The organism is Klebsiella sp. CN_Kp075, assembly GCF_040065055.2.
GTDB classification, from domain to species: domain Bacteria; phylum Pseudomonadota; class Gammaproteobacteria; order Enterobacterales; family Enterobacteriaceae; genus Klebsiella; species Klebsiella aerogenes.
This window is the reverse complement of the sequence record NZ_CM198050.1, coordinates 4,080,641-4,194,981: the sequence shown is the minus strand read 5'-3', so window position 1 is coordinate 4,194,981 and position 114,341 is coordinate 4,080,641. Positions and strand designations below refer to the sequence as shown.

At 53.7% G+C, this 114,341-nt stretch carries 114 protein-coding genes and 1 tRNA gene (2 of these 115 running past the window's edge); 71 read left to right on the top strand and 44 right to left on the bottom strand.

Annotated elements, in window-relative coordinates; all coding sequences use genetic code 11:
* Positions 1-294, top strand: the final stretch of a protein-coding gene (ampC-Kaer, locus tag ABLV78_RS20120; protein WP_047046051.1) for an AmpC-Kaer family extended-spectrum class C beta-lactamase. The gene continues 852 nt to the left of window position 1, outside the view; only the last 294 of its 1,146 coding nucleotides appear in the window; its start codon lies beyond the left edge, outside the window; its stop codon occupies positions 292-294.
* 160 nt (positions 295-454) lie between these two features.
* On the opposite strand, the gene ABLV78_RS20115 is transcribed toward ampC-Kaer, so the two are convergent.
* The gene (locus tag ABLV78_RS20115) at positions 455-805 is read right to left on the bottom strand and encodes a DUF1493 family protein (protein ID WP_047046048.1); all 351 of its coding nucleotides are present in this window, start codon (positions 803-805) and stop codon (positions 455-457) included.
* Complete coding sequence (locus ABLV78_RS20110; RefSeq protein ID WP_047046046.1) at positions 799-1,245, bottom strand: STM2901 family protein; 447 nt, start codon at positions 1,243-1,245, stop codon at positions 799-801. The genes ABLV78_RS20115 and ABLV78_RS20110 overlap by 7 nt, the downstream gene beginning before the upstream one ends.
* A 280-nt stretch (positions 1,246-1,525) precedes the next feature.
* Here ABLV78_RS20110 and ABLV78_RS20105 point away from each other — a divergent pair, with 280 nt between their 5' ends.
* On the top strand, positions 1,526-2,164 hold the full coding sequence (locus ABLV78_RS20105) for an ECs1377 family protein (RefSeq protein ID WP_047046043.1): 639 nt from the start codon (positions 1,526-1,528) through the stop codon (positions 2,162-2,164).
* Positions 2,165-2,272: 108 nt separating this feature from the next.
* On the opposite strand, the gene ABLV78_RS20100 is transcribed toward ABLV78_RS20105, so the two are convergent.
* From ABLV78_RS20100 to proB, 8 genes are all read right to left on the bottom strand, one after another.
* The gene (locus ABLV78_RS20100; protein WP_032712691.1) at positions 2,273-2,587 is read right to left on the bottom strand and encodes a DUF1493 family protein; all 315 of its coding nucleotides are present in this window, start codon (positions 2,585-2,587) and stop codon (positions 2,273-2,275) included.
* Between the two features lie 2 nt (positions 2,588-2,589).
* A complete protein-coding gene (locus ABLV78_RS20095; RefSeq protein ID WP_032712692.1) occupies positions 2,590-3,027 on the bottom strand; it encodes an STM2901 family protein in 438 nt (145 codons plus the stop codon).
* 284 nt (positions 3,028-3,311) lie between these two features.
* A protein-coding gene (locus ABLV78_RS20090) for an IS3 family transposase (protein WP_088389818.1) occupies positions 3,312-4,411 on the bottom strand; the annotation gives its coding sequence in 2 pieces (ribosomal slippage) (positions 3,312-4,156 and positions 4,156-4,411; 1,101 coding nt in all).
* A gap of 238 nt (positions 4,412-4,649) precedes the next feature.
* Entirely contained in the window at positions 4,650-4,976 is a 327-nt protein-coding gene (locus tag ABLV78_RS20085; protein ID WP_015704508.1) for a DUF1493 family protein, read from the bottom strand.
* The gene (locus tag ABLV78_RS20080) at positions 4,970-5,434 is read right to left on the bottom strand and encodes an STM2901 family protein (RefSeq protein WP_015704509.1); all 465 of its coding nucleotides are present in this window, start codon (positions 5,432-5,434) and stop codon (positions 4,970-4,972) included. The genes ABLV78_RS20085 and ABLV78_RS20080 overlap by 7 nt, the downstream gene beginning before the upstream one ends.
* A gap of 776 nt (positions 5,435-6,210) precedes the next feature.
* Positions 6,211-6,286 (bottom strand) — tRNA-Thr (locus ABLV78_RS20075).
* A gap of 114 nt (positions 6,287-6,400) precedes the next feature.
* Positions 6,401-7,654 (bottom strand): glutamate-5-semialdehyde dehydrogenase, encoded by a 1,254-nt coding sequence (proA, locus tag ABLV78_RS20070; protein WP_047046033.1) that lies wholly within the window; start codon positions 7,652-7,654, stop codon positions 6,401-6,403.
* Positions 7,655-7,664: 10 nt separating this feature from the next.
* Positions 7,665-8,768 (bottom strand): glutamate 5-kinase, encoded by a 1,104-nt coding sequence (gene proB / locus ABLV78_RS20065; RefSeq protein WP_015368077.1) that lies wholly within the window; start codon positions 8,766-8,768, stop codon positions 7,665-7,667.
* Positions 8,769-9,056: 288 nt separating this feature from the next.
* On the opposite strand from proB, the gene phoE reads away from it, so the two are divergent.
* Positions 9,057-10,109: a phosphoporin PhoE gene (gene phoE / locus ABLV78_RS20060; RefSeq protein ID WP_015368078.1), complete on the top strand. Its 1,053-nt coding sequence runs from the start codon at positions 9,057-9,059 to the stop codon at positions 10,107-10,109.
* A gap of 64 nt (positions 10,110-10,173) precedes the next feature.
* Here phoE and ABLV78_RS20055 read toward each other — a convergent pair whose 3' ends face one another.
* Positions 10,174-10,740 (bottom strand): C40 family peptidase, encoded by a 567-nt coding sequence (locus tag ABLV78_RS20055; protein ID WP_348865209.1) that lies wholly within the window; start codon positions 10,738-10,740, stop codon positions 10,174-10,176.
* A gap of 226 nt (positions 10,741-10,966) precedes the next feature.
* Positions 10,967-11,764 carry an AraC family transcriptional regulator gene (locus ABLV78_RS20050; RefSeq protein ID WP_047046030.1) on the bottom strand — a complete coding sequence of 266 codons (798 nt, stop codon included), beginning with the start codon at positions 11,762-11,764 and terminating at the stop codon, positions 10,967-10,969.
* 101 nt (positions 11,765-11,865) lie between these two features.
* Here ABLV78_RS20050 and ABLV78_RS20045 point away from each other — a divergent pair, with 101 nt between their 5' ends.
* Together ABLV78_RS20045 and ABLV78_RS20040 are read left to right on the top strand one after the other, a co-directional pair.
* Complete coding sequence (locus ABLV78_RS20045; protein WP_047046028.1) at positions 11,866-12,663, top strand: sulfite exporter TauE/SafE family protein; 798 nt, start codon at positions 11,866-11,868, stop codon at positions 12,661-12,663.
* Between the two features lie 80 nt (positions 12,664-12,743).
* Entirely contained in the window at positions 12,744-13,409 is a 666-nt protein-coding gene (locus ABLV78_RS20040) for an HAD family hydrolase (RefSeq protein WP_047046024.1), read from the top strand.
* Between the two features lie 57 nt (positions 13,410-13,466).
* Here ABLV78_RS20040 and phnE (ABLV78_RS20035) read toward each other — a convergent pair whose 3' ends face one another.
* The 4 genes from phnE (ABLV78_RS20035) to phnC form a co-directional block, all read right to left on the bottom strand.
* Complete coding sequence (gene phnE, locus ABLV78_RS20035) at positions 13,467-14,351, bottom strand: phosphonate ABC transporter, permease protein PhnE (RefSeq protein ID WP_047046022.1); 885 nt, start codon at positions 14,349-14,351, stop codon at positions 13,467-13,469.
* Positions 14,348-15,220: a phosphonate ABC transporter, permease protein PhnE gene (gene phnE / locus ABLV78_RS20030; RefSeq protein WP_045391034.1), complete on the bottom strand. Its 873-nt coding sequence runs from the start codon at positions 15,218-15,220 to the stop codon at positions 14,348-14,350. Before phnE (ABLV78_RS20030) ends, phnE (ABLV78_RS20035) begins: the two co-directional genes overlap by 4 nt.
* Positions 15,221-15,289: 69 nt before the next feature.
* On the bottom strand, positions 15,290-16,231 hold the full coding sequence (phnD, locus tag ABLV78_RS20025) for a phosphonate ABC transporter substrate-binding protein (RefSeq protein ID WP_047046019.1): 942 nt from the start codon (positions 16,229-16,231) through the stop codon (positions 15,290-15,292).
* A 32-nt stretch (positions 16,232-16,263) separates the two neighbouring features.
* A complete protein-coding gene (gene phnC, locus ABLV78_RS20020; protein ID WP_045391032.1) occupies positions 16,264-17,106 on the bottom strand; it encodes a phosphonate ABC transporter ATP-binding protein in 843 nt (280 codons plus the stop codon).
* An 804-nt stretch (positions 17,107-17,910) separates the two neighbouring features.
* Here phnC and ecpR point away from each other — a divergent pair.
* The 6 genes from ecpR to ABLV78_RS19990 are packed head-to-tail and all read left to right on the top strand — an operon-like array spanning position 17,911 to position 24,678.
* Positions 17,911-18,453 (top strand): ECP biosynthesis operon DNA-binding transcriptional regulator EcpR, encoded by a 543-nt coding sequence (gene ecpR, locus ABLV78_RS20015; protein WP_047046016.1) that lies wholly within the window; start codon positions 17,911-17,913, stop codon positions 18,451-18,453.
* A gap of 60 nt (positions 18,454-18,513) precedes the next feature.
* Positions 18,514-19,101, top strand: coding sequence for a common pilus major fimbrillin subunit EcpA (gene ecpA / locus ABLV78_RS20010; RefSeq protein ID WP_348865208.1), 588 nt, complete (start codon positions 18,514-18,516; stop codon positions 19,099-19,101).
* A gap of 57 nt (positions 19,102-19,158) precedes the next feature.
* Positions 19,159-19,827 carry an EcpB family pilus assembly chaperone gene (locus tag ABLV78_RS20005; RefSeq protein WP_045391028.1) on the top strand — a complete coding sequence of 223 codons (669 nt, stop codon included), beginning with the start codon at positions 19,159-19,161 and terminating at the stop codon, positions 19,825-19,827.
* Between the two features lie 25 nt (positions 19,828-19,852).
* Complete coding sequence (locus tag ABLV78_RS20000) at positions 19,853-22,378, top strand: fimbrial biogenesis outer membrane usher protein (RefSeq protein WP_047046010.1); 2,526 nt, start codon at positions 19,853-19,855, stop codon at positions 22,376-22,378.
* A gap of 43 nt (positions 22,379-22,421) precedes the next feature.
* Positions 22,422-24,014: a fimbrial adhesin EcpD gene (gene ecpD, locus ABLV78_RS19995; protein WP_226473673.1), complete on the top strand. Its 1,593-nt coding sequence runs from the start codon at positions 22,422-22,424 to the stop codon at positions 24,012-24,014.
* Positions 23,983-24,678, top strand: coding sequence for a fimbrial biogenesis chaperone (locus tag ABLV78_RS19990; protein WP_047046004.1), 696 nt, complete (start codon positions 23,983-23,985; stop codon positions 24,676-24,678). Before ecpD ends, ABLV78_RS19990 begins: the two co-directional genes overlap by 32 nt.
* A 17-nt stretch (positions 24,679-24,695) precedes the next feature.
* On the opposite strand, the gene ABLV78_RS19985 is transcribed toward ABLV78_RS19990, so the two are convergent.
* Both ABLV78_RS19985 and ABLV78_RS19980 read right to left on the bottom strand, forming a co-directional pair.
* Positions 24,696-25,877 carry an amidohydrolase gene (locus ABLV78_RS19985; protein ID WP_047046001.1) on the bottom strand — a complete coding sequence of 394 codons (1,182 nt, stop codon included), beginning with the start codon at positions 25,875-25,877 and terminating at the stop codon, positions 24,696-24,698.
* An 11-nt stretch (positions 25,878-25,888) separates the two neighbouring features.
* Entirely contained in the window at positions 25,889-27,082 is a 1,194-nt protein-coding gene (locus tag ABLV78_RS19980; protein WP_045391018.1) for an MFS transporter, read from the bottom strand.
* 134 nt (positions 27,083-27,216) lie between these two features.
* On the opposite strand from ABLV78_RS19980, the gene ABLV78_RS19975 reads away from it, so the two are divergent.
* Complete coding sequence (locus tag ABLV78_RS19975) at positions 27,217-28,125, top strand: LysR substrate-binding domain-containing protein (RefSeq protein WP_045391015.1); 909 nt, start codon at positions 27,217-27,219, stop codon at positions 28,123-28,125.
* Here ABLV78_RS19975 and ABLV78_RS19970 read toward each other — a convergent pair.
* From ABLV78_RS19970 to ABLV78_RS19955, 4 genes are read right to left on the bottom strand one after another with little or no spacing between them, the layout of a single operon-like run.
* Complete coding sequence (locus ABLV78_RS19970) at positions 28,085-28,789, bottom strand: amino acid ABC transporter permease (RefSeq protein WP_045391012.1); 705 nt, start codon at positions 28,787-28,789, stop codon at positions 28,085-28,087. The two genes, ABLV78_RS19975 and ABLV78_RS19970, sit on opposite strands and share 41 nt — an antisense overlap.
* A complete protein-coding gene (locus tag ABLV78_RS19965; protein ID WP_165430626.1) occupies positions 28,779-29,531 on the bottom strand; it encodes an amino acid ABC transporter permease in 753 nt (250 codons plus the stop codon). Before ABLV78_RS19965 ends, ABLV78_RS19970 begins: the two co-directional genes overlap by 11 nt.
* Positions 29,528-30,346, bottom strand: coding sequence for an amino acid ABC transporter ATP-binding protein (locus ABLV78_RS19960; RefSeq protein ID WP_045391007.1), 819 nt, complete (start codon positions 30,344-30,346; stop codon positions 29,528-29,530). The genes ABLV78_RS19965 and ABLV78_RS19960 overlap by 4 nt, the downstream gene beginning before the upstream one ends.
* A gap of 5 nt (positions 30,347-30,351) precedes the next feature.
* Entirely contained in the window at positions 30,352-31,161 is an 810-nt protein-coding gene (locus ABLV78_RS19955; RefSeq protein ID WP_370429554.1) for an ABC transporter substrate-binding protein, read from the bottom strand.
* Between the two features lie 280 nt (positions 31,162-31,441).
* On the opposite strand from ABLV78_RS19955, the gene ABLV78_RS19950 reads away from it, so the two are divergent.
* From ABLV78_RS19950 to tauD, 7 genes are all read left to right on the top strand, one after another.
* Complete coding sequence (locus ABLV78_RS19950; protein WP_015368101.1) at positions 31,442-31,618, top strand: hypothetical protein; 177 nt, start codon at positions 31,442-31,444, stop codon at positions 31,616-31,618.
* A 230-nt stretch (positions 31,619-31,848) separates the two neighbouring features.
* Positions 31,849-33,258, top strand: a complete 1,410-nt coding sequence (mmuP, locus tag ABLV78_RS19945; RefSeq protein ID WP_047045994.1) for an S-methylmethionine permease — start codon at positions 31,849-31,851, stop codon at positions 33,256-33,258.
* A complete protein-coding gene (gene mmuM / locus ABLV78_RS19940) occupies positions 33,245-34,177 on the top strand; it encodes a homocysteine S-methyltransferase (RefSeq protein WP_015368104.1) in 933 nt (310 codons plus the stop codon). Before mmuP ends, mmuM begins: the two co-directional genes overlap by 14 nt.
* 257 nt (positions 34,178-34,434) lie before the next feature.
* Positions 34,435-35,397 (top strand): taurine ABC transporter substrate-binding protein, encoded by a 963-nt coding sequence (gene tauA, locus ABLV78_RS19935; RefSeq protein ID WP_015368105.1) that lies wholly within the window; start codon positions 34,435-34,437, stop codon positions 35,395-35,397.
* A 12-nt stretch (positions 35,398-35,409) separates the two neighbouring features.
* On the top strand, positions 35,410-36,177 hold the full coding sequence (tauB, locus tag ABLV78_RS19930) for a taurine ABC transporter ATP-binding subunit (protein ID WP_045380937.1): 768 nt from the start codon (positions 35,410-35,412) through the stop codon (positions 36,175-36,177).
* Positions 36,174-37,001: a taurine ABC transporter permease TauC gene (gene tauC / locus ABLV78_RS19925; RefSeq protein ID WP_047045991.1), complete on the top strand. Its 828-nt coding sequence runs from the start codon at positions 36,174-36,176 to the stop codon at positions 36,999-37,001. Before tauB ends, tauC begins: the two co-directional genes overlap by 4 nt.
* Positions 36,998-37,849, top strand: coding sequence for a taurine dioxygenase (gene tauD, locus ABLV78_RS19920; protein WP_015368108.1), 852 nt, complete (start codon positions 36,998-37,000; stop codon positions 37,847-37,849). Before tauC ends, tauD begins: the two co-directional genes overlap by 4 nt.
* 4 nt (positions 37,850-37,853) lie before the next feature.
* Here the strand turns inward: tauD and olsF are convergent, their stop codons facing one another.
* The 3 genes from olsF to ampH form a co-directional block, all read right to left on the bottom strand.
* Entirely contained in the window at positions 37,854-39,554 is a 1,701-nt protein-coding gene (gene olsF, locus ABLV78_RS19915; RefSeq protein ID WP_047045987.1) for a bifunctional ornithine lipid synthase OlsF, read from the bottom strand.
* Positions 39,555-40,179: 625 nt separating this feature from the next.
* The gene (gene hemB, locus ABLV78_RS19910; protein ID WP_015368036.1) at positions 40,180-41,154 is read right to left on the bottom strand and encodes a porphobilinogen synthase; all 975 of its coding nucleotides are present in this window, start codon (positions 41,152-41,154) and stop codon (positions 40,180-40,182) included.
* Positions 41,155-41,261: 107 nt separating this feature from the next.
* Positions 41,262-42,422: a D-alanyl-D-alanine-carboxypeptidase/endopeptidase AmpH gene (ampH, locus tag ABLV78_RS19905; protein ID WP_020079517.1), complete on the bottom strand. Its 1,161-nt coding sequence runs from the start codon at positions 42,420-42,422 to the stop codon at positions 41,262-41,264.
* Between the two features lie 221 nt (positions 42,423-42,643).
* On the opposite strand from ampH, the gene ABLV78_RS19900 reads away from it, so the two are divergent.
* The 3 genes from ABLV78_RS19900 to ABLV78_RS19890 all read left to right on the top strand — a co-directional run bounded on the left by ABLV78_RS19900 (position 42,644) and on the right by ABLV78_RS19890 (position 45,619).
* Positions 42,644-43,156: an isochorismatase family protein gene (locus ABLV78_RS19900; RefSeq protein WP_161801920.1), complete on the top strand. Its 513-nt coding sequence runs from the start codon at positions 42,644-42,646 to the stop codon at positions 43,154-43,156.
* 116 nt (positions 43,157-43,272) lie between these two features.
* Positions 43,273-44,493, top strand: coding sequence for a peptide antibiotic transporter SbmA (gene sbmA, locus ABLV78_RS19895; RefSeq protein WP_045390986.1), 1,221 nt, complete (start codon positions 43,273-43,275; stop codon positions 44,491-44,493).
* 22 nt (positions 44,494-44,515) lie between these two features.
* Entirely contained in the window at positions 44,516-45,619 is a 1,104-nt protein-coding gene (locus ABLV78_RS19890) for a DUF1615 domain-containing protein (protein WP_047047522.1), read from the top strand.
* On the opposite strand, the gene ABLV78_RS19885 is transcribed toward ABLV78_RS19890, so the two are convergent.
* Positions 45,616-45,921: a DUF2755 family protein gene (locus ABLV78_RS19885; RefSeq protein WP_015704540.1), complete on the bottom strand. Its 306-nt coding sequence runs from the start codon at positions 45,919-45,921 to the stop codon at positions 45,616-45,618. The genes ABLV78_RS19890 and ABLV78_RS19885 overlap by 4 nt on opposite strands.
* A 243-nt stretch (positions 45,922-46,164) precedes the next feature.
* Between ABLV78_RS19885 and ABLV78_RS19880 the strand changes: the two genes are divergently transcribed.
* Positions 46,165-46,368: a DUF2754 family protein gene (locus ABLV78_RS19880; RefSeq protein ID WP_015368030.1), complete on the top strand. Its 204-nt coding sequence runs from the start codon at positions 46,165-46,167 to the stop codon at positions 46,366-46,368.
* Between the two features lie 514 nt (positions 46,369-46,882).
* On the opposite strand, the gene ddlA is transcribed toward ABLV78_RS19880, so the two are convergent.
* Positions 46,883-47,980, bottom strand: a complete 1,098-nt coding sequence (gene ddlA / locus ABLV78_RS19875; protein WP_045390977.1) for a D-alanine--D-alanine ligase — start codon at positions 47,978-47,980, stop codon at positions 46,883-46,885.
* Between the two features lie 302 nt (positions 47,981-48,282).
* Between ddlA and ABLV78_RS19870 the strand changes: the two genes are divergently transcribed.
* From ABLV78_RS19870 to ABLV78_RS19855, 4 genes are all read left to right on the top strand, one after another.
* Positions 48,283-49,482: a multidrug efflux MFS transporter gene (locus tag ABLV78_RS19870; protein ID WP_045390975.1), complete on the top strand. Its 1,200-nt coding sequence runs from the start codon at positions 48,283-48,285 to the stop codon at positions 49,480-49,482.
* Positions 49,483-49,792: 310 nt separating this feature from the next.
* Entirely contained in the window at positions 49,793-50,053 is a 261-nt protein-coding gene (gene iraP / locus ABLV78_RS19865; RefSeq protein ID WP_015368026.1) for an anti-adapter protein IraP, read from the top strand.
* 100 nt (positions 50,054-50,153) lie between these two features.
* Positions 50,154-51,569: an alkaline phosphatase gene (phoA, locus tag ABLV78_RS19860; RefSeq protein ID WP_015368025.1), complete on the top strand. Its 1,416-nt coding sequence runs from the start codon at positions 50,154-50,156 to the stop codon at positions 51,567-51,569.
* Positions 51,570-51,660: 91 nt separating this feature from the next.
* Positions 51,661-51,972: a PsiF family protein gene (locus tag ABLV78_RS19855; RefSeq protein WP_045390969.1), complete on the top strand. Its 312-nt coding sequence runs from the start codon at positions 51,661-51,663 to the stop codon at positions 51,970-51,972.
* 49 nt (positions 51,973-52,021) lie between these two features.
* Here ABLV78_RS19855 and proC read toward each other — a convergent pair whose 3' ends face one another.
* Entirely contained in the window at positions 52,022-52,831 is an 810-nt protein-coding gene (gene proC, locus ABLV78_RS19850; RefSeq protein ID WP_015368023.1) for a pyrroline-5-carboxylate reductase, read from the bottom strand.
* A gap of 115 nt (positions 52,832-52,946) precedes the next feature.
* Between proC and ABLV78_RS19845 the strand changes: the two genes are divergently transcribed.
* The gene (locus ABLV78_RS19845; protein WP_015368022.1) at positions 52,947-53,405 is read left to right on the top strand and encodes a YaiI/YqxD family protein; all 459 of its coding nucleotides are present in this window, start codon (positions 52,947-52,949) and stop codon (positions 53,403-53,405) included.
* On the opposite strand, the gene ABLV78_RS19840 is transcribed toward ABLV78_RS19845, so the two are convergent.
* Complete coding sequence (locus ABLV78_RS19840; protein ID WP_047044552.1) at positions 53,402-54,109, bottom strand: DUF2076 domain-containing protein; 708 nt, start codon at positions 54,107-54,109, stop codon at positions 53,402-53,404. The genes ABLV78_RS19845 and ABLV78_RS19840 overlap by 4 nt on opposite strands.
* A 334-nt stretch (positions 54,110-54,443) precedes the next feature.
* Between ABLV78_RS19840 and aroL the strand changes: the two genes are divergently transcribed.
* The 4 genes from aroL to ppnP all read left to right on the top strand — a co-directional run bounded on the left by aroL (position 54,444) and on the right by ppnP (position 56,532).
* Positions 54,444-54,968, top strand: a complete 525-nt coding sequence (gene aroL, locus ABLV78_RS19835; RefSeq protein ID WP_032707531.1) for a shikimate kinase AroL — start codon at positions 54,444-54,446, stop codon at positions 54,966-54,968.
* Positions 54,969-55,039: 71 nt separating this feature from the next.
* Positions 55,040-55,231, top strand: a complete 192-nt coding sequence (locus ABLV78_RS19830) for a YaiA family protein (RefSeq protein WP_015368019.1) — start codon at positions 55,040-55,042, stop codon at positions 55,229-55,231.
* Positions 55,232-55,482: 251 nt separating this feature from the next.
* Positions 55,483-56,160: an AroM family protein gene (locus ABLV78_RS19825; protein WP_015704547.1), complete on the top strand. Its 678-nt coding sequence runs from the start codon at positions 55,483-55,485 to the stop codon at positions 56,158-56,160.
* 87 nt (positions 56,161-56,247) lie between these two features.
* Positions 56,248-56,532, top strand: coding sequence for a pyrimidine/purine nucleoside phosphorylase (gene ppnP, locus ABLV78_RS19820; protein WP_047044546.1), 285 nt, complete (start codon positions 56,248-56,250; stop codon positions 56,530-56,532).
* A gap of 54 nt (positions 56,533-56,586) precedes the next feature.
* Here ppnP and rdgC read toward each other — a convergent pair whose 3' ends face one another.
* Positions 56,587-57,498: a recombination-associated protein RdgC gene (gene rdgC, locus ABLV78_RS19815; protein WP_047044545.1), complete on the bottom strand. Its 912-nt coding sequence runs from the start codon at positions 57,496-57,498 to the stop codon at positions 56,587-56,589.
* Positions 57,499-57,589: 91 nt separating this feature from the next.
* Between rdgC and mak the strand changes: the two genes are divergently transcribed.
* The gene (gene mak / locus ABLV78_RS19810; protein WP_047044544.1) at positions 57,590-58,495 is read left to right on the top strand and encodes a fructokinase; all 906 of its coding nucleotides are present in this window, start codon (positions 57,590-57,592) and stop codon (positions 58,493-58,495) included.
* Between the two features lie 51 nt (positions 58,496-58,546).
* Here the strand turns inward: mak and sbcC are convergent, their stop codons facing one another.
* A complete protein-coding gene (gene sbcC, locus ABLV78_RS19805) occupies positions 58,547-61,681 on the bottom strand; it encodes an exonuclease subunit SbcC (protein WP_047044541.1) in 3,135 nt (1,044 codons plus the stop codon).
* Positions 61,678-62,880 carry an exonuclease subunit SbcD gene (gene sbcD / locus ABLV78_RS19800; protein WP_047044538.1) on the bottom strand — a complete coding sequence of 401 codons (1,203 nt, stop codon included), beginning with the start codon at positions 62,878-62,880 and terminating at the stop codon, positions 61,678-61,680. The genes sbcC and sbcD overlap by 4 nt, the downstream gene beginning before the upstream one ends.
* 219 nt (positions 62,881-63,099) lie before the next feature.
* Between sbcD and phoB the strand changes: the two genes are divergently transcribed.
* The 5 genes from phoB to malZ all read left to right on the top strand — a co-directional run bounded on the left by phoB (position 63,100) and on the right by malZ (position 70,300).
* Positions 63,100-63,789: a phosphate response regulator transcription factor PhoB gene (phoB, locus tag ABLV78_RS19795; protein ID WP_004099401.1), complete on the top strand. Its 690-nt coding sequence runs from the start codon at positions 63,100-63,102 to the stop codon at positions 63,787-63,789.
* A 21-nt stretch (positions 63,790-63,810) separates the two neighbouring features.
* Positions 63,811-65,106 carry a phosphate regulon sensor histidine kinase PhoR gene (gene phoR / locus ABLV78_RS19790; RefSeq protein ID WP_045390952.1) on the top strand — a complete coding sequence of 432 codons (1,296 nt, stop codon included), beginning with the start codon at positions 63,811-63,813 and terminating at the stop codon, positions 65,104-65,106.
* Positions 65,107-65,518: 412 nt separating this feature from the next.
* Complete coding sequence (gene brnQ, locus ABLV78_RS19785; protein WP_015368011.1) at positions 65,519-66,838, top strand: branched-chain amino acid transporter carrier protein BrnQ; 1,320 nt, start codon at positions 65,519-65,521, stop codon at positions 66,836-66,838.
* 123 nt (positions 66,839-66,961) lie between these two features.
* Positions 66,962-68,335, top strand: a complete 1,374-nt coding sequence (proY, locus tag ABLV78_RS19780) for a proline-specific permease ProY (protein ID WP_047044535.1) — start codon at positions 66,962-66,964, stop codon at positions 68,333-68,335.
* 147 nt (positions 68,336-68,482) lie between these two features.
* Positions 68,483-70,300: a maltodextrin glucosidase gene (malZ, locus tag ABLV78_RS19775; RefSeq protein WP_047044533.1), complete on the top strand. Its 1,818-nt coding sequence runs from the start codon at positions 68,483-68,485 to the stop codon at positions 70,298-70,300.
* Here malZ and ABLV78_RS19770 read toward each other — a convergent pair.
* Positions 70,297-71,199 (bottom strand): LysR family transcriptional regulator, encoded by a 903-nt coding sequence (locus tag ABLV78_RS19770; RefSeq protein ID WP_045390943.1) that lies wholly within the window; start codon positions 71,197-71,199, stop codon positions 70,297-70,299. The genes malZ and ABLV78_RS19770 overlap by 4 nt on opposite strands.
* A 277-nt stretch (positions 71,200-71,476) precedes the next feature.
* Here ABLV78_RS19770 and ABLV78_RS19765 point away from each other — a divergent pair, with 277 nt between their 5' ends.
* The 3 genes from ABLV78_RS19765 (at position 71,477) to ABLV78_RS19755 (ending at position 74,741) form a co-directional block, all read left to right on the top strand.
* A complete protein-coding gene (locus tag ABLV78_RS19765; protein ID WP_045390940.1) occupies positions 71,477-72,118 on the top strand; it encodes a hydrolase in 642 nt (213 codons plus the stop codon).
* Between the two features lie 183 nt (positions 72,119-72,301).
* Positions 72,302-72,847, top strand: a complete 546-nt coding sequence (locus ABLV78_RS19760; RefSeq protein WP_045390938.1) for an antibiotic biosynthesis monooxygenase — start codon at positions 72,302-72,304, stop codon at positions 72,845-72,847.
* A gap of 25 nt (positions 72,848-72,872) precedes the next feature.
* Positions 72,873-74,741, top strand: coding sequence for an amidohydrolase (locus ABLV78_RS19755; RefSeq protein ID WP_047044530.1), 1,869 nt, complete (start codon positions 72,873-72,875; stop codon positions 74,739-74,741).
* A 102-nt stretch (positions 74,742-74,843) separates the two neighbouring features.
* Here ABLV78_RS19755 and ABLV78_RS19750 read toward each other — a convergent pair whose 3' ends face one another.
* Both ABLV78_RS19750 and acpH read right to left on the bottom strand, forming a co-directional pair.
* Positions 74,844-75,446, bottom strand: coding sequence for a peroxiredoxin (locus ABLV78_RS19750; RefSeq protein ID WP_015368004.1), 603 nt, complete (start codon positions 75,444-75,446; stop codon positions 74,844-74,846).
* A 169-nt stretch (positions 75,447-75,615) separates the two neighbouring features.
* Positions 75,616-76,197 carry an ACP phosphodiesterase gene (gene acpH, locus ABLV78_RS19745; protein WP_047044528.1) on the bottom strand — a complete coding sequence of 194 codons (582 nt, stop codon included), beginning with the start codon at positions 76,195-76,197 and terminating at the stop codon, positions 75,616-75,618.
* Positions 76,198-76,347: 150 nt separating this feature from the next.
* Between acpH and queA the strand changes: the two genes are divergently transcribed.
* The 7 genes from queA to ABLV78_RS19710 all read left to right on the top strand — a co-directional run bounded on the left by queA (position 76,348) and on the right by ABLV78_RS19710 (position 83,074).
* Positions 76,348-77,412 (top strand): tRNA preQ1(34) S-adenosylmethionine ribosyltransferase-isomerase QueA, encoded by a 1,065-nt coding sequence (queA, locus tag ABLV78_RS19740; protein WP_015368002.1) that lies wholly within the window; start codon positions 76,348-76,350, stop codon positions 77,410-77,412.
* A 108-nt stretch (positions 77,413-77,520) separates the two neighbouring features.
* A complete protein-coding gene (tgt, locus tag ABLV78_RS19735; RefSeq protein WP_015368001.1) occupies positions 77,521-78,648 on the top strand; it encodes a tRNA guanosine(34) transglycosylase Tgt in 1,128 nt (375 codons plus the stop codon).
* A gap of 22 nt (positions 78,649-78,670) precedes the next feature.
* Positions 78,671-79,003, top strand: coding sequence for a preprotein translocase subunit YajC (gene yajC / locus ABLV78_RS19730; protein ID WP_003859109.1), 333 nt, complete (start codon positions 78,671-78,673; stop codon positions 79,001-79,003).
* Between the two features lie 26 nt (positions 79,004-79,029).
* Positions 79,030-80,877 carry a protein translocase subunit SecD gene (secD, locus tag ABLV78_RS19725; protein ID WP_015704558.1) on the top strand — a complete coding sequence of 616 codons (1,848 nt, stop codon included), beginning with the start codon at positions 79,030-79,032 and terminating at the stop codon, positions 80,875-80,877.
* A 10-nt stretch (positions 80,878-80,887) separates the two neighbouring features.
* Positions 80,888-81,859, top strand: a complete 972-nt coding sequence (gene secF / locus ABLV78_RS19720) for a protein translocase subunit SecF (RefSeq protein WP_015367999.1) — start codon at positions 80,888-80,890, stop codon at positions 81,857-81,859.
* 135 nt (positions 81,860-81,994) lie between these two features.
* Complete coding sequence (locus tag ABLV78_RS19715; RefSeq protein ID WP_047044525.1) at positions 81,995-82,360, top strand: VOC family protein; 366 nt, start codon at positions 81,995-81,997, stop codon at positions 82,358-82,360.
* Between the two features lie 24 nt (positions 82,361-82,384).
* Complete coding sequence (locus ABLV78_RS19710) at positions 82,385-83,074, top strand: helix-turn-helix transcriptional regulator (RefSeq protein WP_045390927.1); 690 nt, start codon at positions 82,385-82,387, stop codon at positions 83,072-83,074.
* 56 nt (positions 83,075-83,130) lie between these two features.
* On the opposite strand, the gene ABLV78_RS19705 is transcribed toward ABLV78_RS19710, so the two are convergent.
* Entirely contained in the window at positions 83,131-84,015 is an 885-nt protein-coding gene (locus tag ABLV78_RS19705) for a nucleoside-specific channel-forming protein Tsx (RefSeq protein ID WP_015367996.1), read from the bottom strand.
* 300 nt (positions 84,016-84,315) lie between these two features.
* Positions 84,316-84,855, bottom strand: coding sequence for a SadB/YajI family lipoprotein (locus tag ABLV78_RS19700; RefSeq protein WP_015367995.1), 540 nt, complete (start codon positions 84,853-84,855; stop codon positions 84,316-84,318).
* A gap of 147 nt (positions 84,856-85,002) precedes the next feature.
* Between ABLV78_RS19700 and nrdR the strand changes: the two genes are divergently transcribed.
* The 6 genes from nrdR (at position 85,003) to pgpA (ending at position 89,100) form a co-directional block, all read left to right on the top strand.
* Complete coding sequence (gene nrdR, locus ABLV78_RS19695) at positions 85,003-85,452, top strand: transcriptional regulator NrdR (RefSeq protein ID WP_002890417.1); 450 nt, start codon at positions 85,003-85,005, stop codon at positions 85,450-85,452.
* A gap of 3 nt (positions 85,453-85,455) precedes the next feature.
* Positions 85,456-86,559: a bifunctional diaminohydroxyphosphoribosylaminopyrimidine deaminase/5-amino-6-(5-phosphoribosylamino)uracil reductase RibD gene (ribD, locus tag ABLV78_RS19690; protein ID WP_045390921.1), complete on the top strand. Its 1,104-nt coding sequence runs from the start codon at positions 85,456-85,458 to the stop codon at positions 86,557-86,559.
* An 86-nt stretch (positions 86,560-86,645) separates the two neighbouring features.
* On the top strand, positions 86,646-87,116 hold the full coding sequence (gene ribH / locus ABLV78_RS19685; RefSeq protein WP_001021161.1) for a 6,7-dimethyl-8-ribityllumazine synthase: 471 nt from the start codon (positions 86,646-86,648) through the stop codon (positions 87,114-87,116).
* A 20-nt stretch (positions 87,117-87,136) separates the two neighbouring features.
* Positions 87,137-87,556, top strand: a complete 420-nt coding sequence (gene nusB, locus ABLV78_RS19680; protein WP_015367993.1) for a transcription antitermination factor NusB — start codon at positions 87,137-87,139, stop codon at positions 87,554-87,556.
* 73 nt (positions 87,557-87,629) lie between these two features.
* Positions 87,630-88,607 (top strand): thiamine-phosphate kinase, encoded by a 978-nt coding sequence (gene thiL / locus ABLV78_RS19675; RefSeq protein WP_047044520.1) that lies wholly within the window; start codon positions 87,630-87,632, stop codon positions 88,605-88,607.
* 25 nt (positions 88,608-88,632) lie between these two features.
* Positions 88,633-89,100: a phosphatidylglycerophosphatase A gene (gene pgpA / locus ABLV78_RS19670; RefSeq protein WP_015367991.1), complete on the top strand. Its 468-nt coding sequence runs from the start codon at positions 88,633-88,635 to the stop codon at positions 89,098-89,100.
* 38 nt (positions 89,101-89,138) lie between these two features.
* On the opposite strand, the gene ABLV78_RS19665 is transcribed toward pgpA, so the two are convergent.
* From ABLV78_RS19665 to xseB, 4 genes are read right to left on the bottom strand one after another with little or no spacing between them, the layout of a single operon-like run.
* Positions 89,139-90,113 carry an aldo/keto reductase gene (locus tag ABLV78_RS19665; protein ID WP_047044517.1) on the bottom strand — a complete coding sequence of 325 codons (975 nt, stop codon included), beginning with the start codon at positions 90,111-90,113 and terminating at the stop codon, positions 89,139-89,141.
* Between the two features lie 59 nt (positions 90,114-90,172).
* Positions 90,173-92,035 (bottom strand): 1-deoxy-D-xylulose-5-phosphate synthase, encoded by a 1,863-nt coding sequence (gene dxs / locus ABLV78_RS19660; protein ID WP_047044513.1) that lies wholly within the window; start codon positions 92,033-92,035, stop codon positions 90,173-90,175.
* An 18-nt stretch (positions 92,036-92,053) separates the two neighbouring features.
* A complete protein-coding gene (ispA, locus tag ABLV78_RS19655; RefSeq protein ID WP_045390909.1) occupies positions 92,054-92,953 on the bottom strand; it encodes a (2E,6E)-farnesyl diphosphate synthase in 900 nt (299 codons plus the stop codon).
* Positions 92,954-93,196: an exodeoxyribonuclease VII small subunit gene (gene xseB, locus ABLV78_RS19650; protein ID WP_045390907.1), complete on the bottom strand. Its 243-nt coding sequence runs from the start codon at positions 93,194-93,196 to the stop codon at positions 92,954-92,956.
* A 234-nt stretch (positions 93,197-93,430) separates the two neighbouring features.
* Here xseB and thiI point away from each other — a divergent pair, with 234 nt between their 5' ends.
* A complete protein-coding gene (gene thiI / locus ABLV78_RS19645) occupies positions 93,431-94,879 on the top strand; it encodes a tRNA uracil 4-sulfurtransferase ThiI (protein WP_047044510.1) in 1,449 nt (482 codons plus the stop codon).
* 67 nt (positions 94,880-94,946) lie between these two features.
* On the opposite strand, the gene ABLV78_RS19640 is transcribed toward thiI, so the two are convergent.
* From ABLV78_RS19640 to panE, 3 genes are read right to left on the bottom strand one after another with little or no spacing between them, the layout of a single operon-like run.
* A complete protein-coding gene (locus ABLV78_RS19640; RefSeq protein ID WP_020079493.1) occupies positions 94,947-95,423 on the bottom strand; it encodes an SRPBCC family protein in 477 nt (158 codons plus the stop codon).
* A 51-nt stretch (positions 95,424-95,474) separates the two neighbouring features.
* Positions 95,475-96,068 (bottom strand): protein deglycase YajL, encoded by a 594-nt coding sequence (gene yajL / locus ABLV78_RS19635; protein ID WP_047044507.1) that lies wholly within the window; start codon positions 96,066-96,068, stop codon positions 95,475-95,477.
* Positions 96,031-96,942: a 2-dehydropantoate 2-reductase gene (gene panE, locus ABLV78_RS19630; protein WP_047044505.1), complete on the bottom strand. Its 912-nt coding sequence runs from the start codon at positions 96,940-96,942 to the stop codon at positions 96,031-96,033. The genes yajL and panE overlap by 38 nt, the downstream gene beginning before the upstream one ends.
* A gap of 137 nt (positions 96,943-97,079) precedes the next feature.
* Here panE and ABLV78_RS19625 point away from each other — a divergent pair, with 137 nt between their 5' ends.
* The 16 genes from ABLV78_RS19625 to ABLV78_RS19550 form a co-directional block, all read left to right on the top strand.
* A complete protein-coding gene (locus ABLV78_RS19625; protein ID WP_045390897.1) occupies positions 97,080-97,571 on the top strand; it encodes a YajQ family cyclic di-GMP-binding protein in 492 nt (163 codons plus the stop codon).
* 774 nt (positions 97,572-98,345) lie between these two features.
* Positions 98,346-101,006, top strand: a complete 2,661-nt coding sequence (locus tag ABLV78_RS19620) for a two-partner secretion domain-containing protein (protein ID WP_047044502.1) — start codon at positions 98,346-98,348, stop codon at positions 101,004-101,006.
* 58 nt (positions 101,007-101,064) lie between these two features.
* Positions 101,065-102,711, top strand: a complete 1,647-nt coding sequence (locus tag ABLV78_RS19615; protein WP_047044499.1) for a ShlB/FhaC/HecB family hemolysin secretion/activation protein — start codon at positions 101,065-101,067, stop codon at positions 102,709-102,711.
* Positions 102,712-102,729: 18 nt separating this feature from the next.
* Positions 102,730-103,098: a holo-ACP synthase gene (gene acpS / locus ABLV78_RS19610; RefSeq protein ID WP_088389819.1), complete on the top strand. Its 369-nt coding sequence runs from the start codon at positions 102,730-102,732 to the stop codon at positions 103,096-103,098.
* An 18-nt stretch (positions 103,099-103,116) separates the two neighbouring features.
* A complete protein-coding gene (locus ABLV78_RS19605) occupies positions 103,117-103,872 on the top strand; it encodes an SDR family oxidoreductase (protein WP_088389820.1) in 756 nt (251 codons plus the stop codon).
* Positions 103,873-103,875: 3 nt separating this feature from the next.
* Positions 103,876-104,424, top strand: a complete 549-nt coding sequence (locus ABLV78_RS19600) for a hotdog family protein (RefSeq protein ID WP_047044488.1) — start codon at positions 103,876-103,878, stop codon at positions 104,422-104,424.
* Positions 104,425-104,442: 18 nt separating this feature from the next.
* A complete protein-coding gene (gene apeE, locus ABLV78_RS19595; RefSeq protein ID WP_045390881.1) occupies positions 104,443-104,724 on the top strand; it encodes an ApeE family acyl carrier protein in 282 nt (93 codons plus the stop codon).
* Positions 104,725-104,753: 29 nt separating this feature from the next.
* A complete protein-coding gene (locus tag ABLV78_RS19590; RefSeq protein ID WP_047044485.1) occupies positions 104,754-105,923 on the top strand; it encodes an aminomethyl transferase family protein in 1,170 nt (389 codons plus the stop codon).
* Between the two features lie 71 nt (positions 105,924-105,994).
* Positions 105,995-108,553, top strand: coding sequence for a beta-ketoacyl-[acyl-carrier-protein] synthase family protein (locus ABLV78_RS19585; protein WP_072056480.1), 2,559 nt, complete (start codon positions 105,995-105,997; stop codon positions 108,551-108,553).
* Positions 108,554-108,557: 4 nt separating this feature from the next.
* Positions 108,558-109,778: a beta-ketoacyl synthase N-terminal-like domain-containing protein gene (locus ABLV78_RS19580; RefSeq protein ID WP_047044482.1), complete on the top strand. Its 1,221-nt coding sequence runs from the start codon at positions 108,558-108,560 to the stop codon at positions 109,776-109,778.
* Between the two features lies 1 nt (position 109,779).
* A complete protein-coding gene (locus tag ABLV78_RS19575) occupies positions 109,780-110,745 on the top strand; it encodes an ATP-binding protein (RefSeq protein WP_072058210.1) in 966 nt (321 codons plus the stop codon).
* Positions 110,746-110,753: 8 nt separating this feature from the next.
* On the top strand, positions 110,754-111,470 hold the full coding sequence (locus tag ABLV78_RS19570; protein WP_047044478.1) for an ABC transporter ATP-binding protein: 717 nt from the start codon (positions 110,754-110,756) through the stop codon (positions 111,468-111,470).
* Positions 111,445-112,095, top strand: coding sequence for a hypothetical protein (locus tag ABLV78_RS19565; protein ID WP_047044475.1), 651 nt, complete (start codon positions 111,445-111,447; stop codon positions 112,093-112,095). The genes ABLV78_RS19570 and ABLV78_RS19565 overlap by 26 nt, the downstream gene beginning before the upstream one ends.
* Positions 112,096-113,406, top strand: coding sequence for an ABC transporter permease (locus tag ABLV78_RS19560; protein WP_045390866.1), 1,311 nt, complete (start codon positions 112,096-112,098; stop codon positions 113,404-113,406).
* A gap of 8 nt (positions 113,407-113,414) precedes the next feature.
* Positions 113,415-114,203, top strand: coding sequence for an outer membrane lipoprotein-sorting protein (locus tag ABLV78_RS19555; RefSeq protein ID WP_047044472.1), 789 nt, complete (start codon positions 113,415-113,417; stop codon positions 114,201-114,203).
* Positions 114,204-114,256: 53 nt separating this feature from the next.
* Positions 114,257-114,341: the start of a hypothetical protein gene (locus tag ABLV78_RS19550; protein WP_047044556.1), read on the top strand. It continues 1,247 nt past the right edge of the window; 85 of the gene's 1,332 nt are visible here — the first part of the coding sequence; its start codon is at positions 114,257-114,259; its stop codon lies beyond the right edge, outside the window.

The following is a 114,341-nucleotide window of genomic DNA, read 5'->3' as shown; positions in this document are numbered from 1 at the left end:
ATGTATCAGGGCCTCGGCTGGGAGATGCTGAACTGGCCGGTGTCGGCCGAGGTGCTGATTAACGGCAGCGATAATAAGGTGGCGCTCGCCGCGACGCCGGTAACGGCGGTCAATCCACCCGCGCCGCCGGTGAAAGCCTCGTGGGTACATAAAACCGGCTCCACCGGCGGATTCGGCAGCTACGTGGCCTTTATCCCGCAACAGGATCTCGGCATCGTGATGTTGGCGAATAAAAGCTACCCCAACCCGGAGCGGGTGAAGGCGGCGTATCATATTCTTGAGGCGCTGCAGTAAGAACGGTTGCGCTGCGCTTAGCGGGGCCAAGGTTGGCGCTAACTGAGAAAAACCCCGGTCGCGCTTACGCTTACCGGGGCTACAAGTTGGCACTAACCGGTAGCCCGGATAAGGCGCAGCGCGCCGCTATCCGGGGGAGGGGCTCTTTATTTTCAAACAACTAACGATACAGCCATCTCCCAGCCTGTGCTGACGCAATGAGCATCGCGAGTGTTAGCGGCTCCGGTGTGCGCGGAGAAATGCGTTTGGATTTCGGTAATAGGAAATTAGGGAGGAAACCCTGTTCGGGAGGCCAATAATTAAATAAATCAAATGCATCTTGCTTTACATTAAACTGACGGAAATAGGATTTCATGATGTCATCGCCACTTTCTCTGGCCCAGGGATAATCGCCCATATTGAGTGATAAATCCGCATTCACCTGCTGCTTTTTGCCGGTAAGTGTCGGCTTGTTCCATTGCGTTTCATACCATGCCAGAACGGCTGCTGCAATATTGTCTTGATCTACCATAATTTATCGTCACCTCTGGCAATGGCGTTGTATCTAGTGGTTGCTTTTATTGATACATAAATTACATCCCCTGTCAGGTAAATAATCCCGAGAATGGGTATCCAGCGTCCAACGAATGCTCCCAGATTGGTGACATAGCTCCATCTAAGATTACGGATGGATTGGTTGGTTAACGTCGGGAGCCTGACTTTTAAATCATTGTGGAAAACCTTCCGTAACTCATGGCTCAAAATGCTCGTCCCTTTAGTCGCTCCGCCTGGTTTTGTCCGGGTATTTTTTATAGGTTGACCAAGCATGATTAACGCAATGGTCATGATGTCATCTACTCCAAAATGAATGGCTGCAGTATCGAGAAAAATCCAAAAAAGAAGTTCATGGGACGAGAGGTTTGACTTGCCATTGTAATAATATGTTCCATTAACTTGTTCTGTTGTGTCCATTTTTATATCCCAGTAATGCTATTTTTACGCAATGTAGCTGCCTGGTTTATTGGAAACAATAACTGTTGATATAAACGTTTTCTGAAAAATAGCTCTTATTAAATGTTCTGTTAAATCATTTAATCAATTAATAAAAATTTCTTTTCTCATCTATTTTTATTTGTTCAGCTAATATTCCCTGGTGAAGTTAGCACATGATGATTTAAAGCGAACTGCTACTTGCGAATAGACGCAATCTGCTGAAAACTATCAGCGAGATGGTGAACCACAGGGAACGGCAATGGCTGGACGTATTGACTATCAGATTGAAAAATTTCAGTTCATCGAGCGCAACGAATCCCCACGTATTACCCGCCAGTGGGCGGAAGTTATTGCTGAATGTCAGCAGGAAAAGGCGAACAGTGAAACGCGTTTGCGTACTGCATTGCTGAATGTCGACTACGCCACCAGCTTCGAACTGCCGTTTCGTTTATTGCTTATTCGCGCCCCGCAGCTGGTGGATCGCTTACGCCATGCGCTGGCGCTGAATCAAAAGAACGTGGTGATTAATGGTAAGAAGCGCGGCTGCGTTTACAGCCTGAAAGCCGATCTCAGCGCCGTTCCGGATGAGTTTCGTTATCGCTTTGTGAGCCGGATTATTCGCAGCGGGCCGGATGCGGTTTCCGCCGCGCCCTATCAGCAGCTGGCAAAAGAGATAAAGGCGCCGCGCGAGCGGTTACGTTTGGCGCTGGAAAGCGGCCTGCAGGTCAATGCGCTGGATGGGCTGTTCTGGTTTGGTATCCAGCGTATCGCCGCGGATATTTCGGCGCTGCGTTCTGCGGGAATGGCGATTACGACTGCGGAAGTGGAGGTGGCGGATAGCCTGACCAGAACGACGCGAATGATAGCGGCGTATCAGGTGGGGACCTGCTCCCGTTGATTAATACACACCGATGTTAGTAATGTCTTCATAAGCTCCATGAGGATATCCCCATGAAAAAACTAATAAAGGCTCTTGCCTTTATGCCAAAACCTTTAACACGGACGATCAGTCATAGAGCCAGCGCCCGGCTTTAGCACTTTCAATAAACATTTGTACCGTCAATGGTTCTGGTTTGTGGTGGTCTGTTTTGAGGTATTCAGGAAGAATGGCGTTTGGAAGAAACCAAATACCAGTATTGGGAAAATAGCGACGAAAGTTAAAACTTTGGATATCTACATTCAATGATTCAGAGTAGTCATTTAGAAATGAGTCCATATCCTCTGGAAGTACTACATGATCACCATCACTCAGTGATGTATCATTGTCCATCTTCCAAAAGTGCTTTTCGATCAGTCCGTGAACAGTAGCATCAATATCCATGCCTATTTCCCCGTAATTAATCGATAACGGTGAACAACATTAGTAGTAATGACACCAATATCATAAACAGTGACCACAACACCAATCCACGGTACCCAACGTCCAATGTAGCCGCCAATACTGGTAGTGTATGCCCAATCCTTGCGGAGTATCGACTTAATGGTAAGTGTCTTTTTACGTGTTTCAAAAGAGCCTGTGAACACCTTACGGAAAACAAGAGATAGAGGACTTGTGCCTTTGGTTGCACGGCGGTAATCAATCTTACCTCGTACAGGGACTAAAGGCAGACTAAGAATCATTGAGCCCCACGCAAAGTAATCCAGCAAATCACCAAACTGTTTATAACTCTCATCCATGAGTAACCAAAATAACAGTTCGCTTTCGCTTAAATTTGACTTCCCATCAAAATAATATCCGTTTACCTGTTCTGTAGTATCCATCCTACCCCCCCATAAACATTAGCCATTCGATGATATTAGAAACAGTTAATAGATGCTTGCGTGATTAATCCTAAATCATGGCTGGTTTTGGACAATACCAGCCATCAAGCCCCGTTAGATAAACTTCCTTGCATCAGAGACAAGTTTTAATACAGCCTCTTCAACCTTCTTCAGTTCTAACCATGCTTTGCAACGTCATCTTGTAAGCACACCTGTTTTAGTTCCACGCACTTTTTGAGAGTTCCGTTTTTTTGACCTTGGCCCAAATTCAGTGCAGTGCTAAATCAGAGATCTTCGTCTTTTTGCAGACTCCGGATAAATTCAGCCGGAGTCATGTCATTTAGTGATAAATGCGTCCTCTCATGATTATATTCCCTGCGCCACTTGTCGAGTTTGTCCTGCGCATCTTCCAGTGACAGGAACCAGTGAATGTTCAGACATTCGTCCCGCAGGCTGCCGTTAAATGACTCAATAAACGGGTTATCGGTCGGTTTCCCGGGACGGGAGAAGTCCATCGTGACACCGTGCTCATACGCCCATTTATCCAGACTTTTCGAGATGAACTCGCTGCCGTTATCCGTCTGGATACGCACCGGCAGGCGTTTATCCAGCACCCGTAATGCTTCCACTATGCTGACCACATCCTCGCCTTTCAGCGATTTTCCGGCATGGATCGCCAGACACTCCCGACTAAAATTATCCACTACGGTCAGCGCCCGAAAACGCCGCCCGTTAAACAGACTATCCGACACGAAATCCATACTCCAGCACTGATCGATATGCGTCAGGGCCGGGCGCTGCTGGCGGCGTGCGGCACTGACATGCCTGCGGGGGCGCTTTCTGCGCAAATTCAGGCCTTCCAGACAATAAATCCGGTGTGTTTTCTTGTGGTTAATCTGCCAGCCTTCCCGCCGCAACTGGATATGAATACGCGGGCAACCGTACCGTATCCGGGTTTCCGCTATTTCCCGGATACGCAGGGTTATCGCCCGATCGTCACGCCGGCTCTGCCAGTGGTAGACAGTTCTGCTCTGCATCAGCAACCCGCATCCCCGGCGGACACTGATATGATAGGCCTCCAGCAGAAAATGCACCGCCTGGCGCTTCTGAGCCGGCCTCAGAACTTTTGTTTCAGTACCTCCTGCAGCATCTCCTTGTCCAGACTCAGGTCTGCCACCAGTTTCTTCAGCCGCTGATTTTCATCCTCCAGTTGCCGCAGACGGCGCAGTTCCGTTACGCCCAGACCGGCGAATTTCTTCTTCCAGTTGTAAAACGTGGCCTCAGAAATGCCCATCTTTCTGCAGACTTCCCTGACGCGGGTGCCGGTTTCGGCCTGTTTCAGCGCAAACGCGATCTGTTCTTCGGTATAACGGGTCTTTTTCATGGCGATGTGCCTCTCTGTGAGATGGAAGAAAGACCGGATACTTCAGTTTAGACTGGTACTGTTTTCAGGGAGGAGATCAATGCAGCTAAGGAAAAAATCAACCCAATTTTATTTAAAATGAAGTTAACAACCCCTGATGTCAACTCAATCATTTCTTAATCTTCTTTTAATCCATGTAAAGAATTCTTAATTTTATTACGGATAAATAAGTTAGCATTTACTGGGGGCGGTGCGCCCCTTATTCGTACAACCATCTTCCGGCTTTAGCTGATTCGATCAGCATACCAACATTGAAATCTGGTACAGGAACAGGCTCTGTTTTCTTAAATGGATTCCATGAAACAGGCTGATCAGGATAGTAAGTTTCTATTTTAAAGTTTCCCCGTTCAACCTTGAACGCATCGAAAAACTTATCCATTAACTCACCAGCTTCAAGCTCATCAAGACTCAAATCAGTATCAAGATCCGTTTCAGGTGTTAGCTCTACTTTCTTGAACTTGAATAGGTACGTGCCAGCGTAAGGCCGTACAAGTTCATAAACGCGCTGCTCAACATTGTTTACCATAACTTATCGTTACCCCGCGCTATAGCGTTGTAGTCTCGGATAGTGCGATAGGTGATTTGAGAGATATCAGAAGCTAAGATAACCCACCCCACGACAGGAATAGCCCTGCCCGTAAATGTTCCAATGTTAGCTACCGCCCTGATTCTGATTGTAGAAGGTGGATAACCACCAATAACGGAAGGTAGTTTGATACCGAAAGGGAACTGCGCTTTTTTGAACACTTTTCGCGAGGCTTTAGACGCATATGATGTTCCCTTTTCAGCACCGTTTGGTTTTGCCCTTGTAGGGAGAGTATTACGCCCAGATACAATGGCAACTACAGCACCGAAATCAACAAGACCTAAACCAAGTTGATCAACAACATTTTCACAGAAGACCATGAAAAATAGCTCGGAGGCGGTGAGGTTTGAACGCCCCGCATAGAAGTATGTTCCGTTAAGTTCCTCGACTGTATCCACGTCCAAATCCTTTTGACTCTGAATGTATTGCAATCATAACGGCTGCTTTTCATACAGTCACCTCTAAAACATGTTGTTAGCCGCTCGTGCCAGCTTGATTTCCTCTCGCTTTCAAGCCAGGCTTTCCCCTCTGGTGCTGCCCGGAATTTACGAGCGTGAATCTTACGGTTGTTGCGCTTCGTAGCTGCTTTTTGGTTAGCTTTTGACATGATATCTCCTCCGCTGAATCTGCCAGCGCGCAACGTACAGCAGAGAGACAGTACAACGAAAGTTACAATGGTGCAGATAATAGATGACCATTACGTGCCGTGTTGGGCACATAAGAAAAGGCGGCGCGTAGCGTTTCCGCAGGTTGAATCCCTTCGCAGGGAGGATAAAGCCTTAGCATGTTCTCTTATCAGGTGATCGTTATACTCCGGTGATCGAAACCGTGGCAGAGCCGGATTCTTTCCCGATCCGGTTAGTCTTCCCAACATTACGCCTGTTTATTCTCTGCGACCTTTCACAAGGTGTAGCATCATTGAGCGCCCCACGAAGCGCGGAACGTATCGCTAAGGGTTCAAGTGACGTGTTTAGAGAGTCCGGCAACTCTTTCAGCTTCAAGGGATGGCAAAATTTCTAATGCTGTTCGGGCTTGAGCCTGGTAACTACCCGCCAGTACGTTGTACAATACTTGAGCCGATACAACGCAAAAGCATTTACCAAGAGTTATCAAGGATGATAATTGAAGATACAATCCGTTAGATTTTTTACGCTAAGTGATTGATTTTATTAGATGGTGCCGATAATAGGAGTCGAACCTACGACCTTCGCATTACGAATGCGCTGCTCTACCAACTGAGCTATATCGGCCCTGAAAGGACGCGTTCACCTGCGTGAAGCACGGGGTAGAAGGTTAAAACTAAGTGGGTGATGCGTCAATGCCCTTTCGAATCAAACGGCTACTTTTGCATCACCCGCTTAGCGTTAAGCACGAATGGTATCGTCGCCGAAGCCAATCCACTTATAGGTGGTCAGCGCTTCAAGACCCATCGGCCCGCGGGCGTGCAGCTTCTGGGTGCTGACCGCCACTTCCGCGCCGAGGCCGAACTGGCCGCCGTCGGTGAAGCGGGTAGAAGCGTTAACGTATACCGCCGACGAATCCACTTCATTAATAAAGCGATTCGCATGGCGCAGGGTACGCGTCAGAATGGCATCGGAATGCTGGGTGCCGTGCTCACGAATATGGGCAATCGCCTCATCGAGATCGGCAACAACTTTCACGTTCAGATCCAGCGATAAATACTCATCGTCGTACTGCTCCGCTTTCACCGGCTCCACCTTCGCCGGACCGTGCTGCAGAAGGGGCAGGGCGGCCGGATCGGCATGCAGCGTCACGCCGCTCTCCGCCATCTGTTTGCTCAGCGCAGGCAGGAAGGTATCGGCGATATTACGGTGTACCAGCAGCGTCTCAGCGGTATTGCAGGTGCTCGGGCGTTGGGTCTTGGCGTTAACGATGATCTTCAGCGCCGGTGCGATCTCGGCGGAATCGTCGACGAAAATATGGCACACGCCGATACCGCCGGTGATTACCGGGATGGTGGATTGCTCGCGGCACAGCTTATGCAGGCCTGCGCCGCCGCGCGGGATCAGCATATCGATGTATTTATCCATCTTCAGCATTTCGCCGACCAGCGCGCGATCCGGGCTCTCGATTGCCTGCACCGCGGCAGCCGGCAGGCCACACTCCTGCAGCGCCTGTTGAATCACTTTCACCGTCGCGGCGTTGGTGCGCCAGGTCTCTTTACCGCCGCGCAGAATAGCCGCGTTGCCGGTCTTCAGGCACAGAGAGGCGACATCGACGGTCACGTTCGGCCGCGCTTCATAAATCACGCCGATCACTCCCAGCGGCACGCGACGACGTTCGATACGCAGGCCGCTATCCAGCAGACCGCCGTCAATCACCTGGCCGACCGGATCCGCCAGGCTACACACCTGACGCACGTCATCGGCGATGCCGCGCAGGCGCGCCGGCGTCAGCGCCAGGCGATCGAGCATCGCGTCGCTCAGACCGTTGGCACGGGCGTCGCTGAGGTCTTCGGCGTTGGCGCGCAGGATCTCTTCGGTCTGCGCTTCCAGATAATCAGCAATCTTGTTCAGAACCTGATTTTTCTCGCGGCTGGATAGCAGCGCGAGTTGGTAAGAGGCCGCTTTGGCCGCAATGCCCATTTGTTCCAGCATTTTCAGCTCCTTAACGGGTAATCATATCGTCACGATGGACGGCCACCGGGCCGTATTCATAGCCGAGGATGGCATCGATTTGCTGCGAGTGCTGCCCGGCGATCAGGCGCAGGGCGTCACTGTTATAGCGGCTCACGCCGTGGGCGATATCGCGGCCTTCGCTACTGCGGATTCGGATAACTTCGCCGCGGGAGAAATTCCCGCTGACGGTTTTGATGCCTTTTGGCAGCAATGAGCTTCCTCTTTCCAGAATAGCCTGGGTCGCCCCGGCATCGACGGTGATTTCACCGGCCGGCGGCGCGCCGAAGATCCAGCGTTTGCGGTTCTCCAGCGGTGATTCCTGAGCGTGGAAACAGGTGCCCACCGGCAGGCCTTCCATCGCGTGGCCGATAACGTCCGGGCGGTTGCCGGCGGCGATAATAGTATCGATGCCAGCGCGACAGGCGACGTCCGCGGCCTGCAGTTTGGTGCCCATGCCGCCGGTGCCGAGGCCGGAAACGCTATCGCCTGCGATGGCGCGCAGCGCGTCATCGATGCCGTAGACATCTTTGATAAGCTCGGCCTGCGGATTGCTGCGCGGGTCGGCGGTAAAGAGCCCCGGCTGATCGGTCAACAGCAGCAGTTTATCGGCGCCGGCGAGAATGGCCGCCAGGGCGGAAAGATTATCGTTGTCGCCGACTTTGATTTCAGCGGTGGCGACGGCGTCATTCTCATTAATGACCGGCACAATATTGTTATCCAGCAGCGCGCGCAGGGTATCGCGGGCGTTGAGGAACCGCTCGCGATCTTCCATATCGGCACGGGTCAGCAGCATCTGGCCGACATGAATGCCGTAAATAGAGAAAAGCTGCTCCCACAGTTGGATAAGACGGCTTTGGCCGACTGCCGCCAACAGCTGTTTTGAGGCAATGGTGGCGGGCAGTTCAGGGTAGCCGAGGTGTTCACGTCCGGCGGCGATGGCCCCGGAAGTCACAATCACAATGCGGTGCCCCATGGCATGCAGCTGCGCGCACTGGCGCACTAACTCAACGATATGGGCGCGGTTCAGGCGGCGGGATCCGCCCGTTAAAACACTGGTGCCCAGTTTTACCACCAGCGTCTGGCTATCACTCATGATTTTCTGCCGTTCAAAAGGAATATCGAGATCGAGCTGATGTTGTAACAGGAGTCAGGCCGCTTGCCAACTGCTGGCGTATTGGTCAAGCCATTTTATTGCGCGGATCGGGCATTCTGCGCAGGCAAGGTGACATATTTATGACGGAAATATTTAAACATTCTTTTTTATAAAAAGTTCCATTTCGTCATAAATATTTAACACTACAGCGTTAAAAAACCTCCAGTTTTTGACGGGGCTTCGCCCGGAATTGATAAGCGCGTGTAAATAAATCACCAGGACCACATAATGAAAAAGCGTTCACTGGCATTAATGATGATGGGTTTTGTTGCTTCTTCGGCTTCACAGGCAGCGGAAGTATACAATAAAGACGGCAATAAACTGGACGTGTACGGCAAAGTGAAAGCCATGCACTACTTCAGCGATTATGACAGCAAGGATGGCGACCAGACCTACGTTCGCTTCGGTATCAAAGGCGAAACGCAGATCAACGATCAACTGACCGGTTATGGCCGCTGGGAATCCGAATTCTCCGGCAATAAAACCGAAAGCGATTCCTCGCAGAAAACCCGTCTGGCGTTTGCCGGCGTGAAGTTAAAAGAGTTTGGATCATTTGACTATGGTCGTAACCTCGGCGCGCTGTACGACGTTGAAGCCTGGACCGATATGTTCCCGGAGTTCGGCGGCGACTCTTCCGCGCAGACCGATAACTTCATGACCAAACGCGCCAGCGGCCTGGCGACCTACCGCAACACCGATTTCTTCGGCCTGGTCGATGGTCTGAATATGACCCTGCAATACCAGGGGAAAAACGAAGGCCGCGAAGCGAAAAAACAGAATGGCGACGGGTTCGGCACCTCTTTAAGCTATGATTTCGGCGGCAGTGATTTCGCCGTCAGCGCGGCTTATACCAGCTCTGACCGTACCAACGATCAGAACCTGCTGGCGCGCGGCCAGGGTTCCAAAGCGGAAGCCTGGGCTACCGGCCTGAAGTACGACGCCAACAATATCTACCTGGCGACAATGTACTCTGAGACCCGCAAAATGACCCCGATCAGCGGTGGTTTTGCGAATAAAGCGCAGAACTTTGAAGCGGTCGCCCAGTATCAGTTCGATTTCGGTCTGCGTCCGTCTCTGGGCTATGTACTGTCGAAAGGCAAGGATATTGAGGGTGTCGGCAGCGAAGACCTGGTCAACTATATTGACGTCGGCCTGACCTACTACTTCAACAAAAACATGAACGCCTTTGTGGATTACAAAATTAACCAGCTGAAGAGCGATAATAAGCTCGGTATTAACGATGATGACATCGTCGCGCTGGGGATGACCTATCAGTTCTGATAAAACTGAGCGCAAGAAAAATAAAAACCGCGGCCCTGAGCGCCGCGGTTTTTATTTGTCAGGATTAGCGGTTTTTCGCCAGATGCAGATTGTCGTTATTCATGGTGATCTGCGCGTTATATTCCTTCGGCAAGCGCCGCGCCTGATAAAATACGCGGTTCCAGTACGGATTATCCAGCGACGAACGCATGACGCCCTGGCTTGCGGAGGCGTGCAGGAAATTGTGGTTGGTATCGTAGAAACCGACGTGCATGCCGCCGTGAATGCGGAAGAAGACTAAATCGCCAGGCCGCAGCTGCTGCTTGCTAACGCGCACTCCCATATGCAGAAGATCGCCGGTGGTCACGCGGTCCATTGGCAGATTAAAGCGGTCCTTCAGCGTACGCCAGACAAAGCCGGAACAGTCGACGCCGCTCTGGTCGGTGCCGCCCCATTCGTAAGGGGTGCCGTCCCAGGTGTGCATCTGATCGTGCAGGGCTGCCAGCACCGGTATCAGATCGTCGGAGCCGCTGTCGATTGGCTCGTAATGATGCTGCGCCACCGCCTTGGGCGGTTTTTTTGGGGAAGATGAACATCCTGCCAAAATCAATAAAGGAACAAGTAATAAAGCGTGGGTGAGTTTGGGCTTCATGTCGTTATTTTCATGTTAGGGATCGACCGTCGCCATTTATAGCGTATTCAGGGAAACGTCAGAATGATGAAACGCAAAATTTACGAAAACTTACGTACTGCAGGCATAAATTCGCCGGTACCGTAATAAGCACATTTTTCAGATAGTAAACGCGGTGATTTTATTTATTAATAAATGTTTACTATCTAAATCAAAATATAACAGGCCAGAATCAGGATGTTCTTATTTATCTGGTGCGAGAGGCAGGCGTTCCTCCTTTAAGATGGCGGATAAAAGAGGCTGGCGCATAGCCCATCGCTTTGCGAAACATGGCAGTAAACGCCGCCGGATGCTCATAGCCAAGGCTTAACGCCACGTCGGTAATGCTACGGCCTTCTCGCAGGGCGGTGAGAGCGTACATCAGGCAGGCTTTATGACGCCAGTCGCGAAATGCCATCCCGGTCTCCTGCAAAAAGCGGCGGTTGAAGGTGCGCAGGCTTTGACTCATCTTTTTGGCCCACAGCTCCGGTGTACTGTGAATCTCCGGCTGAAGGAGAAACGCGCTGCATAGTTCAGCCAGCCGCGGATGTTGCGGTAGCGGCGTAAACATCGGCAGCGGCGGGGCGGCCTGCAGTTCAAACAGTAATAGGGCGATAAGCGCCGCATCATGTCCGCTCTCTTCATACAACAGCGGCAGCTGGCAGGCGGTCAGCAGCAGTTGATGCAGCAGCGGCGAAACCTGCAACACTTCGCAGCGCACGCCGGCGCGCGGCGCGTCCTGCGGTTCGATATACAGACTATGGGTGCTCACGCCCGGCATCCAGACGCGATGCGGTTTATTAGCGGGTATCCATACGCCGCTGAACGGCGGCACCAGCCACTGACCGTCATCGGTTTCGACTTTCATCAAGCCATTCACGGCATAAAGAAACTGCGCTCGCCGGTGATGATGGCGCGGTAAAAGGGTGTCAGGCGGATAATCGCTCCCCAGACCCAATACCCGGCGCGGCAGATGATCGACTTCGTTAATCGCGATATTACGCATGCATACTCCCCTGGCTGAAAATCGTAATATATTGGCCATTAATCGTAAGTCAGCCATTCCGCTATTCTATATCGTTACCTCCCTGAATGGAGGAACGGTAGATGATATTTGGGCTTTTTGTTTGCGGACTGTTGTCCGGGATAACCACCTGGCTGTTTGGTTTCGGCGGCGGCTTTGTTACCGTGCCGCTGCTTTACCTGTTGCTGAGTCATCAGGGCGCAGTAGGCGGTCAGGCGATGCAAATAGCGGTGGCGACGTCGGCGCTGGTGATGCTGTGCACGTCGCTGTTGGCAAGCGGCCGTCACCTGCGCGCCGGAACGGTTCACTGGCGCTCCCTGCTGCCGATACTTGGCGGCATCGCCATCGGCGGTATTGCCGGCGCGGCGCTGGCGCTGAGGGTCAACGGCGAGTGGATCCGCTGGCTGTTCATTTTGTACCTGGCGGTGACCATCGTGGATTGCTACGTTCGCCCCGGCTTTATGGCGCCGTCGACGGCTTGCGCACCGTCGAGTGCAGGGCGCGAGACTATCCTTGGCGGCGGGATTGGCCTGATTGCCGCCTTCCTTGGCGTTGGCGGCAGCGTGATGACCGTGCCGCTGATGCGCCGGCGTGGCGCGACGATGGCGCAGGCCGCGGCGATGGCCAACCTGCTGACGCTGCCGCTGGCGGCGACCGCCAGCTTGGCGTGGCTGCTGATGGCGCCGATGGCGACGCTGCCCTCCGGTTTCATCGGTAATATCTGGTGGCTGGCGGCCGGACTGCTGGTGGCCGGGAGCTGGCTGGGATTGCGGGGCGCATCGCGCTGGTTGGCAAAACTTCCCGATCGCTGGCACGTGCGGATCTACCCGCTACTATTGCTACTGGTGCTGCTGGCGATGGTTTTTGGCGGGGTAGGCTGAAACGCAGCCGGATCATGCTCCTGTCATCTTCTTTATACATGCTCTCGCAGGCTTATATTGCTGATTATGGAAAATGACCGATGTCTAATGCTGTGACGATTTTCGATCTGGATAACACCCTGATTAAAGGGGACAGTAGTACGCTGTGGAGCCAGTTTATGGTGCGCGAAGGCTGGGTGAGCGACCCGGAATATCTGGCGCGCGAAGCGCTGCTGATGGCGGATTACGACCGCGGGGAAATGAATATCGCCGATTATGTCGCGCTGATTCAGGCGCCGCTGATTGGCATCCCCCTGGCGCAGGTGGATACGCTGGTGGCGCGATTCGTGCGCGAAAAGGTGTTGCCGCGGGTCTACCCGCAGGCATGGGACGTTATTCGGACCCTACAGGCGCGAGGGGAAAAAATGTTGGTGATCTCCGCCTCGGTAACGCTGCTGGTGCAGGCGATAGCCGCCGAGCTGGGGATTGAACAGGCGTTGGGTATTGATGTTGAAATGGCGGATGGCGGCTACAGCGGTGTGATTGCCGGTACCCCGAGCTATCAGCAGGGTAAAGTGACGCGCCTGGCGCAGTGGCGCGAGGCGCATCCTGACTATGCTGGCGAAGTCACTTTTTATACCGATTCGATAAACGACCTGCCCCTGTGCCTGCATGCGGATCGCGTGCGGTTGGTCAACCCGTGTCCGCAGCTGCTGGCAGCCAACGCCCGACACGGCTGGCCGGTGCTGGCGTGGCGGCTCGAATAACGAGACGTTTTCCCTGATTCGTAGCCCCGGTAAGCGCAGCGCCACCGGGGGAGGGGGTTATTGCTGACTTTGATACAACGGCACCACGTTGCCGCCAATATAACGGCGGCGTAGCCAGGCGGAGAGGGTATCCATCACCATGACCACCGCCACCAGCAACAGGGTAATAAACATCACCACGTCCCAGTTCCACAAACGCATATTTTCCGCGTAGATAAGGCCAATCCCGCCTGCACCGACAAAACCTAACACCGCGGCGGAACGGGTATTGGATTCAATCTGATATAAACTCAGCGCCAGGAAAGTCGGGAACGACTGGGTGAAAATGCCGAAGCGGTGTTTCTGCAGACCATTAGCGCCGACGGCGGTGAGGCCGCGGCCAGGCGAACGGTCTACCGCCTCGTGGCCTTCAGCATACAGGCGGCCCAGCAGGCCGGTATCCTGCATAATAATCGCCAGTACCCCGGCCAGCGGCCCAAGCCCTACGGCGCGCACGAAAATGAGACCCCAGATAGCCATATCGATACCGCGCAGCATGTCGAACAAGCGGCGCATCAACATGGCGATAATGCCGGGAATCACGCCGCGCATAATATTGCGCGCGGCCAGGAATGACAGCAACAGCGCGATGACCGTCGCGGTAATCGTCCCGGCGAAGACGATAGCAAGCGTAATGGCGATTTGCGTGAAGTAATAGGCAAACGGCCAGTTCCAGAAGTCGTGCCAGACGAACATCCGTAGCAGATAGCGTCCCATCTGCTGTAGACCGGTCGCCAGTTGTTCGCTGCTAATACCGAACTGCATAAAGAACCAGGCGTAATAAAGTACGCTCGCCAGCGCCAGCAGGCCGACATAGCGCAGGTATCGCCCCTGGGTCTTATACAGCGTCTGATGCTGGCGGCGGCTGGCGGCGATATCCGGTTGATGTTGCCATTGACTCATTTTTTCCCCTCCAGAACCCACTGGCGCAGGCGGCCGGAAAGCATATCCAGCAGCGACACCACAATAATGATCAGCAGCAGCGTCATGCTGACCTGATCGTAACGATCGAGCTTAATGTTGGTCATCAGCTCCTGGCCAATCCCGCCGGCGCCCACCAGACCAAGAATGGTGGATGAGCGGAAGTTAATCTCAAGGCGCATGAAGCCGTAGGAGAGAAAAATCGGTTTCACCTGCGGCCACAGGGCAAAGCGCACCTTCTGCAGCGCCGATGCTCCGCAGGCCGCCAGCCCGCGCACCGGTTTATCCTGCGCGCTTTCCACCGCTTCATAGAACAGTTTGGTCAGGCTGCCAACCGTATGCAGCATCAGCGCCAGAAAACCGGGGATCGCCCCGATACCGAACGCCATGACGAAAATGACCGCCCAGGCAAGCTCTGGCATGGTGCGTAAAAAGGCTACCAGCACGCGAACGGCGAAGCGTAGCGGCGCGGGTGACCAGGCGTTATTGGCGGCGAGGAAAGCCAGTATGGTCGCTACCGCGACCGCCACCAGCGTGGAAGCCAGCGCCAGCTGCAGCGTCTCCCAAATCAGCGGTAGCTGAATCGGCAGGCGATAGCCCCAGTACGCCAGCGAACCTTTGGTATGAGAATCGGCTAACAGAACGCCCGGATGCAGCGTCGGCAGCGTCTCGAACATATAGTCGAGAAAGTTTGGCAGAGAACGCCAGATGGTGAACAGATTAAACTCGGCGGCGTGCCCGGCGGCAAAGTAGAGCGCCAGCAGCACCAGCGACCAGCCGAAGGTATCGCGCTTTTGCCGCGTCCTGACCTGCTGGTAGTAACGTTCGAATTCGGTATAGGTATTATTCATGCGGCGAAAAGGTCTTTAACGTAGCGTCGCCGTCCGCATTGACTTGCGGGCGGCGGCATCGGTGCGGGATTAACGCGCGCTAACCAGCTCGCGTTTCATATCAATGATCTGCTGGAAATCGGCCACGCTGCCCGGGCCGATGTGCTGGGTTCCGCCCATCGCTTTCACAAAACAGGCGTGATCGTCGGTATCCAGTTTTTTAAGCGCGGTGACGACTTTGGCTTTGAAGTCCGCCGGCAGCGCATTGCTCACGAGGATCGGGCCGTTCGGGATCAGCGGCGATTGCCAGATAATCCGGATTTGCTTCATCAGATCCGGATGATCCATACGAATCAGGCGATTAAAAGCGCCCACGCTGTAGCCGCTGTTGTAGTCGCCGACCATTGAGGTCCAGGTGACCGCGCCGGCAAACTGGCCGTTCAGTACGCCGAGAATGTCCTGCTCGTGGCCGCCGGAGAAGGTGACGCTGGAGAAGAAGTTATTGTATTTGTTGTCCGCGTCGCCGCCGAATTTCTGTTTAAAGGCGTGGTTCGGAATTAAATAACCGGAAGTGGAATCCGGGTCGGCGAAGCCAAAAGCTTTGCCTTTTAAATCGTCCAGCGTTTTATACGGGCTGTCAGCTTTGACGATGACCACCGAGTGGTAGCCGCGGGAATGATCTTTATCATCAACGGCGATACCGACAATATCGACGGCTTTCGGGTTATTGATATAGACCGAGGCATAAGAAGAAGGCGACATACTTAATACGACATCGACTTTACCGCCCAGCAGTCCCTGAATGACGCCGGAATAATCGGATGAGTTACGTAATTTGGTATCGACCTTCAGCTCTTTATCAAGAAACTGTTTAACGCATTGGTTATCGCCAATTTGCTGCGTGGCGTTTTGACCGCCGAGGATCCCCAGATTTAATTCCTTTGGCTGTTCAGCGGCGCTCGCTTGCCACGTCAGTAACAGAGCTGCGATTGCTGCGGATAAACGAACTGCGCCATTAATATGTTTGTTCATTATTTTGCCCGTGTGTTTTTAACTAAAGGAAATTAATGCAACTGGCTAATTTCATCGCCATACAGCTGATGCAGGACATCCTGAGTCAGCCGTGCGGGATGATCGTCGAAAATGATGCGGCCTTTGGCGACGCCAATCACCCGCGTGCAGTACTCTTTGACCAGTTCGACCGAATGCAGGTTGACCATCACGCTAATCCCCTGGCCGCTGATTTCCCGCAGTACGTTCATAATTCGCTGGGTGTTTTTGGGATCGAGCGAGGCGACGGGTTCATCCGCCAGCAGGATCCCGGGGTTTTGCATCAGGGCGCGGCAAATCGCTACGCGCTGCATCTGGCCGCCGGAGAGGTTTTCCGCCCGCTGTAGGGCGTGCGGCAACATATTCATCCACTCGAGAAGAGAGATGGCGCGTGCCCGGTCGGCGTCGGGGAAAACCTTAAACAGCGACTTCAGGGTTGAGGTCTGACTCAGGCGACCGAGCAGTACGTTAGTCAGCACATCAAGACGCGGTACGAGGCAGAAATCCTGGAAAATCATCCCGCACTCGCTGCGCCAGGCATTGAGCGCGCGTCCTTTCAGGCGTGAAACATCATGCGGCATACCAACTTCCGGAAAGCTGAGAATTTCACCGCCGGTGGCGCTGTGAGTGCCGTTCAGGACATGCAGCAGGGTGGATTTCCCGGCTCCCGAGCGGCCTATCACTCCCACCAGCTCGCCGGCATGGAGGTCAAAGCTGATGTTATCGAGAACGGTTTGCTGCGCATTATAAGATTTACTCAGGTTGCGCACGCTTAAGACTTTCCGCTGCCGGGTTGGGGCGATGGGCGTAATTAGCGAAAATTCGGTTTCCGCCACCGCGGCAAGAGAGCTGTTCATAAGAGTGTCCTGGTTCGTCATAAACTGGTCACTATTAATCGCGTTTTGTGTGAACTTTCGATGACGGTAAGGCGAAAAAATAATGAAAGCGTGATGAAACGCTTATCTGCAAGGTAAAAGAAACATGCCAGCGGCAAACATAGCGTGATGGGCTACACTAATGAAAATGAGAGCAAATAAGAAAGAAATATGAGAACTAATCTCATTCTCTTAGATATCATTCTTTCATGGGATTAATAGTCCTCTGCAAGCGGTTTTTTTGTTTATGTTTAGGCATTTTGTGCGGTGCTTAAAACCATTCATGCAGCTTATGAATGGGTTGATCGTCTTATAATTTGCTATTTTATGGTATTATATTCTTACTTTTGTGTGTTATTAAGATTTTTCGCAACGTCATTTATCTTATCTATTAAGAATATTCCTAATGAAATAGGGTTATGATCCTGGACTATATAATAACCGATTAGGATTGTAGGAATTTTCGATCAATAACCACATGAAATTAAATGTTTTTTGTTTTTGAGCAAAAAATAGGATTTCGCCAAAAAGCAAAAAATTGACATAAATGAGAATTAGCTTCACATCCTGCTTGTTGACACTTAATCAGAAAAAACCTAAATTTGAATCCAACAAAAAATATAAATCGATAAATAATTTCGGCATTATTAATGATTAAATAATGGCGCTGGTATTTTATTATAAATAATTTCAACAGGGGTTAATTGCAGGTTTAGCCTCTGCAGGCCTGGCTATCGGCAATGGGGTGAAAGGTAGTATTTCCAGGATGAAGAGGATAAACAGTATATGGACGATCAATGCTCCCTTGATAAGTGTATTTGGCCAGCACATGATACTTATTTTTTAAAAGGCTTATCGGAACTCATTTTAGACATTGAAGAGCTTCTTTATTTGTCATTGGATAAAATATGTAAGGACTTTTTGTTTATCAATCTGAGTACTAATGCATTAAATTACTTTATTCGCTATGACAACGACTGGTTAGCTAAGGCCAAGGGCAAACAAATCATTTTGATTGCCGCGAGAAAGTCAGAAGCGTTAGCCAATTATTGGTATTACAACGGTGATATTCGCGGCGTGGTGTATGTCGACCTCGCGCGCGATATAAGAAAAGAACTGGCCTATGTAATTAATGGACGGTTTCTGCGCAAAGATATTAAGAAAGAAAAAATTACTGACCGGGAAATGACGGTGATCAGAATGACGGCCCAGGGAATGCATCCGAAATCTATCGCCAGAATTGAAAATTGCAGTGTGAAAACTATTTACACCCATCGGCGAAATGCTGAGGCCAAGCTGTATTCGAAAATTTATAAATTAGTTATGTAACGTTTATTTAGTGGTACACCGGGACGACTTGTCCTTAATTAAACTCAGGATGAAAAAGCTATGAAAAAAAAGGTTATTGCTATTGCTCTGGTAACGGCGTTTGCTGGAATGGGTGTTGCTCAGGCTGCTGATGTTACTGCTCAGGCCGTGGCTACCTGGTCTGCAACCGCGAAAAAAGACACTTCAAGCAAACTGGTTGTTACCCCGCTTGGCAGCCTGGCTTTCCAGTATGCCGAAGGGATTAAGGGCTTTAACTCACAAAAAGGTCTGTTTGATGTTGCGGTTGAAGGCGATACCACGGCGACTGCCTTCAAACTGACTTCACGTCTTATCACTAACACGCTGACCCAGCTGGATACCTCCGGCTCAACGCTGAACGTGGGCGTGGATTATAACGGCGTCGCGGTAGAGAAGACTGCTGACACCATTATGATCGACACCGCTAACGGCGTGCTGGGCGGCAACCTCAGCGCGCTGTCTAACGGCTACAACACCGCAGGCCGCACCACCGCGCAGGACGGCTTTAACTTCTCCATCATCAGCGGTACCACCGACGGCGCCACCGCGGTAACCGATTACAGCACGCTGCCGGAAGGGATCTGGAGCGGTGACGTGAGCGTGCAGTTCGACGCCACCTGGACCAGCTGATTTTCTCGTAGCACCGGGCAGGGGGACTCCCCCTGCCTCTTCAAGGACTGAACGCTTATGAAAAAACATCTTCTGGCCATTGGCCTGCTGCTGGGGCTGGCGAATCCGGCGCTGGCGCTGGATGTCGGCGATATCTCTTCCTTTATGAACAGCGGCAGCAGCACGCTAAGTAAAGAGATCAAAAATACCACCGATAGCGGCCGCTTAATCAACATTCATCTGGAACGTCTCTCTTCACCGCTGGAAGGCGGCAAGGTTATCCCGATGGATAAACAGGACGAAATCCTGCTGACCCCCGCCAGTTTGTTGTTGCCTGCAAAGGCCAGTGAAGTGGTGCGCTTTTTCTACAAAGGCCCGGCGGATGATAAAGAGCGCTACTACCGCATTGTCTGGTTCGATCAGGCCTTAAGCGATGCCCAGCGCAATGGCTCCCAGCGCAGCGCCGTGGCCACCGCTTCAGCCCGCATCGGCACCATTCTGGTGGTGGCGCCGCGTCAGGCTAATTTTCGCTATCAGTTTGCCGGCGACACGCTGACCAATACCGGTAACGCCACCTTGCGCATTATCGCCTACGGCCCGTGTCTGAAAATCGCCGATGGCAAAGAGTGCAAAGAAAACTACTACCTGATGCCGGGGAAATCGCGTCGCTTCACGCGCGTCAATATTGCTGACAAAAAAGGACGGGTCGCGCTCTGGCAGGGCGAGCAGTTTGTTCCCGTGAAATAGACATGTGTGCTGATGGATTAAGACTATGCCTTTACGACGGATCACCCCTGGACTGAACGCGCTACTTGCCTCCGGCATGGTTCTTTTGCTGGCGCCTTATAGCGACAGCATGGCCGCCGAGCGCGTGCAGCAAATCGGCGGCGTGATTATCCCGCAGGCTTTCAGCCAGGCTTTGCAGGACGGCATGAGCATTCCTCTGTTTATTCATCTTGAAGGCAGCCGCGATAATCAAAACGATCAGCGTATCGGCGCCGCGTATATCTGGCTTGATGGCGATGTGCTGCGGGTCCGGCAAATCACCCTTGAAGAGGGCGATGACAACGCTCGCGTCAGCGACGAGACGCGTCAACAGCTCAGCCGTTTATCCAATGAGGCTTTCAACGACGCGCTGAAGATCCCCTTAACCGATGCCGCGCAGCTGCAACTTAGTCTGCGCCAGCTGCTGCTGCAACTGGTGGTGAAACGTGAGGCGCTGGGAACCGTGCTGCGGTCGCGCAGCGAGGATATTGGCCAGTCGAGCGTTAAAACTTTCAGTAATAACCTCACCTATAACCTCGGGGTCTACAACAACCAGATGCGTAGCGGCGGCAGCAATACCTCCAGCTATCTGTCACTCAATAGCGTTAGCGCGCTGCGCGAGCATCACGTGGTGCTCGACGGCTCGCTGTACGGTATCGGCACCAGCCACCAGGACAATGAACTGTATAAAGCGATGTACGAGCGCGACTTCGCCGGGCACCGTTTTGCCGGCGGGATGCTGGATACCTGGAACTTACAATCGCTGGGGCCGATGACCGCGATTTCGGCCGGTAAAATCTACGGCGCGTCGTGGGGAAACCAGGCCAGCTCTACGGTATTTGACAACAGCCAGTCGGCGACGCCGGTGGTGGCATTCTTACCGGCGGCAGGCGAGGTCCACCTGATGCGCGATGGGCGCCTGTTAAGCGTGCAGAACTTCGTCATGGGTAATCATGAAGTTGATACCCGAGGCCTGCCGTACGGTATTTACGACGTTGACGTCGAAGTTATCGTCAACGGAAGAGTGGTCAGCAAACGCACCCAACGCGTCAACAAGCTGTTTACTCGCGGACGCGGCGCGGGCGCGCCGCTGGCCTGGCAAATATGGGGCGGCAGTTTCCATATGGACCGCTGGTCGGAAAGCGGCAAAAAGACGCAGCCGGCGAAAGAGAGCTGGCTGGCGGGGGCGTCGGCTTCCGGATCGCTGAGTACGCTCAGTTGGGCGGCCACCGGCTACGGCTACGATAGTAACGCCGTCGGCGAAACGCGCATTACGCTGCCGCTAACCGAGGCGGTGAATATCAACCTGCAAAACATGCTGGCCAGCGACAGCTCCTGGAGCAGTATCGGCAGCGTTAGCGCCACCTTGCCCGGCGGCTTTAGCTCGCTGTGGATTAACCAGGAAAAGACCGTTATCGGCGATAAGCTGCGCCGCAGCGATGCCGATAACCGGGCGATCGGCGGCACGCTGAACCTGAACGCCCTGTGGTCAAAACTAGGCACTTTCAGCATCAGCTACAACGATGACCGCCGCTACAACAGCCATTACTACACGGCGGATTATTACCAGACGATTTATAGCGGCTCTTTTGGCTCGCTAGGCCTGCGCGCGGGCTTACAGCGCTATAACAACGGCGATAGCAACGCCAACACCGGGAAATATATCGCCCTCGATTTATCACTGCCGCTGGGCAACTGGTTCAGCGCCGGGATGACCCACCAGAACGGCTATACCATGGCCAACATTTCGGCGCGTAAGCAGTTTAATGAAGGGGCGATTCGAACCGTCGGCGCCAATATTTCGCGGGCGATTTCCGGCGATACCGGCGACGACAAAACCTTAAGCGGCGGCGCTTATACGCAGTTCGAAACGCGCTACACCAACGGCACACTGAACGTTAACAGCGGCGCCGACGGCTACGTGAACACCAACCTGACCGCCAGCGGCAGCGTCGGCTGGCAGGGGAAAAACATCGCCGCCAGCGGGCGAACCGACGGCAACGCCGGAGTGATCTTCAATACCGGCCTGGAAGACGACGGCAAGCTCAGCGCTAAGGTTAACGGGCGCATCGTGCAGCTCAGCGGTAAACGCAACTACCTGCCGCTGTCGCCGTACAGCCGCTATGAAGTCGAACTGCAGAACAGTAAAAACTCGATCGACAGCTACGACATTGTCAGCGGCCGTAAGAGCCACCTGACGCTTTATCCCGGTAACGTGGCGGTGATCGAGCCGGAAGTGAAGCAGATGGTCACCGTCTCCGGGCGCATCCGCGCCGAAGACGGCACGCTGTTGGCGAACGCGCGCATTAATAACCATATCGGACGCACCCGTACCGATGAGAACGGTGAATTTGTCATGGATGTCGATAAAAAATATCCCACCATCGATTTTAGCTACGGCGGAAATAAAACCTGTGAAGTGGCGCTGGAGCTCAGCCAGGCGCGCGGCGCGGTGTGGGTAGGGGACGTGGTATGCAGCGGTCTCTCTTCATGGGCGGCGGTGCAGCAGACAGGAGAAGGTAATGAAAGCTAAGTGGCTACTCGCTTTGGCGACGCTGACGATTGCGCCGCTGGCGATGAACGCTAAGGCGGCGGTGACAAAATATTCTGAAGCCGCTGCTCCGGCGCGCGAATTTGTCTTTGTCGAGAACAACTCTGATGACAACTTCTTTGTCACCCCTGGCGGCGCGCTGGATCCCCGCCTGACCGGCTCAAACCGCTGGACCGGGTTAAAATCAACCGGTTCTGGCGATACCGCGTACCGTCAGGTCAGTCTGGGTTATATCGATGATGGTCACAACCATGGGATCTCCGCTAATTACCGGTTTGATATGTGGCTGGATAATGCGCCGGTCTCTCACCCTTTACTGGGTTTACGGTGTATTAACTGGTACTCGGGATGCGATCTGGCAACCAGCCTGATTTTACCCCAGTCAACAGATGCTAATGGATTTTACGGCGTCTCAACGGGGAGCGGGACGAAATGGCGTCACGGGATGATGTCCGATGCCTTTTATCAATACCTGCAGCAGATGCCGATCGGCGGTAGTTTTACGATGACGATTAATTCCTGCCAGACATCGGTCGCTTACGATGCGAGCAAAGGCGAGCGTTGTAAAGATCAGGCGTCAGGTACCTGGTATATCCGCGACGTAACCCATACCAAAGCGGGGCACTTACGCCTGATAAACACCCACTCACTGGCGGAAGTGTTTATCAACAGCGACGGCGTGCCCACGCTGGGTGAAGGCAATGCCGATTGCCGTACACAAACGATTGGTTCTCGCTCCGGTTTAAGCTGCAAAATGGTTAACTATACGCTGCAAACTAATGGATTAAGCAACAGCTCGATTCACATTTTCCCGGCTATCAGTAACTCTGCGTTGGCATCGGCGGTAGGTAACTACGATATGCAGTTCAGTCTTGATGGTAACTCATGGAAACCAGTCAACGGCATTCTGCAGTATTACACTTTTAACGAGATGAAGAGCTCTGATTCTATCTATGTCTTCTTCTCCAGTAACTTTTTCAAGCAGATGGTGGCGTTGGGCATTAGCGACATTAACACCAAAGATCTGTTTAACTTCCGTTTTTATAACACCACTTCGCCGGAATCCGGCTGGTATGAATTCTCGACATCCAATAGCCTGATTATCAAACCGCGTGATTTCAGCATCAGCATTATCTCCGATGAGTACACCTCGGCGCCTACGCGTGAGGGTTACGTCGGCAGCGGCGAACCGGCGCTGGATTTCGGCTACATCGTCACCACCAGCGGCAAAACCGCCGCCGATGAGGTGTTGATTAAAGTGACCGGCCCGTCACAGGCGATTAGCGGGCGCTCGTATTGCCTGTTTAGCTCGACGGACGGTACCGCGCAGGTGCCGTTTCCGGCGTCGCTCTCTTTCATTACCCAAAGCGGGGCGACGAAAAGTTACGACGCCGGCTGCGACGATAGCTGGCACGACATGACCGATGCGCTATGGCTGACCACGCCGTGGACTGATATTTCCGGCGATGTGGGGCAGATGGATAAAACGACGGTGCGCTTCTCGATTGCTATGGACGATCCTATCTCGCTGCGCACCATCACCGACAACGGCTGGTTTGGCGAGGTCAGCGCTTCAGGAGAGATTCATGTCCAGGCGACGTGGCGTAACATTAATTAAGCTGACGCTGGCGAGCCTGTGGCTGCTGGCCGCGCCGCTGGTGCAGGCGATTTCTGTCGGTAATCTGACCTTTTCGCTGGCCTCTGACGCTGAGTTTGCGGCGAAGAGGGTTATCAACAACAATAAAAGCGCGCGGCTGTATCGGGTGTCGGTGGTGGGTATCGACCGGCCCGGCGGTCATGAGGTTCGTGCCCGCCCGGCGGACGGCGAACTGCTGTTCGCCCCGCGCCAGCTGACGCTGCAGGCGGGTGAAAGCGAATATTTTAAGTTCTATTATCACGGGCCGAAGGATAACCGCGAACGCTACTATCGGGTCTCGTTTCGCGAAATTCCCACCCGCAACCTGGTGATGCGCGCCCCGGCGGGCGGGCAGATCAGCATGGAGCCGGTGGTGGTGATGGATACCATTCTGGTGGTGCGTCCGCGGCAGGTTCAGTTTAAATGGGCGTTCGATAAAGCGGCGGGAAGCGTCAGTAATACCGGCAATACCTGGTTTAAGCTGCTGATCAAACCGGGATGCGACACCACGGAAGAGGAGGGGGACGCCTGGTATCTGCGCCCCGGCGATGTCGTTCGCCAGCCGTCGCTGCGTAAACCCGGCAACCACTACATCATCTATAACGAGAAATTTATTAAAATCAGCAATGATTGCCCGGTGAAATAGCCGGGCAATCGCCTGATTTATACCTCGTTCAGCAACTGACTCACCAGCGCGATATGGGTCTTAATGCCGACCGCCAGCGCATCTTCGTCGATGCGAAAATGCGGATTGTGCACGTTCCACGTCGCCCCTTTTTGCGCATTGCCGCAGCCGATAAACAGAAAGGTGCCCGGTACTTTTTCCTGATAGGAGGAGAAATCCTCGCTGCCGAATAGCGCCTTATCCTGCAGCTGTAGCGTGCCTGCCGGGAAATGGCGGGCTATAGCTTCACGGGCGATATGATTGGTGGCGTCGTGGTTGTTTCCCACCGCATAGCCCTGCTGCCATTTGATTTCGTAGCTGGCGCCGTGGGCGGCGGTGATGCCGTCGATAATCCGCGCCATCAGCGGCGGTACCGCCTCGCGCACCTGCTGGCTATGGGTACGCAGCGTCCCGGCCAGACGCGCGCTGTCGGGGATCACGTTATAGCTATCGCCGGCCTGAAAAGTGGCGATAGTCAGCACCGGCGCGTTGCCCGGGTCGATATTGCGGGCGACGATCTGCTGCAGCGCGCCGACCACTTCCGCGCCGATGGTCACCGGATCGATACAGTGCTGCGGCATAGAGCCGTGGCCGCCTTTGCCGCGAATGGTGATATCAAAGTTATCGCTGGAGGCGACGTACACTCCCTCTTTCAGGGTTATCACGCCAACCGGGCTGGTGGGGAAAACATGCAGGCCGAAAATATGTTCAACGTCGTCAACCACGCCCAGTTCAACCAGCTCACGCGCGCCGCCCGGCGGCACCTCTTCCGCTGGCTGGAAGATGAATTTAATGCTGCCGTGCAGCTGTTCGCGAAGCTGGCACAAGACTTTCGCCGCCCCCATCAGCATCGCGGTATGCGCGTCGTGACCGCAGGCGTGCATTACGCCGGGCTTCGTTGAGCAGAATGCTTCACCGCTCTCTTCCTGTAGCGGCAGGGCATCGATATCGGCGCGCAGCGCCCACATTGGCCCAGGATGCGCGCCGCGCAGCACGGCAATCACGCTATTTTCCAGCGGGCGGCTTATCTCGAGGCCGGAAAATAGCGCCAGCTCGCGGGCGATATAATCGGCGGTCGGCTTCTCGTTAAACGACAGATCCGGATGGGCGTGGATATGGCGACGCCAGCGCAGCGCTTCCTCGGCCGCGGCGGAAATGAATTGTTCAGTGGCGTGTTGCATCAGTGACTCCTTCAATCAATAACGGGCTGACTGACGACGGTTTTACGTTTCATGAGCGGCAGCACCGCCAGCGCGGAGCAAACCATCGCCAGTGAAAGAAACAGGAAAGCGCTGGCGTAACCGTGGGTTTTCTCCACCAGATAGCCAATGACGATCGGCGAGACAAAGCCGCCGAGGGTACCACCGGTATTAATCAGACCGATGGCCGAGCCCATCATATTTTCCGGCAGGCGCTTCATCGGCAGGGTAAAGGCGGTGACGAAGGTCGACATCAGGAAAATTTCGCCGATAAACAGCAGCAGGCTGGCGATAAGCGGCGTCCGGGCGTGGAAGATGGCGAAGATCGCCACGGCGCTGATTAGCGCGCTGATGGCAATCACCAGCGGTTCGCGATTAAGAAAATATTTGCCCACCAGCCAGCCGGTACCGAGCGATGAGATCCAGATCCCCAGCCCCCCCGCGGCCACCACGTAGCCGGATGCAGAAAGCGACATTCCCATACTCTGAACAAAAAACTTCGGCAGCCAGGCCATCAGGCCATAGCTGGGAATATTGACGCAAAAGATAGCCAGAAAGAGCAGGATAACCGTGGGGTTACGCCACAGGGCGGCGCCAGCGGCGCTCTGTTTCGCGACCACCGCCGTCGGCTGTCGGCGCGGCACGCGCAGGGCGATCAGTAGGGCGATAGCGCAGGCAACGATCCCCAGTACGGTGAACGACAGATGCCAGCCGAGCAGCGCCAGCGCGTTAACAGCGATAATCGGCCCAATGGTCATCGCCAGTCCCGCTGACGACAGCAATATCGATTGGGCGAAGGTACGTTGTTCAAGAGTGAAGTTGCTTACCACCGCCTTGGCGCAGGAGCAGGGATAGCCGGAGTGGCCGACGCCCGACAGAAAGCGGAATAGTAGCAACAGGCCGAAGCTCGCTCCCAGCAGGCCGAAGCACAGCGCGAAGATCCCCAGCGCCGCCAGCGACAGCACCAGCATGGTTTTGTAGCCAATGCGATCGTTAAGCCAGCCCGCCGGAACCTGAAACAGCGAATAGGCGAGAAAAAAGATGCCGGTAATGTAGCCCAACTGCTCGGCGTTAAGCCCGAACTCCTTTTCGATAGGCAGCAGCGCGAAGCCGGTGACGGTTTTGTCGATATAAACGACCACGTAGCCGATAAACAGTAAGAAGATCATCTGAGACTGACTTTTCATTTTTTTCCGCCCGGTGTCTCATGGTTGCATGTGTTGTCGTGGGAAATCCCCCCACTGCATCCTCAGGCTTTACCCGCGCGGCGGGAAGATATAATTTTTCTATAGGTGATGCTTTTTTCTGATAGGGGTGAGCGGTGAAATATCTTCCCAAATTGAACCAGCTGCAGGCGCTACGGCAGGTGGCGCGTAGCGGCAGCATCCGCTCAGCGGCGCGTGAACTGGGGCAATCGCAGCCAGCGCTGAGCCGGACATTACGTGAGCTGGAGCAAATCCTCGGCACGCAACTTTTTCTGCGCAGCAAAGAAGGCGTCGCCCTGACCGAAGCGGGAATCGCTTTCTTACAGCGCGCGGAGTGGGTGCTGGAGGAGCTGCGGCGCGCGGCGGATGAGGTGGAACAGATAAACCATGTCACCCACGGTAGGCTGACGGTCGGCTTTTCGTCGCTGATTGCCCTGACGGTGTTTCCGCAGGTGGCCGAAGGATTTAAGCAGGCGCTGCCGCAGGTACAGATGACGGTGAAAGAGGGGCAGCTTTCGTCGCTGCTGCCGGGCGTCCGCAGCGGAGAGATTGACCTGGCGATCGGATCGGTCGACCCGATGCATCCGCCGGAAGGGGTGATGCTGGAACCGCTGTTTACCGCGCCGTTCTGCGTTATCGCGCGCAAGGGGCATCCGCTGGCGCACGAAAGCGATCTGCTGGCGCTGCGTAAAGCCCGCTGGCTGCTGCCGGAGTCGCCGATGGGCTACTACCAGCAGCTACAAAACGAGCTGATTCATTTTTATCGCCAGGTGTCGATTACCCCGCTACGCACCGACTCGGTGATTGTCGGCTTGCAGATGGTACTGGAATCCGATTATCTGACCATCGTCGCGCGCGCCATGAGCCAGCCGCTGCAGCTTGGCGATAAGCTGGTCACGCTGCCGGTATCCACGCTCCCGGCGGCGCAGTATTGCGCGGTATGGTCGCAAAAATCGGCGCTCACCGCCAATGCCCGGCTGTTTCTCAATCGGCTGCGAAGCGCCTGTCAGCGCTACGCCTGGTAAAACGGCGGCTCGCCAGCTGGCTGAGGGCGCAGCACAGTAAATAGTAAACCGCGCCGGTAAAGACGAATATCGCCAGCGGGTAGATTTGCACCCGGTTATTGACCTGCCCGGCGACGGTGGTGAGTTCAGGCACGTTGACGATAAACGCCAGCGAGGTGTCTTTCAGCAGGCCGATAAAAATGCCGACCAGCGACGGCTGGACGTTGCGCAGCGCCTGCGGCAGCAGGATTAAGCGTAGCGTCTGGCCGGGGGCGAATCCCTGCGTCAGCGCCGCTTCATGCTGGCCGCCGGGCAGGGCGCGCAGCCCCGCCAGCACCGAGTGCATCACCGAGGCGGCGGTGAACCACGCCAGCGCCAGCGTGACCGTCACCGCGCCCGGCAGATCGCCGCCGGTCAGCATCGGCAGCAGATACCACAGCCAGAAAATAACGAAGATCAGCGGGATACCGCGAATAATTTCCGCCCACAGGAACAGCAGACGACGGACCGCTCCGCCATAGCGCCAGGCGGCGCAGGCCAGCAGAATACCACCCGGTAGCGCCAGCGCGGTCGCGCCGATGGCCATCAACAAGGTGAGCGCCACGCCGCCGGGCTGGCCTTCCGCCAGTCGTCCCCACAGCAGATAATCAAGGTTGTCGGCGATCACCGCGAGGTTAGCGTTCATGTTGTGCGCTCCGTGGCTGACGATATCCCGGACCGAAGCGCGTCAGCGCCAGTCCCATAACAATACCCAGCGCCAGATACAGCACTGTGCCGATAGCAAAGGCCTCCAGCGCGTGGGCGTTATAGCTCTCGATTTGCCGTACCTGGTAGGTGAGCTCGGCAAAACCAATACCGCTGGCCAGCGAAGAGAGTTTCATCAGGTTCAGGTACTGGCCGACAATCGGCTGCCAGGCGTTGGCCAGCCCCTGCGGCAGCAGAATAAAACGTAATTCACCCCACGGGCTAAATCCCTGCGACAGCGCCGCTTCGCGCTGGCCGTGGCTGACGGCGCGCAGTCCGGCGGCAATCTCTTCCACCAGAAATGCCGAGGTAAATACGCCGAGCCCCCACATTGAGCAGAGAAATTCCGGCGTCAGCCACCAGACGTCGCCCGGTAGAATCGACCAGCTATGGGAGTCGTTGATAAAATCGCGCGCCGCCAGCGGCAGCAGGTTCCAGGCGGCGAAGTACCAGAACAGCAGTTGAACCAGCAGCGGCGTATTGCGAAACAGCGATACCCACGCCGCCACCAGCCAGCGGCCGGGGCGTCCGCCGCCGAGACGCAGGGCCAGCAGCAGCACCGCCAGCGCGGTGGCCAGCAGCATCCCGGCGACGCTAACCCAGACGGTGGTCAGGAAGCCGGAGATTATCCACTGTAGCGGCTGCCCGCTGAGCACGCCATGCCAGTCGAGAATCGCCATCACTCAATGCTCTCCTGATGCAGCGGGTCGAGCACCTTCTGCAGAAAACGGCGGGTACGCGCATGCTGCGGGCGGGCGAAAAATTCCGCCGGCGGCGCGGTTTCGAGGATTTCGCCACCGTCGATAAACACCACCCGATCGGCGATTTCGCGGGCAAACTGCATCTCGTGAGTGACCACCACCATGGTGATACCGCTGTGGGCCAGGGCTTTCATCACCTGCAGCACTTCGCCGATCATCTCCGGATCCAGCGCCGAGGTCGGTTCATCGAACAGGATGATTTGCGGCGAGGAGGCAAGGGCGCGGGCGATGGCGACGCGCTGCTGCTGGCCGCCGGAGAGCTGAGCGGGCATCTGCCGCGCTTTATCCGTGAGGCCGACCTGGGTGAGTAATTCCAGCGCCCGCTTTTGGGCGGCATCGTGTTGCCAGCCGTGCACGCGCTCCAGCGCGAGGGTAATATTCTCCTGCGCCGTCAGGTGAGCGTAGAGATTGAACTGTTGAAAAACGAAGCCGATCCGGCTGCGCAATTGGCGCAGCGCGCTGCCGGTCAGGCGGCGGGTCGGTTTGCCATCGATGAGGATCTCGCCGCCGCTTAACGATTCAAGCTGGTTGATCAGGCGGATCAGCGTTGATTTACCCGATCCTGATGGCCCGAGGATCGCCACCACTTCGCCGGGATTGACCGTTAAATTAACGCCGTTAAGTACCTGATGATCGCCGTAGCGTTTAACCACGTCGCGAAAGGTAATACTGGCCTGCTGCAGATGCGAGAAATCCGCGGCCGAAGCCGCGGAGCGTGAAAATAAGGCGGAAAACATCAGGGTTATTTCGCTTCTATGGTAAAGGCGCGCGGTTGCGGAGAGGCGGTGCCAGGGCCAAACCAGGTGTCGTAGATTTTCGCCGCCTGGCCGGATTTTTCCAGCTTAACCAGCTCGTCGTTTACCGCTTTCAGCAGCGCCGGCTCGCCTTTTTTCACGCCGACGCCAATCTCTTCTTTGCTCAGCAGGTCCGGCAGAATTTTAAAGTTGGCTTTATCCGGCGCGCCCGCCAGCAGCCCGGCGAGAATGGTGCTGTCCTGGGTAATCGCCTGCACGTTGCCGTTTCGCAGGGCGGTCAGCGCCAATGGAATATCGTCATAGGAGAGCACCCGCGACTGCGGGAAGCGCTGGTGCAGCGCCTGTTCGCCGGTGGTGCCTTTTACCGCGCCGATGCGCGCTTTGCTGTAGTCATCCAGTTTATCCGGCGACTTAGCCGGAACCAGGAACTGCTGTCCGGTTACAAAGTAGGGCGTTGAGAAATCAATTACCTGCGCGCGCTCCGGGGTAATGGTGATATCGGCGACGATCAGGTCAGCCTTACCGGACTGCAGCAGCGGAATACGGTTAGCCGGGTTAGTGGCCACCAGCTCAAGCTTGACGCCAAGAGATTTCGCCAGCGCCTGCGCGAAATCGACGTCGTAACCCACCAGTTGATGGGTTTTGGCATCCACGGAACCAAACGGCGGGTTAGCGTCGAAGGTGGCGACCTTCACCACCCCGGCGGCTTTGATATCGGCTAACTGGTCGGCCTGAACCTGGGCGGTCAGCAGCAGCGCGCCCAGCGCAAAAGCGATTTTGGTATAAGTTTTATGCATCATCATTCCCCTGAATCCCTGTTTTGTTTTGTGTTTATCACGCTCCCACAAAAGCGCCTCGTCCGGCAAAGAAGAAAAAATTCTTATCTATAACCAAAATCTCTTAATAAAAATGGGGATATTGCTGTTAACCAAATCGCTTTTACAGGAAGGGGTTAGTCACCGAAGCGCAGCGGCGAATATGCATCTTCCAGGATTACAAATTCGGAATTGATATTTCCCGCCCGTCGGCGATTGTGGTTGAAATAACAACAACGCAAACCCGACCGATGGAGGAGAAATGAAAGTAGCGCTGTGGCAACGGATTACCGGCTGGCTGGCTTTTTTATCTAACGGAGAAGCCGGGCAGCAAGATGGTCAACGGATGATGGAGGCGATCTTGCCGGTCGCCAGCCTGTATGGCGTGGATCTCGGCAACGTGGAAACCCGGTGGTTTCGCCATGACAAAACATACTGAGCGGCGCTGGACGCGCGAAGCCTACTGGAACGAGGTGTGCTCTGTGTAGCAGAAGGCTGCTTGCGGTTGCGGTAAAAAGGAGAGGCTCCGCAGCCCAAGCAGCTTTAAACCCTGGCTCCTACTCCTGTTCTCCCTGTTTTTTTCCCTTCTCCGTTTTGCAATTTCCCCACCGTCACGGTATAAATGACCTTCATTTGGATGTTTAGACGTCCATACATAAAGAAGGCAATATGCAAACAACATCACAACAACAAGGTGGGCAACTTAAGCGCACCATGAAAACGCGCCACCTGATTATGCTCTCGCTGGGCGGCGTCATTGGCACAGGGTTATTCTTCAATACCGGCTATATTATCTCGACCACCGGCGCGGCGGGCACGCTGCTGGCGTATCTGATTGGCGCGCTGGTGGTCTGGCTGGTGATGCAGTGTCTTGGCGAACTGTCGGTGGCGATGCCGGAAACCGGAGCCTTTCACGTGTATGCCGCGCGTTATCTCGGCCCGGCGACCGGCTATACCGTGGCGTGGCTCTACTGGCTGACCTGGACCGTGGCGCTCGGCTCGAGCTTTACCGCCGCCGGGTTCTGTATGCAGTACTGGTTCCCGCAGGTGCCGGTGTGGGTCTGGTGCGTGATTTTCTGCGCGGTGATTTTCGCCCTGAATGTTATCTCTACTCGCTTCTTTGCCGAAGGCGAATTTTGGTTCTCGCTGGTCAAAGTGATCACCATCATTGCTTTTATTATTCTCGGCGGCGCGGCCATCTTCGGCTTTATTCCGCTGACCGACGGTTCACCGGCGCCGGGGCTGCATAACATCACCGCCGAAGGCTGGTTCCCTCATGGCGGCCTGCCGATCCTGATGACCATGGTGGCGGTGAACTTCGCTTTCTCGGGCACCGAACTTATCGGTATTGCCGCCGGTGAGACGCAAAACCCGCATCAGGTGATTCCGGTCGCGATCCGCACCACTATTGCCCGGCTGATTATTTTCTTTATCGGCACCGTTTTCGTGCTCGCCGCGCTAATCCCGATGCAGCAGGCGGGGGTGGAAAAAAGCCCGTTCGTACTGGTGTTTGAAAAGGTCGGTATTCCTTATGCGGCGGATATTTTTAACTTCGTGATCCTGACCGCGATTTTGTCGGCGGCCAACTCGGGCCTGTATGCCTCCGGGCGGATGCTGTGGTCGCTATCAAATGAGAAGACGTTGCCAGCCTGCTTTGCCAAAGTGAATAAACGCGGCGTGCCGCTAACCGCGCTGACGGTGAGCATGCTGGGCGGCGTGCTGGCGCTGTTTTCCAGCGTAGTCGCGCCGGATACGGTGTTTGTTGCGCTGTCGGCGATTTCCGGTTTTGCGGTGGTCGCGGTATGGCTGAGCATCTGCGCGTCGCATTTTGTTTTCCGCCGCCGCCATCTGCAACAGGGCAAAGCGTTAAGCGAGCTGCACTATCGCGCGCCATGGTATCCGCTGGTGCCGGCGCTGGGTTTTGTACTTTGCCTGGTGGCCTGCGTGGGGCTGGCCTTTGACCCAAGCCAGCGTATTGCGCTGTGGTGCGGGATCCCGTTCGTCGCGCTATGTTATGGTGCTTACTATCTGACTCGTACACGGAAATTAACTCAGGAGCCGCAACATGCCGCAGAATAATCCGCTAACCGCCATCCTTGAAACGCAACCGTTCGTGCTGCTGGATGGCGCGATGGCGACGGAACTGGAAGCGCGCGGCTGCAATCTGGCCGATAGTTTATGGTCGGCGAAGGTACTGCTGGAGAACCCGCAGCTGATCCGCGATGTGCATCTCGACTATTTCCGCGCTGGCGCACAGGTGGCGATCACCGCCAGCTATCAGGCAACACCGGCAGGCTTTGCCGCCCGCGGACTGGATGAGGCGCAGTCGAAGGCGTTGATAGGTAAAAGCGTCGAGCTGGCGCGTAAAGCCCGCGAGGCGTATCTGGCGGAAAACCCGCAGGCGGGAACGCTGCTGGTGGCCGGGTCGGTCGGGCCGTATGGCGCGTATCTGGCGGATGGCTCTGAGTATCGCGGCGATTATCAGCGCAGCGCGGAGGCGTTTCAGGCATTCCACCGTCCGCGCGTCGAAGCGCTACTGGATGCCGGGGCGGATCTGCTGGCCTGTGAAACGTTGCCGTCGTTTGCCGAAATCACGGCGCTGGCGGCGCTGCTGCGTGACTACCCGCGCGCCCGCGCCTGGTTCTCGTTGACCCTGCGCGACGCCGAACATCTCAGCGACGGTACGCCGCTGCGCGAGGTTGTTGCGGTATTGGCCGATAATCCGCAGGTGCTGGCGCTGGGGATTAACTGTATCGCGCTGGAAAATACCACCGCCGCGCTGCAGCACCTGCACAGCCTGACGTCGCTGCCGCTGGTGGTCTATCCTAACTCCGGCGAGCACTATGATGCGCTGACCAAGACCTGGCATCATCACGGCGAAGCCTGCGCGACGCTCGCGGCCTATCTGCCGCAGTGGCTGGCGGCTGGCGCCAGGCTGATTGGCGGCTGCTGTCGCACCACGCCGCAGGATATCGCCGCGCTGGCGGCGGGCCGCTAACACCTGCATTTCTTTCCCCCCGGATGGCGGCGCTCCGCGCCTGATCCGGGCTACAACGACAACATCCGCAACTTTTGGTAGCCCGGCTAAGCGCAGCGCGAGCCGGGGGAACCCATTTCTTTAATCCCTGTTTTTAACTATCTAATCCCGCTTTTCTTCTAAAAACGATTCGCTATTAGGCAGAATTTTTAATTACTTCATCTCCACGCTGATGCCGGAAATACTGCACCCATAACAACTAAGGGGAAGCAGACATTATGGCATTCACATCGCGAATTACTCTTCTGGCGGCGCTGGCTTTCGCTGCCTTCCAGGCGCAGGCGGTTAACGTCACCGTCGCCTATCAAACCTCCGCCGAACCGGCGAAAGTCGCCCAGGCGGACAACACCTTCGCCAAAGCCAGCGGCGCCACCGTTGACTGGCGTAAATTCGACAGCGGCTCCAGCATCGTACGCGCGCTGGCCTCAGGCGATGTACAAATCGGCAACCTCGGTTCCAGCCCGCTGGCGGTGGCCGCCACTCAGCAGGTACCGATTGAAGTGTTCCTGCTGGCCTCAAAGCTCGGTAATTCCGAAGCGCTGGTGGTGAAGAAAGATATCACTAAGCCGGAAGATCTGATTGGCAAACGCATTGCGGTACCGTTTATTTCGACCACCCACTACAGCCTGCTTTCCGCGCTGAAACATTGGGGAATCAAACCGGGCCAGGTGCAGATTATCAACCTGCAGCCGCCGGCGATTATCGCCGCCTGGCAGCGCGGCGATATCGATGGCGCTTACGTGTGGGCGCCAGCCGTTAACGAACTGGAAAAAGAGGGCAAGGTGCTGACCGACTCCGCGCAGGTGGGGCAATGGGGCGCGCCGACGCTGGATGTCTGGGTCGTGCGTAAAGACTTTGCCGAGCAGCATCCGGAAATCGTTAAAGCCTTCGCTAAAAGCGCCATCGACGCGCAGCAGCCCTATATCGCCAACCCGGAGGCGTGGCTGAAGCAGCCGGAAAATCTCAGCAAGCTGTCGCGACTGAGCGGCGTGCCGGAGGCGGATGTGCCGGTGTTAGTCAAAGGCAATACCTATCTTACCGCCGCCCAGCAGGCGCAGGAGCTTAACGGCCCGGTGAACCAGGCGATTATCGATACCGCGAAATTCCTCAAAGAGCAGGGCAAAGTGCCGGCGGCCGGAACCGACTATAGCCAGTTCGTTACCGACCGTTTCGTGAAATAAAAGGAGGCTCCGATGCTGCAAATCTCGCATCTCTCCGCTGATTATGGCGGTAAACCGGCGCTGGCGGATATCAACCTGACGTTGGACAGCGGCGAACTGCTGGTGGTGCTGGGCCCTTCCGGCTGCGGCAAAACCACGCTGCTGAACCTGATTGCCGGATTCGTGCCTTACCAGCACGGCAGCATCACTCTCGAAGGCCGTCGCATCGACGGGCCGGGCGCCGATCGCGGCGTGGTGTTTCAAAATGAAGGCCTGTTGCCGTGGCGCAACGTGCTGGATAACGTCGCGCTGGGATTACAGCTGGCGGGGGTTGAAAAGACCCAACGCCGGGAAATCGCCGCGCAGATGTTAAAAAAAGTCGGCCTGCAGGGGGCGGAAAAACGCTTTATCTGGCAGCTTTCCGGCGGCCAGCGTCAGCGTGTCGGTATTGCGCGCGCGCTGGCGGCGGATCCGCAGCTTTTGCTGCTGGATGAGCCCTTCGGCGCGCTGGATGCCTTTACTCGCGAGCAGATGCAAACTCTGCTGCTGCGACTGTGGCATGAAACCGGCAAGCAGGTGCTGTTGATTACCCACGATATCGAAGAGGCGGTATTTATGGCCAGCGAGCTGGTGCTGCTGTCGCCGGGGCCGGGGCGGGTGCAGGAACGCCTGCCGCTGGAGTTTGGCCGCCGTTTTGTCGCTGGTGAATCCTGCCGCAGCATTAAATCGGATCCGCAATTTATCGCCCAGCGCGAATATGTGCTTAGCCGGGTGTTCGAACAACGGGAGGCTTTCTCATGAGCGTGGTCCTCAATGATAAACCGCGCCAGCGCGTGCTGAAGTGGCGCTGGCCGCTCTCACGGCAGCTGACCCTTAGCGTGGCGACGCTGGCGGTGTTGCTGGCTATCTGGTGGGCGGTGACCGCGCTGCAGCTGATTAGCCCGCTGTTTTTACCCTCGCCGTGGCAGGTATTGCAGAAGCTACTGACCATTGCCGGGCCGCAAGGCTTTATGGACGCGACCCTGTGGCAGCATCTGGCGGCGAGCCTGACGCGTATCGCCATCGCGCTGGTACTGGCGGCGATCGTTGGCGTGCCGGTGGGGATCGCCATGGGATTGAGTCCAACGGTACGCGGGATCCTCGACCCGCTGATCGAACTGTATCGTCCGGTACCGCCGCTGGCGTGGCTGCCGCTGGTGATCATCTGGTTCGGTATTGGCGAAACGCCGAAAATCTTACTGATCTATCTGGCTATTTTCGCCCCGGTAGTGATGTCGACGCTGGCGGGGGTTAAAAGCGCGCAGCAGGTCCGTATTCGCGCCGCGCAGTCTTTAGGGGCCAGTCGCGCTCAGGTGCTGTGGCTGGTGATCCTGCCGGGCGCGCTGCCGGAAATTCTTACCGGCCTGCGCATTGGCCTTGGCGTCGGTTGGTCGACGCTGGTGGCGGCGGAGCTGATTGCCGCCACTCGCGGCTTAGGTTTTATGGTGCAATCCGCCGGTGAATTCCTGGCGACCGATGTGGTGTTAGCCGGGATCGCGGTGATTGCGATAATCGCATTTGTTCTGGAACTGGGACTGCGCGCGTTGCAGCGCCGCCTGACGCCCTGGCATGGAGAAGTACAATGAGTGAACGTCTGAGCATTACCCCGTTGGGGCCGTATATTGGCGCGCAGGTGGCCGGAGCCGATTTGACCCGTCCGTTAAGCGACAATCAGTTTGAGCAGCTATACCACGCGGTGCTGCGCCATCAGGTGGTGTTCCTGCGCGAGCAAAATATCACCCCGCAACAGCAGCGCGATCTGGCGTTACGGTTCGGCGATTTGCATATCCATCCGGTCTATCCGCATGCGCCGGGCGTGGATGAAATTATCGTGCTGGATACCCATAACGATAATCCGCCGGACAACGATAACTGGCATACCGACGTGACCTTTATCGATACGCCGCCGGCGGGGGCGATTCTGGCGGCGAAGGAGTTACCTTCTACCGGCGGCGATACCCTGTGGACCAGCGGTATTGCCGCCTGGGAAGCGTTATCCGAACCGTTCCGCCAGCTGTTGAGCGGGTTACGCGCGGAGCACGATTTCCGCAAATCGTTCCAGGAGTACAAGTACAACAAGACGCAAGCGGAGCATCAGCGCTGGCGCGAGGCGGTGGCGAAGAACCCGCCGCTGTTGCACCCGGTGGTACGTACCCATCCGGTAACCGGTAAGCAGGCGCTGTTCGTCAATGAAGGGTTTACCACCCGTATTGTGGATGTCAGCGAGAAAGAGAGCGAGGCGCTGCTGAATTTCCTTTTTGCTCACGTCACAAAACCGGAATTCCAGGTGCGCTGGCGCTGGCAGCCGAACGATGTGGCGATTTGGGATAACCGGGTGACGCAGCATTACGCCAACGCCGACTATCTGCCGCAGCGGCGCATCATGCACCGCGCGACAATTCTTGGCGATAAGCCGTTCTACCGGGCGGGATAAACGGCTAGAGATGCGCGCCGATGTAGCGCTGGTAGCGGTTGGCTTTCAGGTAGGTTAAATCCACCAGCACCAGCCCATCGACGCAGTGATTAAAGTCCGGGTCGCTGCCGAAATCGATAAACTGCACGCCTCCCGGCTCGCACACTTCCGAGTACTGTTTATACAGCGGCGGGATGCCGCAGCCGAGGTTGCCGAGCAGGGACTTCAGCCGCGTCAGGTCTTCGGTGTAATCCTCGCCGCCAAACTGCGCCAGCACCTCGGGTAGCGAAGCTGGGTAGGGGCGACGGGATTTGGCCAGCGGATGCGTCGCCGGAAACCATAAGCGGTAGAAGGCGACCAGCAAATCGCGGGCATCGGGCGGCAAGCCGCCGGAAATCGAGACCGGGCCAAAAAGATAGCGATAGTGCGGGTTTCGCGCCAGCCAGGCGCCGATGCCTGACCAGAGATAATCCAGCCCGCGGCGTCCCCAGTAGCGCGGCTGAATGAAGCTGCGCCCCAGTTCAATCCCGTGCTGCAGAATATCGTCCATCCGCGCGTCGTAGTGGAACAGGCTGTAGCTGTAGATGCCCTCCACTCCCCGTTTCTCCAGTTGCATGGCGGTAGGCATAAAACGATAGGCGCCGACGATCTCCAGATCCTCTTCATCCCATAAAATCAGGTGCAGGTAGTCATCATCGTAGCTATCAATATCGCGGCGTTTGCCGCTGCCTTCGCCGACCGCCCGGAAGGCTATCTCCCGCAGACGGCCCAGTTCGCGTAGCAGCGGTGCCTCTTCCTGGCCGTTGCGTTGCCACAGATAAATCAGTTTACCGTCCGTGGTTTTGCCTAAACATTCGGTTTTTGCCAGCTCGCGTTTGAGCAGCGCGCGGTCTTCCGGGCGGGCGATCGCGCTTTCGCTTTTAAACAGGCCGGGGTGTCCTTTACCGAGGCGCTCGACGTGGCGGTAGCACCGGTCCGCCAGTTCGCGGGCGGAAAGCGGCGGCTGATGCCACGATGACCACGCGATTTGCTGGCCAATGCGCAACGGCAAGCTGCTATCGCGGCGGCGAAACATCTGCTGCATTAACAGCAGCAGCGGCAGATTCTCGGAGAGCAGGGCGCTGGCGTAGAACAGCGGGCTGTTGTGGGCGCGGATCCAGGCCGGCAGCAGCGGCGCGCGGTATTTCGCCGCCAGCTTGATGAAGCCGGGATGCCATTTTTTATCACGGATGCCGCGGCGGGTCAGGCGCGAGACTTCCCCCGCCGGGAAGAAGATCAGCACGCCGCCCTGCAGCAGCTGCTGGTCCATCTGCTGCAGCGCCGCTTTGGCGGTACGGCCGTTGATATTATCCACCGGAATAAACAGCGAGCTTAGCGGTTCAAGATGGGTCAGCATACGGTTAGTGACGACTTTGACATCGCGCCGCACGCGGGAGACCGCATAAAGCAGGGCGAGCCCATCGAGCGTCCCGGTCGGATGGTTGGCGATAATCACCAGCGGGCCATGTTCGGGGATTTGTTCAAGGTCATGCGCCGGGATAGCGCAGCGGATATTGAGATGTTCGAGGACCTGTTCGACCGTATCCAGTCCTTTCAGGTGACGATGGCGGGCGGCAAATTGCTGGAACTCTGCTTCATGCAGAAGCTTTTTCAACACCTTTTTCTGCCAGGGGGCGGGCCTCGCCTGAGGCCACAGGTCATCGAGAACGTTGTCGAGACTAAACATAGTGACTCCTCCTCTGTCCTGACCAGACAGTAGAAGGCGCAGATGTCGTTCAGATTACAATTCGGTGAAGATTCGGTCTCAGCAGGCGAGGTTTCCCGGATAGCGGCTAACGCCTTATCCGGGCGACCCGCAGCGCCGTTTTTTTGTCGGGTGGCGGCTACGCCTTACCCGACCTACAGTCCGTGCCATTGCATGCTGCAGAGCTCTACCCTTGTATCCATGGCTACTGAAACTGCCGGTGTTGGTGGCCTCAAAATCGCTGAGACGTTCCCGGCAGGCCGGGGCAGCCCGCATGGATGCGGGCTGAGGGCCGTGTTTTGCACGGACGCTGCCTCGGCCCGACCCGAAGACTGCCGGGATAAGTCGAAGGAACCACGAAGTGGCGATTTTGGCGGCCAGAGCCCGGGGGTACAGGGGGCGGCGGCGACTGGCCGCCCCCTGTGCGCTCCCTATGCCATGAGAGACATAACGCAGAAGACATTTCGGGAGCGCAATGTGCCCGGAAACAGCATAGAACAACCGTTTCTCCAAGAATGAAACAGTTGCAAACTGATAATAATATCTACGATTTGGCATTTGGTTGGTAGCCCCGGTAAGCGTCAGCGCTACCGGGGAGAGGGCAGGTTTAACGCAGGATTTTTTTCTCGGCCAGATCGAGGGCGAAATAGCTGAAGATCAGGTCCGCGCCCGCGCGTTTAATTGCGCCAAGGCTTTCCAGCACCACTTTCTCTTCGTCGATTGCGCCAGCCTGCGCGGCAAATTTGATCATCGCGTACTCGCCGCTGACCTGATAAGCGCCGAGCGGCAGGTTGCTGCGCTCGCGGATATCACGCAGGATATCCAGATAGGCGCCGGCCGGTTTCACCATCAGGCAGTCCGCGCCCTGGGCTTCATCAAGCAATGACTCGCGAATTGCCTCGCGACGGTTCATCGGGCTCATCTGGTAAGTTTTACGATCGCCCTTCAGCGCGGTACCGGCGGCTTCGCGGAACGGGCCGTAGAACGATGACGCGAATTTAGTTGAGTAAGACATAATCGCGGTATTGGTAAAGCCTGCGGCATCCAGCGAACGGCGGATCGCCTGCACCTGTCCATCCATCGCGGCGGATGGCGCGATGAAATCAGCGCCGGCGGCCGCGGCGACCACCGCCTGCTTACCGAGGTTTTCCAGAGTCGCATCGTTATCGACGCCGTGCTCGCACAACACGCCGCAGTGGCCGTGCGAGGTGTATTCGCAGAAGCAGGTATCGGACATGACGATCATTTCCGGCACCGCCTGTTTGGCGATACGGGTCATGCGCGCCACCAGACCGTTTTCATTCCAGGTATCGCTACCGGTCGCGTCGGTATGGTGGGAAATACCAAAGGTCATCACTGAACGAATCCCGGCGTTGGCGATGCGCTCAATTTCGCGCGCCAGATGTTTTTCCGGAATACGCATGACGCCAGGCATCGCTTCGATGGCTTTGTAATCGTCAATTTCTTCTTCAACAAAGATCGGCAACACCAGGTCGTTCAAACTCAGTGTTGTCTCTTCAAACATGGCGCGCAGCGAGGCGGATTGACGCAGGCGGCGTGGGCGAGTGATTAAATCTGTCATGGTTTGCCTGATTTTGTGAAATGAAAGAAGGTAGTGTACCGCAAACGACAGCGGGATGTTTCGCCAAAACGATCCTTAACAATCAGTGGCAAAACATCCCGCAACGATTACTGGCTGGCGGTTTCCATATTCGGCTGCACGCCGCTTAAGGCGCTGACGAGGTCGTTGACGCCGTCGCTCATGGCGCTGAAACGGGTCAACGCGGAACGGGTCACCACCACGAAGACCCCGACGTTAGCCTGCGGGTTCATCGCCATATAGGTAATAAATCCGCCGCCGCCACCGGTTTTCTGAATAATGCCCGGATGGCCGTTTTTCGGCTTCATGTACACCCAGCCCAGACCCAGCGCATCGGCTTTACCGGGGACATCCATGCCGATCACTCGGGTGAGCTGGGTACGTTGATAAATCAGCGTCTGCATGCGATCGGCCTGCTGGCCGCGAGTATAGAAATCCGAAGAGAGGAACTGCTGCATCCAGCGCATCATATCGCCCGGGGTCGAATACACGCCGCCGCTGCCGATGGCCGCGAGGGTGTTATTACACGGGCTGGCGCCTTTCTCCGCCACCATCAAGCGCTGACACTGATCCGGCGATGGGGTGAAGGTGGTGTCCTTCATGCCGAGCGGGCGGGTGATTTGTTCTTCAAACAGCTGCGGGTAGGGCTTACCGGCGGCGGTCGATAGCGCATCGGCCAGCAGGTCGAAGGCCAGGTTGGAATAGGCCGCCTGCGAACCCGGCGTGGTTTTAAGCGTAGCCGTCGACAGCCAGTTCCAGCGCTGCTGGCGGGTCGGCCAGACGAATACCGGGCGATGCGCCGCGCCGCCGGGCTGCTCGCGCGGCAGGGCGCTGGTGTGGGTTGCGAGATTGACCAGCGTAATCGGTACGCCCTGGTAGGTTGGCACCCGCGCGCCAGGCGGCGCGTATTTACTCAGCGGATCGTCAAGCTTAACCACTCCCTGATCGAGCAGTTTCACCAGCATTTCACTGGTCATCAGCTTACTCAGAGAGGCGATGCGGATAACGGAATCCAATTGTGGATGCTGATTATTACCCGGACGGGTTTCGCCGAAGCTGCGGAATACGCGCTGGTTGCCGTCGATAACCACCATCGCCATGCCGGTGGCGCCGCTGCCGTAATAAATATGTTCGGCGAAGCGGTCGACCACATCAGAAGTAAATACCGGATCAACGCTCGGCTGAACCGCCTGGGCTGAGGTCCACGACGCCGCGCACAGCGCAGCAAAAATGAGCAAACTACGTTTCAACGGAGGCATCCATCGTTTATTAGGGGAATATACACCGTATTTATACTACGAAGTCGCGGCGAGCAAAGTGGGAATAACGACAATATTTCACAGAAAAGCGTAACGGTGCGTAAAAATGACTTTTTTCCGCTTTCAGATATCTGCTTTTCCGCCTGACGCGTATGATTAAGCTCTTATTCATCTTATAAAAGAGAGTGGTGATGGCATCTCAACGGGTTCTGATGGTAGTGGATATGCAAAACGGCGTATTCGAGACGCCGCGTGTCGATCGCGAACGCTGCGTAGCGCAAATCAATCGCCTGATTCACGCCGCCGATAGCGTTATTTTCATTCAGCACGCTGAAGCAGGCGGCCTGGAAGAAGGAAGCGAAGGATTCGCGCTGCTGCCTGAACTGGCGCAACCCGCCGGGGCGCGCTACGTCACCAAAACGGCCTGTGATGCGTTTTATAAAACCGATCTTGAACAGGTGCTGCGCGAGAACGGAACTCACGCTTTTGTTATCTGCGGCTGCGCGACCGATTATTGCGTCGATACCACCATCAAAAACGGCGCCAGCCGCGGCTACGCCATCACCATTGCCGAAGATGCCCATACCACCGCCAATCGCGCCGCCGCCGAGGCTAAAACGCTGATCGCTCACTATAACGAGGTGTGGCGGACTTTCACCCTTCCCGATAATCCTTTACGCGTGAAACCCGTAGAAACAATTCTTGCCGAATGGCAGACGAACTAAGTCGCTGATATCCGGTCTCATCATGGGTCCGCTTTACTTCGCCGCCGCGCGTTGCGGCGGGCGTACGTGTGGTACACAGCAAAAACAGAACGATAAGAAGTTAGCAGGAGAGTACGATGTTTAAAGCTTTTTTCCCCAAACCGGGGCCGTTTTTTATTTCTGCCTTTATCTGGTCGCTGCTGGCGGTGATCTTTTGGCAGGCGGGCGGCGGCGACTGGCTGCTGCGGATAACCGGCGCATCGCAGGATGTCGCCATCAGCGCGGCGCGGTTCTGGTCGCTCAACTATTTGGTGTTTTACGCGTATTACCTGTTCTGCGTCGGCGCCTTCGCGCTGTTCTGGTTTATCTATAGCCCGCATCGCTGGCAATACTGGTCTATTCTCGGCACCTCGTTGATTATTTTTGTCACCTGGTTTTTGGTGGAAGTTGGGGTGGCGATCAACGCCTGGTATGCGCCGTTCTATGACTTGATTCAGAGCGCGCTGGCCACGCCGCACAAGGTCAGCATCAATCAGTTCTACCACGAGATTGGCATTTTTCTTGGCATCGCGCTGATTGCGGTGGTGATTGGCGTGCTGAATAACTTCTTCGTAAGCCACTATGTGTTCCGCTGGCGTACCGCGATGAACGAACACTATATGGAACACTGGCAGCATCTGCGCCATATCGAAGGTGCCGCTCAGCGTGTGCAGGAAGACACCATGCGCTTCGCCGCGACGCTTGAAGATATGGGCGTAAGCTTTATTAATGCGGTAATGACGCTGATTGCCTTCCTGCCGGTGCTGGTTTCGCTGTCGGCGCATGTGCCGGACCTGCCGATCGTTGGCCATTTACCGTATGGGCTGGTGATTGCCGCTATCGTGTGGTCGCTGATGGGAACCGGGCTGCTGGCGGTGGTCGGGATCAAGCTGCCGGGCCTGCAATTTAAAAACCAGCGCGTAGAAGCCGCCTATCGTAAAGAGCTGGTGTATGGCGAGGATGACGCCAACCGCGCCACGCCGCCGACCGTGCGCGAGCTGTTCAGCGCGGTGCGCCGCAACTACTTCCGCCTCTATTTCCACTATATGTATTTCAATATTGCCCGTATTCTTTACCTGCAGGTGGATAACGTTTTCGGCTTGTTCCTGCTGTTTCCGTCGATTGTCGCCGGTACGATTACGCTCGGCCTGATGACCCAGATCACCAACGTGTTCGGCCAGGTTCGCGGCTCGTTCCAGTATCTGATTAGTTCGTGGACCACGCTGGTGGAACTGATGTCCATCTATAAACGTCTGCGCAGCTTTGAGCGCGAACTGGATAACAAAGGGCTGCAGGAAGTCTCTTCAACCGTTAATTAATGAATGAATGCAAGGAAGGTTTATGGCGCAGGTTTCTCGCGGTGTTTCACTCTCTTTTACGCTGCTGGCCGGGTTGGTGCTGAGCGCCTGTACCAGCCAGCAGGCGCCTAAGTTGAAAGAAGGCGAGAAGCCGGTGGATGTCGCCGCCGTGGTGCGGCAAAAAATGCCCGCCAGCGTCAAAGACCGCGAGGCCTGGGCGCAGGCGATTGCCAAAACCTTTGACAGCCAGAAGCTGGCGCCGACGGAAGAAAACGTCTGTTCGGTGCTGGCGGTCGCCCAGCAGGAATCAAACTATCAGGCCGATCCGGCGGTACCGGGCCTGAATAAAATCGCCTGGCAGGAAATTGACCGCCGGGCGGAAAAAATGCATATCCCGATATTTCTGGTGCATACCGCGCTGAAAATCACCTCGCCGAACGGTAAAAGTTACAGCGAGCGCCTCGATAACGTCAAAACGGAAAAACAGCTAAGCGCGATTTTTGATGACTTCATTGGCATGGTGCCGATGGGCCAGAAGCTGTTCGGCTCTCTCAACCCGGTGCATACCGGCGGGCCAATGCAGGTAAGCATCGCCTTTGCCCAGCAGCATACCGACGGCTATCCGTGGAAAATGGACGGCACCGTGCGCCAGGAAGTCTTCAGCCTGCGCGGCGGGTTGTGGTTCGGCACCTATCATCTGCTCAACTACCCGGCTAACTATAGCGTGCCGCTGTACCGCTTTGCTGATTTCAATGCCGGTTGGTATGCCAGCCGTAACGCCGCCTTCCAGAATGCGGTGGTTAAAGCCACCGGCGTTAAGCTGGCGCTGGATGGCGATCTTATTCGTTATGACAGCGATGAACCTGGAACGACTGAGCTGGCGGTGCGCCGTTTAGCCGGGCAGTTGGGGATGAGCGATGGCGATATCCATCGCCAACTGAAGAAGGGCGATAGCCTGGCGTTTGAAGAGAGCGATTTGTATAAGAAAATATTCAAAATCGCCGAGAAAAAGGCCGGGAAAACGCTTCCGCGCGAGATGTTGCCGGGGATCCAACTGGAAAGCCCGAAAATCACCCGCAATCTTACTACCGCGTGGTTTGCTAAGCGGGTCGACGATCGCCGCGCCAGCTGTATGGCGCGTCGTTAACGGTTATGGTACCAGCGTAGGATAAGCCCCAGCGCGCCGACCAGCAGGCTACCAAACAGGAACGGAATTAAACCGAACAGGGTACCGACGCCGAGCCCAATCTCAATGCGTGGGCGGTTGGTATCCTGAATCTGAATGAGATGTTCGAATACGCCTGGCGCGTGTACCAGCATGCTCAACATTTGCGCGCCGGCCCAGATGCACAGCAGAACAAAAAGCGCGTAGGCAATGTTACCGCTGGTGATCGATACCTTCTTTTTGTTGCTCCCCATCAGCGTTTTAGAAAACGTAAATTCAGCCATATAAACCTCCGCAACACCTGTTCCGCTGGTTTTTCCTCCAGCTCTATAGACAGGAATTCTGGCAGCGCCGGGCGTTTCCCTGTATCAGATTGCTGGTAATTTCTGCCAGGAATAATCCTGTTTTGACAAAACTGTCGGCGAGCCCGCATTGCACAAAAGGGAGAGCGGCTTCGCATTGTGCGAACAATCTTGTTGGCGCGGCGGGCGGCTATGCGATGATGTTTTTTTTCTGCAGGAGTCGTTATGAAGCTGACCGACAAAATCCGCCGTGACTGGCACTACTACGCGTTCGCGCTGGGGTTAATTTTTATTTTGAATGGCGTGGTGGGGCTGTTGGGGTTTGACGCGCAGGGGTGGCAATCATATGCCGTCGGTCTGGCGACGTGGGTCGTGAGCTTCTGGCTGGCGGGATTTGTTATTCGCCGCCGTCCGGCAGAAGAGGCGTAATATCCCCGGCAAGACGTGGTAGTTATTATTATCGGTTTGCGATCGTTTCGACCTGGAAAAACGGTTGTTCTGTGCTGTTTCCAGGCACATTGCGCTCCTGATAATTCTTCTGCGTTATGTCTCTCATGGCGCAGGGAGCGCACAGAGGGCGGCCAGTCGCCGCCGCCATCCGGCGCGAAAGTGGCTTTTTACCCGCGGTTATTGCCCGGCGGCGCTACGCTTGCGCGGGCCTACAGATCACATGCCGGCGTAGATACTGTTATCGGTTTGCGACTTTTTAAGGGTTTTTCCCGGACGCGGCGCGTTGCGCCTTCTCCGGGCTACCAAATCGCAAAGCGCTGTAGCAGCGCCACCGGGGGGGGGGAGAGCACCAGTAGTGTCAGCCAGCGTGGTGAAGAAATTAACAGCAGGCCGCACGGACCGTAGGTCGGATAAGGCGTTAGCCGCCATCCGACAAAATAACGGCACCGCGGTAGCCCGGGTAAGGCGGTACGCCGCTACCCGGGAAAAATGCTTAGTTCATTGAGGTTTTCAGCGCGCGGTCGGCTGCGTGGCGCTCCAGCGCCAGCTCGATCAGGCGGCTTATCAGGCTGGTGTAATCCAGGCCGCTGGCCTGCCACAGCTTCGGATACATACTGATGTTGGTGAAGCCCGGCAGCGTGTTGATTTCGTTGATCACCACCTCGTTATCTTCCGTCAGGAAGACGTCAACGCGGGCCATTCCGCTGCAGCCGAGCGTTTGATAAGCGCGGACGGCGATATCGCGGATTTTGTCGTTGATTTCCGGGGCGATGGCTGCCGGAACCACCACCTGCGCGCCTTTATCATCGATGTACTTGGTATCGTAGGCATAGAATTCGCTATTGAGTACGATCTCCCCGCAGGTGCTGGCCTGGGGATAATCATTGCCCAGCACCGCGCACTCGATTTCACGGCCCTTAATCCCTTGTTCAACCACCACTTTATGGTCGAATTCAAAGGCTAACGCGACGGCCTGCCGATACTCTTCTTCACTCTTCACTTTGCTGACGCCGACGGAAGACCCCTGGTTCGCGGGCTTCACGAACAGCGGTAACCCCAGCTTCGCTTTGACATCGGCAAAGCTGAACTGCTGGCGGTTGGCGCGAGTCAGGGTGATGAACGGCGCAATCGACAGACCGGCATCGCGTAGCAGGCGTTTAGTGACGTCTTTATCCATGCAGGCGGCGGAGCCCAGCACATCGGAGCCGACGAACGGCAAATTCGCCATCCGCAGCATCCCCTGCAGCGAACCATCTTCGCCAAGGGTGCCGTGAACAATCGGGAAGATGACGTCGATGGCCGCCAGCGGCTGGCCGCTATCGGCGTTGATCAACTGATGGGCATCGCGACCAGGAATTTGCGCCAGCGTCACGTCGGACGGGCGCAGCGCGATATGAGCGGGATCCTGCGGGTTCAGCAGATAGTTGCTGGCATCGTTGATATGCCAAAGCCCCTGTTTATCGATTCCCAGCAGCACAACATCAAAGCGTGTCTTATCAATTGCTTCGACGATATTTTTGGCTGACTGCAGCGACACTTCATGTTCTGCCGACTTACCGCCAAAAACGATCCCAACCCTCATTTTAGCCATTTCAACTTCCATCCTGATTACATCAAAACACATAACATAGCATGTGTTTTAGCGAGATGGCTGCCTGAATCTTTACCCTTTACAGCAGAGGGTTAAATGCTGCGCATTCGCCACTATCCGACGATGTGCCTCAGCACATCCCACTGACGACAATGCGGTTATCTTCGATTATGTTTGTCTACTCCGCGGTCAGGGCGATAAAACACCAAACTCGCGGCATGCGCATCTCTGGTGCTACGTGCGGAGACGGAAATTGCTAAGCTAGGTAATAATTAACGAAACACTAATGAATACGCGTAGTTATGGAATCCTGGAAGGTTAATCTCATTTCTGTCTGGTTCGGCTGTTTTTTCACCGGACTCGCCATCAGTCAAATTCTGCCCTTCTTACCGCTGTATGTCTCTCAGTTGGGCGTTACCTCACACGAAGCGCTGTCGATGTGGTCGGGCTTGACCTTTAGCGTCACCTTCCTGGTGTCGGCGATTGTCTCGCCGATGTGGGGGAGCCTGGCAGACCGCAAAGGGCGCAAACTCATGCTGCTGCGCGCCTCCCTTGGTATGGCGATTGCGATTTTGCTGCAGGCTTTTGCGAACAACGTCTGGCAGCTATTTATTTTGCGTGCGGTAATGGGGCTGACCTCCGGTTATATTCCCAACGCCATGGCGCTGGTGGCCTCGCAGGTGCCGCGTGAACGCAGCGGTTGGGCGCTCAGTACGCTGTCGACGGCGCAGATAAGCGGCGTGATCGGCGGCCCGTTGCTCGGCGGTTTTCTTGCTGACCACGTCGGCCTGCGGGCGGTGTTTTTCATTACCGCGATTTTACTGACGGTCAGTTTCCTCGTGACGTTGTTTCTGATTAAAGAGGGCGCCCGGCCGCAAGTGAGCAAAGCTGAACGCCTGAGCGGCAAAGCGGTCTTTGCTTCATTGACCCATCCGGGGCTGGTGATTAGCCTGTTTTTCACCACCCTGGTTATCCAGTTGTGTAACGGCTCTATCGGGCCAATTCTGGCGTTATTTATCAAGTCGATGGCGCCGGACAGCAACAATATCGCGTTTCTGGCGGGGATGATTGCCGCCGTACCGGGGATTTCGGCATTGATTTCCGCGCCTCGCCTGGGGAAACTCGGCGATCGCATCGGGACGTCGCGCATTTTGCTGGCGACGTTATGCTGCGCGGTGGTGATGTTCTTTGCGATGTCGTTCGTGACCTCGCCGCTGCAGCTCGGGGTATTGCGCTTCCTGCTGGGCTTTGCCGACGGCGCGATGTTACCGGCGGTTCAGACGCTGCTCTTGAAATACTGCAGCGATAACGTCACCGGGCGTATTTTCGGTTATAACCAGTCATTTATGTATCTGGGTAATGTCGCCGGGCCGCTTATTGGCGCTTCGGTCTCGGCAATGGCGGGGTTCCGCTGGGTGTTTATTGCCACTGCGTTGATTGTCCTGATTAATATCTGGCAACTGGCGATTATGTTACGCCGTAGCCGCCGCGCGGCCGTTTAAATAAAAATATTGGGCGCTCATAAGGGCGCCTTATATTAATCAGCTGATATAGCTATTAACCATTACCTTTGGTTATCCTTAAATAGTGCGACACATATTCCATTTTATTATTTACTATTAAATTTGGTTATAGAATTATCTTTTAGCTATTAATAATAGGGGCATTCCCTTTGTTGTCCGGCGGTAATAAAAACGTTTCGCTGAATATTATTGCAGGAATAACCCTATTATTTGAAAATAATTCTGGTATCGATATGCCGATGTATGACATAACTAGGCCATTATGGATGTTGCTTAAGGATAATGCGTAATGAAAAATCTCATTGCTGAGCTGTTGGTCAATCTGGCGCAAAAAGAAGAAGAGGCAAAAGAGCTGACGGTACAGGTTGAGGCGCTGGAAATTGTCGTCACCGCACTGCTGCGCCATATGGCTGAGGATGCGCAGCAACGTTTGATTCAGGATATCGAAACCGCCATGGAGCAGGTAAAGCCCGGACCGCTGGTGGACGACCGTGATACCCAGCTTCTGCAGCAATATATAAAAAAGCTGCTCCGGCATCCTCGTAACTAATCATGTGACCAGTAAGGATGCTGTCATTTTTCTGTCACACCACTTTTATAAAGTCTCCCTCGTTTTGTTTTTTAAGTATTTTTTACATGGAGACGACAAAGTGAAATTATCTGCCCTCTTTATTGCCCTGTTACCGCTGCTGGCTCCCCCGGTTATTCATGCACAAACAACTTCTTCGCCGGTGCTGGAAAATCGCGCGGCCCAGGGCGATATCACGACCCCAGGCGGCGCGCGCCGTTTAACGGGCGATCAGACCGAAGCGCTGCGCGCTTCTTTAATCAATAAGCCGGCGAAAAATATTATTTTGCTCATTGGCGATGGCATGGGAGATTCAGAAATTACCGCCGCACGAAATTATGCCGAAGGCGCCGGCGGTTTCTTTAAAGGTATTGATGCCCTGCCGCTGACCGGCCAGTACACTCATTATTCTCTGGATAAAAAAACCGGCAAACCGGATTACGTGACGGATTCCGCCGCTTCGGCAACCGCGTGGACCACCGGCGTGAAAAGCTATAACGGCGCGCTGGGCGTTGATATCCACGAAAAAGATCATCAGACCATCCTTGAGCTGGCGAAAGCCGCGGGTCTTGCCACCGGCAATGTCTCGACGGCTGAGCTGCAGGATGCGACGCCGGCGGCGCAGGTGGCCCATGTGACCTCGCGTAAATGCTATGGTCCCAGCGTGACCAGCGAAAAATGCGCCAGCAACGCGCTGGAAAAAGGCGGCAAGGGCTCTATCACCGAACAACTGCTGAATGCCCGTCCGGATGTCTCTTTAGGCGGCGGGGCGAAGACCTTTGCTGAAACGGCGACCGCAGGGGAGTGGCAGGGGAAAACCCTGCATGAGCAGGCGGTCGCTCGCGGCTATCAGATTGTGACCGACGCCGCCTCTCTCGCCGCTATCAGCGAAGCAAATCAGGGTAAACCGCTGCTCGGTCTGTTCTCCGACGGCAATATGCCGGTGCGGTGGGAAGGCCCGAAAGCCTCTTATCACGGCAATATCGACAAACCGCCGGTAACCTGTACCCCAAACCCGAAACGCGATGCTTCCGTCCCGACGCTGGCGCAGATGACCGAAAAAGCGATTGATCTCCTGAGCCGCAACGAGAAAGGTTTCTTCCTGCAGGTTGAGGGGGCGTCTATCGATAAACAGGACCACGCGGCAAACCCTTGCGGCCAGATTGGCGAAACCGTCGACCTCGATGAAGCGGTACAGAAAGCGCTGGAATTTGCCAAAAAAGAGGGTAATACCCTGGTGATCGTCACCGCCGATCACGCCCACTCCAGCCAGATTATCCCGGCCGACACGAAAGCGCCGGGCCTGACCCAGGCGCTGACGACCAAAGATGGCGCGGTAATGGTGATGAGCTATGGCAACTCTGAAGAAGAGTCGATGGAACACACCGGCACCCAACTGCGTATTGCCGCCTATGGCCCGCATGCGGGCAACGTGGTGGGTCTTACCGACCAGACCGATCTGTTTTACACCATGAAAGACGCGCTGGGTCTGAAATAACCCGCGGCCGGTAACGAATTTACGTTACCGGCTGGTTTTTTTGCTGATAGCGACCAGACTTACAGAGATCCACTAACAGAGGGATGGTGTGATGAAAATAACATTTCTGGTAACCCTACTTTTTGGTTTGGTCTTTGTTGCCGCGGTAAGTGCCGCAGATAAAACGTTAACGCCTCAGCAGCAGAAAATGAGCGTATGTAATACCGAAGCGGCGTCAAAGTCGCTGAAGGGTGATGAACGTAAAACCTTTATGAGCAATTGCCTGAAGAAAGATGCGCCAGCGGCCGGCAAGACGCTGACGCCTCAACAGCAGAAGATGAGCGCTTGTAGCAAAGAAGCGTCGTCGAAATCGCTGAAGGGTGACGATCGTAATAAGTTTATGAGTACCTGCCTGAAGAAATAAGATGACGGGTGGGGCGGTGGCGCCTCACCCGTAGTCTCTTTGAGGATTATCAGGAACGGCTCAGTTGCTCTGATTTTTCCATACACTTCGCCATTGCTTCGATAACGGCGGAACGGAAACCTTTTTCTTCCAGTACGCGAACCGCTTCAATGGTGGTGCCGCCCGGCGAGCAGACCATATCTTTCAGCGCGCCCGGATGTTCGCCGCTTTCCAGTACCATCTTCGCTGACCCCATAACCGCCTGCGCGGCGAATTTGTAGGCCTGCGCGCGCGGCATACCGCCGAGAACGGCGGCATCGGCCATGGCTTCGATAAACATAAAGACGTAAGCCGGCGCGGAACCGCTGACGCCAACCACCGGGTGAATCATCGGTTCGGCGATGGTTTCCGCCTGGCCGAAGCAGCGGAAAATGGTTAATACCTCGGCGATCTCTTCCGCGCTGACCAGCGCGTTTGGCGTCACGGAGGTCATCCCGGCGTTCACCAGCGACGGCGTGTTCGGCATGGCGCGAATAATTTTGCGATCGTGGCCCAGCGCGCGCGCCAGCTGATCCAGCGTGACGCCTGCGGCTATCGAGACCACCAGCGAATCTTTGTTCAGACTGGAAGCGATATCGCTTAATACCTTGGTCATGATCCCCGGTTTCACCGCGCCGAAGACGATATCGGCGACCTGAGCGACTTCCTGCGCGCTTTCCGCCGCATTAATACCGTACTGGTCATGCAGGGCGGCAACTTTGTCCGGCGATGGGGTATAGACCCAGATTTGCGCCGGTTGCACTTGTCCGCTGGCGATCAGGCCGCCGAGAATGGCTTTACCCATGTTGCCGCAGCCGATAAAGCCAATTTTCTTATCCATTACCTTTCCCCTCTGCATTTTTCGTTACGATCCCACTAGCTTATCATCCTGGCGCTTTTCTGGGGGAGAAAAGCAGGCGACAATGTCGCAACCTTTGCCGACGACAGGAGCCGAAATGGCGATTTGGGTAGATGCGGACGCGTGTCCGAATGTCATTAAAGAAATTTTGTTCCGCGCCGCCGAACGCACGCAGACGCCGCTGACGCTGGTCGCCAACCAGTCGCTGCGGGTTCCGCCGTCGCGCTACGTCCGCGCGCTAAGGGTGGCGCAGGGTTTTGATGTTGCCGATAACGAGATTGTCCGTCTCTGTGAACCGGGCGATTTGGTGATCACCGCTGACATCCCGCTGGCGGCGGAAGTGCTGGCGAAAGGAGGGGCGGCGCTGAATCCGCGCGGCGAGCGCTACAGTGAGGCGACCATTCGCGAGCGCCTGACGATGCGTGATTTTATGGAGACGATGCGGGCCAGCGGCGTACAGACCGGCGGCCCGGATAGTTTATCGCAGCGCGATCGGCAGTTATTCGCCGCCGAGCTGGAGAAGTGGCTGCTTGCGGTTAAACGTCAGCAGGATTAAACCCAGCTGTCATCATCGCTACCGAAATCATCGTCATTGCCGAAGCCGGCGTCGAAATCGGAGTCAAAGGTGTTGTTGTCCGCCAGGAAAGGATCGTCCTGCTGGCGGAACGGATCCTCGGCGGCGTTATTATCCAGCGCCGGGCTGACGTCTTGTTGCTGCTGCGGCTGCTGTTCATCGATGATGTTCACAATCTCCTGCGGGTGTGAACCACTGAACATATTGGTCAGCATATTGCCCAACACTACGCCGCCTGCCACCCCGGCCGCGGTTTGTAGCGCACCCGCCATAAAGCCACCGCCGCTGCGGCCTGCCGCCTGCGGGGCATAGTTTTGCTGCGGCGCATACTGCGGTTGCGCGTTATTGGCCTGCGGGCGGCCATATTGCTCGGCCCCAGGAATCGGATCGGAGCCGCGGGACTGGCCGCCGCCGAACAGGCCCGACAGGAACCCGCCGCTGCTCGGTTTTGCCGCCTGTAGCTGGCTAACCTGAGCCTCCAGCGCCTGAATGCGGTCGTTAAGTTGTTTGATAGCCGCTTCCTGAATCAGGATAGTTTGCGCCATATAGTACGGGGCCGCCGGCTGCTGGGTTACGTGCTGGGCAATCCGCTCCTCGGCGCTGGCGTCGCGCGATGCGCTGTGCGTCTCGGCCTCTTTTAAACGGGAAAACAGGCCATCAATAAGGCGTTGTTCTTCAGATTGCATGATACATTCCTCTGTCACACGGGTCATTTACCGTCAGAGTGCGACGGTCGGGCGGTGTTGTAAATATGTTGCAGCGTAAAGCTGTGCAGAAATGTGTTACCGTTTACGGCAAGGAATGGATAAAAAATAATCCGTCGCCTTTAAGTAAAGCTGGCATAACACTAAATGCAATGATAAGTTTACATGCGGAATCCATTCAAACTCTGTGGTAAATAGGGTTCCCTAAAAAATGTAACGATTATTTTACGGTTATCGTGGCAGGCATTTGCAGGTATCATGGCGTACTTTTCGCCTTTATTTCTCCGCGAAACGCGGAACCAGGGGGTCTTCGGTAATGACACAACCAATTTTTCTCATCGGGCCGCGAGGCTGCGGTAAAACGACGATCGGCCATGCCCTGGCGCGCGCGCTGCATTTCCAGTTTTCCGATACCGATCATCGTTTGCAGGCGCATGAGAAACGTACGGTAGCGGAAATCGTGCAGAAAGAGGGCTGGGAACGCTTTCGTGAACTGGAGACGCTGTCGCTGAAGGCTGTTACGCTGCCGGATACGGTGATTGCGACCGGCGGAGGAATTATTCTCGCTGAACGTAATCGTCTGTTTATGCGTGAAAACGGCATCGTGATTTATCTGCAGGCTTCAGTTAACGCCTTAATTGAGCGTCTGGAAGCATACCCACAGGCGGAACAGCGTCCAACGCTGACCGGTAAGCCCGTCCGCGAGGAAGTCGGCGAAGTGTTGGCGCAGCGGGAAGCCCTGTACCGCGAAACCGCCCATCATACCGTAGACGCCACCGCGACGCCGGATGCGGTGGTTGAACAGATTATGACCATGCTGTGCGATGTGACGGTAAGTTAGGATTTTACCTGGGTCAGGGGGGAAAGCGGAGCCTATACTTAATTGTTCTGACAGCCGAAAAAGGAAGAACAATGCCAAACAGACCCCCTTATCCGAGACAAGCACGCGTTGTCGCCGTCGAAAAAGGCGCCGCGGGTCAGACGGTCACCTGGTATCAGCTGCGTGCGGATTACCCGACACCCGATTCGCTGATCAGCGAACATCCCTCCGAGCAGGAAGCGTTAGACGCTAAACGGCGCTACGAAGATCCCGAAAAAACATAATCCCCCGGCCCGGTTTGTGCCATGAAGATGGCAATACCGGGCTCAGCTCACATTTTTAATTCATCAATGGTACTAATGAATACCTAACACACGGATTTTTCAGGAGCGACTCTGAAGCTTCTGGAATCTTTACATTCCGCAGCGCCGCTGAGCTGCTACGCTTCTCGACGGTTGATTTTTACTCACCAGGGGGGCGGATGTCGTGTGTGAAAAGCCTGTGTTGAAGCAGTGGTAGTGAAAAGGTACATGATATGAGTGCAACGATGGCAATTTTGACCATTGGCGTGGCGCCGGTGGCGGAAGTTTTGCCGCTGTTAACCGAACATATCAGGGAAGAGCAGATCACCCATATTAGCCTGTTAGGTAAAATGACGCGTGAAGACGTTATGGAAGATTATGCCGTGGAATCCGGTGACCAGGGGCTGCTGACCTTACTCAATGACAACCAACTGGTGGAAGTCTCCCGCCAAAAGGTGGAGCGCGATCTGCGCTGCGTTATCGAGATGCTGGATCGGCAGGAATATGATGTCATTCTTCTTCTCAGTTCCGAACAGTTGAGCGGCCTTGCGACGCACAACGCTATCCTTCTTGAGCCTGAACGGATTATTCCGCCGCTGGTGGCATCGATCGTCGATGGCCATCAGGTGGGTGTGATTGTACCCGTTGAAGAAGTCCTGCCCCTGCAGCGGCAAAAGTGGCTCACTTTAGAAAATACGCCTTACTATGCGCTGGCGAACCCGATGGGCGGCAGCGACAGCGATCTGCTGGATGCAGGAAGAGGTTTAGTCGAACAGGGGGCGGATGTACTGGTGCTCGACTGTCTTGGCTATCATCAGCATCACCGCGACGTATTACAAAAGGCGCTGGATGTCCCGGTATTATTGTCAAATGTGCTGGTTTCGCGACTGGCGGCAGAACTATTAGTTTAACCCGACGTTATCGATTAATTTTACGTGACAGGGGCAAGGAGCGCCCCCTATATTGAAGCTTCAACCAACGATGATAAGGTCTTGTTTATGCTTCAAAGCAATGAGTATTTTTCAGGGAAAGTGAAATCTATCGGCTTCACCAGCAGCAGTACCGGCCGCGCCAGCGTTGGGGTGATGGAAGAGGGTGAATACGCCTTTGGCACCGCCCAGCCGGAAGAGATGACCGTGGTCAGCGGCGCGTTGAACGTGCTGTTACCGGGGGAAACGGAATGGAAGGTGTACGCGGCAGGTGAAGTGTTTAACGTGCCGGGTAATAGCGAATTCCACCTGCAGGTGGCGGAACCGACTTCCTACCTGTGCCGTTATCTGTAATTTAAGCGCCTTCCTGCCGCGTCCACTTTCCGGGCCCGGCAGGAAGGTGATGCCTTAGCGCTGAGCTTCGCCGCCGAGGCCTTCTACCAGGCTTTGGATCAATGCCGCCAGCTCGCCGGTCATTAAAATAAAGTCGGCGTCAAAACGCTGCGCAAAATCTTCGCGGTCAATATCTTCATTCTGGTCACGTAATTCGTCGCAGAACTTCAGACGTTTGATCGATGCGTCGTCGCAGATCATAAACTGGATACGCTGCTGCCAGTCGAGCGCCAGTTTGGTGACCACTTTACCCGCTTCGATATGTACGGCGATCTCATCGCTCACCAGATCCTGTTTCTTCGCGCGGATCACGCCGCCATCTTCCAGCATCGCTTTCAATTCAGCTTCGTCAAGCAGCTGGAAGCCCTGAGCCACGCTACCGGAGCGCACCCATTCGGTCAGCGTCAGCTCGATCGGATTTTCCAGCGTCAGCGGTACCACCGGCAGCGAGCCCAGCGTTTTACGCAGCAGCGCCAGCGTATCTTCCGCTTTCTTGGCGCTGGCGCAGTCCACCATGATCAGGCCATTGACGGTATCGATCCACATCATCGTCTGGCTGAAGCGGCTAAAGGCGCGCGGCAGCAGCGAGTGCAGCACTTCATCTTTCAGCGAATCTTTTTCCGTTTTCTTCAGCTTGCGGCCTTGATCGGCTTCGAGCTTGAGGATCTTCGCTTCCAGCGCCTGTTTGATCACCGGCGACGGCAGGATCTTTTCTTCTTTACGGGCGCAGATAACGATCTGGCCGTTTGCCGTATGCGTCAGCGCGTCGCTGTGCGATCCCATCGGCGATACCCAACCGGTTTTCGCCATATCCTGGCTGCCACAAGGGGTAAATGTCAGCTCGGCCAGCTGTTTTTCCATCTCTTCGGCGCGCAATTCGATATCGCGGCTCAGACGGTAAACCATTAAATTTTTGAACCACAGCATGATAATTTCCACGGCTTTGTCGTTAAATCAGGCGGGCATGATAGCGAATTGTCGCTATGCTTGCATTGTTAATCGGGGTGAGGAGCAGACTGTGCGTATTGGTATTGATTTAGGTGGAACAAAAACAGAAGTCATCGCCCTGAGTGAGCAGGGCCAGCAGTTATTTCGCCACCGCTTGCCAACCCCGCGGGAGGATTATCGCCAGACCATCGAGACCATTGCCTCGCTGGTGGAGATGGCCGAGCAGGCGACCGGGCAGCGCGGCACCGTCGGTATGGGCATCCCCGGCTCGATTTCGCCATATAGTGGGGTGGTGAAAAACGCCAACTCGACCTGGCTGAACGGCCAGCCCTTCGATAAAGACCTCAGCCTGCGCCTCAATCGTGAGGTCCGGCTTGCCAACGATGCTAACTGCCTGGCGGTTTCGGAAGCGGTCGATGGCGCGGCCGCGGGGGCGCAAACCGTGTTTGCGGTCATTATCGGTACCGGCTGCGGCGCGGGGGTGGCGTTGAACGGGCGCGCGCATATCGGCGGCAATGGTACAGCCGGCGAATGGGGACACAACCCGCTGCCGTGGATGGATGAAGATGAGCTGCGCTATCGTCAGCAAGTGCCTTGTTATTGCGGCAAGCAGGGGTGTATTGAAACCTTTATTTCCGGCACCGGCTTCGCCACCGACTATCAGCGGCTAAGCGGAAAACCATTAACCGGCAGCGAGATTATGCGCCTGGTGGGGGAAGGTGACGAAAAGGCCGAACTGGCGCTGCGCCGCTACGAGCAGCGGCTGGCGAAATCGCTGGCGCACGTGGTGAATATCCTCGACCCGGATGTCATTGTGTTAGGCGGCGGGATGAGCAACGTCGAACGCCTGTATCAAACGGTACCGGGGCTGGTGAAGCAGTGGGTATTCGGCGGAGAATGCGAGACGCCGATTCGCCAGGCGATGCATGGCGATTCCAGCGGCGTACGCGGCGCGGCATGGCTGTGGCCGCTATAATCTCATTCCCTCTCCCCCCTGTGGGGAGAGGGTTAGGGTGAGGAGAAGACTTCACTCCACCGCAAACGCTTTCTCCAATCGGCTGTATCCCAGACCGTTTATCTTTTTCACTTTAATCTGCACCGGGATGCGTTCTTTCATCGCCTCGACGTGGCTAATCACGCCAATAACTTTGCCGCTGGCGTTAAGCGCGTCGAGCGCATCCAGCGCGGTATCCAGCGTTTCGCTATCCAGGGTGCCGAATCCTTCATCAAGGAAGAGCGAATCAATCCGCGTCTTATGGCTCACCAGGTCAGATAGCGCCAGCGCCAGCGCGAGGCTCACAAGGAAGCTTTCGCCGCCGGAAAGCGTGCGGGTATCGCGTATCGCGTCGGCCTGCCAGGTGTCTACCACTTCCAGCTCCAGCGCCTCGCTGGCTTTGCGTTGCAGCAAGTAGCGACCATGCAGGCGGTTGAGCTGCTGGTTAGCCAGCCACACCAGATTATCCAGCGTCAGCCCCTGGGCGAATTTACGGAACTTATCGCCCTCTTTTGAACCGATGAGCGCATTCAGCCAGGCCCAGTCTTCGACCTGCTGCGCGGCTTGTTCCATCTGCTGGCGTAATGATTGCTGGCGCTGTTGGTTATCGCTGTTTTGCTTCAACTGCTGGCGGATCTCACCCTGACGGGCGCTGTTTTCCCGCAACTGGCGCGCCAGTTGCTCCAGCCTATTCTCTCGCTGCTCCAGCGGCTGGTTAATATCAATATCGCCGGGCGGCTGTTGCTGATGGCGTTCAAGCGACGCCTGCGCCCGCAGGGCCAGCGTTTGGTTGTGCTGAACTTCTTTTTCCAGCGTCTGCTTGAGTTGTTCCAGCCGCTGGCGGCTAGCCTCGTCAAGCAAAGCGGCAAGAAAGGCCGTTTGGTCGGCAAACGGGCTGACGGCCAGCGCGGCGGTAAACTGCTTTTCGCTTTCCTTCACCTGCGCCTGCTGCTGGCTTTCCTGCTGGCCCAGCGTTTGCCACTGGCTCTGTAGCGCCAGGCAATCATCATGCACCTGCCGCCAGCCCTCCAGCGGCGCGGGATCAGCGGCCTCCGTTGACTCAGGCAGGGTTTCCAGCAGCGGCGTTAGCTGTTGGCGTTGCTCCTGCAGCGCGGCGGCTTCATTTTGTTTCGCCTGCCAGCTGTGGGTCTCGGCTTCGCGCTGGGCCAGCCAGTCGTTAGCCTCCGCGGCAGGCGGAAGCGCCAGGGAATAAACCTCCAGTTCCGCCTGCAGCGCGCGACGGCGCTGTTCGAGATCCTGCTGTAACTGCTGGAGCTGCTGCTGGCTCTCTTGCTGTTGCGCCTGCCAGGCCAGTCGTTGTTGATGCTGATACAGCTGCTGTTCATGCTGCTGTTGGCTATCAAGCCAGCCGGCAATATCATCCTGCGGCGTTAGCGCGATCGCTAATTCCGCGAGGGTGGCTTGCCACTGAGAGGTGAGCGCTTGCTCCTGCTGCAGAAGCGATGTTTTCTCGCCAGCGTCTTTTTGCTGTTGTTTAAGCAACGCTTCAAGCTGGCCGCGCAGCTGCGCGCCTTCTTCCGCCAGCTGTCGCACTTCCCGATCCAGCGCGTCGCGGCGGGTTTGGTTGATGCCAGGCACCAGCGCCTGGTATTCCGCCACCGCCGGATGATGTTCGGAACCGCATAATGGACAAGGCGCGCCTGGCTGCAGGCGGGCGCGCTCGGCTTCCAGACCGGCGATACGCGCTTCCAGTTCGCAGATGGCTTTTACATCGCTGAGCTGTTGATTTTTTTCCTTCCACGCCTGACGGCGCTGTTGTAGCGCGGCTTCAAGCTTCTCTTTTTCCTGCTGTGAGGCGTTTTCCGCGCTCTGTAGCTGCCGCAGACGCAGGAACAGCGGCTGCAGCTGGCGATGGAGGGTTGAGAGCTGCTGGCGCAGCGGGCGGGCGGCGGCATGCTGTGCCAGCTCGCGGCTGACCTGCTGCGCATCGAGGGTTAGCGCGGTGGCCGGCAATTCGCCGAGCTTACGGCTGGCATCCTGCAGGCGCTGCTGTAGCGTCAACTCTTGCTGAGCGTCGCGGTTAAGCTGCTGGAAGGTGGCTTTCCAGCCTGCCAGCGCCGTACTCCACTGCTGGAATCGCTCGTGCGCTTTAAGCCACTCATTTAACGATTGCTGGCTGGATTCTAGTTGAGCCAGGCGTTGTTGGGCTGCCAGGCGGATCCCGGCGCGACGGCGCAGGCTGTCCTGTAAGCGAGTATTTACTTCCTCAACCTGACGGCGGGTTTGCGCCAGCGCGGTACTGTGTTCCTGCAGCCGCGACCATAATGGGCGCAGTTGCTCTGCCGGCTGCGCGGTTTGTAGCGCCGCCAGCTGCGGCGCGGCGGCTTCCTGCGCCAGTAACGCCTGCTGTAAAGCGGCCTGCGCCTGGGTGGCTTCCGCGTTTAGCTCCTGACGGCGGCGCAGCCACTGTAGGGCATTTTGCTGGCGGGTCTGTTCGGCAAGCTGCTGCTGTTCTTCAGCAGTAAGTACTTGCAAACTTTGCTGTAACGCCTGCTGCTGCTCATCATTTAACAGTACGACGCCGGAGGCCTGCGCCTGCAGCTTTTCCAGCTCAATGCGGGCGAGTTTATGTTTTTCAAAGACCTGCGCGGAAATTTGCCCGTAAATTTCAGTCCCGGTCAGCTCTTCCAGCAGCTCGGCGCGCTCTTTCGGTTTGGCATTGAGGAAAGCGGCGAATTGTCCCTGCGAAAGCAGCATTGAACGGGTAAAGCGCCCATAGTCGAGGCCGGTAATTGATGCCGTCAGCTCCAGTTTGTCTTTGACCTTGTCGGCAAGAATTTTACCGTCGTCGCAGCGCGCCAGCTCAACGCGCGGCGCCTGTAGATTGCCATCCGGCTGGTTGCGGGCGCGGTTCTGGCTCCAGAAGGCGCGATAGGCGGTGCCCCGGACCTCAAATTCAACTTCCGCCAGGCACTCGGCGGTGTCGCGGGTCATCAGATCGTTTTGCGATTGCGATACGCTGCTCAGGCGCGGCGTTTCGTGGTAAAGCGCGAGACAGATGGCATCTAACAGGGTGGTTTTCCCGGCGCCGGTCGGCCCGGTAATCGCGAATAACCCATTGCTGGCGAACGGTTCAGCGGTAAAGTCGATTTTCCATTCGCCTTTCAGCGAGTTAAGGTTTTTCAGGCGTAGGCTCAGGATTCTCACAGGTGTTCCTCACCGTTCAGGCTATGCAGCGTTTCCGTAAACAGTTGCTCCAGCCGCTGTTGCTGTGGAGCATCAAGAGTTTCCAGCGCCAGGCGGCGGGCAAACACCTCTTCCACCTGCAGTTCGCTCAGCGTTTCTCGCTGAACGCCGGCCAGAATGCGTTCACGCTGGGCGCGACTGCGGCGCACCAGCAGCACTTCCACCGGCAGCGATTCGGTCTGCTGCTGAATTTTTCTTTGGATATCGTGCAGGTATTCATCGCTGGTGATTTCGATATCCAGCCAGACCGGCGGCTGCTGCGCGCTATCCTGCCACTGCTGAAGCTGTTCGGTGATGCTGGCGAAATCGCCTTTCAGTACCGCCAGCGGCTGGGTGATCGGCACCGGCAGCGGCGTCACCTCGCTGAGCTTGCCCTCGCTGAATGAGACCAGATTAACGCTTTTGTTTTTTCCGGTTTCATCAAAACTCAGCGGCAGCGGCGAACCGCTGTAGCGAATATGCTCGCAGCCGCCGACCATCTGGGCGCGATGAATATGACCGAGCGCGATGTAATCGGCGGGCGGGAAGCGGTTGGCCGGGAAGGCGTCGAGGGTACCGATATAGATTTCACGGACCGCGTCGCTTTTGCTGGCGCCGACGGTGGTGAGGTGGCCGCTGGCAATAATCGGTAATCCGCGTTCGCCGCGCAGATCGCAGGCCTGCTGATATTGCTGCTGATAGTAGTCGCTGATGGCGGTCAGTAACTGCTGCTGTTTTTCGCCGCTGGAGTGGCCAGCCTGACTGACCACCAGTTCGCGCGGGCGCAAAAACGGCACCGGGCAGAAGACCGCGCCGGGCGTGCCGTCGCGTCGCGGTAAGACAAAGGGCGCGTGACCGGCGTTGGCGACCACGGTGGTTTTCAGGAAGGCGAGAATTTCGCGCGACTCGTTTAACGTCGCCACCGAATCGTGGTTGCCCGCCAGCACCACCAACTGGCAGCCGGTTTGCTGCAGCTGAACGACAAAACGGTTATACAGTTCGCGGGCGTAGCTCGGCGGAGAGCCGGTATCAAAAATATCGCCGGCGACGATAATGGCATCCACCTCGTATTCCTGCGCGCGTTCCAGCAGCCAGTCGAGAAAGGCGGCGTGTTCGTCCGCGCGGCTTTTGCTGTAGAAGTTCTGGCCGAGGTGCCAGTCGGAGGTATGAAGGATGCGCATAAAAATTCCGTTGCGATAAAAGCCAGGCGGCCATTATAACGTTGATCCTGCCGCCCGTATTCCTTTTGCCCTATTACGGCGAGATAGGATGCGTTAAGTGCGTGTCATCATTCAAAATCCGCATTCATCAGACGGTCATTTTTTCATAAATCTGTCACAAATCTGACGCATAATGGCCGCGCACTTCTATACTGATGGCTAAAAAACACAGGGTAAATAATGGCGAGAAGAATTCTGGTCGTTGAAGATGAAGCTCCAATCCGCGAAATGGTCTGCTTTGTTCTGGAGCAAAACGGCTTTCAGCCCGTCGAGGCGGAAGATTTTGACAGTGCGGTGAATCAACTCAATGAACCCTGGCCCGATTTGATTCTCCTCGACTGGATGTTGCCGGGCGGATCGGGGCTACAGTTTATTAAACAGCTTAAGCGCGAAGCGATGACCCGCGATATTCCGGTGGTGATGCTGACGGCGCGCGGCGAAGAAGAAGATCGCGTTCGCGGTCTGGAAACCGGCGCGGATGATTATATTACCAAACCGTTTTCGCCGAAGGAGCTGGTGGCGCGAATTAAGGCGGTGATGCGCCGTATTTCGCCAATGGCGGTTGAAGAGGTGATTGAGATGCAGGGGCTGAGCCTGGATCCTTCCTCGCATCGCGTCATGACCGGTGAAAATCCGCTGGATATGGGGCCGACCGAGTTTAAATTATTACACTTCTTTATGACCCACCCGGAACGCGTATACAGCCGTGAACAGCTGCTGAATCACGTTTGGGGAACCAACGTTTACGTTGAAGACCGGACGGTGGATGTGCATATTCGCCGCCTGCGCAAAGCGCTGGAACATAGCGGCCATGACCGAATGGTACAGACGGTTCGCGGCACGGGATATCGTTTCTCCGCCCGTTTCTGAATTTTGACAGGAGTGTGACCCGTGCTGGAACGGCTGTCATGGAAAAGGCTGGCGCTTGAGCTTTTCTTATGTTGTATCCCGGCCCTGATCCTCGGGGCGTTTTTCGGTCATCTGCCGTGGTTTTTACTGGCGGCGGTGACCGGGTTGCTTATTTGGCATTTCTGGAATTTGTTACGTCTGTCATGGTGGTTGTGGGTCGATCGCAGTATGACGCCGCCGCCGGGAAGCGGCAGTTGGGAACCGCTGCTGTATGGTCTGCATCAAATGCAGATGCGTAATAAAAAACGTCGCCGCGAGCTGGGAAGCCTTATCAAGCGCTTTCGCAGCGGGGCGGAATCCTTACCCGATGCGGTGGTGCTGACCACCGAAGAGGGCGCCATCTTCTGGTGTAATGGCCTGGCGCAACAAATCCTTAATCTACGCTGGCCGGACGATAGCGGGCAGAATATCCTCAACCTGCTGCGCTACCCAGAGTTTGCTAACTATCTGAAAAACCGTGATTTCACCAAGCCCCTTAATCTGGTGCTCAATAACGCCCGTCATCTGGAAATTCGCGTGATGCCTTATAGCGATAAACAGTGGTTGATGGTGGCGCGCGATGTCACGCAAATGCACCAGTTGGAAGGCGCGCGGCGTAACTTTTTCGCCAACGTCAGCCACGAGCTGCGCACGCCGCTCACCGTACTGCAGGGTTATCTCGAGATGATGCAGGAGCAGGTGCTGGAAGGGCCGACGCGGGAAAAAGCCCTGCATACCATGCGTGAGCAAACGCAGCGGATGGAAGGGTTGGTGAAGCAGTTGCTGACGCTCTCGCGTATTGAAGCCGCGCCGGTGCTGGCGATGAACGATAAAATCGACGTCCCGATGATGCTGCGGGTGGTTGAGCGCGAGGCGCAAACGCTAAGCCAGGGTAAGCATCAGTTGCACTTTAGCGTCGACGAAACGCTCCAGGTGATGGGTAACGAAGAGCAGTTGCGCAGCGCGATTTCCAATCTGGTGTACAACGCCGTAAACCATACGCCAGCGGGAACCGAGATCCGCGTCGTCTGGCAGCGGGCGCCGCACGGCGCGCTGTTTAGCGTTGAGGATAACGGCCCGGGCATTGCGCCTGAGCATCTACCCCGGCTAACCGAGCGGTTCTACCGCGTCGACAAGGCGCGCTCCCGGCAAACCGGCGGCAGCGGTTTAGGGCTGGCTATCGTGAAACACGCGGTCAGCCATCACGAAAGCCGCCTGGAAATCGAAAGTACGGTCGGGAAGGGAACGCGCTTTAGCTTCCTGCTGCCGGAACGTTTAATTGCCAAAAATGTCGCCTGACGCGGCGTTTGTCAGCTTTCCTTGCCAATGACCAGCTTCGGCTGGTCATTTTCATTTGCAGTCAACTTTACGTTGCGTATTAAACGAACGCCTGGTTATTTATTGTTCGCATGATTAGCCACGCGTTTTGCGTCGTTATGGTCAATTAATCCAGGTTCAAAATCATAGTTAGCATAATCATCTGGTTTTACGATCCCACCTTGCTTTAAAACGTTATAAGCGTTTAAATTGCCCCCTATGCAGTCCCGGTAAGACTGCTTTTGCGTGGTAATTCAAAAAACAATTCTTTTCCACGCCGCTTCGAGAGCATATCTCGCTGAGTTTACAGGCAATGGCCGCTGTATCATCCCGAAAGGAAGGCACGGTATTTTTCCGTTTTTACAACACCACATCCACAGGCAGTAATGAATTTATGACCCATCAGTTAAAATCTCGCGACATCATCGCGCTGGGCTTTATGACCTTCGCGCTGTTCGTTGGCGCAGGCAACATTATCTTCCCTCCGATGGTTGGCTTACAGGCCGGCGAACACGTCTGGACCGCAGCCATTGGCTTCCTGATTACCGCCGTGGGTTTGCCGGTGCTAACGGTAGTCGCGCTGGCGAAAGTCGGCGGCGGCGTTGAGCGTCTGAGCTCGCCAATCGGCAAAGTTGCGGGCATTCTGCTGGCCGTGGTGTGCTACCTGGCGGTTGGGCCGCTGTTCGCGACCCCGCGTACCGCAACCGTTTCATTTGAAGTGGGGATTGCTCCACTGACCGGCGACGGCGCGCTGCCGCTGCTTATCTATAGCGTTATCTATTTCGCGCTGGTGATTCTGGTTTCCCTCTATCCGGGCAAACTGCTGGATACCGTCGGCAACTTCCTGGCGCCGCTGAAAATTATCGCCCTGGTCGTGCTCGCGGTGGCCGCGGTTATCTGGCCGGCTGGACCGATTAGCGACGCGATGGAAGCCTATCGTACCGCGCCGTTCTCTAATGGTTTCGTCAATGGTTATCTGACCATGGACACGCTGGGGGCGATGGTCTTCGGTATCGTTATCGTTAATGCCGCACGTTCCCGCGGCGTTAGCGAAGCCCGATTGCTGACTCGCTACACCGTCTGGGCTGGTCTGATGGCCGGCGTGGGCCTGACGCTGCTGTACCTGGCGCTGTTCCGCCTGGGTTCCGATAGCGCGACGCTGGTCGATCAGTCGGCAAACGGCGCGGCTATTCTGCACTCCTACGTGCAGCATACCTTCGGCGGCGCGGGCAGCTTCCTGCTGGCGGCATTGATATTTATCGCCTGTCTGGTCACCGCGGTTGGCCTGACCTGCGCCTGCGCTGAGTTCTTCGCGCAGTATCTGCCGCTGTCGTATCGTTCGCTGGTGTTTATTCTCGGCCTGTTCTCCATGGCGGTTTCTAACCTGGGGCTCAGCCATCTGATTCAGATTTCGATTCCGGTGTTAACCGCTATCTATCCGCCGTGTATCGCACTGGTGGTATTAAGCTTTACCCGCGGTTGGTGGCATAATTCCTCCCGCGTTATCGCGCCGGCAATGTTTATCAGCCTGATGTTTGGTATCATTGACGGTGTTAAAGCATCGGCGTTCGCAGATATCCTGCCGCAATGGACCGCGAGCCTGCCGCTGGCAGCGCAAGGTCTGGCATGGTTGCTGCCAACCGCGGTGATGGCTGTGCTGGCCGCGATCATCGATCGCGCAGCGGGTAGCCCGGTGGTCTCAAAAGCCCACTAACCGACGCTTTACGCAGGTGTTTAACCACGGGACTTAAGGTCCCGTGGTTTTTTGTTTTTTTGGTCATTCCCTTTTGCGTTTTGCCCCCGCAAAGCACAAACGAGAAAAACGGCATGGAACACGATGGAAAGTAGTAACAAGCTTAAGCGCGGGCTAAGTACCCGGCACATTCGCTTTATGGCCCTTGGTTCCGCTATTGGTACCGGCCTGTTCTATGGTTCGGCAGACGCCATTAAAATGGCGGGGCCGAGCGTATTGTTGGCATACATTATCGGCGGCGTGGCGGCGTATATCATCATGCGCGCGCTGGGCGAAATGTCGGTGCATAACCCTTCCGCCAGCTCTTTCTCGCGTTATGCGCAGGAGAACCTCGGCGGGCTGGCCGGCTATATCACCGGCTGGACCTATTGTTTTGAAATCCTGATCGTCGCGATTGCCGACGTGACCGCCTTCGGTATCTATATGGGCGTCTGGTTCCCGGCGGTGCCGCACTGGATATGGGTACTGAGCGTGGTGCTGATTATCTGCGCCGTCAATCTGATGAGCGTCAAGGTGTTCGGTGAACTGGAGTTCTGGTTCTCATTCTTTAAAGTCGCCACGATTATCATCATGATCCTCGCCGGTTTCGGCATCATCATCTGGGGTATCGGCAACGGCGGTCAGCCCACCGGTATTCATAACTTATGGAGTAACGGCGGCTTCTTCAGTAACGGCTGGCTGGGGATGGTGATGTCGCTGCAGATGGTGATGTTCGCCTACGGCGGGATTGAGATTATCGGTATCACCGCCGGTGAAGCGAAGGATCCGGAAAAATCGATTCCGCGGGCGATTAATTCGGTGCCGATGCGTATCCTGGTGTTCTACGTGGGGACGCTGTTCGTCATTATGTCTATCTATCCCTGGAACCTGGTGGGGACTAACGGCAGCCCGTTCGTGTTGACCTTCCAGCATATGGGAATTACCTTTGCCGCCGGCATCCTGAACTTCGTGGTGTTAACCGCCTCGTTGTCGGCGATTAACAGCGACGTATTCGGCGTTGGCCGTATGCTGCACGGAATGGCCGAACAGGGGAGCGCCCCGAAGGTGTTCGCTAAAACGTCGCGTCGCGGTACGCCGTGGGTGACGGTGTTGGTGATGACCGTGGCGCTGCTGTTTGCGGTCTATCTCAACTACATCATGCCGGAAAACGTCTTCCTGGTGATTGCCTCGCTGGCGACCTTCGCCACGGTGTGGGTGTGGATTATGATCCTGCTGTCGCAAATCGCTTTCCGTCGCCGCCTGTCGCCGGAAGAGGTTAAGGCGCTGAAGTTCAAAGTGCCGGGCGGCGTGGCCACCACCGTGGTCGGCCTGCTGTTCCTGGTCTTTATCATCGCGCTTATCGGCTACCATCCGGATACCCGCATATCGCTGTACGTCGGCTTTGCGTGGATCGCGCTGCTGCTCGTTGGCTGGAAAATTAAGACCCGCCGCGACCGTCAGTTAGCCCAGGCGCAGTAATTCTCCGCTCTTCCGGGTCCGGCTTTGCCGCGGCCCGGAAAAATCACATCCTCCTCCTTTCTCCTCCCCCAATTATTCTATTGATGATGAGTTATACGCCGGTTCACTGTGGCAAGGTGTGGCCATTACGCAAAAAGAGGAATGATGATGTTGAAGGCCTGGCACCTGCCGGTTGCTCCTTTTATTAAAGAGCAGCAGGAACGACTCGTTATCACATTGTGGCTAAGCGGCGAAACGATGCCGCAGCGCATTACGCTGCGCGCGGAAGAAGACAATGAAGAGCTGTCGTTGCCCATGCAGCGCCTGCGCCAATCCCCACACGCCGATGTCGTCGCCTGGCGTGGGGAGATCAACCTGACGAACGGCCAGCCGCGCCGCCGCTATAGCTTTAAGCTGCTGTGGGCGGACCGTCAGCTGTGGTTTACGCCGCAGGGTTTTCAGCGTTTTCCGCCCGCACGGCTGGAGCAGTTTGCGGTTGATGTGCCGGATAGCGGCCCGCAGTGGGTCGCCGATCAGGTCTTTTATCAAATTTTCCCCGACCGTTTCGCCCGTAGCGAGGCGCGAGAAGCCGGGCAGGACCAGGTTTATTACCACCATGCGGCCGGCCAGGATATTGTGCTAAAAGCGTGGGATGAGCCGTTAACCGGCGAGGCGGGCGGTTCGACCTTTTATGGCGGCGATCTCGACGGTATTAGCGAGAAGCTTCCTTATCTGAAGCAGCTTGGCGTGACCGCGCTGTATCTCAACCCAGTATTCGTCGCGCCCAGCGTACATAAATACGATACCGCTGATTACCGCCGTGTCGATCCGCAGTTCGGTGGCGATGCCGCGCTGCTGCGCCTGCGCCACAATACGCAGCGTGAAGGGATGCGGCTGATCCTCGACGGCGTGTTTAACCATACCGGTGACTCGCACCCGTGGTTCGATCGCCACCAGCAGACGAGTAACGGCGCCTGCCATCGGCCGGATTCACCGTGGCGTGAGTGGTTTAATTTTTCCCCGGACGGGGTAGCGCATAACTGGCTGGGTTACGCCAGTCTGCCAAAACTTGACTACCGTTCATCGAGCCTGGTTAATGAAATCTATGCGGGCGAAGACAGCGTGGTGCGCCACTGGTTAAAAGCGCCGTGGAGTATGGACGGCTGGCGGCTGGACGTGGTGCATATGCTGGGCGAAGATGGCGGCGCGCGCAACAACCTGCGCCATATTGCCGGTATCACCCAGGCGGCGAAGCGGGAGCAGGCGGAGGCTTTTGTATTCGGCGAACATTTCGGCGACGCGCGCCAGTGGCTGCAGGCTGATGCCGAAGATGCGGCGATGAACTATCGCGGTTTTACCTTCCCGCTGTGGGGTTTCCTCGCTAATACCGATATTTCCTACGATCCGCAGCACATCGATGCGCAGACCTGTATGGCGTGGATGGACAACTATCGCGCCGGACTGTCGCATCAGCAGCAATTGCGGATGTTTAACCAACTGGATAGCCACGATACCGCGCGTTTCAAATCCTTGCTGGGCAAAGATGTGGCGCGACTGCCGCTGGCGGTGGTCTGGCTGTTCTGCTGGCCGGGCGTTCCGTGTATTTACTATGGTGATGAAGTCGGCGTCGATGGCAACAACGATCCCTTCTGCCGTAAACCCTTCCCATGGGATCCGGCACTGCAGGATGAAACCTTGTTGGCGTTATATAAGCGTATGACCACCTTGCGTAAGGGGCATCAGGCGCTGCGCTATGGCGGCTGCCAGGTCATCTATGCGGAAGATAACGTGGTGGTCTTTGTTCGCGTTTACAAACAGCAGCGGGTGCTGGTGGCGATAAACCGCGGTCACGCCTGCGAGGTGGTAATCGACGCATCGCCGTTGCTGGAGGGGAAAACGTGGCAGCGTAAAGAAGGCGCGGGCGACATGCACGATGATGTGCTGAGTCTGCCCGCGATTTCCGCTAGCGTCTGGTGTAGCCGTTAACGGTAGAGCTGGCTCAGACAGCTGTCTTCGAGAATAGCTTCTCGCCACCAGCGCTGAGCCAGACCGTTATTGCCGCTACGCCAGGCCATATAGGTAATATCTTTCTCACGGCTCGAAATCACCGGTTTCTCCAGCAACTCACCGCTCTCCAGCCACGGGCGGGCGATGTGGCGGGGCAGGAATCCGCATCCCAAACCGGCGCGCAGGAGCGCGACTTTGGTGGCGAAATCATCGACCCGGATTTGCTCCTGCTCATCGAGCAGGTTGCTGTTCAATGGATGACAGTAGCGGGCGCTATCGCTAATAACCACCGCGCGATGCAGGCTAAGCTGTTTGTTGGTCAGCGGTTGGGTCGTTTCCGCCAGCGGGTGGCCGGGCGCGACAACGAACACGTTGTCCATCGCGCCGAGCATTTTCCACGACCATTCCGCTGAAGTCGGCGGTTCGTTAATCGCCCCAAGAATAATATCCGCGCCGTTGTGAGTCAGCTCTTCCCACGAGCCTGCCAGGGTATGGTGGGTAAAGTTGAGGCGGGTTTGCGGATATTGCGCGTAAAACTTTTCAATCAGCGGCAATAGGGCCTGGAAAGGAAAAGAGTCGTCCAGCGCAATCGCCAGATCCCGCTCCCAGCCGGAACTCAGTAGCTGCGCCTGTTTTTCCAGATCGTTGGCGGCATTGAGCAGCAGGCGCCCCTTTTCCAGCATCATTTTACCGGTATCGGTAAATTTCGCCCGGTGTCCGGAACGATCCAGCAGACTGATGTTTAGATCGCTTTCCAGTTTTTGGATCATGTAGCTCAGCGCGGCGGGGGTTTTAAATAGCGACTCGGCCGCCAGCGCGAACGAGCCATGTCTATCCAGAGCATCAAGAATCAAAAGTACATCAAGGTTTAAACGCATTAGTTTCGATCCGTCAGTCTAATAATAACGTTGTTTTACCGAAGGGCCATGTTCAATTCCAGTGAATAAATTAGAACAGTTTCCCGTAATTTTTTGATTAGCTTTATTTAAATATTCAAACGGTCATTATTTTTACTCAAGTGAATTAAAACGGAAAGAATTCTTTAATAACTCGTTAGAAATTACTGACTATACTCATCATGCGTTATTGGTCACAATCAGCACAGCACAACGGCAGTGAATTATCTTCCTAACCAATTGATTAATAGGATATGTTATGTCTATTCGTGAACTGATTGATCCGTCTAATTCCACTCTTATTTTTATTGACCACCAGCCGCAAATGGCTTTTGGCGTGGCCAATATCGATCGCCAGACGCTGAAAAATAACACCGTCGCGTTGGCCAAAGCGGGCAAGATTTTTAACGTTCCTGTTATTTATACCTCTGTCGAAACCAAAAGCTTCAGCGGCTATATCTGGCCAGAACTGCTGGCGGTTCATCCTGAAGTGAAACCGATTGAACGTACTTCTATGAACTCATGGGAAGACGCCGGTTTTGTTAATGCGGTAAAAGCCACTGGACGTAAAAAACTGATTATTTCCGCGTTGTGGACCGAAGTGTGCCTGACTTTCCCGGCGCTGATGGCGCTGGAAGCAGGTTATGAAGTGTACGTGGTAACCGATACCTCCGGTGGTACATCCGTTGACGCTCACGAGCGCGCCATCGACCGTATGGTGCAGGCCGGCGCCGTGCCGGTGACCTGGCAGCAGGTTCTGCTGGAGTACCAGCGCGACTGGTCACGTAAAGAGACTTACGACGCGGTGATGGATCTGGTTCGCGAACATAGCGGCGCCTACGGTATGGGCGTGGATTATGCTTATACCATGGTGCACGGCGCGCCGGAACGTAAAGCCTAAAACACTTCACCCTGCAAGCTGCCTCTTTGTTGGCTTCGTTTGCCCGCCCCGGTCACTGACTGATGTCAGCTCCCGGGGAAGGGCAATCTTGCCGCCTCAATGCGGCATGAATGATTTTGTGTATTGTCATTTATGGCTGATGGCGGGAGAAATCCCGCCATTCCCTGAAGCAAGGAATACTTAATGGCGCAACAGAAATCAGTGACGCTGGTCATCAGCCATCATCTCGATCCGCAAAACGGCCAGCGGTATGAAGCATGGTTGGGGAAAATCATGCCGGTTGCGGCGGAGTTTCCCGGCCATCTCGGCGCCAACGTGATCCGTCCGGCAGCCGGGCAAAATCTCTGGAGCGTGATTATTCGCTTCGACACCATTGAACATCTCTACGCCTGGACGCAGTCGGAAACCCGTCGTGAATTAGTCGCGGAAATCGCGCCGTATCTCAACGATGGCGATCGTACTGAAATCCGCACCGAACCGGCGTTCTGGTTTACCCCGCCTGCTGCCAACATTCGCCAGCCGCTGCGCTGGAAACAGTTTCTGATAACCCTGCTGGTCATCTTCCCGAGTACCAACCTGGTGCCGTGGTTGACCGGCATGGCGCTACCGGAGTTACGGGGAAGCTTGTTACTGCATCTGATTAACGATGCCCTGGTGGTCGCGTTGGTGGTCTGGCTGTGGATGCCAATCGTGACCCGTCTTTTTGCCGGCTGGTTGAAAAAAAACTAACTCAACCAGCTTAAAGGAGTGTGTTATGTCGCAAACTGCCACACTGATTCTGACCCACGGTCAGATTCATACGCTCGATCGCGCGAACCCACTGGCGGAAGCCGTGGCCATCGCCGAGGGAAAAATTCTCGCGACCGGAAGCCACGATCGAATAATGACGTTCGCCGCCGAGGGGACGCAAATTGTCGATCTTAAAGGCCATACGGTGATCCCGGGTCTTAACGACTCCCACCTGCATCTGATTCGCGGCGGCCTGAACTATAACCTCGAGCTGCGCTGGGAAGGCGTGCCATCGCTGGCGGATGCGCTGCGTATGCTAAAAGATCAGGCCGATCGCACCCCGTCGCCGCAGTGGGTGAGGGTAGTCGGCGGCTGGAGCGAATTCCAGTTTGCCGAACGCCGCATGCCGACGCTGGAAGAGCTGAATGAAGCGGCGCCTGACACGCCGGTATTCGTACTCCATCTGTACGATCGCGCGCTGCTTAACCGCGCGGCGCTGAAAGCCGTTGGTTATACCAAAGAGACGCCGGATCCGGCGGGCGGCGAGATCGTTCGCGATAACAACGGCAACCCGACCGGGATGCTGATCGCCAAACCGAATGCCATGATCCTGTATGCCACGCTGGCCAAAGGGCCGAAGCTGCCGCTCGATCTGCAGGTCAACTCAACGCGCCAGTTTATGCGTGAACTGAACCGTTTAGGATTAACCAGCGCCATCGATGCCGGCGGTGGTTTCCAGAACTACCCGGAAGATTACGAAATTATCGAGCAACTGCATGCCAAAGAGCAGATGACCGTTCGTATCGCCTACAACCTCTTTACCCAGCGGCCGAAGCAGGAGCTGGATGATTTCGAGCGCTGGACCGACATGCTGAAGCCGGGGCAGGGCACCGATTTCTATCGTGCCAACGGCGCTGGTGAAATGCTGGTCTTCTCGGCGGCGGATTTTGAAGACTTCCTGCAGCCGCGGCCGGATCTGCCGCAAGGCATGGAGGATGAGCTGGAGCGGGTGGTTCGTCATCTGGTGGAACATCGCTGGCCGTTCCGTCTGCATGCCACCTACGATGAGTCGATTAGCCGAATGCTGGATGTGTTCGAGAAGGTGAACCGCGATATTCCATTTAACGGCCTGCACTGGTTCTTCGACCACGCCGAGACCATCACCGAACGTAATATTGAACGCGTGAAGGCGTTAGGCGGCGGTATCGCGGTGCAGCACCGGATGGCCTTCCAGGGCGAGTATTTTGTCGACCGCTACGGCAAAGAGGCGGTGAAACATACGCCGCCGGTGGCGAAAATGCTGGAACTGGACGTACCGGTAGGGCTGGGTACCGATGCGACCCGCGTCGCCAGTTATAACCCGTGGACCGCGCTGTACTGGCTGGTTTCCGGGCGTACCGTCGGCGGCATGGCGATGTACGATGATAACAACCGTCTGCCGCGCGACGTCGCCCTTGAGCTATGGACCGCCGGTAGCGCGTGGTTCTCCAGCGAGCAGGGTAAAAAAGGACGTATTGAGAAAGGGCAACTGGCTGACCTGGTGGTGCTGTCAAAAGACTACTTCAGCGTTGCGGAAGAGGAAATCAAAGGCATTGAGTCGGTATTGACCATCGTTGATGGCAAGGTGGTGTACGCGGCCGGTCATTTCTCGCCGCTGGCGCCGCCGCCAATTCCGGTATTGCCGGAGTGGTCGCCGGTGGTAAAAGTGCCAGGGCATTATCGCTCGGCGCCGCCTGCGGCCGCGAAGATTGGCGCGGTGGTGCAGATGCACCAGTGCTGCGGCAGCTGCGGCGTGCATGGACATCAGCATGATATTGCGCGCAAGTCGTCGATTCCGGTGGCGGATGAGCAGGCTTTCTGGGGCGTATTAGGCTGTTCTTGCTTCGCGTTCTGATGCTTTTGCCCGGAGGCGCTGCGCTTACCGGACCTACAGCGAATATAACAGGCACAAAAAAGGCTCGCATTTGCGAGCCTTTTGACTAAAACGTCTAGCCGATTACAGGCTGGATACGTTCTCGGTCAGGTATTTAGCTACGCCTTCCGGAGAAGCGGCCATACCTTCTTTTCCTTTTTCCCACTGAGCCGGGCAAACTTCACCGTGCTCTTCGTGGAACTGCAGCGCGTCAACCATACGCAGCATTTCGTCGATGTTACGGCCCAGCGGCAGGTCGTTAACAACCTGGTGGCGAACGATGCCGTTAGCGTCGATCAGGAAGGAACCGCGCAGCGCAACGCCTTCGTCCGGATGCTCGATGCCGTATGCTTTCTGAATTTCACGTTTGATGTCGGCAACCATCGCGTATTTAACCGGGCCGATACCGCCCTGGTCTACCGGAGTGTTACGCCATGCGTTGTGAACGAACTCGGAGTCAAAGGAAACGCCAACCACTTCTACGCCGCGTTTCTGGAATTCTTCATAGCGCTTGTCGAAAGCGATCAGTTCAGACGGGCAAACGAAAGTGAAGTCCATTGGCCAGAAGAACAGGACGGTAGCTTTACCGTTGGTGTGCTGTTTGAAGTTGAATTTCTCAACGATTTCGCCGTTACCTAATACTGCTGCAGCGGTAAAGTCCGGAGCCTGACGAGTAACCAGAACCATATGATTCTCCTGTTATTACTAAGGTTAATTGGAACGCAACGCGGGCCAGTATAGGCAGAGGCGGGCAGGAACTCAATGCGGCGCTGACAATCGATGAGATAGATTTTGCCTATTGATAATTATTCAATAGCGCTTTCAGAATAATCGTTTTGTGAGAAAGCGCAAGGTTTTACAGCGTTCTCTTTTTCGCCTGCTCCATCATTCGCGGATAAAAACGCCAGAATTGCTCTTCCAGTTGCCCATAGTGGTTATCAAGGTCGTACCATGAATCACGCAGCGCATCGAGGCGCGGGCGGCGGCTGGCCATACCGTTCAGGACGCGCTGAATGAATTCCATATCCTGATAACGTTCCAGCCAGCGTTCGGACCACATATATTCGTTGAGATTAACAAAGCGCGGCGGCGAATCCGGCAGAATTTGCGCCACCTGCGCGTGGGCGTAGCGCACGAACTCGTTTAGCGGCAGATCCGGCGACAGCTGCGCCCAGTGATGCGACAGGAAATGGTCCCACATCACGTCGAGGGAAATCGGCGCGACCCGGCGGGTCTCGGGGCGAAACCAGTCGCGCGCCGTTTTGACTTCCGCCAGATTGTCGGTCATTACATCTATACGCCGATGCATATAAATGCCGTCAACCACATCCTCAGGATACTCGCCCTGCGGGTTACCGCGGACAAAATCGGCCAGCAGGTTGCCCGGCAGCGAGCTATCCGCAAGATGGGCGAGGTGTAAATGCGCGAGAAAATTCATATCAACTTCAATCCTTCACAGGGTCATGGCGTTCTTGCTGGTTAATCATGGTATTCCGCTATTATATCCAGCGTTGAATAGGGTAACGGTTGCAGGAAGACCCGCCCGGCACTAGACTACCCGCCTCTTTATTTAGTCTGAGTCATCGTCATGCGCGTTACCGATTTTTCCTTTGAATTACCTGAATCCCTGATTGCTCACTATCCGCAGCCGGAGCGCAGTAGTTGCCGCTTGCTGTCGCTGGACGGGCCGACGGGCGCGCTGACGCACGGTACTTTCACCGATCTGCTCGATAAGCTCAACCCTGGCGATTTGCTGGTCTTTAACAATACCCGGGTGATCCCGGCGCGTCTGTTTGGCCGTAAAGCCAGCGGCGGCAAGATTGAAGTGCTGGTCGAGCGCATGCTGGACGATAAACGTATTCTGGCACATATTCGCGCCTCTAAAGCGCCGAAGCCGGGGGCGGAGCTGCTGTTAGGCGATGACGAAAGCATTAACGCCACGATGCTGGCGCGCCACGGCGCGCTGTTTGAAGTTGAATTCAACGATGAGCGCCCGGTGCTCGATATCCTGAACAGCATCGGTCATATGCCGCTGCCGCCGTATATCGACCGCCCGGACGAAGACGCCGATCGCGAGCTGTACCAGACGGTTTATGGCACCAAGCCGGGCGCGGTCGCCGCGCCGACCGCCGGCCTGCATTTTGACGATCCGCTGCTGGAAAAACTACGCGCGAAAGGCATCGAGATGGCGTTTGTGACGCTGCACGTTGGCGCGGGGACCTTCCAGCCGGTGCGCGTTGACAGCATCGAAGAGCACATCATGCACTCTGAGTATGCGGAAGTGCCGCAGGATGTGGTTGATGCGGTTCTGGCGGCGAAAGCGCGCGGCAACCGCGTCATCGCCGTCGGCACCACTTCCGTGCGTTCGCTGGAAAGCGCGGCGCAGGCGGCTAAAAATGGCCTGATTGAGCCGTTCTTTGCCGATACGCAGATCTTTATCTATCCGGGATATCAGTACAAAGTCATCGATGCGCTGGTGACTAACTTCCATCTCCCTGAATCCACACTGATTATGCTGGTCTCCGCTTTCGCTGGCTATCAGCACACCATGAACGCCTATAAGGCTGCGGTAGAACAAAAATATCGCTTTTTTAGCTACGGGGACGCGATGTTTATCACGTACAATCCGCAGGCTATTTCTGAGCGTCCCTAAAAAGGCCGGCACGCCGGCTTTCTGACGCCTTGACGCATTTTTTAGCCACGGAATCATTCCGTGGCGAGTATTTAAACGTCGGACTGTTTTTCTGACGCAGGAGCAATGATGAAATTTGAACTTGATACCACCGATGGCCGCGCGCGTCGCGGCCGTTTGGTGTTTGATCGCGGCGTGGTTGAAACGCCAGCCTTCATGCCCGTTGGCACCTACGGCACCGTCAAAGGGATGACGCCGGAAGAAGTTGAAGCCACCGGCGCGCAAATCATCCTCGGCAACACCTTCCACCTGTGGCTGCGACCGGGCCAGGAAATCATGAAGCTGCACGGCGACCTGCATGATTTCATGCAGTGGAAAGGGCCGATCCTCACCGATTCCGGCGGCTTCCAGGTCTTCAGCCTTGGCGATATCCGTAAGATCACCGAACAGGGCGTGCATTTCCGCAATCCGATCAACGGCGATCCGATTTTCCTCGATCCGGAAAAATCGATGGAGATTCAGTACGATCTCGGTTCCGATATCGTGATGATCTTCGACGAATGTACGCCGTACCCGGCGGACTGGGATTACGCTAAGCGTTCGATGGAAATGTCTCTGCGCTGGGCCAAGCGCAGCCGCGACCGTTTCGATGGCCTCGGCAACAAAAACGCGCTCTTTGGCATCATTCAGGGCAGCGTTTACGAAGATTTACGAGATATCTCGGTGAAAGGTCTGGTAGAGATTGGCTTTGATGGCTACGCTGTCGGCGGTTTGGCTGTCGGCGAGCCGAAGGAAGACATGCACCGTATCCTGGAGCACGTTTGCCCGCAGATCCCGGCAGATAAACCGCGATACCTGATGGGCGTCGGGAAACCGGAAGACCTGGTGGAAGGGGTACGTCGCGGCATCGATATGTTTGACTGCGTTATGCCGACGCGCAACGCGCGTAACGGCCATCTGTTCGTGACCGATGGCGTAGTGAAAATCCGCAACGCGAAGCATAAAAGCGATACATCGCCGCTGGATGCCGAGTGCGATTGCTATACGTGTCGCAATTATTCACGTGCTTACTTGCATCATCTTGATCGTTGCAACGAAATATTGGGCGCGCGCCTCAATACCATTCATAACCTGCGCTACTATCAGCGTTTAATGGCTGGTTTACGCAAGGCTATCGAAGAGGGTAAATTAGAGAGCTTCGTGACCGATTTTTACCAACGTCAGGGGCGTTCCGTTCCTCCTTTGAACGTTGATTAATTTTAATAATGAGGGAATTTCAATGAGCTTTTTTATTTCTGATGCGGTAGCAGCAACCGGCGCGCCGGCGCAGGGCAGCCCAATGTCTCTGATTCTGATGCTGGTGGTGTTCGGTCTGATTTTTTACTTCATGATCCTGCGCCCACAGCAGAAACGTACTAAAGAGCACAAGAATCTGATGAACTCCATCGCCAAAGGTGATGAAGTCCTGACTAACGGCGGTCTGGTTGGTCGCGTGACTAAAGTCGCGGAAAACGGCTACATCGCTATCGCGCTGAACGATACCACCGAAGTGGTTATCAAACGTGACTTCGTAGCTGCCGTTCTGCCGAAAGGCACCATGAAGGCGCTGTAATTACCATTTTCCCTAAGGGAACTGCCGTGTTAAACCGTTATCCTTTGTGGAAGTACGTTATGCTGGTCGTCGTGATTATCGTCGGCCTGATTTACGCGCTTCCCAACCTGTATGGTGAGGATCCGGCTGTTCAAATCACTGGCGCGCGCGGCGTCGCCGCCAGTGAGCAAACGCTGATCCAGGTCCAGAAAACTTTACAAGAAGAAAAAATCACCGCGAAGTCTGTGGCACTGGAAGAGGGCGCAATTCTTGCGCGCTTCGACACCACCGATACTCAGCTGCGAGCGCGCGAAGCGCTGGTAAATCTGCTGGGTGACAAATACGTCGTGGCGCTAAACCTTGCTCCGGCGACCCCGCGCTGGCTGGCGGCGATGTATGCCGAGCCGATGAAGCTGGGTCTTGACCTGCGCGGCGGCGTGCACTTCCTGATGGAAGTGGACATGGACACCGCATTAGGCAAACTGCAGGAACAAAACATCGATAGCCTGCGCAGCGAGCTGCGTGACAAAGGCATTCCTTACTCTACCGTGCGTAAGGAAGACAACTACGGTCTGAGCATCGTCTTCCGCGACAGCGCGGCGCGCGATCAGGCTATCTCTTATCTCAGCCCGCGCCATCGCGATCTGGTTATTTCAAGCCAGGGTAACAATGCGCTGAAAGCGGTGATGACCGACGAACGTCTGAAAGAAGCCCGTGAATACGCCGTTCAGCAGAACATCAACATTCTGCGTAACCGCGTAAACCAGCTCGGCGTGGCCGAACCGCTGGTTCAGCGTCAGGGTTCCGACCGTATCGTGGTTGAACTGCCGGGTATCCAGGATACCGCGCGTGCGAAGGAAATCCTTGGCGCGACCGCGACGCTGGAATTCCGTCTGGTGAACACCAACGTCGATCAGTCCGCAGCCGCTTCTGGCCGCGTACCGGGCGATTCGGAAGTGAAAGACACCCGTGAAGGCCGTCCGGTGGTGCTGTATAAGCGCGTGATCCTGACCGGCGACCATATCACCGACTCCACTTCCAGCATGGACGAGTACAACCAGCCGCAGGTTAACATCTCGCTCGATAGCGCAGGTGGCAACATTATGTCTAACTTCACCAAGGACAACATCGGTAAACCGATGGCGACCCTGTTCGTGGAGTACAAAGACAGCGGTAAGAAAGATGCCAACGGTCGCGCTATCCTTGCGAAAGAGGAAGAGGTGATTAACATCGCCAACATCCAGTCTCGCCTTGGCAATAGCTTCCGTATCACCGGTATCAGCAACCCGACCGAAGCGCGTCAGCTTTCTCTGCTGCTGCGTGCGGGCGCCCTGATTGCGCCGATTCAGATCGTTGAAGAGCGTACTATCGGCCCAACTCTGGGTATGCAGAACATCAAGCAGGGCCTGGAAGCATGTCTGGCCGGTCTGGTGGTCTCTATCCTGTTCATGATCTTCTTCTATAAGAAGTTCGGTCTGATTGCGACCTCTGCGCTGATTGCTAACCTGGTGCTGATTGTCGGCATTATGTCCCTGATTCCTGGGGCGACGCTGACCATGCCGGGGATCGCGGGTATCGTCTTAACCCTTGCGGTGGCGGTCGATGCTAACGTACTGATTAACGAGCGTATCAAAGAAGAGCTGAGCAACGGACGTACCGTTCAGCAGGCGATTGACGAAGGTTATAAGGGCGCATTTAGCTCCATCTTTGACGCCAACGTGACGACGCTGATTAAGGTTATCATCCTGTACGCGGTCGGTACCGGTGCCATTAAAGGGTTTGCGATTACTACCGGTATCGGTATCGCGACCTCAATGTTTACCGCTATCGTCGGCACCCGTGCCATCGTGAACCTGCTGTACGGCGGCAAGCGCGTGAAAAAGCTGTCTATCTGAGGAGTGCGTTGTGGCACAGGAATATACTGTTGAACAATTGAACCACGGCCGTAAAGTCTGGGACTTTATGCGCTGGGACTACTGGGCCTTCGGCATTTCAGGTTTTCTGCTGATTGTGTCGATCGCCATCATCGGCGTCCGCGGGTTTAACTGGGGTCTTGATTTCACCGGCGGTACGGTGATTGAAATTACCCTCGAAAAACCGGTTGATATGGACCAGCTGCGCGATTCGCTGCAGAAAGCGGGCTTTGAAGAGCCGCAGTTGCAGAACTTCGGCAGCAGCCGCGACATCATGGTGCGTATGCCGCCGGTACACGATGCCAACGGCAGCCAGGAGCTGGGCAGTAAAGTCGTTAACGTGATTAACGAATCGACCAGCCAAAGCGCGACGGTGAAACGAATTGAGTTCGTTGGCCCGAGCGTGGGCGCGGACCTTGCGCAAACCGGCGCTCTGGCGCTGATTGCGGCGCTGGTGTGTATCCTTATCTATGTCGGCTTCCGCTTTGAATGGCGACTGGCGGCAGGGGTGGTTATCGCACTGGCGCACGACGTGGTCATTACCATGGGCGTACTGTCGTTGTTCCACATCGAGATTGACCTGACCATCGTCGCATCACTGATGTCGGTCATCGGTTACTCGTTGAACGATAGTATCGTGGTATCGGACCGTATCCGTGAAAACTTCCGTAAGATCCGTCGCGGTACGCCGTACGAAATCTTTAACGTGTCGTTGACCCAGACGCTGCACCGTACCTTGATCACCTCCGGTACCACCCTGATGGTGATCCTGATGCTGTTCCTCTTCGGCGGCCCGATTCTGGAAGGCTTCTCGCTGACCATGCTGATCGGTGTTTCCATCGGTACGGCTTCTTCTATCTACGTCGCGTCCGCGCTGGCGTTGAAACTGGGCATGAAGCGCGAGCATCTGATCCAGCAGAAGGTCGAAAAAGAAGGGGCGGATCAGCCGTCCATTCTGCCGTAATTTGGTTCAGTTGATATAAAGCAATCCCGGCCTCGATGGCCGGGATTTTTTTGCCCGCCAGAAACCTGCTGACAGTATGCTGTCAGGAGCCCTCTCGTACACTGCTTCTGAACTCACTAACGAGCTGGAGGAAGTATGAACAACGTGATTAACTGGTTTGAAATTCCGGTCGCTGATATGGATCGCGCCGTCGCGTTTTATGAGCCGGTAATGCAGGTGACGCTACGGCGTGAAACCATGGATTGCGCGGACCTGGCCGTCTTCCCGCATCAGGACCCGGCCCCCGGCGGCGCGTTGGCTAAATTTGACGGTATCGCGCCATCGCCGCAGGGCGCTATTATTTATCTGCACACCGACAACCTTGCCGCGACGCTGGATCGCGTCGCCTCGGCGGGTGGGGCGTGCGTATTTGGCCCGTTGACGCTGCCGAATGATATTGGCGCCATCGCCCTGTTTACCGACAGCGAAGGCAACCGCGTAGGCTTGCATCAACCGGCTTAACCTCACTATTTAGCGAAACGAGAAATGACCCGACGCGCCGACCGTTTATTTCAGATAGTGCAGATCCTGCGCGGCAGGCGGCTAACTACCGCGGCGTTGCTGGCTGAGCGGTTGGGCGTGTCGGAGCGTACCGTCTATCGCGATATTCGCGACCTTTCGCTCTCAGGCGTCCCGGTTGAGGGGGAGGCAGGGAGCGGTTATCGTCTGCTGGCGGGCTACGACCTGCCGCCACTCATGTTGACCGCTAAAGAATCCGAAGCGCTCATTGCGGCGATTCGACTGTTAAAAACCTGGGGCGGCGATGCGCTTTCGCAGTCGCTGGAGTCAGCCCAGGAAAAAATGCTGGCGATTTTGCCGGAGGAGAGGCGGCGCAAAGCGGAGCAGACCCGGCTGTTTGCCCCTGATCTTGGCGCGCATCGTTATGCTAAAACCCATTTTGACGTTATCCATCAGGCCGTCTCCAATCAGCAGGTATTACAGCTTCACTATCAGGATGAATCCGGTCAGGTGACGCGGCGTGAAGTGTTGCCGCTGGGGCTGTTTTTCTGGGGGGAGCGCTGGCTGCTGGTGGCCTGGTGCGAACTGCGCAGTGATTATCGTAACTTTCGTCTCGATCGTTGTCTGGAGGTAAGGGCGACCGAGCGTCGTTTCAGCGAGTGCGCCGATCGTTCATTGAGCGATTTCTTACGTAAGGTGAGATGTGAGGAGCAATAAAAAAACGCCCGGTTGGCGTAAAACGCGTCCCGGGCGCTGTCTTGCTGTATCAGCAATTAGAAGTTGTAACCGACAACGAAGTAACCACCCCAGCCGGTAGAGCGAACGCTGAAGTCGCCGTCGCCGAAGTTCAGCTTGGCATCATCAGCCCACTGGCCGCCGTTATGGAAGTAACGCGCGACGATAGAGTAGTGCCAGTGCGCGTAGTTCAGCGCCAGAATATGGCTGGACGCGATAGAGTTGCTGGTACGCGCGTGCTTACCGTTCATATCGTAGAAGTTATCGTCGCCGAGGTCAGAACCCCAGTCGAAGTTGGTGAAGCCGATATAGCTCAGCGAACCGCCCCACAGGTCGGTCAGCGGAACGAAGTATTTCACCTTGAAGCGGTAGCCGTCCCACTCGTTTTCGTTGGACGCGCCGTAGTTCTGCCACTGGTATTTGGCATAGATGTTCAGCGACAGGCTCATCGGCAGACCGGTATCGATGTCGGTACCCAGACCCATGTACCAGGTGCTCTGCTCCTGGGAGTCGTTACGGCCCATATCGTAGATATAGTTGTTCGCGAAGTACCACTCTTTGAACGGCCCGAAGCTCAGATCGGTGTTAGTCAGCTTGTCGATAGAGAAACGCGGTTCGATCTCCATAAACAGCGGGGAGCCTTTGTTCCAGATACCTTTCGCCGTGCTGTTGCCGCCGAAGAAGACCGGGGCATCAATATAGCCGTAGAAATCAAACCAATCTTTTTTAGCAAACGCTTCGTATTCCAGATAGGTATCGTTACGGATCTGCGGTCCAAAACGGGTGTGGTAGCTGCCGACCACGTTCACACTCTGGTGCCACCAATCAGACAGGTACTGCGGTTTTTCAGTTTCTGCCGCGCCAGCGGTGAAAGAAGCGGAAAGCGCCACAACAGCGCTCGCTGCCAGTAATGTTTTTTTCATGTTGATGCCACTGTTTAAATTAAGCCAAAAGGCGTTAAGAAAATTGCCGAAGCGTTGCTAAATATTTCGTCTTTCTGTGGGGGTCTATTATAGAAATCATTGCTCACAAAAATACGTGTTGTTTCACATAACCAGAACATGCGTAATCGATTGCGTTCACGATTCTATGCATTTCTTGACAAAATGCTACTGAAAATCGCCATCAGGAACGATTTCTAATGAACTCTTATGAAAAGTTGTAAATGGATAATATCGAGTGATGAAAGCGGGTCGCCGGGCCGTTTTGCCCGGCGTGAGCGCTTACTGCGCGCTGGCGGGTTGGATATCGTGGATACGAATAAAGCCGACTTTATCAGGCGTCACATTCAGGCGCAGCGGGATATCGACATCGCTGGGCGCCAGGATGCTGGCCGGGGCGCTAATCAATTGATCCTGGACGTTGACTTCCTGATAGCTGTGGGTAGTGCCGGTAATCTGTCCGGAAGCGACGGTTGCGGTAAAGGCCGGGAGCGGATCGTTAGACTCGCCCTGGATACGTAAGGTCAGGCGCGAACCGTCGCCATCTGGCGTAATGCTACCCACTGACATACGCAGGGTGCCGATCTGGCTCTCCAGCCGCGCTGGGGTTTTGGCCTCCGGCAGCAGATAAACGCCGCGGGTTGATTTAGCATTCAGTGCGTTTTGCTGGGTGATTTTTATTGTTTGCTGATTCAGCTGGGTCATCTCTTTGCTCAGCGTACTGACGCTCTCGTTCATCTGACGAACTTCGCTTTGCTGGGCGCAGGCGGTAAGGGTGAACAGGCTGCCGATGATAGCCAGTTGTAGGTAACGTCTTGTCATGGTCAGGATTCCGTTTACAGAGGATGATTAATGGTAGCTAAACTGAATTGACCTACCATAGATCCTTTGTCTCAAAAGCTCTTTCTTTGTAGTCCGCTGACTTCAGGGTAAACTACCCTTCAGATTAACTACCTGTCAGGACGCGCCATGCATTGCCCTTTCTGTTTCGCCGTGGATACCAAAGTCATCGATTCTCGCCTGGTCGGCGAAGGCTCCTCCGTGCGTCGTCGTCGGCAGTGCCTGGTCTGCAATGAACGCTTTACCACTTTTGAAGTGGCGGAACTGGTGATGCCGCGGGTGGTAAAAAGCAACGACGTGCGCGAACCTTTTAACGAAGACAAGCTGCGTAGCGGGATGTTGAAAGCGCTGGAAAAGCGCCCGGTCAGCGCCGATGACGTCGAAATGGCGGTAAATCATATTAAAACCCATCTGCGCGGCACCGGCGAGCGTGAAGTCGCGAGTAAAATGATCGGTAATCTGGTGATGGAACAACTGAAGAAGCTCGACAAGGTCGCCTATATTCGCTTCGCTTCCGTCTATCGCAGTTTCGAAGATATTAAAGAGTTCGGCGAAGAAATCGCCCGTTTACAGGACTAAGCCATGCAGGACGAAATGTACATGGCGCGAGCGCTGAAGCTTGCCGCGCGCGGACGCTTTACTACCCATCCTAATCCCAACGTCGGCTGCGTGATTGTAAAAGACGGCGAGATCGTCGGCGAGGGCTTCCATTATCGGGCCGGCGAGCCGCACGCGGAAGTGCACGCGCTGCGCATGGCCGGCGAGAAAGCCAAAGGCGCGACCGCCTACGTCACCCTGGAGCCCTGCAGCCACCATGGCCGCACGCCGCCGTGCTGCGACGCGCTGATCGCCGCGGGCGTGGCGCGCGTGGTAGCGGCAATGCAGGACCCGAATCCACAGGTGGCCGGTCGCGGCCTGTATCGCCTGCAGCAGGCAGGCATTGACGTCAGCCATGGGCTGATGATGAATGAAGCGGAAGCGCTGAATAAAGGTTTTCTGAAGCGCATGCGTACCGGTTTTCCGTGGATCCAGCTGAAGATGGGCGCTTCGCTCGATGGCCGTACGGCGATGGCCAGCGGTGAAAGCCAGTGGATCACCTCGCCGCAGGCGCGACGCGACGTGCAGCGCCTGCGCGCGCAGAGCCACGCTATTCTCACCAGCAGCGCGACGGTGCTGGCGGACGATCCGGCGCTGACCGTGCGCTGGCAGGAGCTGAGCGCCGATACGCAGGCGCTCTATCCGCAGGAGAACCTGCGACAGCCGCTGCGCATCGTCATCGATAGCCAAAACCGCGTCACGCCGGAGCATCGAATTGTTCAGCAGCAAGGTGAAACCCTCTTCGCCCGCACCCATGCCGATGAACGTGCCTGGCCTGACAACGTGCGTACCCTGCTGGTGCCGGAGCATAACGGCCATCTCGACCTCGTGCTGCTAATGATGCAGCTCGGTAAACAGCAGGTGAACAGCATTTGGGTGGAAGCGGGGCCGACGCTGGCCGGCGCTTTGCTACAGGCCGGGCTGGTGGATGAGCTTATCGTCTATATTGCGCCTAAACTGTTAGGCAGTGACGCGCGCGGTTTATGCGCGCTGCCGGGGCTTGAGAAACTGAGCCAGGCCCCCCATTTCAAATTCAACGAGATACGTCAGGTCGGCCCCGATGTCTGCCTGCATTTAACGACTGCGTGATGTATTCCTAATATTAGGAAGCAGCGCCCAGAATATTATGATAAAATCCGCCCCCCTTGCGGGGCACATGAACCCGAAGGAAGAGTATGAACATTATTGAAGCTAACGTTGCTACCCCGGACGCTCGCGTCGCCATCACCATTGCGCGTTTCAACAACTTTATCAATGACAGCCTACTGGAAGGCGCGATTGACGCCCTCAAGCGCATTGGTCAGGTAAAAGATGAAAACATCACCGTTGTTTGGGTTCCAGGCGCGTATGAGCTGCCGCTGGCGGCTGGCGCACTGGCCAAAACCGGTAAATATGACGCGGTGATCGCGCTGGGTACGGTGATTCGCGGCGGTACCGCCCACTTTGAATATGTGGCTGGCGGTGCAAGCAATGGCCTGGCGCACGTCGCTCAGGACAGTGAAATCCCGGTAGCCTTCGGTGTTCTGACTACTGAAAGTATTGAACAAGCCATCGAACGCGCTGGCACCAAAGCCGGTAACAAAGGCGCAGAAGCCGCGCTGACCGCGCTGGAAATGATTAACGTATTGAAAGCCATCAAGGCCTGATTTTTTGTAAGGGGAATTCCGTGAAACCTGCTGCTCGTCGCCGCGCCCGTGAGTGTGCCGTCCAGGCGCTCTACTCCTGGCAGTTGTCCCAGAACGACATCGCTGATGTTGAATACCAGTTCCTGGCGGAACAGGATGTAAAAGATGTCGACGTTCTGTATTTCCGCGAACTGCTGTCCGGAGTGGCGACTAACAGCGCGTATCTCGACGGTCTGATGAAGCCATACCTGTCGCGCCAGCTGGAAGAGCTGGGTCAGGTAGAAAAAGCGGTACTGCGTATCGCGCTGTTTGAGCTGTCGAAGCGTGACGACGTGCCGTACAAAGTGGCTATCAACGAAGCTATCGAGCTGGCGAAAACCTTCGGCGCTGAAGATAGCCACAAGTTTGTCAACGGCGTGCTGGATAAAGCGGCCCCGGTAATCCGTCCCCGCAAAAAGTAAACTGCAGGCCGGGCTTTGCAGGATCTGATCCTGCGAACCCGGCCTTATTCTTTTCTTTGCTGAGGCATAACGTATGGCATGCGGCGAATTTTCCCTGATTGCCCGTTATTTTGATCGCGTTAAAAGCGCCCGCCTTGATGTTGAAACCGGCATCGGCGATGACTGCGCGCTCCTGAATATCCCCGAGAAAAAAACGCTGGCAATCAGCACCGACACCCTGGTGGCGGGCAACCACTTTTTAGCCGACATCGACCCTGCCGACCTGGCGTATAAAGCGCTGGCGGTGAACCTGAGCGATTTGGCGGCGATGGGGGCGGAACCGGCATGGTTGACGCTGGCCCTCACTTTGCCGGAAGCAGACGAAGCGTGGCTTGAAGCCTTTAGCGACAGTCTGTTTGTCCAGCTTAACTATTACGATATGCAGTTGATCGGCGGCGACACCACCCGTGGGCCGCTGTCGATGACGCTGGGTATCCACGGCTTTGTGCCGCCGGGCCGCGCGATGAAGCGTTCCGGAGCCAAGCCTGGCGACTGGATTTATGTCACCGGCACGCCGGGCGACAGCGCCGCCGGGCTGGCGCTTTTACAGGACCGGTTAACGGTTGATTCGCCAGCGGATGCCGATTACCTGCTGGCGCGCCATTTGCGTCCGATGCCCCGCGTGCTGCAGGGGCAGGCGCTGCGCGACCTGGCTAATTCAGCGATCGATCTTTCCGACGGTCTGATCTCAGACCTTGGTCATATCCTGAAGGCCAGCGCCTGCGGCGCGCGTATCGATCTCAATGCGATGCCGTACTCCGATGCCATGCTGCGCCAGGTCGATCCTGAGCAGGCGCTGCGCTGGGCGCTCGCCGGCGGCGAAGATTATGAGCTGTGCTTTACCGTACCTGAGCTGAACCGCGGGGCGCTCGATGTCGCGATTGGTCAGTTAGGCGCGCGTTTTACCTGTATCGGCCAGATCGTGGCGGAAGCAGATGGACTGCAGTTTATCCGTGAGGGTAAGCCGATTAAATTGGATTTAAAGGGGTACGATCATTTTGGCACGCAGTAGAGACGAGGCGAAAAGCCGCCTCAATATGCGCAATCCCTGGCACCTGCTGGCGACCGGGTTCGGTAGCGGGCTGAGCCCGGTGGTTCCGGGAACCATGGGGTCGCTGGCGGCGATTCCGTTCTGGTATCTGATGACCTTTCTTCCCTGGCAGCTCTATTCGCTGGTGGTGATGATGAGCATCTGTATTGGCGTCTATCTTTGCCACCGTACGGCTAAAGATATGGGCACCCATGATCACGGCAGCATCGTTTGGGATGAGTTTGTCGGGATGTGGATCACCCTGATGGCGCTACCGACGATGGACTGGCAGTGGGTGGCCGCCGGCTTCGTTATTTTCCGTATCTTCGATATGTGGAAGCCATGGCCAATCCGCTGGTTCGATCGCAACATTCATGGCGGAATGGGGATTATGGTCGACGATATCGTCGCCGGGGTGATCTCCGCCGGTGTACTGTATCTGATTGGCCACCACTGGCCGATAGGTCTACTCTAAATCTGCACCCCGGCGTGGCCGGGGTCTAAATTGCGGCGTTATTTGAAGCCGACGATTGGATGGGGCCGATAGGGCGCCTCCAGCTTGTCGATCTGTTCTGGCGTCAGGGTTAAATCGACGGCATGAAGGAGCTCATCCAACTGTTCCTGCCGCGAGGCGCCAATAATCGGCGCTGCCACGCCGGGCTTGCTTAATAGCCAGGCCAGCGCCACCTGCGCGCGGTTGGCGTCTAACTCCTCAGCCACTTCCTCCAGCTTCTGTGCTATCTGCTCATCATTGGCGTCGGTGGCGCTATACAGCGATTTACCGAACTCATCGGAGACGAGGCGTGCGGTCGTTTCTCCCCATGGTCGTGTTAGTCGGCCGCGCGCCAACGGGCTCCACGGCATGACCGCAATCCCTTTGCGCTGGCATAGCGGCAGCATCTCGTTTTCTTCTTCGCGATAAATCAGGTTGTAGTGATCCTGCATGGTGACGAAGCGCGCCCAATTGTTCTGTTCCTGCAGGGCGAGCGCCTGGGCGAACTGGCGGGCATGCATTGATGATGCGCCGATATAGCGCGCTTTCCCGGCGCGTACGACATCGCTGAGCGCCTCCAGCGTCTCTTCGATGGGCGTGGCGTAATCCCAGCGGTGGATCTGCAACAGGTCGACATAGTCCATTCCCAGACGGCGCAGGCTATCGTCAATGGATCGCATGATTTGCGAGCGTGATAGTCCCTGCGGCAGATCGCCGACCTGGTGATAAACTTTGGTGGCGACGATCACCGAATCGCGGCGAGCGTACTCCCGCAGCGCGCGGCCAAGTATCTCTTCGCTGCTGCCATCGGAATAGTTGTTCGAGGTATCAAAGAAGTTAATTCCGCCTTCCAGCGCACGTTTAATCAGCGGACGGCTGCTCTCTTCAGGGAGCGTCCAGGCGTGATTGCCGCGGTCAGGTTCGCCGAAGGTCATACAACCGAGACAGAGTCGGGAAACACGAAGATGGGTATCGCCAAGAGGGATGTAGTGCATAAGACGCTCCTGCTACTTTAAAAGGTATCCTTTAAGCATAGCAGGAGCGGTATGGGCAATTATGCCAACCAGTCGCGGATTTTGGCTTCGATACCGGCGGCATCAAGGCCGAGATCGGCGCGAACTTCTTCCTGAGTCCCCTGTGGGATAAAGAAGTCCGGCAGACCGATATTCAGCACCGGCACCGGGCGACGGTGGGCCATCAACAGCTCGTTTACGCCGCTGCCAGCGCCGCCCATGATAGCGTTCTCTTCAAGGGTGACCAGCACTTCGTGATCGGCGGCAAGCTGCAGGATCAGCGCCTCATCAAGCGGTTTCACAAAACGCATATCGACCAGCGTCGCATTGAGTTTTTCCGCAACCTGAGCGGCTTCCGGCAGTAAAGTCCCGAAGTTAAGGATCGCCAGCTTCTCGCCGTTTCTTTTCACCACGCCTTTCCCGAGCGGCAGCGGCGCCAGTGGTTCCAGTTCCGCGCCGGTACCTGTGCCGCGCGGATAGCGTACCGCACTAGGGCCATCGTTATAGTGGTATCCGGTGTAGAGCATCTGGCGACATTCATTTTCGTCGCTCGGGGTCATGATCACCATTTCCGGAATGCAGCGCAGGAAGGAGAGATCGAACGCTCCCTGGTGTGTCTGACCGTCGGCGCCGACGATGCCCGCACGATCGATTGCAAACAGAACCGGCAGCTTTTGAATGGCGACGTCATGGATCACCTGATCGTAAGCGCGCTGCAGGAAGGTTGAGTAGATCGCCACGATCGGCTTATAGCCGCCAATCGCCATCCCGGCGGCAAAGGTGACCGCGTGCTGTTCGGCAATGGCGACATCAAAATATTGATCGGGGAATTTCTTCGAGAACTCGACCATGCCCGAACCTTCACGCATCGCCGGGGTGACGGCCATCAGTTTGTCATCCTTCGCCGCGGTTTCGCACAGCCAGTCGCCAAAGACTTTAGAATATGTTGGCAGGCCGCCGCTGCTTTTTGGCAGCACGCCGCTGGTGTGATCGAATTTTGGTACCGCATGGAAGGTGATGGGGTCTTTTTCGGCCGGTTCATATCCGCGGCCTTTTTTGGTCATGATGTGCAGGAACTGCGGTCCTTTCAGGTCGCGCATATTCTTCAGCGTATTAACCAGACCCAGCACATCGTGGCCATCTACCGGGCCGATGTAGTTAAAGCCCATCTCTTCGAACAGCGTGCCGGGCACCACCATACCTTTAATATGCTCTTCGGTACGTTTAAGCAGTTCTTTAATCGGCGGTACGCCGGAGAAGACTTTTTTGCCACCTTCACGCAGCGAGGAATACAGCTTGCCGGAGAGCAACTGCGCCAGATGGTTGTTCAACGCGCCGACATTCTCTGAGATCGACATTTCATTGTCGTTCAGCACGACCAGCATGTCTGGTTTGATATCGCCCGCGTGGTTCATCGCCTCAAATGCCATCCCGGCGGTGATAGCGCCATCGCCAATGACGCAAACGGTACGTCGCTGTTTGCCTTCTTTTTCGGCGGCAATAGCGACGCCGATCCCGGCGGAGATAGAGGTGGAGGAGTGACCGACGCTCAGTACGTCATATTCGCTTTCGCCGCGCCATGGGAACGGATGCAGCCCGCCTTTCTGCCGGATAGTGCCGATTTTGTCGCGACGACCGGTGAGAATTTTGTGCGGGTAGGCCTGATGACCGACGTCCCAGATTAAGCGGTCGAACGGCGTATTGTAGACATAGTGCAGCGCCACGGTCAGTTCAACCGTGCCAAGGCCAGAGGCAAAATGGCCGCTTGAGCGGCTCACGCTGTCCAGAAGATAGCGGCGCAGCTCATCGCAGAGCTTAGGCAGGCTATCTTTTGGCAGCAGGCGCAACTCCTGGGTGGAATCTACCAGCGCCAGGGTTGGGTATTTGGCAATATCAAAACTCATCAGAGACTCATTTATTGTTTATTTATCGCGCTGAATAATGTAATTCGCGAGCGCTTCCAGTGCCGTGGTATCCAGCGATTGCACAGCCAGTTCATCTAGCGCCTGGCGGGCATCGGCAACCAGATCGCGTGCTTTCTGCTGGGCTTGCTCAAGACCCAAAAGCGCCGGATAGGTACTTTTGCCTAACTGTTGGTCGGCACCCTGACGTTTGCCAAGAGTCGCAGTATCACCTACCACATCAAGAATGTCATCCTGCACCTGGAAGGCGAGACCGATATTCTCCGCAAAGCGATCGAGCGCCGGCAGCGCCTGACGGCCACGCTCGCCGGCGCTCAGCGCGCCAAGACGAACCGCCGCGCGAATAAGCGCTCCGGTCTTGTGACGGTGAATTCGCTCCAGCGTCTGCAGATCGACCTGTTTGCCTTCCGCCTCGAGATCCAGCGCCTGACCGCCGCACATTCCGGCGACGCCGCTGGCCTGGGCCAGTTCAGAAACCATCGCCAGACGGTCGCGATCCGGCACTTCCGGCATCGGCGTATCACTCAGTATAGAAAATGCCAGCGTTTGCAGGGCGTCACCGGCAAGAATAGCGTTCGCTTCGCCAAACTTGATGTGGCACGTGGGTTGACCGCGGCGCAGATCGTCGTCGTCCATCGCCGGCAGATCGTCATGCATCAGCGAGTAGGCATGAATGCATTCGACGGCGGCGGCTGGGGCATCCAGCGTGGAACGGCTAACGCCGAACATCTCGCCGGTGGCGTAAACCAGGAAAGGGCGCAGCCGTTTACCGCCTAATAATGCGCCATAGTGCATGGCTTCAACCAGCGGAGTGTTCTGAAACGGCTGCGGGGAGATAAAACGGCGCAGCGCGTCATTGGCCTGGGTGACACAGGCCTGTAATTGTTGCGGGAAGTCCATTTATTCAGCGTCCGGCGTAAAGGGAGTCAACGGCGCATCTTCGCTATCGGCCAGCAGGATTTGGACACGCTGCTCGGCCTGTTGCAGTTTCGTCTGGCCCTGGCGCGCGAGCTGCACCCCGCGTTCAAATTCGCTGAGCGCTTCTTCCAGCGGTAGTGCGCCGCTTTCCAGACGATTAACGATCTGCTCGAGTTCGCCTAAAGCGCTCTCAAAGCTGGCCGGGGCCTCATTTTTCTTTGGCATAGTGAATATAGACTCTTGTTATGTCTCGATGGCTATCAGTATGGTAACGGAGTCGGGCGGTTAAGCAAACTCGCGGCATTCACCCTACGGATACATTTTTGCGAAAATGCGCAATGCCAGGCGAAAAGCGAACAATGATGGTATACTCCGCGCCCTGGATGCAGACGCTGTATTGCGCCTGTACAACTTTTTTGCTTAAAGCCCCGTCGGGCTTGCCAACGAACTATTGTCGCCATGAAGTTTATCATTAAATTGTTCCCGGAAATCACCATCAAAAGCCAATCTGTGCGGTTGCGCTTTATTAAAATTTTAACCGGGAACATTCGTAACGTTCTCAAAAACTATGATGAGACGCTCGCCGTCGTTCGTCATTGGGATCATATCGAAGTTCGCGCGAAAGACGAAAATCAGCGTCCGGCTATTCGCGACGCGCTGACCCGTATCCCGGGCATTCACCATATTCTGGAGGTGGAAGATGTACCTTTCACCTCGCTGCACAACATTTTTGAGCAGACATTACCGCTGTGGCGCGAGCAGCTCGAAGGCAAAAGCTTCTGCGTGCGTGTGAAGCGCCGTGGTAAACATGAATTCACCTCAATTGAGGTTGAGCGCTACGTTGGCGGCGGCCTGAACCAGCATATCGAATCGGCGCGCGTGAAGCTCACCGACCCGGACGTGACGGTTAACCTCGAGATCGAAAACGATCGCCTGTTGCTGGTGAAAGGGCGCTATGAAGGTATTGGCGGCTTCCCCATTGGTACTCAGGAAGATGTGCTGTCGCTCATCTCCGGCGGTTTCGACTCCGGGGTTTCAAGCTATATGCTGATGCGCCGCGGCTGCCGCGTACACTACTGCTTCTTCAACCTCGGCGGCGCGGCGCATGAAATCGGCGTTCGTCAGGTGGCGCACTATCTGTGGAACCGCTTCGGCAGCTCCCATCGCGTTCGTTTCGTGGCAATCAATTTTGAGCCGGTCGTTGGCGAAATTCTTGAAAAAGTCGATGATGGTCAGATGGGGGTGGTGCTCAAACGTATGATGGTGCGTGCGGCATCGAAAGTCGCTGAGCGTTATGGCGTGCAGGCGCTGGTGACCGGCGAAGCGCTGGGCCAGGTCTCCAGCCAGACGCTGACCAACCTGCGTCTTATCGATAATGTCTCTGACACGCTGATCCTGCGTCCGCTGATTTCGCATGATAAAGAACACATCATCAATCTTGCGCGTGAAATCGGCACGGAAGATTTTGCCCGCACCATGCCGGAATACTGCGGCGTTATCTCGAAGAGCCCAACCGTAAAAGCGGTGAAAGCGAAGATCGAAGCGGAAGAAGAGAACTTCGACTTCAGCATTCTGGATAAAGTGGTTGAGGAAGCGAATAACATCGATATTCGCGATATCGCCCAGCAAACGCAGCAGGACGTGGTGGAAGTGGAAACCGTCAGCGGCTTCAGCGCCAATGACGTGATTCTCGATATTCGTTCTATCGATGAGCAGGATGACAAGCCATTAAAAGTGGAAGGCGTCGATGTTGTTTCGCTGCCGTTCTATAAACTGAGCACCCAATTTGGCAACCTCGATCAAAGCAAAACCTGGCTGTTGTGGTGTGAACGCGGCGTGATGAGCCGTCTGCAGGCGCTATACCTGCGCGAGCAGGGCTTTACTAACGTGAAAGTGTATCGTCCGTAATTCGCCTGTACTACTTATGAAAAGCCTTCCCTTAGGGAAGGCTTTTTTACATCTATTGGCTTGCGTATCAGCGTAGCGTCATCGCCAGCGCATTCAACTGATCGATAACGATATTCCATCCCTCAAAAAATCCCATCTTTTCATGCTGCTCGCGGGTTTCATCATCTGCATGCAGTACCGTAGCCGTATAGCGACAGCCGTCGTTTTCATCCGCAAAGGTAATAATAGCCGTCATAGCAAAAGGGGTAACGGCCGGCCGAAAGTTCTCGGTTAGCATTGAGGTCATGACTAATTTTTGCTGCGGAATGACTTCAAGAAAGCAGCCGGGGTTATCGCTACGTTCACCGTCAGGGCCGTGCATCACGGTGTGAAAAGCCCCACCTGGACGCAAATCAAAGGCCAGAACGTCGGTATACCACGGCTTAGGGCACCACCAGGTTTTGAGTAATGCCGGATCGGACCACGCGCGCCAGAGAGCTGAAGTGGGCGCGCTGAGCCAGCGGCTAATGACGAGGTCACGAGAATCGGTTGCGCTACGGGACATGCTACGGCTCCTCAAGATACAGGGGGGCCAGTCCGCTGCGCGGACCGGCTATCAGGATTCGTAGTAATTATAGATGCCAGCAGCCATGACCAACTGCGAAGCCACTTCATACGCTTTTTCGCGCCCGACCAGCAGGTCAATCATTTTGAGGGCGAAATCAATAGATGTTCCAGGCCCCTGGCTGGTCAACAAATTAACCCTGGGATCCCAGACGACGCGTTTATCCTGCCACTGTTCGGCGGGGATATGCTCTTTTAGCGCCGGGAAACCGGTCATGTTGCCGATAGGGAACAGATTATGTGGCACCAGAACGGTCGCTGGCGCGGCACAGATTGCCGCCACGATGCGCCCGGATAAATGAAATTGTCTTACGGTTTCTACCAGCAAAGGGCTGTCGCGGAAGCACTCGGCGCCTTTAATTCCGCCAGGCAAAACGATGATATCAAAATCGCCATCGGCGACTTCGACCAGCGGCGCATCCGCGAGGAGCTTCACGCCTCTTGAGCAGACAATCGTTAGATTGCCATCACTGGCGACGCTGGCGTTGGTCACTTTCACACCGCCGCGCGCTAATAAATCGATAGTGGTGACCGCTTCGGTCTCTTCGCTACCAGGGGCGAGGCAAATCAGTGCCGACGCGCTCATAAATATTCTCCTTTCGCTTTACCTGTTCAAATAAACGGGCATTTTCCGGCACTGACAGACCGTGGGCCCGGGCGCGATTAAGCAGAAAACCGGTGATATAGTCGATTTCCGTATGCCGCTGCGCGCGGATGTCCTGCAACATCGATGAAATATTATCTGCAGTACTTTCAATGACCTGATTCACATACAATAACAGGTTTTCTGCCGACGTATGAATGCCTTCACGTTGCATTACTGCGGCGACTTCCTGACAGATAACATTGATTTCATGCGGAAAATCACGCAGATCGCCATTTCTGCAATCTTTCAGCGCGGTCAGGGGGTTAATCACGCAGTTGACGGCCAGCTTACTCCACAACGCCGGGTGGATATTGTCGTGCCAGGCGACATCCGGTAGTACGTTTTGTAGGATGTCGGCGAGGTCGCTGTAATCTTCGCTATAGCTTTTAGCAGGGCCGATATGAGTGGTTCCCTGGGCGACGTGAATGATGACATTGCCATCGCGTCGGGCGGCGTGGGTGGTGGACGCCAGCAGCAGTGGTTGCTTAATGTTTTTTAATTCATTCAGGGTGCCCATGCCGTTATGAATAAGCAAAATAGGCGCCGAAGCCGGTAATATAGCGGCCAGATTTTTCACCGCCTGCGAAACCTGCCATGCTTTTAACGTCACCAGTAGCAAATCGCTGGAGGCGAGAAAATCAGGATCGTTAGCGGTCATTGATTCGTTAAAGGTGCTACCGTCAGTCTCAATGAGATTAACGCTACAAAATGGTTGCGGGACGCGTAACCAGCCCTGGACCTCATGTCCGTTTTTACACAGCGCGGTTAACCACAGTTGTCCCAGTGCACCGCATCCCAGTACGGTTACTTTCATTATTCCTCCTCACCTGCGACTCCCAGGCGCTTGTAGCTAAAGTATAGCGTTATCAGCTAAGCTTCCGGGATAACAAGTTGAGTTATGCCGCGTTGTGGGTATTATGCAACGCAAAAGAAACGGAAGGAGAGGAAAAGATGCCATCTTTCGATATTGTCTCTGAAGTCGATCTTCAGGAAGCGCGTAATGCGGTCGAAAACGCAAGCCGCGAAGTCGAGTCACGATTTGATTTTCGTAATGTTGAAGCCACCTTTGAGCTGAATGAAACCAGTAAAACCATCAAGGTGCTGAGTGAGTCTGATTTCCAGGTCAATCAGTTATTAGATATTTTACGCGCGAAGCTGCTCAAGCGCGGCATTGAGGGAAGTTCGCTCGACGTACCAGAAACCTTTGTACATAGCGGGAAAACCTGGTTTGTCGAAGCTAAGCTGAAACAGGGCATTGAGAGCGCAATACAGAAGAAAATCGTTAAATTGATTAAAGACAGCAAGCTAAAAGTACAAACGCAGATTCAGGGCGAAGAAATTCGTGTCACAGGTAAATCCCGTGACGATTTGCAGTCGGTAATGGCGTTGGTGCGTAGCGGCGATCTCGGCCAGCCATTCCAGTTCAAAAACTTCCGCGATTAACACGCAAAGCCCGATGGCGCAACGCCATTCGGGCATTGCGCTGATGTCGATGCCGGAGAAGGCTTAAGCCGCTCTCCGGCAAATCTAGATTTCATTACTGATCCCTTCCTTCCTGCTTTGTAATCCTTCAAAAAGTATTCAGCATATTTTTTCATGACCAACGCCAGGTTAGTTTTGCTAATTAATTTCTCAAATTGAACCTCAAAACGATGAATTCATACTTACATGATAAAACATGAGAGTGAATAAACCCCGGAAGAAGAGGGGCATACAGCGTTGATCTCAATCATGAAATAAGGAAAGTTGATTATGCACGGAACGAATTCACTTTTTGTTCATTATTTTAATCGGTGAAACTGTAACGGAGTAAGGATACGGCGTTGTGTGTGCCATTATTTATTACGCATCGCTAAAAAAATTTTGAATTGGTTTAGCAGGCGAGATGAGAACTGATGAACTAACAGCGTTGAAACGAGTCGTTACGCTCGATGCGTGGACAGGGGATGTCTCATATTTTGTATGAATTGAATCAATTTTCTTTGTTCCATGTAGGTATATGCATTCGGCGTAGGCGAGCGCAAAAATACATTTTTAATATATTTAAAAATAATTTATTGAATAGAACTGCATATAACATTTGATGAGTTTACGTGCTTTTCACAGGGATTTTGTATGCATGATGCGTACTTAAAATAGTCAGGGTGAATATTGCTGCATTAGCGCAGATTATTCCTTCTGGCTGCACTCAATCAATACTATCTTAGAAAGGTTCATATGAAATACCACGAAAACAAAAAAAGGTCAGTGAAATTAAACCCGATTGCAGCGTCATTATTACTGCTGATACCCGTAATGGCGCAGGCGGAAATTTCTATTAAAAATGGCAGCGTTACTGAAGCTTCCAATGGCGTGCCGGTTGTTAATATCGCCAAAGCGAACAGCAATGGCCTTTCGCATAACGTATATGACACGCTGAATGTTGGTGCCGAGGGCGTTATTTTTAATAACGCGACAAGCGCAGCACAGTCCGTGCTGGCAGGGCAGATTGCGGCCAACCCGAACCTTACGGATGGCAGCGCAATGGTTATTCTTAACGAAGTAACTTCAACAAATGCCAGTACCATTAATGGCATGATGGAAGTTGCAGGTGATTCCGCTCACTTAATCATTGCCAACCCTAATGGCATTACGACTCAGGGAGGCGGGTTCATCAACGCTGAAAAAGGGACATTGACGACTGGCACGCCAAAGATCGGTGATGATGGGCTGCTAAATGGCTATTCGGTTAATGGCGGAACGATTACGGTAAGTGGATTTCAGAGCGACTCGCCGACCGAAATCCTCGCGCGCAGTATCGTGGTGAATGGCGCTCTTTCTGCGAGTGAACTTAATGTCGTCGCTGGCAATAATGCCCTTAATACTGAGGGGGTGGTGACGGGTACCGTGACTGCTACTGGCAATGCTAGCAGCTATGGCGTGGATGTATCAAAGTTAGGCGGAATGTACGCGAATAAGATTAACCTCGTCAGTACTGAAACTGGGGTTGGCGTGCGAAACCAGGGAACGATTGCAGGTGGCGATAGCGGTATAAAGCTTACCAGCAATGGGAAGTTGGTTAATAAAAACGCAGCTATCCAGTCTAGTGGCGATATCACCCTGAACACCAACGGTGTTTTAGAAAATAGCGCAGGGAAAATCAACAGCGATAAAATGATCGCTATTGATACTTCGGGTAATAATGTTAGTAATATCAACGGTGGCAATATTTTAGCAACCACGAATAACTATATTACCAGCGGTAAATTCGATAATAGTAATGGTAAACTGGCTGCCGGACAAACGCTGGCTGTCAATACCAGTGGTAATACTTTTACCAATACCGGAAAAGCTAAAACGGCGGGTATTGAGGCGGGTGTCGTTGCAATAGAATCAGGTGATTTTAATAATAACAACGGTCAGATTCATGCTGGCTATGTTGGCCTGAAAAATACATCGTTAACCAATAATGGCGGAACTATTGATTCAACGGGCAATGTCGAAGTTGAAAGTACTGGAAACATTGAAAACGTAACTGGTTTGATCCGTTCCAGTGCTGGTGCTGTAAAATTAACGACAACGAAAGCAGTTAAAAACAACGACAACAAATCGGCCGATACCACGGGCGGTGAATCCTTGGGTATCGTCTCAGGTAATGGCATCGAGATTGCTGCTGACTACTTATTCAACTGGGCTGGCGAAATTGCCTCAGATGGTGATGTGAGCATCCAAACCACCAGTGATATTGATAACTATATGGGTAAAATTGAAAGCAGTAAGACTGTTTCAATTACTGGTCGCGACATCAATACCAGCCAATCCGGTATTAACGGAGGAGATGGTGTAAATATCGATCTCGACAATTACTACAGCCGCTTGGGGGTGATAACTTCAGTAAACGGTGATGTTACTATCAAAGCCAACACCGTGAGCACAGACAGTTCAGTCATTAAAGCTAAAAATATCAGTATCGATTCCGGAGCTGATATCGATGCTAAATATACTATGATGGTTGCTGATCAAAAACTAGCGCTTAATGCGGCAGGCAAAATCACCAGCACCGATAGCGACAAGTTCGGTTTCTATGTTGGTCAATATTTCGGTTATGGAAACCAACAAGGTGGTTTAATTGGTGGTGAGGGTGTTGATATTACGGCGAAAAGCCTGAATAACGAATCCGGTCGTATCATTGCGCAAACCGGTGATGTAAATATTAACCTGACTGGCGATCTTGCCAGTAACAAAGGGCAGATTGTTGCGAATTCCGGGAAAATGACGATTGCAGCGAAGAGAATTGCCGCTGATTATGCAACAATCTACAGTTCAGGCAACATGAAGATTGATGCCAGTGGATTATCGTCCAAAGCAAGTGGCTCTATCGCAAAAAACACGGCTACCGGTATCATCTCTTCTGATAGCGACGTATTGATTAATATCAATGGAGATTATAATAATACCGGCTGGGTGAACGCCAAAGGTAATATGACGGTAAATGCTTCTGGTTATCTGACTAATAACCATGCATTTAGTGCTGATGGTGATTTGAACCTGACGGGGAAAACCATTACTAATAACAGTGATATTGCTGCTGGAAATACGCTTAATATTTCTACAGCAAATGACCTGACCAATAACCTTGGCGCGAACATTTCGGCCAAAACAACTAACGTTACCGCTAAAAATATCTCTAACTGGGCTAACTTAGTTGCTGACAGCGAATTGAACGTCACGGCAAGTAATAACATTTATAATTACGGTAATCTGTATACCAATGGTAAAGCTGTTATCAATGCCAAAAAAATAGTCAATACTGGTTTTTGGGCTGTATTAGGTGGTGCGCAAGGATTTCAGACTACTGCTAATATTGTAAACATTTTTGGTACCGTGGTCGGTAAATAAATCAGGTAGCAGGTGAAAGCAGTAAGGGATTACTGCTTTCACATTATCAGGATAAGAAATGGATATTCGACATACATTAATTATTACTTCTCTTTTTTTGGTTGCGCTTCCTGTGACTGCTGCTGATGTTCAGTTAGGTCGTCTTATAAAAGAACAGCAAAGTAACGATAATGCGTCCTTACAAGACAGAAAAATAGAGCAGAAAGATGTATATTCTGATGCTACAACAAAGAAACATACTGATAGCACATTCCCGCAAGAAACACCTTGTTTTCAGATCAATGAATTGATTCTTAGTGATGATTTTTTAGATAATAATGAATTAAAGAAAATAAAAAATCAGGTAGTTGGTCAATGTCTCGGAATGAATGGGCTCAAAAAGGCTGCGGTGCTGTTCCAGGATTATTATATAAACGCAGGGTATATTACTACCAGAGTTGAAATTCCAACTCAGGATTTATCAACAAAAAAATTAAAACTGACGGTTGTGCCTGGAAGAATTTCAGAGATCGTTGTTGCTGGAAATGATATAAGCAAGTGGATTTTACCTTTTTCAGTTGGCGATATTCTGAACATCCGAGATCTAGAACAAGGCCTGGAAAACATACAGAGAACCCCTGAGGTGGATGTAAAGATCAACATTCTGCCAGGTTCCGAAAATGGTTCGAGCAAAGTAGTAATAAATACGCAGCGCAAAAAAAAATGGAGCTTAAGGGCTTCCTATAATAACTTCGGCGATCAGAGTACTGGTAGTGAACTTATCGGTGGAACAAGTTATTTATATAATGTCACAGGCTTGAGTGACCTTTTTTATCTTGCAGGGACAGGTAGCCAAACGGGTGGCTATAAGAACGTGAGTACTTATTATAGTGTGCCATTCGGTTATTATGATCTTAGTCTCTATTATAGTAAAAGTAAATCCCATCAAGGCATCGATATTGGTGCATATACTTTTGACTATATTGGCAAGACAGAATACTTCAGTCTTAAAGGCAATAGAATGCTATACCGCAATGTGAACTCAAAATTGTCTGCAAGCGCTGAACTGATCAGACGTAAGTATGACTACACATTGGGTGGGACAGAACTGGTATTGCAAAAGCGTGATATGGGTAATGTACGGTTAGGCGTAAATTATAAGAGAAACTTTACCGGGGCAGCACTGGACTCCACGGTAACCTGGCAGCGGTTTACCAAGGCGTTTGGCGGTACCGATACACCTGATATGCGCACTGGCACTGTTAGTAAAGAAAGTCAAATTGTGAACCTTAATGTGAATTACGTGAAATGGTTAACAATGTTGCCAGTTAACGCCTATTATGAACTTAATTTTGGCGCCCAGTATTCACCGGATAATTTGACGTTACAGGATCAGTTCACGATAGGCGATCGTTGGAGTGTGCGTGGTTTTCAAAATAGTGATGGGATCTATGGCAATAAAGGTTTCTTTTTACAGAACACGCTAAATGCTGTGACGGGTTATAAAGGTCTCATACCCTATATCGGTGCAGATTATGGTCAAATAATTGGTAAGTTACCTTCACAGAACCTTAGTGGCAAAAAAATAATGGGTGGTATTTTGGGTGTCAAAGGGGCTGTCAGAGCTCTGGAATATGATGCTTCGGTATCAGCCCCTTTTATCTATCCTAATAATTTGGATGTCGATGAATATAAATTAAATTTCAACTTTGCGTACCAGATTTAATTCATTGGGGGATGTGCAATGCGTATTGGTACAGATATTGTTGAAGTGGCAAGAATAGAAAAAGCCATTGCCAATGATAAGTCAGGATTTCTTCATCGAGTATTTACGGATAATGAGATCAAAGATATTGATTTTCCTTGCCCTAATTATGAGAGGGCATCAGGATTTTGGGCTGCTAAGGAGTCTCTGGTAAAAGCCATAGGGTATGGATTTAGTCACGGGATCCGTTTCCATGACATTGAGGTCGTTCATGATGAATATGGAAAACCTGAATTCATATTGTCAGGGAGTGTTAAGGAGATTCTAAATAATCAACAAATTATGAATATATCATTGAGTATTTCACACTGCCGGACATATGCGATAGCCGCAACCATAATCTATTAATAAAGGCATTCATGTAAAATGTATAGGTATAGCGATCTTGTAAGTAAAAAGGTGCTGATTACTGGTGCCAGCGGCGACATAGGTCTTGCAATTTGCGAGAAATTTCTTGAGCAAAAATGCACGGTATATGCGTTGTATAAATCAAATGTCGAGCCTTTGATTGCTCTGAAAGGAAACCATGCTAATGGCAACTTACTTAATATTTTGCCATGCGATCTCACAAGCCAGAAAGAAGTGACTGCGTTGTGTGAGCGCTTGACTGCCGAAGCCGGAAGACTGGACGTGCTGGTGAATAATACGGGGATTGTTAAGGATAGCCTCTTTGCATCAATGACCTTTGATGATTTTTATTCTGTCATTAGCATTAATTTACTTAGCTTGTTCCGGTTAACGAAGGAAGCATTAATGCTATTACGTTCAGCGGAAAATCCAGTTGTTATTAATGTCGCATCGGTGGCAGCTCTTGTACCAAGCGTTGGCCAGGCAAACTATAGCGCATCAAAAGGTGCAATATTAAGTTTTACCAGGACACTTGCCGCTGAGCTGGCGCCGCGGGGAGTACGCGTTAACGCGGTCGCGCCGGGGATGATTGAATCTAAAATGGCGAAGAAGGTTCCACGTACAGTTGTTCGTGAAGTGACTAACTCAATTCCATTAAAACGACTCGGAAAATGTGACGAGGTGGCCAACGTTATTGTTTATTTAAGTTCTTCAGCATCTAGCTATGTCATAGGGCAAACCATCGTCGTCGATGGTGGCATGGTAATGCGGTGATATATGTCTAAGTATTCAATACCACCAAAAATTTTTCTTGCTATGGGCGGCTGGCGTCAACCTTTACTCATGGTAGATAAAATAGTCGATTTTAAATACGGAGAGAATGGCTTCATCAAAGTTATAAAACATGTAACTTATAATGATCCTTATCTGCTTGGACATTTTCCGGAAGATCCCATTATGCCAGGAGCGATCATTTCTGAGATATTTGGCCAGGCAAGCGAGTATTATTCTTTTCTCACTGATATCTGTGATATTTATCAACAACACTCGGGTAAAGAACTTAGGTCATTGCGTGATATACATGCTTATATCAAGCATCCGGATATGTTGAGCATAATACATGCAAGGCGTGCTGCGGTGCGTGGAGTGTTAGCATCACAGAATTTGAAATTTAAAGAAACGGCTTACCCGGGAGATACGATTGAAGTGGTAAGCAAGCTGTCATTTTCTGATGATAGTGGGTTTAAACATTATTTAGTTACAGCTAATGTTGGCAAGAAAATTATTAGCCAGGGCGTCATTATTAACTTTAGAGAAATCATTTAATTATCCAAGGAGTTCGGTGTGACAAACATCCATGATGAAATTGATGAAAGAAAAAAAATAATCATCACGATTAAAAACGAAATTATTCAACGCCTGAATGTCCAGCGTGAGGCTCATCAAATAGATGATGATACGCCCTTGTTTGGCAATGGCTTGAAACTTGACTCTGTCGATGCAACGGAGATTATCGTTATGCTTGATAAAACCTTCAACATCCAGGTCTCAGAAGGCGATGATCCAGCCTATATGCGAAGCATAAATAATCTGGCATCTTTCATTCTAAAGAAAAAAACATCCTGAATTGATAAGGTTATATTGAAGGGTATTTTATGAAGTTACTTTCTGATCTCCATTTTAAAAACAATGCGGTTATGGGTATCTATAATCACCAATGCGTACCTTCTTCATATCATGATATTTATGAAGAGTATAAAGCTGTGCGTGAAAATGTCTTGCTGGTAGATTATTCTCATATGTCCATTACCAGTGTGATGGGGGAGGATGCATGGGCGCTTGTAAACTATTTGGTATCTGCTGATGTATCGATCATCCGTGATGAACAGGGTATTTACTCTTTGCTGCTTAACGCTGATGGAACTATCCGCGGTGATGCTTATGTTCTGTGCGCCGCTGAAGGCTATTATATTCTATCAGAGAATCTGACTGCACAAGAAGTTATAAATATCCTGAATGAAATCCTTGTTAAGGCGGATGATTTAGATATTCAGGAGATTCCAGAAATAAAATCGATGGGAGAGGATGACTGGGGCGTCATTATGCTGGAAGGGCCTTATGCCTGGGAAGTAATGGCAGAGGTTTATGGTTTTGATATCATTGGCCTACCTTATTATGAATATATGAATACCAATGATGGACTTATGGTTTTTCGTTGTGGGAAACATGGCGAATTCGCATATCAATTGATTGGTGCACAAGCAACGCTTGTCACCATGTGGATGAAGTTACAAGAAATAGGCGCCAGATATTCGCTGAAAACCGGTGGCTTAGAATATCAACGTCTGGTGAGAATTGAAAATACAGGATGGGATGAAAGTATTTACCCTCGCTATTCCACAAATCCGGTGGAACTGCAAATGCAGTGGGCTATCCAGTATGATAAAGAGGACTTTATTGGTAAGAGTGCAGTCGTGGAGTTATCGCGAAATGGCGCACAACGTAAGCTTATTGGGATCTCTCCATGCGATGAATGTTGTCAGATCGATTCAGATGATCTTGTGATGGTTAATGGACAACAGGTAGGGGTTATTATTAATGCAACATATTCGCCGGCCAGGCAAGCATGGATTGCGTTGGCCCTTATTGATGAATGTTATGCGTTAGCCGATATTTCAGGTTTTAGCCTTAAAACCGCAAATGGTGAAATCGCTGCGAAAACACAGAACTTACCCTTTATTTATAACTTGAGTTTGTTGGTTAATCCCACAACGCATAGCTTTGTTGATGCTTCGAAAGCAAAGAGCGCGTTTGCCACGGTATAACGTTTAGCGATGACAATATTATATCCAGCATCGGTCGGTAGATAATAACAATCGGGATAAAGCATAACATTATGAAAACTAGTAGAAAAAGAGTGGTTATTACCGGTATGGGGATTTTGTCGTCTCTGGCTGACAACATCGCAGACTTCAGGCAAGCGCTGCTGGAGAAAAAAAATGGCATCACTGATAGTGCGCGTTTCTCTAAATGGTTTGCGAACGCCCGTGCGGCTGAAATGCTGCATCAAATTCATTGTCCCGAATTATCGAAAGAGGTTGTCTCATCGCTAGATAATGCTGCACTTTGGGCCTACAAAGTTGGTAAGGAAGCACTAGAGCAGGCAGAACTGGCAACCCATCGGGAGTGCCTGGAACAGATGGGGCTGATTGTAGGCGTTTCTTCTGCAGGCACTGAAGCATTCCTTCCGCTATTTGAGCAGCATATTCAGGACTTTTCGTTACGGAAGGCTCTTTTTTCAGGCAGCTTTTCATCGTGTTGTTCCAGCGCATCTACGTTATTAGGCCTGAAAGGAGGCGTGGAACTCGTTGCAACGGCTTGTACGGCAAGCCCGAACGCCGTCGGCATGGCTTTTGATTACATCCAAAACGGCAAAAGCAAGGCTATGCTGGCTATTGGAACGGAACCTATTTATTTACCCACCTTTGCCGGTTTTTATGCCCTGAACGTTATGCACCCGCAATCGTGTTCGCCATTTTCGGGGCATTCAGGTATGTCTATTGGCGAAGGCGCAGGGGCAATAGTCCTGGAAGAGTATGAGCATGCGGTCGCGCGTGGTGCGACGATTCTCGGCGAAATTCTCTCGTACGCCACCTCGTGTGATGCATACCATGAAACGGGGCCCGACCCGCGCGCTAGCGGCGCAGTGCAGGTCATGCAGAAAGCCATGGCGAATGCAGGTATCAAACCTGAGCAAATTGATTACGTTAATGCGCATGGTACGGGAACGCAGGCTAATGACCAAATAGAAACTCTGGCGATGAAGAAAGTTTTCTCTGGCGCCGAAAATATATTGATCAGTTCTACTAAATCGTATTTTGGCCACAATATTGGCGCCGCCGGAATTGTCGAGCTCATCGCTTGTTTAGTTACCCTTCCGCAGAAGCATGTTCTGCCAACGTTGAATTTTTCGCAGCCGCGCCCTAACTGCGATCTGGACTACGTGGCGAATGAGTTTCGACACAAAGATATCAATATCTTTATGAAGAATAACTACGCATTCGGCGGTAATAATTGCTGCATGATTGTCAGTACCAAACCATGTTCAGTTCCTCTTACCGCCTATGATGCCAAACGTGTTGTTATAACTGGGATAGGTGCCGTATCGGCTATTGGACATACGCTTAATGAAATTCTTCGCTATATCCATGAAGATGCCAGGTCGCTGGAGTTGAGCGGCGTAGTATTTCCTGATGATACGCTTGAAGAGGCTAAAGCGCTGTTGGATGTTGTAGAGAAAACTAATCAGTTTGCGGAAATATTTGGCGAAGAATATCGAGAAGCGGCCTACCGACAGCCGGAGTCAGAAAAGCACTTTAAAACTTACCAGGTGAAAGGCCTCGAACCACGTAAGCATTTACGCCGCTATGACCCACGCAAGGCAACGCGCGGCGGTACGTTTGCGCTGATTGCACTTTCAGAAGCGCTGAATAGGGCGAAACGCAAGATTAAACGTGACGGAGAGGAGCTGGGCATGGTTCTGGGAATGGCCCGTGGACCGCAAGAAACTACCTATAAGTATTTACAAAGTTTAAAGCCCGATCCGCGCAAAGTACGTACTTCAGAGTTTCCTGGTTCGCTGATGAACTCGATGACGACATTTTGTGGGATTTCGGAAGGTATAAAGGGATATACGACTACGTTAGCGACCGGTGAAAACGCCGCGCTTGGCGCATTGACTTATGGCTATGAAATTGTTCGCCAGCAACTACAGCCACAGGTCATTGTTGGCGGGGCTGATGAATATTTTCCATCGATGTCCCTGTATATGGATGCGGTGACCAACAAGATTCATATGACGTCAAATGTCGCTGATTATCAGGTATATGCCAAAGAGGAACATGGCTATGTTCCTGGTGAAGGGGCCTGTATGCTGTTATTGGAAGACGCGCGTGCAGCAGCTACCCGTGGCGCTGAAATATTGGGAGAAATTGCAGGTTATGGTAAGTCATGCAGTAATTCCTACTTTGATGCGACGCAGATTGAGGAAAAATCTACCGCAATGTCGCTGGCGATCGCTCGCGCGCTTGCCGATGCGGGTATTACCGCAAAAGAGATTGATTTAGTGTGTGGAACTAGTAGTGGCAGCGAAGTTAGCTCAATCATAGAAATTAATGCAATCTATGATTCATTCCATAGCCATAATCCACATGTTCCAGTGGTGAATTATAACGCATTTTTTGGCTTTGTTGCTTCGTCTGCAGGGCTTTTAAACCTGGCGGTGATTCTTGATTGTATTCAAAGACAATCGGTTCCTGCTATTCCATATACACAAAACTTTTCCGACGCAAGAATTAACTTTGTAAAGAAAACACGAGAAATAGCTATCAAATACGCTCTTTTAATTGGCGCTACAGAAGGCGGGAATTATTACGCTATCGTGATTAAAGGATAACAAGGTGAGCGGGAGAGCTATTATTTCTGGCTTTAGTGTATCCTTGCCATATGCTGAGAATAGTTCGCTGTTAATTCGAAATCTGCAGCAAGGAAAACGGGTACATTTGTCGCCATGGTTTATATCAGATAACCAGGCTAGAGAATGTGGATTTGCAGAGAATATATTCATTGCGAAACTACAACGAGAAAACGATAGCGCTTTTGAACTGGTGTACAAACTCATTGATGACGCCTTACTACAGGCTGGTCTTAGTAATGACAGCCTGAAAGGCAACAGAGTTAGAGTATATATTACCGGAATAGGCCCTCGTGTTGATGTTATGGATTACAGGAATTTTTATAATTACAATGATATGGAAGATGTTTCGGTAACATCTTCAATTAAAAATCTTTCTGTAAAAAATATGTCGCAGGATAATGTCTCTTATACGCTGGGGCTAAAGTATGAGTTGCAATATTTGCCGCCAAATATGAACTGTACAAGTAACTCATCATTGACGGCTATTCATTTGGTTACCAGGGCAATAGAGAGTGGAGGTATTGACCTCGGGCTTGTTATTAATATTTCAAAAATTAAATATCAGGATCTTGTATTCCTTGCAAGCCAGGGAATGTTGGACAGTAAAATTGTCCAGCCCTTCGGGGTAAACAGCAATGGTGTGCATTTTGCCGAAGGCTATAGCGTTATGTTACTGGAAAGTCAACAACACCGAATGATGCGCGGAAAAAGTCCGGGAGTATGTATTACTTCGGCATATAAGCAAATTAATGCTAGTCGAAGTAATGATGCATCCTGGCAAAGCACCAGCATTTTGAAGTTAATTCATTCATTATTAAATGATGCTGGGGTGAGAAAAGAGGACCTTTGTGCATTCATCCCTCACGGTAATGGAACCTCATCCAGTGATAAAGTTGAAGCAAAAGCGATCGCTATGTTTGCTGGTGAAACCCCGCTTCCCGTATTGGCCTATAAAGGACAAGTTGGTTATACCGCAACGGGTTCTGGGGTGATAGACCTAATTATTGGCTATCATTTACTGCTCACGAATGAATTGATTTTTCCTGTTATCAATGACGAAATCATAGATGATGTCGCTTGCCATATCTCCGTAGAAGGAGGTGTGAGGAGGCATGAAAAAAACCATCTTCTGAAGACCGGGTTAGGCGTCGATGGTTCAGTTGTTGCGTTATTAATGACAAATTTGAATAAGAGTTGTGGTTGATATGAATAGTAAGATGTATTTGTCTTCATATTCATTTCTTGAACCTGAAGAACCGTTTCATTTATATTATCCAAACTGGTTAAATGTATGGGAGTCGCATTCATTCAATACCGCGCTCAAGGCAACGGGAGCGAATGGTTGGCGATTTAAACGCTTTGGCACACGTGCCGAAATATATAATCGTGAAATCACAAGGCGACCAGATCATATACCCTATATTAATGCCATGGAAAGAGTGTCGGACGATGCTCTACATAGCTTATCAGCAAAAGAACGGATGCTACTCCTGAAATCACGAACCGCCTTTATCTATATTGATTCATGGGGGGAGTCAGGCGTTTTTGAATACAATATAAGTAGCCTTAACTTATCAACTATTGATACTTTACCTAAGAATTTGATTAAGAAATTTTCTATCAACAACGTGACCTGTAAAATACGAGGTGAAAACTATGCTCTATTTCAAGCAATGGCATTGACACAGGATTATCTTGCTTGGGATGTATTTGATTTTGTCGTTATCTGCGGAGGTTACCGTGCGGTGCCGTTGTTGGCTTTTACCGCAGAAAGCCTTAGCCAAGGCGAAAGGAAAAAACATCATAAGCATGTTCCTGGCGTGAATGTGTCAATTGAAAGAGTGGGCTGCTTTATATTCAGTAGAAGAGAAAGTCATATGAGAGTGAACTGTGGTCCATATATATCTAATGGTGTAGACCGCTTGTTTGTATCACAATCAGAAAAAAATAATGATATTGACTTGGTTGCCTATGCCGGTGGTATCAATAAATTAATACCACCTTCTAACAAAGGAATCGATCTCATTACTCGTTATGGTTGTAGCGGCTGCATGACCCCTGCTTTGAGCTGGCAATACATTGCACACCACGCTTTGCATAATGGCTGTCTTCGAACCGTTATCCCTGGGGCAGTCGGTGGCTATGCTTATTTTGATACCTGGTACGAATAGAAGGCCCTATGCGCAGCAATATAACAGAATTACCTGATATATCTCTGTACGGTATACATAAATCTTATGGTCCTCAGGATAACATTACTATTGCACTGAATGATATTAATCTGGATATTGTAAAAGGTGAGTTCGTAGCATTATGTGGCCCTTCGGGAAGCGGTAAGAGTACCTTGCTTAATATACTTTCAGGTATTGATAAACCAACGGCAGGTAATGTTTTTTTCCTAGGCAAAAATCTAAATGCGCTGTCTGAAAAGAATTTAGCGCGACTCCGTAGTCATCATTTAGGGTTTATTTTTCAGTTTTTCAATTTAGTCCCGGTACTAAGTGTTTTTGATAATGTTTTTTATCCCCTGATGCTAAATGGACATTTCAATGCAAAAGAGGCGAAAGCACGGAGTCTACATTTCCTCGATAGTGTGGGCTTAGCCCACTTAGTCGGGCGAAAGCCAGGCCAATTATCAGGCGGACAACAACAGCGGGTCGCGATAGCAAGGGCGTTAGCGCATAGTCCTGAAGTCGTTGTTGCCGACGAACCGACCGGAAATTTGGATCTGGCCACTGGAGAAGCGATTCTTGACCTGCTGCTTGACATTAATCGGCGCACAGAGACGACGTTTATTATCTCCACTCATTCGACTCAGCTACAAGAGCGAGCTCGTCGGAGAGTGGAAATTAAAGATGGAGCAATAATATATGATTCAGCGAAGCAATCTTTGTAGAGTTTTGCTTCTGTGTTTAACCACGGTTATATTTTCAGCATTCGCTGAATCGATACCCACACCTGTTTCGGATCGTGTTTTACAGGATGGGTTACCAGGTGAGCCAAAAGCATTAGCATCGGTCACAGCAAATTTGCTTAAAGAATATGAACGCACTAATAACGTTGGTGTGCTGATCTTTTATTCATGGGGGATGCTGCGGCAAGCAGCTTATTACCTGAGTGTTAATGATCTGATTCACGCCTCTGAATATGCAAAGACAGGATTCTTCTATATGGATGAGTCGGTAGATGTCAATGAAGATAATTTGCTAATCAGATATTTGCGTGCGCGTGTTGATGCCTGGCTTCCAGGTAATTTGGGGCGCTGCGTGATTACGATTGAAGATACCGACTTGCTGATGAGGAATAGAGATAAATTCAGCGTCGAGATTGTTCGGAAGATTAACGAGATGCGTTTACGAGCTCTCCATCAGTGCCATAGCAAACCACAAGAAGAACAATTCCTTCAGTATCTGAGAAGCGTAGGGCAAAACCTTAAAATCGATTATGCAAATAACAATCCGCCTGCGTGGGAAATGGCTGAAGTCGTGCAGGTTATTGTTCCGGTTATTAAAGGTGATTAAATGTCAAGGGATGTGATATTCATTAATGGTATTGTGGCGTTGTTATTGCTATTTGTAGTTTATAATATCATCTTCAACTATGGTGATGCTAAATTTTCATTCCTTAATTTGCTACGGCATCAGCGTAGAACCCTTTCTACTATTTTTGCTATTGTTTTAGGTGGTGGCGCTATATTTCTATATGGCGGTTTTATCAAATACTCTTTTTGGATACTCAAGGAGCAGACGATACGAACTAATGTTGGCCATGTGCAAATTTATAATAAATCCTACTTTGAAACGGCTAATAAGAATAAAAGCCTTATTTCTGACTACATTTCACTAAAGCATAATATATTACAAAATGCCTATTTTTCTAATGCAATTTCGACAATTTCAGGTCAGCTAGAGTTTAGTGGGATTATATCTCACTACGAAAGCGAAACGTCAAATTATTTTTCGGCGCAAGGCATTGAACCATTACCATCTCTGAAGCTAGGAGCATTTGATAAGATAGTCTTTGGAAGCGATTTATCTCGCGTAAAACATAATGAAATTACCATCGGAAGCGGTTTGGCCAAAACACTTGATAGCCACTATGGTGACTGGCTCGATATCCTGGCGGTAAATGTGGCAGGAGGACAGGGCGCTATATCAGTCAAACTCCGTGGCATCTTTGAGTCGGGAATTAAGGATTATGATGATGTTGCACTAAAGATACCTCTTGATACCGCTCAGCGAATCATGGGTACGAATGGCGTCAGTAAAATAGTTATCTTATTAAAACATGATGATGTAGCGCCATTTGTTATTAAAATGAGAGAGTTTATCGCTCAACAGAATTTACCCCTTATCGTTAAGGACTGGAAGGAAAGCTCTATTTTTTACCAGCAAGTTGAAGGCATGCTTTCGGGTATCTATTTTTTTATTAAAGTCATAGTAGCACTTATTGTGATATTTATGATCGGTAATTCAATGACCATGAATATCGTTGAGCGGACTAAAGAGATCACGACACTACGAGCCATCGGTTTACAGTCCAGTCGTGTTACGCTTTTATTCTGGTTGGAAGGTATATATATAGGCATTTTGGGGGCAATCGGTAGCCTTGCTTTTGGTTATACCATTGCTGCGATTATTAATATTTCCGGCATTGCAATGCCTCCTTCTCCAGGGCAGTCAGTTGGATATACTGCATTTATTAAAAGCAATGACGCAGAGTTAATTTGGTTTACCTTGATGTTGCCAATTTTAACGTCAGCCCTGGCTTCTATCATTCCTGCATATCGTGCATCGCGGCTTAATATTACAGATGCATTTAAATCTTCATAGAGGGCAGTATGAGAATTGGCATGTGGTATTTATTATATTTGGCAGTATTACTGCATTCAGCTGCAGTGCAAGCGACAAAAATTGATCAGCAGGCTCTGGAGATTATTCGCAGGGCGGATGAAGTTCGTTCACCAAATGAACCTTTCCGCTATGAAGTGACCGTGTTGGAGTTTAAAGAGGGAGTGGATGAACCTGAAAATAAACAATCTCTCGATATTTCAATGCGATTTATTAAGCCGAGGAACGGTATTAAAGCTGACGCTCGTTCATTGATACGCTTTACTTATCCTCCGCGAGATAAAGGTAAAGTCATGTTATCTGATTGGTATGATTTATGGTTTTATACACCTGAGCTTCGAAGGCCAGTTCCCATTTCGCGTTCACAACGCTTAATAGGCCAGATCTCTAATGGTGATGTTATCGTAACGAACTTCGAATATGCCTATGATTCGACGCTGGAGGGTGAGGAGCCTTGTGGTGATAAAATCTGCTATCGGTTGTCTCTTATTCGTAAATCTGAGGCCGTTACTTATCCAAAAGTGATTTACCTGGTAGAAAAAAACGCCGAGTATCGACCATTTAAGGCATCATATTACTCACTTGATAATCAATTACTCAAGAGTGTTTTGTATAAAAACTATCAAATGGTATTGGGAATGTACCGGCCAACAGAAATTATTGTGCAGAATACTCGGTATGAAAAGGGATATTCTGTCATGAAGTATAGTAATGTTCGCCTTGAGTCCTTACCAGAATTTCACTTCACGAAGGAGTTCATTCAGAGGGAAGCAAAGTGAAATTGCTTCGGGCCGTATTACTATCAATTCTAACATTAATACCGTTGTTGGGGATGGCAGATTGTCTTACCGCGGATGAAATACAACAAAATGGTCAATTGGTTTTGATGGGGCAAACATCCTTTACACATAAAAATG

Coding starts and splice junctions, on each gene's coding strand:
- ABLV78_RS20115 (WP_047046048.1), bottom strand. CDS start 805: ATGGTAGATCAAGACAATATTGCAGCAGCCGTTCTGGCATGGTATGAA.
- ABLV78_RS20110 (WP_047046046.1), bottom strand. CDS start 1,245: ATGGACACAACAGAACAAGTTAATGGAACATATTATTACAATGGCAAG.
- ABLV78_RS20105 (WP_047046043.1), top strand. CDS start 1,526: ATGGCTGGACGTATTGACTATCAGATTGAAAAATTTCAGTTCATCGAG.
- ABLV78_RS20100 (WP_032712691.1), bottom strand. CDS start 2,587: ATGGATATTGATGCTACTGTTCACGGACTGATCGAAAAGCACTTTTGG.
- ABLV78_RS20095 (WP_032712692.1), bottom strand. CDS start 3,027: ATGGATACTACAGAACAGGTAAACGGATATTATTTTGATGGGAAGTCA.
- ABLV78_RS20085 (WP_015704508.1), bottom strand. CDS start 4,976: ATGGTAAACAATGTTGAGCAGCGCGTTTATGAACTTGTACGGCCTTAC.
- proA (WP_047046033.1), bottom strand. CDS start 7,654: ATGCTGGAACAAATGGGCATTGCGGCCAAAGCGGCCTCTTACCAACTC.
- proB (WP_015368077.1), bottom strand. CDS start 8,768: ATGAGTGATAGCCAGACGCTGGTGGTAAAACTGGGCACCAGTGTTTTA.
- phoE (WP_015368078.1), top strand. CDS start 9,057: ATGAAAAAGCGTTCACTGGCATTAATGATGATGGGTTTTGTTGCTTCT.
- ABLV78_RS20055 (WP_348865209.1), bottom strand. CDS start 10,740: ATGAAGCCCAAACTCACCCACGCTTTATTACTTGTTCCTTTATTGATT.
- ABLV78_RS20050 (WP_047046030.1), bottom strand. CDS start 11,764: ATGCGTAATATCGCGATTAACGAAGTCGATCATCTGCCGCGCCGGGTA.
- ABLV78_RS20045 (WP_047046028.1), top strand. CDS start 11,866: ATGATATTTGGGCTTTTTGTTTGCGGACTGTTGTCCGGGATAACCACC.
- ABLV78_RS20040 (WP_047046024.1), top strand. CDS start 12,744: ATGTCTAATGCTGTGACGATTTTCGATCTGGATAACACCCTGATTAAA.
- phnE (WP_047046022.1), bottom strand. CDS start 14,351: ATGAGTCAATGGCAACATCAACCGGATATCGCCGCCAGCCGCCGCCAG.
- phnE (WP_045391034.1), bottom strand. CDS start 15,220: ATGAATAATACCTATACCGAATTCGAACGTTACTACCAGCAGGTCAGG.
- phnD (WP_047046019.1), bottom strand. CDS start 16,231: ATGAACAAACATATTAATGGCGCAGTTCGTTTATCCGCAGCAATCGCA.
- phnC (WP_045391032.1), bottom strand. CDS start 17,106: ATGAACAGCTCTCTTGCCGCGGTGGCGGAAACCGAATTTTCGCTAATT.
- ecpR (WP_047046016.1), top strand. CDS start 17,911: ATGGACGATCAATGCTCCCTTGATAAGTGTATTTGGCCAGCACATGAT.
- ecpA (WP_348865208.1), top strand. CDS start 18,514: ATGAAAAAAAAGGTTATTGCTATTGCTCTGGTAACGGCGTTTGCTGGA.
- ABLV78_RS20005 (WP_045391028.1), top strand. CDS start 19,159: ATGAAAAAACATCTTCTGGCCATTGGCCTGCTGCTGGGGCTGGCGAAT.
- ABLV78_RS20000 (WP_047046010.1), top strand. CDS start 19,853: ATGCCTTTACGACGGATCACCCCTGGACTGAACGCGCTACTTGCCTCC.
- ecpD (WP_226473673.1), top strand. CDS start 22,422: ATGAACGCTAAGGCGGCGGTGACAAAATATTCTGAAGCCGCTGCTCCG.
- ABLV78_RS19990 (WP_047046004.1), top strand. CDS start 23,983: ATGTCCAGGCGACGTGGCGTAACATTAATTAAGCTGACGCTGGCGAGC.
- ABLV78_RS19985 (WP_047046001.1), bottom strand. CDS start 25,877: ATGCAACACGCCACTGAACAATTCATTTCCGCCGCGGCCGAGGAAGCG.
- ABLV78_RS19980 (WP_045391018.1), bottom strand. CDS start 27,082: ATGAAAAGTCAGTCTCAGATGATCTTCTTACTGTTTATCGGCTACGTG.
- ABLV78_RS19970 (WP_045391012.1), bottom strand. CDS start 28,789: ATGAACGCTAACCTCGCGGTGATCGCCGACAACCTTGATTATCTGCTG.
- ABLV78_RS19960 (WP_045391007.1), bottom strand. CDS start 30,346: ATGTTTTCCGCCTTATTTTCACGCTCCGCGGCTTCGGCCGCGGATTTC.
- ABLV78_RS19955 (WP_370429554.1), bottom strand. CDS start 31,161: ATGCATAAAACTTATACCAAAATCGCTTTTGCGCTGGGCGCGCTGCTG.
- ABLV78_RS19950 (WP_015368101.1), top strand. CDS start 31,442: ATGAAAGTAGCGCTGTGGCAACGGATTACCGGCTGGCTGGCTTTTTTA.
- mmuP (WP_047045994.1), top strand. CDS start 31,849: ATGCAAACAACATCACAACAACAAGGTGGGCAACTTAAGCGCACCATG.
- mmuM (WP_015368104.1), top strand. CDS start 33,245: ATGCCGCAGAATAATCCGCTAACCGCCATCCTTGAAACGCAACCGTTC.
- tauA (WP_015368105.1), top strand. CDS start 34,435: ATGGCATTCACATCGCGAATTACTCTTCTGGCGGCGCTGGCTTTCGCT.
- tauB (WP_045380937.1), top strand. CDS start 35,410: ATGCTGCAAATCTCGCATCTCTCCGCTGATTATGGCGGTAAACCGGCG.
- tauC (WP_047045991.1), top strand. CDS start 36,174: ATGAGCGTGGTCCTCAATGATAAACCGCGCCAGCGCGTGCTGAAGTGG.
- tauD (WP_015368108.1), top strand. CDS start 36,998: ATGAGTGAACGTCTGAGCATTACCCCGTTGGGGCCGTATATTGGCGCG.
- olsF (WP_047045987.1), bottom strand. CDS start 39,554: ATGTTTAGTCTCGACAACGTTCTCGATGACCTGTGGCCTCAGGCGAGG.
- hemB (WP_015368036.1), bottom strand. CDS start 41,154: ATGACAGATTTAATCACTCGCCCACGCCGCCTGCGTCAATCCGCCTCG.
- ABLV78_RS19900 (WP_161801920.1), top strand. CDS start 42,644: ATGGTAGTGGATATGCAAAACGGCGTATTCGAGACGCCGCGTGTCGAT.
- sbmA (WP_045390986.1), top strand. CDS start 43,273: ATGTTTAAAGCTTTTTTCCCCAAACCGGGGCCGTTTTTTATTTCTGCC.
- ABLV78_RS19890 (WP_047047522.1), top strand. CDS start 44,516: ATGGCGCAGGTTTCTCGCGGTGTTTCACTCTCTTTTACGCTGCTGGCC.
- ABLV78_RS19885 (WP_015704540.1), bottom strand. CDS start 45,921: ATGGCTGAATTTACGTTTTCTAAAACGCTGATGGGGAGCAACAAAAAG.
- ABLV78_RS19880 (WP_015368030.1), top strand. CDS start 46,165: ATGAAGCTGACCGACAAAATCCGCCGTGACTGGCACTACTACGCGTTC.
- ddlA (WP_045390977.1), bottom strand. CDS start 47,980: ATGGCTAAAATGAGGGTTGGGATCGTTTTTGGCGGTAAGTCGGCAGAA.
- ABLV78_RS19870 (WP_045390975.1), top strand. CDS start 48,283: ATGGAATCCTGGAAGGTTAATCTCATTTCTGTCTGGTTCGGCTGTTTT.
- iraP (WP_015368026.1), top strand. CDS start 49,793: ATGAAAAATCTCATTGCTGAGCTGTTGGTCAATCTGGCGCAAAAAGAA.
- ABLV78_RS19855 (WP_045390969.1), top strand. CDS start 51,661: ATGAAAATAACATTTCTGGTAACCCTACTTTTTGGTTTGGTCTTTGTT.
- proC (WP_015368023.1), bottom strand. CDS start 52,831: ATGGATAAGAAAATTGGCTTTATCGGCTGCGGCAACATGGGTAAAGCC.
- ABLV78_RS19845 (WP_015368022.1), top strand. CDS start 52,947: ATGGCGATTTGGGTAGATGCGGACGCGTGTCCGAATGTCATTAAAGAA.
- ABLV78_RS19840 (WP_047044552.1), bottom strand. CDS start 54,109: ATGCAATCTGAAGAACAACGCCTTATTGATGGCCTGTTTTCCCGTTTA.
- aroL (WP_032707531.1), top strand. CDS start 54,444: ATGACACAACCAATTTTTCTCATCGGGCCGCGAGGCTGCGGTAAAACG.
- ABLV78_RS19830 (WP_015368019.1), top strand. CDS start 55,040: ATGCCAAACAGACCCCCTTATCCGAGACAAGCACGCGTTGTCGCCGTC.
- ABLV78_RS19825 (WP_015704547.1), top strand. CDS start 55,483: ATGAGTGCAACGATGGCAATTTTGACCATTGGCGTGGCGCCGGTGGCG.
- ppnP (WP_047044546.1), top strand. CDS start 56,248: ATGCTTCAAAGCAATGAGTATTTTTCAGGGAAAGTGAAATCTATCGGC.
- rdgC (WP_047044545.1), bottom strand. CDS start 57,498: ATGCTGTGGTTCAAAAATTTAATGGTTTACCGTCTGAGCCGCGATATC.
- sbcD (WP_047044538.1), bottom strand. CDS start 62,880: ATGCGCATCCTTCATACCTCCGACTGGCACCTCGGCCAGAACTTCTAC.
- phoB (WP_004099401.1), top strand. CDS start 63,100: ATGGCGAGAAGAATTCTGGTCGTTGAAGATGAAGCTCCAATCCGCGAA.
- brnQ (WP_015368011.1), top strand. CDS start 65,519: ATGACCCATCAGTTAAAATCTCGCGACATCATCGCGCTGGGCTTTATG.
- proY (WP_047044535.1), top strand. CDS start 66,962: ATGGAAAGTAGTAACAAGCTTAAGCGCGGGCTAAGTACCCGGCACATT.
- malZ (WP_047044533.1), top strand. CDS start 68,483: ATGTTGAAGGCCTGGCACCTGCCGGTTGCTCCTTTTATTAAAGAGCAG.
- ABLV78_RS19770 (WP_045390943.1), bottom strand. CDS start 71,199: ATGCGTTTAAACCTTGATGTACTTTTGATTCTTGATGCTCTGGATAGA.
- ABLV78_RS19765 (WP_045390940.1), top strand. CDS start 71,477: ATGTCTATTCGTGAACTGATTGATCCGTCTAATTCCACTCTTATTTTT.
- ABLV78_RS19760 (WP_045390938.1), top strand. CDS start 72,302: ATGGCGCAACAGAAATCAGTGACGCTGGTCATCAGCCATCATCTCGAT.
- ABLV78_RS19755 (WP_047044530.1), top strand. CDS start 72,873: ATGTCGCAAACTGCCACACTGATTCTGACCCACGGTCAGATTCATACG.
- ABLV78_RS19750 (WP_015368004.1), bottom strand. CDS start 75,446: ATGGTTCTGGTTACTCGTCAGGCTCCGGACTTTACCGCTGCAGCAGTA.
- acpH (WP_047044528.1), bottom strand. CDS start 76,197: ATGAATTTTCTCGCGCATTTACACCTCGCCCATCTTGCGGATAGCTCG.
- queA (WP_015368002.1), top strand. CDS start 76,348: ATGCGCGTTACCGATTTTTCCTTTGAATTACCTGAATCCCTGATTGCT.
- tgt (WP_015368001.1), top strand. CDS start 77,521: ATGAAATTTGAACTTGATACCACCGATGGCCGCGCGCGTCGCGGCCGT.
- yajC (WP_003859109.1), top strand. CDS start 78,671: ATGAGCTTTTTTATTTCTGATGCGGTAGCAGCAACCGGCGCGCCGGCG.
- ABLV78_RS19715 (WP_047044525.1), top strand. CDS start 81,995: ATGAACAACGTGATTAACTGGTTTGAAATTCCGGTCGCTGATATGGAT.
- ABLV78_RS19710 (WP_045390927.1), top strand. CDS start 82,385: ATGACCCGACGCGCCGACCGTTTATTTCAGATAGTGCAGATCCTGCGC.
- ABLV78_RS19705 (WP_015367996.1), bottom strand. CDS start 84,015: ATGAAAAAAACATTACTGGCAGCGAGCGCTGTTGTGGCGCTTTCCGCT.
- ABLV78_RS19700 (WP_015367995.1), bottom strand. CDS start 84,855: ATGACAAGACGTTACCTACAACTGGCTATCATCGGCAGCCTGTTCACC.
- nrdR (WP_002890417.1), top strand. CDS start 85,003: ATGCATTGCCCTTTCTGTTTCGCCGTGGATACCAAAGTCATCGATTCT.
- ribD (WP_045390921.1), top strand. CDS start 85,456: ATGCAGGACGAAATGTACATGGCGCGAGCGCTGAAGCTTGCCGCGCGC.
- ribH (WP_001021161.1), top strand. CDS start 86,646: ATGAACATTATTGAAGCTAACGTTGCTACCCCGGACGCTCGCGTCGCC.
- thiL (WP_047044520.1), top strand. CDS start 87,630: ATGGCATGCGGCGAATTTTCCCTGATTGCCCGTTATTTTGATCGCGTT.
- pgpA (WP_015367991.1), top strand. CDS start 88,633: ATGCGCAATCCCTGGCACCTGCTGGCGACCGGGTTCGGTAGCGGGCTG.
- ABLV78_RS19665 (WP_047044517.1), bottom strand. CDS start 90,113: ATGCACTACATCCCTCTTGGCGATACCCATCTTCGTGTTTCCCGACTC.
- dxs (WP_047044513.1), bottom strand. CDS start 92,035: ATGAGTTTTGATATTGCCAAATACCCAACCCTGGCGCTGGTAGATTCC.
- ispA (WP_045390909.1), bottom strand. CDS start 92,953: ATGGACTTCCCGCAACAATTACAGGCCTGTGTCACCCAGGCCAATGAC.
- xseB (WP_045390907.1), bottom strand. CDS start 93,196: ATGCCAAAGAAAAATGAGGCCCCGGCCAGCTTTGAGAGCGCTTTAGGC.
- thiI (WP_047044510.1), top strand. CDS start 93,431: ATGAAGTTTATCATTAAATTGTTCCCGGAAATCACCATCAAAAGCCAA.
- ABLV78_RS19640 (WP_020079493.1), bottom strand. CDS start 95,423: ATGTCCCGTAGCGCAACCGATTCTCGTGACCTCGTCATTAGCCGCTGG.
- yajL (WP_047044507.1), bottom strand. CDS start 96,068: ATGAGCGCGTCGGCACTGATTTGCCTCGCCCCTGGTAGCGAAGAGACC.
- panE (WP_047044505.1), bottom strand. CDS start 96,942: ATGAAAGTAACCGTACTGGGATGCGGTGCACTGGGACAACTGTGGTTA.
- ABLV78_RS19625 (WP_045390897.1), top strand. CDS start 97,080: ATGCCATCTTTCGATATTGTCTCTGAAGTCGATCTTCAGGAAGCGCGT.
- ABLV78_RS19620 (WP_047044502.1), top strand. CDS start 98,346: ATGAAATACCACGAAAACAAAAAAAGGTCAGTGAAATTAAACCCGATT.
- ABLV78_RS19615 (WP_047044499.1), top strand. CDS start 101,065: ATGGATATTCGACATACATTAATTATTACTTCTCTTTTTTTGGTTGCG.
- acpS (WP_088389819.1), top strand. CDS start 102,730: ATGCGTATTGGTACAGATATTGTTGAAGTGGCAAGAATAGAAAAAGCC.
- ABLV78_RS19605 (WP_088389820.1), top strand. CDS start 103,117: ATGTATAGGTATAGCGATCTTGTAAGTAAAAAGGTGCTGATTACTGGT.
- ABLV78_RS19600 (WP_047044488.1), top strand. CDS start 103,876: ATGTCTAAGTATTCAATACCACCAAAAATTTTTCTTGCTATGGGCGGC.
- ABLV78_RS19590 (WP_047044485.1), top strand. CDS start 104,754: ATGAAGTTACTTTCTGATCTCCATTTTAAAAACAATGCGGTTATGGGT.
- ABLV78_RS19585 (WP_072056480.1), top strand. CDS start 105,995: ATGAAAACTAGTAGAAAAAGAGTGGTTATTACCGGTATGGGGATTTTG.
- ABLV78_RS19575 (WP_072058210.1), top strand. CDS start 109,780: ATGAATAGTAAGATGTATTTGTCTTCATATTCATTTCTTGAACCTGAA.
- ABLV78_RS19570 (WP_047044478.1), top strand. CDS start 110,754: ATGCGCAGCAATATAACAGAATTACCTGATATATCTCTGTACGGTATA.
- ABLV78_RS19565 (WP_047044475.1), top strand. CDS start 111,445: ATGATTCAGCGAAGCAATCTTTGTAGAGTTTTGCTTCTGTGTTTAACC.
- ABLV78_RS19560 (WP_045390866.1), top strand. CDS start 112,096: ATGTCAAGGGATGTGATATTCATTAATGGTATTGTGGCGTTGTTATTG.
- ABLV78_RS19555 (WP_047044472.1), top strand. CDS start 113,415: ATGAGAATTGGCATGTGGTATTTATTATATTTGGCAGTATTACTGCAT.